We start from the raw sequence: 113,449 nt of genomic DNA on the forward strand, positions 1-113,449 counted from the left end.
CACAGGTCGCCGTCGGCGATGAGGTCCCGGTGGCGACCGCCGGCCTGGCTGATCAGGTTGCCGTACCAGTCCCACAGCGGCTGCTTGCCACCGAGCTGCACGGCCGCGGCGCACGCCGGGTTCGTCGGGTTCAGGTCGCCGTTGCCGCCGAGCCTGCCGTCCTCGTAGCAGGCGTAGGTGCGGCTGGCGGGGTAGGTCATGGACCCGTGGGCCACCGCGACGCCGCTCTGGACGAACACGGTGGTCACCCCGACCACGCCGAGCACGGCGGCGACCAACGCCCCGGTGCGCTTGAGTCGCACGGATGTCTCCATTCAGATCGACGGTGACCTGGTAACTGGGAGCGCTCCCAGAATTACGATCGCATTTCCGGTGACCCGACGTCAACGCTCCGTTTCAACTGGTGGTCGCCGGGTACCGGTCACCCATGCGGATCGCGGTGATCGGCCAGGTGGCGCGCGACCTCGTCCTGGTGGTGCCCGAGGTGCCGGGGGAGGGCGGCAGCGCCACGGTGTCCGAGCGCCGCGAGGTGCTGGGCGGCAAGGGCGCCAACATCGCCCGCGACGCCGTCCAGCTCGGGGCGTCGGTCGTGCTGCTCGGCGTCGTCGGGGACGACCGCGAGGGCCGCCTCCTGGTCGAGGCGCTCGCGGCGGACGGGGTGGCGACCGGCGCGGTGGCGCAGCGGACGGGCACCCGGACGGCCCTGGTCGTGGACGTCGTGTGCGAGGGCCGGTACCGCTACCTGGAGGACATCCCCGAGGCCACCCTCGTCACCCCCGCCGACGTGGCGGCGGCGTCGGCGGAGCTGGCCGCGGCCGACGCCGTGGTGATCCAGCTCCAGCAGCCCGCCGGGACCGCGCTGGCCGCCGCCCGCGCCGCGACCGGCCTGGTCGTGCTGGACGGCGTGCCCGGCGGCGAGGTGGACGCCCTGCTGGCCCGCGCGGACGTGCTGCGGGCCGACCACACCGAGGCCGAGCAGCTGACCGGCCGCTCGATCGACGGGGCGCGGGACGCGCTGGCGGCTGGCCGGGAACTGCTGGCGCGCGGGCCGTCGGTGGTGGCGCTGGAGGTCCCCGGCGAGGCGAACGCGCTGGTCTGGGAGGGCGGCTCGGCGGTGGTGCCGCTGACCGGGGAGCACGTCGTGGACACCACCGGCGGCGGGGACGCGTTCGTGGCCGCGCTGACCGTGGCGCTGGTGCGCGGCGACGACCCCGAGGAGGCCGGGAAGCTCGCCACCGCCGCCTCCGGGCGCGCCGTCGACCACCCCGGTGGGCGCACCGACCTGACCGGCCTGGCACGCTGACGGGCCCGGACGGGCCCCGGTGGACGGCGGTCCCGCGGTTCCGTAACCTGTCCGAGACCTGAATGGGGTCACCCGTTCGGGGTAGGTCCGGTTACGAGGAGGGTCGCGAGACCGTGGCGTCGAACCCCGCCCAGCGCACCGTTCGCGCCGCCGTGGCGGCCACCGCAGTCGCCGTGCTGGTCGGCGCCCTGCCGCTGCCCCACGCCGGGGCGGACCCCGTGCCGCCCAACGCCTCCGACGCGCTCAAGCGGTACAACGACCTGTCCACGCAGGCCGAGGCCCTCAACGAGGAGCACCTGCGGGCGCAGGAGGCGCTGACCGGGGCGCAGGGCGCGCTGGACCAGGCCAACCGCGACATCGCCACCGCCGAGGAGGCGCAGGAGGCGCTGCGCGGGCAGGTCGACCTGCTCACCGAGGCGTCGTTCCAGGGCGCGCGGTTCAGCCAGCTGTCCGCGCTGCTGGTGTCGGAGTCCCAGCAGGACTTCCTCAACCGGATGTCGGCGCTCGGCGTGCTGGCGCACGACAACGCCGAGGCGTTGCGGGGTCTGGAGGAGGCGGTCGACGAGGCCGCCGACGCCGCGCGGCGCGCCACCGAGGCCGCGACGAGCGCCAACCAGGCGATCGGCGAGATCGACCAGCGCAAGGGCGCGCTGGACCGGCAGATCGACGAGGCCCGCGAGGCGTACCGCTCGCTGGGCGACGCCGAGCGCCGGGCGTTGAACAACGCGGGCGACACGGGCCCGATCCCGGTGCCCGCGGGCACGGCGGGGCAGGCGCTGGCGTTCGCGCTGGGCGAGCGGGGCAAGCCCTACGTCTACGGTTCGAACGGGCCGAACTCGTGGGACTGCTCCAGCCTCATGCAGGCGGCCTACCGGTCGGTGGGGATCAGCATCCCGCGCACCACGTACGGGCAGGCCAAGGTCGGGCGAGGGGTGTCGCGCAACGAGGTCAGGGCCGGTGATCTGATCATCTACTACAGCGGTCAGACGCACGTGGCCATGGCGATCGACGGGCTGCGCGCCGTGCACGCCTCGACCGAGGGTGTGCCGGTGAAGGTCCAGGACATCGAGTCGATCGGGCCGGTCGACGTGATCCGCCGCGTGGTCGGCTGATCTTTCCTGGCTGATCTTTCCCGGCTGTCTCTCCTTGGCTGCCTCTCCCCGGCCGGCCCTCGCCGGCCGACCCCCGCCTGGCGATTCCGGGCGCGTGCCACGCGTGCTCGTTACCATGATTCGGTTCAGAACCGATCCGCACAGGCGGGAGACGCGTGGAGCAGTGGAGCGCGGGCGCGGTCGCGCGGATGCTGGGCATCTCACCGACCACGCTGCGCACGTGGGACCGGCGCTACGGGCTCGGCCCGGACACCCGCGAGGAGGGCAGGCACCGCCGCTACTCCCCCGCCGACGTGACCCGGCTGCGCCGCATGCTCGAACTCACCGCCCAGGGCATGGCGCCCGCCGCGGCCGCTGCCATCGCCCTGGGCTCGTCCCCGCCCGCGAGACCCCGGGCCGGCGGCGGACCCAAGGCCCTCGCGGTGGGCGGTTCGGCGGAGGGGCGCGGGTTCGCCCGCGCGGCGGCCCGCCTGGACGCGCCGCTGATGAGCGCGCTGGTCCTGGAGTTGGTGGAGCAGCGCGGCGTGGTCGACGCGTGGGAGTCGGTGCTGGCGCCGTTCCTGGTCGCACTGGGCGAGCGGGTCATCGCCCGGGGCCGGGGCGTCGAGGTCGAGCACCTGGCGACGGCGAGCGTCCTCGACGCCCTGCGCGGCACCGCGCCCGTCGCGCTCTCCGGGCGGTTGCCGGTGCTGCTGGCGTGCGCGCCGGACGAGCAGCACACCCTGCCGGTGGACGTGCTGGCGGCGGCGCTGGCCGAGCGCGGGTGCGCGTCGCGCAACCTCGGGGCGCGGGTCCCGGCCGGGGCGCTGCTGGACGCGGCGGAGCTGTTGTCACCCGGTTCGGTGATGTTGTGGGCGCACGAACGGTCCCTCGCCGATGCCGCGCCGGTGGCCGAACTGCTGGCGCGGGGACACGCGGTGCTGGTCGGCGGGGCCGGGTGGGACGAGGTGCCGGCCGGGGCGCGGCGGCTGTGGACGTTGGGCGAGGCGGTGGAGGCGGTTCTCGAGTTGAACCGATCTTGAACGAATTCGGGGTTGGAGGGACGACCGATCCGACATCGAGGCCGATCGAGGACGTGATCCCCGTGCCAGAGCTGTCCCGCCTGTGCCCGCCGGTCACCGAATCGTGGGACCGGCAACTCCACGCCCCGTGTCGCGGGCTGGACAGCCTTGTTCTTCCACACGCCGCGCGAGTGTGGGGCGACGCGGCGGGCGCGAGCTGTGGGCGTTGATCTCACGGCGCCACCACCGGCGGGGGTGAGGTGGTCGGATCGGCCGCCGGTGGTGGCCGGTGGTCATCGGTTGGCGCCGGCCTTGGGGGTCGGGTCCGGTGCGGTCTTGGGCTTCGGCGACCAGCGGGTGTAGCCGGCGCGTTCGGCCTCTTCGGGGGTGGTGAAGGTGACGTCGCCCTTCATGCGGTTGAAGTAGGGGGAGGCGGGGGTGTGGAAGACCATGGACCTGGAGTTGCACTTGACCAGGGCGGGTGGGGTGACCTTCTGGCCCTTCGCCTTCGCGGCCTTGGCCGTTGCGGTCTTGACGGTCTTGACGGTCGCGGCCTTGGGTGCCGCCTTTGCCGTCGTCGCCTTCACCACGGTTGCCGTTGCCTTCGTCGCCGCTGCCGTCAACACTGCCGCCTTCGCAGCCTTCGGTGACGGCTCCGAGTCGGAACGGTGCGATCCACCTGCCGACACCGGCACCCCCGGGTGTTCCTCCTGACCGACGGTCTCGTCCTCGTTGACCGGTTCGGTTTGCGGCCGCGACGTCGCAACTTCCGACGCTTCCCCGGCCTTCCCCTCGCCCCGCTCTTCCCCTCTGCCTTCCAGGCGGTCCTTCAGCCACTGGGGAGCCTCCAAACCCTCCACCTTCGTGAGCAGCTGCTCCTCCGCCGGCACCTCCGCCCCTGCCGGTGCCCCCGCACTCTGCGGTTCCTCCGCTTCCTTCGAAGGCTCCACCTGCCTCGGGAACTCAATGGTTGCCGGGTCGTCCACCACGCCGGACGCCTCAACCACCTCGCTGGACGCCTCAACCTTCTTTTCGTTCTGCACTGAAATCACAAAGGGCTTGGAATCCTCTGTGGCCGGGTTGGACACCGTCCAGGTCGTCCCGAGGTTGATCGCCGTAGGAGGCAGCGTTTCCTGGTCGGTTGCGGTAGCCCCGTCCGCAGTGCCACCACCGGTCGCCACTCCCCCGGTCTTTGCCTCCGCCCCCTCCACCCCAACCCCAACTGCGACTGCTTCCGGCTCGATGATCTCCAGGCCGACCTTCGCGAGGTCGGTTTCCTGCGCTTCGTCCGTTGCCCGTGCCTGATCAAGGTCGGTGATCACGAGTGCCGTGGGTTCGGCTGCGGAGAGAGCGGGTTGAGCGGTCTGGTGGGCGCGGGCGTTCTCGGCCCGGAGTTTGCGGATGGTGGCGCGCAGCGGCAGCCAGGTGAGGACCGCCCCGGCGACGAACGCCAATGCGCAGAGGGTGAACGACTGGGTGAACAACCAGGACACTGGCACTCCTCGGAGCTGCGGGCGGGGGGACTAGTTGACCAGAACGTCGACCTGGCGGGTGACCGGGTCCGAGTTCTCCGGTGCGGCGTCGACGCTGACCGGGGTTTTCATCCGGTCGGGGCGCACCCCTTGGGCGGCGAAGAGGTCACGCACCACCCCGGCGCGGGCGGAGGCCAGGACGTAGGCGTCGGGGTACTCGGCGGAGGCGTGCCCGACCAGGGTGACCGTTGAGAAGGGCTTGACCAGCAGCAACCGTCCGACGCGGTTGACCAGGACCGGCCCGTGCCCTGCCAGTCGGTGCCGCCGGGTTCGAAGCGCAAGCCGCCGCTGATCAGATCCGTCACGCGATAGGACCCGACCTCACCACGACCCGCGTCGACCAACGCCTCCCGCTCGGCATCATCACGAGCGTCCCCCACCAACAAGACCTCGTCGGCGCGGACCAACACCACCAACCACCCGACCGCCCCCACCCGCTCGACCTGAAGCGCGCGGGCACAAACCCCGGACGCCGCAAGGAGAGCCGGGACGAGCAGGACCCCGACGAGCCACACTCGCCAAGTCCGGGATTTCAACACCGGGCGTTACTACCGGAAGCCGACGCCCAGGCACCACCAGCACTCCCCGTATCCGCACCACGGGCGGGCGCATTTCACCTGACCAGGTGACCTCACCCAGCCCTCATCCCACGTTCAGGTGACCAGCGACCGCAAAGTTGATCTTGCGCAGGACGGCGCGGGCAACGCGCAGCAACCAAGCCGACACGACGAGACGGACCGCAACCGGACCAGCGGGGATGCGGAGGTGAGGCAGACCAGAGGGCGAGGGCTACAGGAAGGCCGGCTGCGCCTGGCTTTCTCGGCGTTGAGCGAGGCGGGCGCGGGCGAGGCGGGCGCGGGCGAGGCGGGCGCGGGCGAGGCGGGCGCGGGCGAGGCGGGCGCGGGCGATCTCGATGCGAGTGGTCCCAGCGCGAGCGAGACGGCGTCGCGGCGGATCAGGGTTGGGAGGGCCGCATCAGGCAGCTTCGACAGCTTGCCCGGGGTGGGGCGGACGTGCGGACCTGCATCAGCCACCGCATCCCAGGACGTCTTCGGCGGGCCGACAGCCTGGGTGAGGCCGAGTTGGGTGGGGCAGGTCGAGCGGTGGAGCAGGTGGGGCGGGTCGGGCTGGCAGGGGCCGGTGGGGCTGGGGGGCCGGTGGTGGTGCTCCGGTGGTGGTGCTTCGGCCGGGCTGCTTGTGTGGTGCTGTTGGTGGGGCGGTGGGTGGTTGGGGTGGTCCGTAGGGTCGGGGTTGGAGTTGGCCGGGGGTCTCCCGTTCTGGTCTGGTTCGAGGTCGGGCCGGGCCGGGGTGGTGGCGGTGGGCTCGGGCCGGGGTGGGTTGGTGGGGATTGGGTCTAGGAGTGGGGTTGGCGTGGTGGGTGGGAGGACGGTGGGTGGACGGGGCGGGTGGGTGGTCGGCTGGGGGTGGGTGGTTCGGGGGCTCCGTGTTCTTCTAACCGATGATCGAGGCCCCTGTTTTCGTACGTGTTCTGCCGATGATCACTCGATCGTGTTCGGCGCCGGCCCCGAGGTGGGCTCCGGGGCTGAGGGTGCCGACGGGGCAGGTGCCGACGGGGGTGGCGCCTCCGGTGGTGGCACCGGCGGAGCCGGGGCAACCGGCGGCGGGGGTGGCGTTCCCGCTGTTCAAGCCGCTGACGGCAGCACCCCCTGCCGGCAGCCGCACCTGCTGCACACCGGGTGGGCCGGCACCTGGATCTCCGCCAGCAGCCGCTTGGAGTCCTCGAAGGTGGGGGGTGCCAGGCCGGGCACCAGGAGGCTGTCCAGGACCTCCTGCCTGCGCCGCGCCAGCTCCCTCGACCGCTCGACCGGGTCCTTCAACCGGGCTCTGACGCGCTCGCGCGACTGCTCCCGCGCCAGCGTGCCGGCCGCGCTGAGCGGGCGGGCCTGCTTGGGCTGGGTCAGGCGCGTGTTGCGGCGGTTGATGCGCCACCACGCGCCCAGCGTCATGCCCGGCACCGGGGGGCGCGCCCTGCGCGCGCCCCCCTCCCACCACGACCTCAGCCGCGCACGGAGGAAGTCGTGCGCTACCTGGTCGCGGTTCCTCGGGCTACCCTGCTTCGTACCGTCGGGCCTGCGGTCGACCGCCGCCAGCAGGGCGTCGACGCACCACCCCTCGGCGAACCAGGGCTCGGCGACGCGGCGCAGGGCGGCGCGGTTCGCGTCCGTCCAGTTCGCGCGGAGGCAGAACGCCTCGACCGCCGTGTCGATCTCGGTGTCGGTCTCTGGGATGACACGGCCGGGCCACTGACGGGGATCAAGTCGAACTCGCATCGCACAGCTCCCTTCGAACGCGTACCGAACACCCGTTCGAAGATGTTGCCACCTACCACCGACAATTTTGGAGTCCCAAGTCTTGACTTATATAAGTCTCAAGTTGAAAGATGCAGGTCGTGCACGCTTTTGACGTTCTCGGCAACCCGGTTCGGCGCCGCATCGTGGAGCTGCTCGCCGAAGGTGAGCTGGCCTCCGGGGCGGTCACGGACGTGGTCCGCGAGGAGTTCGGCATCTCCCAGCCGGCCGTCTCCCAGCACCTGCGGGTGCTGCGCGAGCACGGCTTCGCCCAGGTCCGCGTGGAGGGCAACCGCCGCCTCTACGCGGTGGACTCCCAGGGGCTGCGCGAGGTGGACGAGTGGCTCGACCGGTTCCGCCGGTTCTGGAGCGGGCACCTCGACGCGCTGGCCACCGAACTCGCGCGTGGCAAGCGTGAGAGACGACTCAAGGAGGACCACGAGTGATCGACATGGCCGACCACCTCAAGGCCATCGGCCGCGAGCTGAGCAAGGACGACGGGCAGCAGGTCGTGGGCGTGCTGCTCCGCCGCACCTACGAGGCGACGGCCGAGGACGTGTGGGAGGCGATCACCGACCCCGACCGGCTGCGGCGCTGGTTCATGCCGATCAGCGGCGACCTGCGGGAGGGCGGGAACTTCCAGCTGGAGGGCAACGCGGGCGGCGAGATCCTGACCTGCGCTCCCCCGAAGCTGCTCAAGGTCACCTTCGGCGGCGAGACGTCGATCGTCCACGTGCGGCTGACCCCGGAGGGCGATCGGACGACGGTGGAGCTGGAGCACACCGTCCCGCCGGAGATGGTGGCCGGCGGCGCGGGCGCGCTCTACGTGGGTCCCGGGTGGGACGGCGGGCTGCTGGGCCTCGCCCTGTTCCTGTCCGGGCAGGTGGAGGAGGGTGTCGACCCCGTGGCCATGGCCGCCACCGGGGAGGCGCAGGAGTTCAGCCTGGGGTCGATCGACCTGTGGACCGCCGTGGTGGGGGCGGAGGGCACCTCGACCCCCGAGGCGTTGGCGGAGGCGGTCGGCGTGGCCAAGGGCCAGTTCGCACCCGACCTGGGCTGAGGGCACGACCCGAGCCGGGAGAACGACCCGCGCCGAGGGACGGCCCTGGGCTGGAGAACGACCCCAGGCTGGGAACGAGGGCCGAGGGAACGGGATGGGCGCTGCGTCGGGTCCGGCGTGGCGCCCACCCCGGCGGGCAGGGCCCCTGGGCCGGCGAACTCGCCCACCCCAGCGGGCAGGGCCTCGGGCCGGCGAACTCGCCCACCCGACGAGCGGGTCCCCCAAGGCCGGCGAACTCCGCGGAACTCGTCCGTTTCGCGGACGCCCCGAGCGGCAATCCCCTTCCCCATGACCGACACCCTGTGGGAAGAGTTCCACCGCGTGGTGAACATGACCTCGAACGAACTCGCGGACTGGCTGCGCACCCGCTCCGCGGACGAGGACAGCGAGACCGTGCCCGACCAGGCCGGCACCCCGACCGGCCAAGAGGTCCTGCGGGTGCTGCGCAAGCGCCGCACCGACCTGACCACCGAGGACGTGAGGGTGATGCGCAAGGTCGTGGACCGGGTGCACGAGCAGCGCCGCGCCGACCTGGAGCCCACCGCCGGCGAGGCCCACTGGCGGCACCGGCTGATGTCCATCGGCCACGACCCGCTCAAGCCCGCCTGACAGCCTGACCGGGAACCCACCCGGAAGCCTGGAAGCCCGCCCGAGGAGAACGACCCCCTCAGGACTGCTTGACCACCGGCACCCGATCCGCGTCCGACAGCCGCACGCCCGCCTGCGGCACCAGCCCGAACTGCACGACCTGGCGCCGGACGAGCAGGTCGGTGAGCCAGTCGACCGCGACCCGCAGGCGGTTGCCCGGCATGGCCAGCAGGTGGTAGCCGCGCGCCACGACCTTCGCGGGCAGCCCGGTGAGCGGCACGTGCAGCGGGTTGGCCACCGCCTGCGCGCCCGCCAGGTCCACCACGAACCCGAGGTCGCGGTGCCGGTAGGTGCCCACCGCGCCGTGGCCGAGGGAGGCCGCCACGTTGCGGCCGGCCAGCCTGCCCTGCCGCTGCGCGTGCTGCGCGGTCATGGGGGTGGGCGCGCCCCCGTTGAACACGTCGGGCACGGCCGCCACGTCGCCGGCGGCGAACACGTGCGGGTGGGTCGGCACGGCCAGCGTGGGGTCGACCGAGATCCGGCCCTTCTCCGTCTTCACCGCCACCGACTCGACCAGCGGGTCCGGCCGCACCCCGACGCACCACACGACGGTCCGGGTGGGGATCTCCGTGCCGTCGGTGAGGCGGGCGCAGCCGGGGGTGACCTCCTCGACGCTGGTCTCCAGCCTCACGTCCACGCCCCGGCCCCGCAGCACCCCGGCGGCGGGCCCGGCCAGCCGCTCGTCGAGGCCGGGCAGCACGCGGGGCGCGGTGTCGACCAGCACCCACCGGATGTCGGCTTCGGACAGCCCGGTGCGCCCGCGCAGCGCCGACCTGGTCAGCTGCTGCCCCTGCGCCACCAGCTCGGTGCCCGTGTACCCGGCGCCGACCACCACGAACGTGGCGCGCGCGGCGCGTTCGGCGGGGTCGTCCGCCTGCTCGGCGAGCTCGACCTGCCGCAGCACGTGGTCGCGCAGGAACACCGCCTCGGCGACGGACTTGAACCCGAACGCGTGCTCGGCCACGCCGGGGATGGACAGCAGCCGGGTGACGGAGCCCGCGGTGAGCACCAGGCGGTCCCACCCCAGGACCTGCTCGCGGCCCTCCACGTCGACCACCGAGCACGTGCGGGCGCCCAGGTCGACCTCGGTGGCGCTGCCCTGCACGAGCCGGGTGCGCGGCAGCTTGGGGCGCAGCGGCACGGCGACCCGGCGCGGGTCGAGCGAGCCGCCCGCGACCTCGGGCAGCAGCGGCACGTACAGCATGTAGTCGGTCGGGTTGACGGCCACCAGCTCGGCCGCGTCGGGCGGCAGCGCGCGCTCCAGCGCGCGCAGGCAGTGGTAGCCCGCGAAACCCGTCCCCACGACCAGCACGCGCGGCTTGCCCATGGTGGTGCCCCTCCGACGGCGGTGATGACGACAACGGGTACCCCGGAGAGGAAGGGGGTAGACACGGGACATGCCCCTTGGATTGCCGGACGCGATCACCGCGTGCCTGTTCGACCTGGACGGCGTGCTGACCAGCACGGCCGTGCTGCACCGCCGGGCCTGGCGGCGCACCTTCGACGACTTCCTGGTCCCGCGCGGCCAGGAGCCCTTCACCGAGCTGGACTACGTGCGGTTCGTGGACGGTCGCCCCCGCTACGACGGGGTGCGCGAGTTCCTCGCCTCGCGGGGCGTGACCCTCCCGGAGGGGGCGCCCGACGACCCGCCGGACGCCGACACCGTGCACGGGGTGGGCAACCGCAAGAACGAGCTGCTGGAGGAGGTCATCCGGCAGGAGGGCGTGGCACCGTACCCGGGCACGGTCCGGTACCTGGAGGCGGCGGCGGCGCTCGGGCTGGACATCGGGGTGGTGACCTCGTCGGCCAACGCCCGCAGGGTGCTGGACGCGGCCGACCTGAGCCGGTTCGCCCGGTCGCTGGTGGACGGGGTGGTGATCAGCCGGGACGGCCTGCGGGGCAAGCCCGCGCCGGACTCGTTCCTGGTGGGCGCGCGCGAGCTGGGGGTGGCCCCGGAGCACGCGGCGGTGTTCGAGGACGCGCTGGCGGGGGTGCGGGCGGGCCGCGCGGGCGGCTTCGGGTACGTGGTGGGCGTGGACCGGGCCGGGCAGCGGGACGCGCTGCTCGAGCACGGGGCGGACGTGGTGGTCGACGACGTGGCGGAGCTGCTCTGATGGCGTTCGACAGGGATGCGGGCGGTGGGCCGGGCGGCACGGCGAACGGACCGAGCGAGGCCGCGACCGCGCCCGGCGGGACGACGACCACCCCCGACGACGTCGCGTCGGAGGACCTGGTGGCCGAGGGCGCCACCGACGGCTCGGGGTCGGCGGGCTGGGAGGTGCTGCCCTGGCTGCTGCGCTGGCGGGGCCTGGCCGTGGACCAGCTGCGCCGCACCGAGTCGGTGTTCGCGCTGTCCAACGGCCACATCGGGATGCGCGGCACGCTGGACGAGGGCGAGCCGCGCGGGCTGCCCGGCACCTACCTCAACGGTTTCTACGAGGAGCACGCGCTGCCGTACGGGGAGTCCGGCTACGGCTACCCCGAGGACGGGCAGACGATCGTCAACGTCACCGACGGCAAGGTGATCCGGCTGCTGGTGGAGGACGAGCCGCTGGACATGCGCTACGGCAGGGCCCACGAGCACGAGCGGGAGCTGGACTTCCGCGCGGGCACGCTGCGCCGCCGCACGGTGTGGGAGTCGCCGACCGGCCGCCGGATCACGGTGCGCAGCGAGCGGCTGGTGTCGCTGACCCAGCGCGCGGTCGCCGCGATCCTGTACGAGGTGGAGACCGACGAGCGGGTGCAGCTGGTGGTGCAGTCCGACCTGCTGGCCAACGAGCCGGTCGAGCACGACAGCGACGACCCGCGGGTGGCCGCGGCGCTGGAGGACCCGCTGGTGGCGGACTTCGCCCACGCCGCGGGCAGCCGGGCGATCCTGGCGCACCACGCGCGCAACTCGGAGCTGCGCATGGCCGCCGCGATGGACCACGAGCTGGAGACCGGCGACGGGGTGCGCACCGAGATCAGCGCCGAGGGCGACCTGGCCCGGTTCACCGCGGCCGTGGACGTGCCGGCGGGCGGGAAGCTGCGGCTGGTGAAGTACCTCGGCTACGGCTGGTCGGCGCAGCGGTCGGTGCCGGCGCTGCGCGCGCAGGTGGAGGCGGCGCTGGCGGGGGCGCGGCAGACCGGCTGGGAGGGGCTGCTGGCCGAGCAGCGGCGGTTCCTGGACGAGTTCTGGGCGGCCGCCGACGTGGAGGTGCGGGGTGACGACGAGCTCCAGCAGGCGGTGCGGTTCGCGCTGTTCCACGTCATGCAGGCGGCGGTGCGCGGCGAGACGCGGGCCATCCCGGGCAAGGGCCTGACCGGGCCCGGCTACGACGGGCACGCGTTCTGGGACACCGAGATGTTCGTGCTGCCCGTGCTGGCCTGCACGCTGCCGGAGGCGGCGCGGGACGCGCTGCGGTGGCGGCACTCCACGCTGGACAAGGCGCGGGAGCGGGCGAAGGTGCTCGGGCAGGGCGGCGCGGCGTTCCCGTGGCGGTCGATCAACGGCGCGGAGTGCTCGGCGTACTGGCCCGCGGGCACGGCGGCGTTCCACGTGTCCGGCGACGTGGCGCACGCGGTGGCGCAGTACGTGTCGATGACCGGCGACCTGGCGTTCGAGCGCGAGCACGGCGCGGAGATCCTGGTGGAGACCGCGCGGCTGTGGATGTCGCTGGGGCACCACGACCAGCACGGCGGGTTCCGCATCGACGGCGTCACCGGGCCCGACGAGTACTCGGCGGTGGTGGACAACAACACCTACACGAACCTGATCGCGCAGCGGAACCTGCGCAACGCGGTCGAGGCGTGCGAGCGGCACCCGGAGGTGGCCGGGCGGCTGGGGGTCACCGCCGAGGACACCGCGGCCTGGCTCAAGGCCGCCGACGGGATGCTGGTGCCGTTCGACGAGCTGCTGGGGGTGCACGAGCAGGCCGAGGGGTTCACCTCGCACGCGGCGTGGCACTTCGACCGGATCGAGCCCGACGAGTACCCGCTGATGCTGAACTACCCCTACTTCGACCTGTACCGCAAGCAGGTGGTCAAGCAGGCGGACCTGGTGCTGGCGATGCACGTGCGGGGCGACGCGTTCACCCCGGAGCAGAAGGCCCGCAACTTCGCCTACTACGAGGCGCGGACGGTGCGCGACTCGTCGCTGTCGGCGGGCACGCAGGCGGTGCTGGCGGCCGAGGTGGGCGCGCTGCGGCTGGCCTACGACTACCTGGCCGAGGCGGCGTTCACCGACCTGCACGACCTGCACAAGAACGTCCACAACGGACTGCACATGGCGTCGCTGGCGGGCGCGTGGATCGGGCTGGTGGCCGGGTTCGGCGGGATGCGCGACCACGACGGCGCGCTGTCGTTCGCGCCGCGGCTGCCACCGGGCCTGGAGGGGCTGGCGTTCCGGCTGACCTTCCGCGGCACGCTGCTCGCGGTGGAGGTCGAGCCGGGCCGGGCCACCTACCGGGTGCTGTCCGGGGACGCGCTGCACACCTCGCACCACGGCGAGGAGGTCACCGTGGCGCCGGGCGAGCCGGTCGTGCTGTCCATCCCGGACCCGCCGGAGCCGCCGGAGATCAGCCAGCCCCGGCACCGGGCCCCGAAGCGCCGCACCCCACCGGGGTCGCGGTCGTGAGGTGACCGGGGCGGGCGTCAGTCGTCGTGCGGGCGCAACGCGGAGGGCTTGTGCACCGCGTCGCGCCCGCTCTTGGCGCTGCGCACCCGGTACTGCGGGTCGTCCTCCGACGCCCTCACCCGCCGACCCGCCGCCTCGGTGTCCGAGGTGATCTCCTCCTGGACCTGGCCGTGGGTGGTCGAGCCGTGGCTCGACCACTCCACGTCCTCACCCTTCCGGAACTGTTCGGCCATGACTTCTCTCCCATCGGGTCATCCGGCGTCCGAATCATCCGGCGTCCCGGGGGTACCCCCGGGGGCCAGGCGAAACGGAGGAGACCGTGGACGACGACGAGAGGCGCGAGACCCGTGAGGAGTTCCGGCGGGCGGTCAACCTGACCGCGGGCGAGCTGGAGGAGTGGCTGGGCACCGACGAGTCCGGGCGGGTGGGCGACTCGGCGGGGGACGGCGAGTCGACCGGGCACGCCTCGGGCCGTCGGATCGTGACCCTGCTGCGCACCCGCCAGGACGATCTCGGCGACGACGACTACCGGCACATGCGCAAGGTGGTCGGGTACGTGCACCGGCACCTGGCGCAGCGGCCGGACAAGGACGTGGAGCACACGGCGTGGCGCTATTCGCTGATGAACTGGGGCCACGACCCCACGAAGGGCTGAGGCGCCCGGTCGGACCCCTGGGGGGAGTGGGGTCCGACCGGGACCTGCCAGGCGGCCTTGGGGGGCGGTGGCCGCCTACGCCCTCATCGTGCGCACGGATACCCCTGTTACCGGCGCTCAAACCGACCCATCGGATTTTCTTGGGTGATCCACCCGGAAGACGGGCTTTCCACCCGGTGCATCCCGGGACGGGCCGCCCGTTCACCCGGACTCACCAGGCCGTCTCCGCACAACTGCGGCCCCGTTCGGCCAAAAACGTAACCCACAGGAGTGAGAGGGGCAGCGCGGGGACCGGTGGCCGGACAGGATCCGGGGAATGAGCTCAACACCCATCTACGACGAGCTGGCCGCCACCTACCTCGCCGAGGCCGAGCCCGGCGAGCCCGCGCCGCCGGCGGCCGACCCGACCCCGGAGGCCGCTCCACCGGGCCGCGCCGAGCGCGCCTCCCGGGACCGGCTCCGGAAGAAGCCAAAGGTCTGAACCACCGATCTTGACACCGCGTTCCGCGGCGGAGTAGGACGACTGGAGTCCGTAGACCAGGGCGCCTACCCCGGAGGGTGGAGCGGAATGCGTGTACGAGCACTGCTCACGGCGGCGATGCTGCTGACCGTGGCGGCCTGCACCGGAGGGCACCCCACCACGCCCGACCAGGTGTCCCTGACCTGGTGGGACCACTTCACCCACTCCCCCATGGCCGACCAGGCCGTGGACCACCTGCTGGCGCGCTACCAGCGGGAGCACCCTGGGGTGCGGGTCGAGCGCAGGTCGATGTCGCCCGAGGAGTTCCGGGACGCGCTCGTCCGGGCGACCGCCGCCGGCACCTTCCCCGACGTCGCGGCCGTCGACTCGCCGGACCTGCCCCGGCTCGCCGGGCAGGGCGCGCTGGCCGACCTCACCGGGCGGTTCGCCGACTGGCCGCTGACCGACCGGTTCCTGGACCCGGTGCGCGAGAGCGCCACCCACGACGGCAGGTTCTACGGCGTCCCGCTGCGCAGCACCACGACGGCGCTGGTCTACGACCGGGCGGTGTTCGAGCGGGCCGGCGTGACCGGGCCCCCGGCCACCTGGGCGGACCTGCGCGCCACGGCCCGCGCGCTGACCGGCGGCGACCGGGCGGGCCTGTGCTTCCCGGCCGCGGGCGAGGACCTGACCACGACGTTCCTGCCGGTGCTGTGGCAGGCGGGCGGGGACGTGGCGGACCTCGGCGCGCCGGCCGGTGTCGACGCCCTCGCCCACCTGCGCGGGCTGGTCGACGACCTCGGCGCGCCGGCGGACCTGCCGGGGTGGAGCGCCGACGAGGTCGCGCGGCGGTTCGCCGACGGGCGGTGCGCCATGGTGGTCGCCGGGCCCGGCTCGATCCCGGTGTTCAACCAGGCCGGCCTGGACTGGGCGGCGGTGCCGCTGCCCGCCGGCGAAGCGGGCACGGCGACCGCCCTGGGCGGGCAGACGTGGGTGGTGGGCCGGGGCAGCGGGCACGTAGACCAGGCGTGGGACCTGCTCGCCTGGCTCGCCGAGACCCGCGACAACGCCACCGAGTTCGGCGGCGGGCTGGGGGCGCTGCCCAACCGGACCGACACGGTGGACGACCTGGCCTGGCAGTGGGACCCGAACCTGGCGGGGTTCGCGGGGCCGCTGGCCACCGCGCGCAGCCGGACCGCGTACGGGGCGAGGTACGCGGAGGTCTCGGCGGTGATCAGCGGGGCGGTGGCCGACGTGCTGGCCGGGCGGAGGGAGCCGGCCGAGGCGGCGAGCGGGGCGGGGGCGGAGGTCGGTCGGTTGCTGGGGTGAGGGCGGGTGGGGGCGTGGTGGAGCGCGGGCCGCGTGTCATACCCACGCGGCCCGCGCCCACTCTCGTCACGCAGCCCGCACAACCCCTCACCCCATCGGGTAGCCCCAGGCGACTCCACGGGAGGACACTGCCCTGACCAGGGATGATCTCGGTAGCTCCGGGTAGTCCGACCCCATGCGGAACACAGCTCCCGTACGCGGCCCGACCGCGTCCGACACCGGGCGGTTCAGCCGGGCGCAGCTGCTCGCGCTCGTGGTCGGCGTGCTCCAGATCGTCATGGCGTCGATCCCCTTCCTGCCCATGGGCGAGGGCACGAACCACACGTTGTACGTCTGCACCGGTCTGGCGGGTCTCGCGCTCGCCTGGCGCCACCACCACGCCCGCTGCTACGGCGTCGGCCTGCTCCTGCTCTACGGTCAGCTGTTCATCACCGACGCGGGCGACACCGGTCCCTTCGGCCTGCCGACCCTGGAGACCTTGGCGTACGGGCGGGCGGCGGTGGCGGGTCTGGTGATCGTCCTCATCCCGGCGTTCAAGCGGCGGTAGTCGCCCGAGGTCAGCGTGCCGTCGGGGTGGAAGCGCAGCTTGGGGTCGTGGCTGCCGGCGATCGACTCGAACATCGCCCGGTCCGCCGTGGTGGTGGGCCGCCAGTACATGTGGGCGCCGTGGGTGACGCCCATGTCCAGGGACATCATGGTCGCCACGGCCCGGTCGTAGCGGAGGTCGCTCAGCGCCCGCCCGCCGGAGGCGTGGATGTCGAACACGTCGTGGTCGCCGGTCAGCGGGCGCAGCGCGCCGCGGCGGTCGTAGCCGTGCACGACGCCTTCGCGCACCACGTACTCGCCGCGCCGCTCGAACGCGGCCATCTTCTCGCGCAGCGCGTCGAACTCGACCCGCCGCTGGTCGTAGCGCCGCAGGAGGCGGTCGCCGAGGTCGTGCCGGGGTAAGGCGGGCGGGAAGTAGCCGACCAGGCCGCGGTGGCCGGCCGACGCGCCCAGCCGCACGTCCAGGTCGTCGATGGTCTTGGCCTTGACGGCCTCCGGTTTGGGCAGCGCGCCCGCGCGCAACCACGCCACCGCGTGCGGGTTCGTGGCCCGCACGTCGATGACCAGGTCCTGCTCCGCGGCCACCTGCTGGAACTTGCGGGCGTGCTCGGTGGGCATGCCGAAGACGGGCTCCACCGAGGCCAGGGGAAAGAGGAGATCAGTGCGCACGGGTATTAAGGTCCGCCCTCAACGCGGGTGCACCGGCGGCGCGGTTCCGGTTGGCTGTCCCCCGTGACCCCTGACTCGTTGATCGGCCTGTTGGCGGAACCGGAGCGGTTGCGCGTGGTGGCGGCGCTCGTGCTGGGCGCGCGCACGAGCGCCGAGGTCGTCGACGCGACCCGGTTGGACGGCCGGGGTGTGGAGGCCGCGCTGCGCCGGCTGCGGACCGCCGGCCTGGTGGTGGGCGACGCGGCGGGCCTGCGGGTGCGCGAGGAGCTGTTCGAGGAGGCCACCCGGGTCGAGCGGGGGAACCGGGTCCGGGAGGACCCGTTCCTCCGCGGGGGGCGGCTGGTGAGGCTCCCGGCGCAGCGCGAGCGCAGGCGGGCGGTCCTCGAACAGGTGAGCACCGCGTTCGAACCCGGTCGGCGCTACGCCGAGCGGGACGTGGTGGCGGTGCTGCGGACGTGGTGCGAGGGCGGCGAGGTCGACCACGTGACCGTGCGCCGGTACCTGGTCGACGAGGGCCTGCTCGACCGGGCCGGCGGGGAGTACTGGCGCTCGGGCGGCCCGGTCGAGGTGTGAGCGGGGCCGGTCAGCCGAACGTGTCGGGGTCCGGGCCGGTGCGCAGGCCGCGGTCGAGGCCCTTGATCCGGTCCAGGTCGTCCTCGCCGAGCTCGAAGTCGAAGATCCGGGAGTTCTCCGCGATGCGGCTCGGCGTCACCGACTTGGGGATGACGACGTTGCCCAGCTGCACGTGCCAGCGCAGCACCACCTGGGCGGGCGTGCGGCCGTGCTCCTCCGCGAGGGACGTGATCACCGGGTCGGCGAGCAGGTCGCCGCCCTGGGCCAGCGGGCTCCACGCCTCGGTGGCGATGCCGTGCGCCCGGTGGAACGCGCGCAGCTCCTCCTGCTGGAGCCACGGGTGCAGCTCCACCTGGTTGAGCACGGGCACCTCGCCGGTGGCCTCGATGACGCGCTCCAGGTGCGCGGGCTGGAAGTTGGACACGCCGACGGCGCGGACGCGGCCGTCGACGAGCAGCTTGCCCAGCGCCCGCCAGCTGTCGACGTAGCGGTCCTGACCCGGCGCGGGCCAGTGGATCAGGTACAGGTCCAGCCGCTCCAGGCCGAGCTTGCCCAGGCTGGTGTCGAACGCGCGCAGCGCCTCGTCGTAGCCCTGGTGGGAGTTCCACAGCTTGGTGGTCACGAACAGCTCGTCGCGCGGGAGGCCGGAATCGGCCAGGGCGCGCCCGACGGGCTCCTCGTTGCCGTAGGCGGCGGCGGTGTCGATGCTCCGGTAACCGACCCGCAACGCCTCGGTCACCGCGGCGTGGGTGTCCTCAGTGGACACCTGGAAGACGCCGAAGCCGAGCTGCGGCATGGTGACGCCGTTGTTCAGGGTGATGCTCCTCGTCATGGGTCCATCATGCCCCTTGTCAAGGGTTCCCACGTGCCGGGAGGCGTTGACCCGGAGCCGTCCGCGCTGGTCGGATCCTCCCCGTGAACGCATTCCCCGGTGTGACGAACGTCGAGGTGACGATCGCCATCCGCCTGTCCGCCGCCCCGTCCCGGGCGGTGGAGGACGCCGAGCGGCTCGCCGAGGCGCTGCGGGCCGCGCTGGACCTGCCCGAGGCGGAGGTCGTGGTCGGGTTGCCGGTTCGCGAGCTGCCGGTTCGCGAGCTGCCGGGACGCCGGGCGGAACCCGCGCTGCGCGTCCTGGTCGACTCGCGGCGCGTGCTGCGCCGGGGGCGGTCGGTGGAGCTGACCAGGTTGGAGTTCGACCTGCTGCACCACCTGTGCACGCACCCCCGCCAGGTGCACCGGCGGGCGGCGCTGATGAGCACCGTGTGGGGCGGGACGAGCACCGTGGACACCCGGACGGTGGACGTGCACGTGCGCCGGTTGCGCCGCAAGCTCGGCGACGCGGCCTCGTTCATCACCACCGTGCGCGGCGTGGGCTACCGGGTGGAGGGCACGGCGGACGTGGTGGTGGAGCGGGACGCCCTGGCCGGCTGAGGGCGCGGCCGGGTCTCACGACCCGGGACCGGGAACCAGGGCATCGGGATCACGGCAACAAGAAACCCGCCCGCCGAGACGTCGGACGACCGGCCGTCCACCGCGTGGTCCGGCGCGGCGCACCAGCGGGTGGTACCCGGGGAAGCGGTGGTTACACCCGCGTTCCCCGGGTAGCTCACTTTCATGGGTTTCGAAAGAGCGGTGGTGACCGGCGGCGCCGGTTTCCTGGGTTCGCACGTGTGCGAAGCGCTGCTGGCGGGCGGTACGCGGGTGGTGTGCGTGGACGACTTCCGCACCGGCTCGCCCGCCAACCTGCCCGAGGACCCGGGGCTGGACGTGGTCGTCGCGGACGTGTGCGACCCGCTCGACGTGCCCGGCCCGGTCGACCTGGTCCTGCACCTGGCGTGCCCGGCCTCCCCCGTCGACTACCTGCGGATGCCGGTCGAGACGCTCAGGACCGGCGCGCTGGGCACGCAGCACGCGCTGGACCTGGCGCGGGCCAACGGCGCCCGCGTCGTCGTCGCCTCCACCAGCGAGGTCTACGGCGACCCGCTGGAGCACCCCCAGCGCGAGACCTACTGGGGCAACGTCAACCCGATCGGCCCGCGCAGCGTCTACGACGAGGCGAAGCGCTACGGCGAGGCGCTGACGTGCGCGTACGCCCGCGAGTACGGCGTGGCCGCGGGCATCGTGCGCATCTTCAACACCTACGGCTCGCGGATGCGCCCCGACGACGGGCGGATGGTGCCGACGTTCCTGCGCCAGGCCCTCGCCGGCGAGCCGCTGACCGTGCACGGCGACGGGCGGCAGACCCGCTCGCTGTGCCACGTGGACGACCTGGTGCGCGGCCTGCTGGCGATGGCCGGCAGCGACCACCTCGGCCCGGTCAACCTCGGCAACCCCGAGGAGGTCACCGTGCTGGAGGTCGCCCGCCGGATCGTCGAGTTCACCGGCAGCGCGTCGCGGGTCGAGCACGTGGGGGCCATGACCGACGACCCCCGGCGGCGCAGGCCGGACATCTCCCGGGCCCGCGAGCTGCTGGGGTGGGAGCCCCGGATCCCGCTGGCCGAGGGCCTGCGGCGGTCGTTCGACCGGCACCTCGTCGGGTAGGCGGGCCGGGGGCCGGGCCGGGCGGACCGGTCGGTCCACACAGGAGCGAAAGGGGAACGCCGTGCGCGTGCTCGGCATCAACGCGATCTTCCACGACCCCGCCGCGGCCCTCGTGGTCGACGGGCAGGTGGTCGCGGCCGCGGAGGAGGAGCGCTTCTCCCGGCGCAAGCACGGCAAGCGGCCGGTGCCCTTCTCCGCGTGGGAGCAGCCCGAGCTGGCCGCCCGCTGGTGCCTGGAGCGGGCCGGGCTGACGCCGGCCGACCTCGACGCGGTCGCCTACTCCTACGACCCGGACCTGGTGGAGCCCGGCGACGTGCCGTGGGAGGACCTGCGCACCGAGTACGCCCGCCGCGCCCCGTACTTCCTGGCCACCGCCCTGCCGGGCCTGGACCCGGCGATCGTGCGGTTCGTGCCGCACCACGTGGCGCACGCGGCGTCCGCGGGCCTGGCCGCGCCCTACGGCGGCGACTGCGCCGTGCTGGTCAACGACGGCCGCGGCGAGTGCCGCTCGCACCTGGCGGGCAGCTACCGCGACCACCGGCTGGAGACGCTGGCCGCGCAGCACCTGCCCCACTCCCTGGGCCTGTTCTACGAGGACCTGACCGAGCACCTGGGCTTCCTGCGCTCCAGCGACGAGTACAAGGTGATGGCGCTGGCCTCCTACGCCAAGCCCCGGCACCTGGACCTGATGCGCGAGCACGTCCGCGCCACCGAGGACGGCGGGTTCGCGATCACGCCGCTGGACTGGGCGACCCTGGCCAAGAAGCGCGAGCCGCACGAGGACGTGACCCAGGAGCACGCCGAGCTGGCGGCGAGCGTGCAGGTGCGGCTGGAGGAGGTCCTGCTGGACCTCACCCGGTGGCTGCACGAGCGCACCGGGCACCGGCGGCTGACCATGGCCGGCGGCGTGGCGCTGAACTGCGTGGCGAACACGCGGATCTTCGCCGAGGGCCCGTTCGAGGAGGTCTGGGTGCAGCCGGCCGCCGGCGACGCGGGCACCGCGCTCGGCGCGGCGCTGACCGTGGTCGCCGACGCGGGCGAGCCCGCCGGGGCGATGCCGGGCGCCGACCTGGGGCGCTCCTGGACCGACGACGAGATCCGGGAGTACCTGGACCGGGCCGCGATCGCCTACGAGGAGCCCGAGGACGTGGCCGTCGCGGTGGCCGAGGCGCTGGCCGAGGACCGGGTCGTGGCGTGGTTCCAGGGCCGCAGCGAGTACGGCCCGCGCGCGCTGGGCCGCCGCTCGCTGATGGCCCACCCCGGCAAGGAGGAGAACCTGGTCCGGCTCAACGAGGTCAAGGGCCGCGAGCAGTTCCGGCCGATCGCGCCGATGGTGCTGGCCGACCGCGCGCACGAGCTGTTCGAGCGCGGACCGCTCCCCAGCCCCTACATGCTGTTCGTGCACGACGTGAAGCCCGAGTGGCGCGACCGCATCCCGGCCGTGGTGCACGTGGACCACACCGCCCGCGCCCAGACCGTGGACCCGGCGGACGAACCGCTGGTGGCGCGCGTGCTCACCGAGTTCGAGCGGCGCACCGGCCTGCCCGTGGTGGTGAACACCAGCCTGAACACCGCCGGGCGGCCCATGGTCGACGACCCGCGCGACGCGCTGGAGTGCTTCGGCTCGGCGCCGGTGGACCTGCTCGCGATCGGCCGGTTCGTGGTGCGGCGATGAGCGCGGCGGCGAACCCCGGGGTGGGCGTGGACTACGCGGTGGTCATCCCGACCGTGGGCAGGCAGAGCCTGGCCGTGGTGCTGGACGCGCTGGAGCACGGCTCCGGCCCGCCGCCGCGCGAGGTGATCGTGGTCGACGACCGGCCCGACCCCGGCCCGCTGCCCGCCACGCGCTCGGCGCGCGTGCTGCGCTCCGGCGGCCGCGGCCCCGCCGCCGCGCGCAACGCCGGGTGGCGCGCGGCGTGCTGCGAGTGGGTGGTGTTCCTGGACGACGACGTGCTGCCGCCGCCGGACTGGAAGGCCCGGCTGGTCGCCGACCTGGCGTGGCTGGGCCTGGAGGTGGGCGCGTCGCAGGCGCGGATCACCGTGCCGCTGCCCGCCGACCGGAGGCCGACCGACTGGGAGCGCAACACCGCCGGGCTGGCGACCTCGAAGTGGATCACCGCCGACATGGCCTACCGGCGGGCGGCCCTGGTGCGCAGCGGCGGGTTCGACGAGCGCTTCCCCCGCGCCTACCGCGAGGACACCGAACTGGCGCTGCGCGTCCAGCGGCACGGGTACCGGGTGGTCACCGGCGAGCGCGTGACCACGCACCCGGTGCGGGAGGCCGACTTCCTGGTCAGCGTGCGGCAGCAGCGCGGCAACGCCGACGACGCGCTGGTGCGCCGCCTGCTCGGGCCGGACTGGCGCGAGCAGTTCGGCGGCGCGCGCGGCCGGCTGCCCCAGCACGCCGCGACCACCGCGGCCGCCGTCCTCGCGGTGCTGTGCGGGGTGCTCGGGGCGCGGAGGGCGGCGCTGCTGCTCGGCGGCGCGTGGGCCGGGCTGACCGCGAAGTTCGCCCTCGACCGCATCGCGCCCGGCCCGCGCACGCGCGAGGAGGTGGTGAAGATGCTGGTGACCAGCGCCGCCATCCCGCCCGTCGCGTGCCTGCACCGGGTGCTCGGCGAACTCCGCCACCGCGGCGTGCGGTCGCCGGTCGCCGCCGACGTGTTCGACCCGCACGCCGAACGGCCGCCGGTGGTGCGGCGGTGAGGGTCCTGGTGCTGCGCGCGCTCGGCCTGGGCGACCTGCTCACGGCCGTGCCCGCGCTGCGCGGGCTGCGCCGCGCCCACCCCGGCGCGGAACTGGTCCTGGCCGCGCCCGCCTGGCTGGCCGACGCGGTGGCGCGGATCGACGCGGTCGACCGGCTGCTGCCCACCGAGGGGCTGGCCCCGATCGACTGGGAGGCGGTCGACCGGGCTGCGCCGGACCTCGCGGTCAACCTGCACGGGCGTGGACCGCGGAGCACCGAGCTGCTGCGCGCCACCCGGCCGCACCGGCTCATCACGCACGGCGCGCACGTGCCGTGGGTGGACCGGCAGCACGAGGTGGTGCGGTGGTGCCGGCTGCTGGCGCAGTTCGACATCGCGTGCGACCCGGACGACCTGCGCCTGCCGCCCCGACCGGCCACCGGCGCGGTCGTGGTGCACCCCGGCGCCAGCCACGGCGCCCGCCGCTGGCCCGCGGAGCGGTTCGCGGAGGTCGCGGCGGCCCTGGGCCCGGACGTGGTGGTCACCGGCAGCCCCGCCGAGGAGCGGTTGGTGCGGGAGGTGGCGCGGGGCGGGCGCACCCGCACGGGCGACCTGGCCGGCCTGCTGGACCTGGTGGCGGGCGCCCGCCTGGTGGTGTGCGGCGACACGGGCGTGGCCCACGTCGCCACCGCGTACGGCACGCCGTCGGTGGTGCTGTTCGGGCCGGTGTCGCCGGCCGACTGGGGACCGCGCACCCCGGGACCGCACGCGGTGCTGTGGCGCGGGCGGACCGGCGACACGTTCGCCGACGAGCCGGACCCCGGTCTGCTGGACATCGGCGTCGACGAGGTGTCGGCGGCCGCACGAGCGCTGTTGGGAGGTGGACCGTGGCCAGGATCGGCGTCGTCGGCGCGGGCTATGTCGGGTTGACCACCGCGGCGTGCTTCGCGCGCCTCGGGCACGAGGTGGTGTGCGCGGACGTGGAGCCCGCCAAGGTCGAGGCGCTGTCCCGGGCCGAGGTCGGCGCGCACGAGCCGGGCCTGCCCGAACTCGTCGGGGAGGGCGTGCGGGGCAAGCGCTTGCGCTTCGTGCTGGGCAACGACGAGGCGCTGTCCGGGGTGGACTTCGTGTTCGTGTGCGTGCCCACGCCGACCGGCGCGGACGGCGCGGCCGACCTGGTCGCCGTGCACGCGGTGCTGCGCGAGGCGCGGGACGCGGTGCGGCCGGGCTGCGTGGTGGTGCTCAAGTCCACGGTGCCGCCGGGGACCGCCGAGCGGGTCGCCGGGGTGCTGGGCCGCGCGGACGTGGGGGTGGTGTCCAACCCGGAGTTCCTGCGCGAGGGGCACGCGGTGGACGACTTCCTGCGGCCCCAGCGGGTCGTGGTGGGCGCCGCCGGCTCGTCGGGCGAGGAGGCCGCGCGGCGCGTGGTCGGGCTCTACGAGGGCACGGGCGCGCCGGCGGTGATCACCGGCAGCACGAGCGCGGAGCTGGTGAAGTACGCCAGCAACTGCTTCCTGGCCATGAAGCTGTCCTACGTCAACAGCCTGGCCGAGCTGTGCGAGCGGGTCGGCGCGGACATCGCGGACGTCACCGAGGGCATGTCGCTGGACGACCGGATCGGCGCGGCGTTCCTGGAACCGGGCCCCGGCTGGGGCGGTTCGTGCTTCCCCAAGGACACCAGGGCGCTGCTGTCCGCCGCGGAGGACGCGCGGGTGGACTTCCCGCTGCTGCGCGCGACCATCGGCACGAACGGCCACCAGGCGCGGCGCGTGGTGGACCTGGTGCGCTCGGCGGTCGGACCGCTGCGCGGCGCCCGCCTGGGGCTGCTGGGGCTGACGTTCAAGGCGGGCACGGACGACCTGCGCGACTCCCCCGCGCTGGCGGTGGCCGCGCTGCTGGCGGAGGAGGGGGCGCGCCTGGTCGGGTATGACCCGTGCGTGGGCCGGGACTGCGGGCCGGTGCGGGTGCTGACCTCGGCGGAGGAGGTGGCGCGGGACGCGGACGGGCTGCTGGTGCTGACCGAGTGGCCGGAGTTCGCCGAGCTGGACTGGCCCGCGCTGGCGGGCGTGGTGCGGCGGCGGGTCATCGTCGACACCCGCAACCTGCTGCCGGTGGACAAGGTCGTGGAGGCGGGCTTCCACCTGGTGACCCTGGGTCGGCGAGCGGCGGCCTGACCGGGGTCGGCGGGCTCCTCCCGATGGAGCCCGCCTGGACCACGTCCCCCGCGCCGCCCGCCACGACGTTGACCGCCACCGGTGACCGCACCGCCCTCCGGTGGTCGTCACCGTTCGGGGTTGATGTCGCCGGTGTCGAGTGTGAAGAGTGCCCGCCACGCCCGGACGCCGAGGTCGGTCGCGCCGAGGCCGGTCGCGCTGCGATGCCACTGACCGTGTTGCCCGAACGTCCCTCCCCGTCTTTGCCCGAACAGCGCCTCCCGCCTCCGAAACAGATCTGCAAAACTGTCGAAAGTTTCCACCCCGCAGTGCCGTCCCGCAGTGCCTGTTCCGCCGCCTGGTCGACGAGGATCGAGGAGGAACGCGTGAAGAAGTCGTTCGGGGCCGTGGCGCCCCTGGCAACCGCCCTGCTGGTGACCGCCTTGCTCGCGGCACCACAGGCACACGCCGCCGCGTACACGCTCAAGGACGCGGCGGCGGCCACCGGTCGGGTCTTCGGCGCGGTGGTCCCGGCCGGCCTGCTCGGCGTCGCCGACTACGCCAAGGCGCTGGACCAGGAGTTCGGTCAGATCACGCCCGAGAACGAGATGAAGTGGAACGTCGTCGAACGCGTCCGGGGCAAGTTCGACTTCGCCGCCGCCGACCGCCTGGTCGACTACGCCGAGAGCCGGGGCATGGCGGTGCGCGGCAGCGTGCTGGCGTGGCACAGCCAGCTGCCCGGCTGGGTGGTCAACATCAGCTCGGGCGCCGAGCTGCTGACCGCGCTGCGCGAGCACGTCGCCGGCGTCGCGGGCCACTTCCGCGCTCGGGTCGACTACTGGGACGTGGTCAACGAGGCGTTCGGCGACAGCGGGGTCCGGCGCAACTCGGTGTTCCAGGAGCGCATCGGCGACAGCTGGGTCGAGGAGGCGTTCCTCGCGGCCCAGGCCGCCGACCCCACCGCGAAGCTCTGCTACAACGACTACTACACCGACGGGTTCGGCCCGAAGTCCGACGCCGTGTACGGGCTGGTGCGGGACTTCATCGCGCGCGGCGTGCCGATCGACTGCGTCGGCTTCCAAGGGTACTTCAACAGCGATCACCGGGTGCCCGCGGACATGGCCGAGAACCTCCGGCGCTTCGCCGACCTCGGGGTGGACGTGCACCTGACCGAGCTGAACGTGACCGGTTCCGGCGAGACGCAGGCCAAGGCGTACGCCGTGGCCGTCAGCGCGTGCCTGGCGGTGCCGCGCTGCACCGTGATCACCGTGGGCGGCGTGACGGACAAGTACTACTGGAACGCCGCCAGGACGCCTCTGCTGATCGACGCCGACTACGGCCGCAAGCCGGCGTACTTCTCGGTGCTCGACGTGCTGAACGAGGCGGCTGCGGGCCGGCGGTAGGCAACTGGCCAAGCGGGGTTCGGCCCACCGACGGCGAGCGCTGGAGGACGCCCTGAGCCCGGTGGCCGACGAGACGACACCCCGGCACACCCGCTTCCGGGCCGCCGAGCTGGTGGACGACCTGTGCGCCACCCCGCCCGCACCGGTCGTCGACTTCCTGACCGAGGTGGTCGCCGACGAGCGAGCCGCCACCCACCTGCGCGCCAAGGCGATGTCCGTCGCCCGCCCCGTTCACGGCTTGGCCGGGCTCCGGGCGTTCCGCGACGACGAGCGCAGCCCACCCCCAGCCGACGACGAGAGGTGCTCACCACGCTCCGCGAGCCGGCCGGGACCGACCACCCCCGCACCTCCTGCTCGCGCTGCGGGCGATCGGCGCGTTCGCGCCCCTGGAGGCGGCGCCACCGCTGCGCGCCGTGACCCGGGACCGCGACCTCCCCCCGGTCGCCCGCCTGCGCTGCGCCGAAGCCCTCCTCCTCGTCCACCGGGAGCACCGCGGGAGCGCCGTGCTCGCGCCCCGCGGCGTGGCGTTCGACGACACCGTGCCGTGGCACGTCCGCGCGCACGCCGCCCGCGACCTCGCCCGCTGGAGCGAAGTGCTCCGCGACGACGCCCGCGAACTCCTCCGCACCCTGCCGAGCCGACCCCATGCCCGGGATCGGCCGAACCGAAGAGGTGGACCAGTGAGCCCCGACCGAGCCCACGCACCCGACCGCCCGGTCCTGCTGCGCGGCGGCACCGTGGTGACCGTCGACGCCGCGCGCCGCGTGCTGCCCGACACCGACGTCCTGGTCCGGGGCACCCGCATCGCCGCCGTGGGTCCCCGGCTCCCGGTGCCGCCGGACGCGGAGGTGGTGGACGCGCGGGGCGGCATCGTCATGCCCGGCATGGTCGACACCCACCGCCACCTGTGGCAGACCGCCGTGCGCGGCTACGGGGCGGACTGGACGCTCACCCAGTACTTCGTGTGGTTCTACCAGCGCTACGGCGCGCTGTTCCGGCCCGAGGACATCCACGCGGGCAACCTGCTGGCCGCGATCGAGGCCGTCGACGCCGGGGTGACCACCGTCGTCGACTGGTCGCACGGGCTGCGGACCACCGAGCACGCCGAAGCCGCCGTGGACGCGTTGCGGAGCGTGCCGGGGCGGTTCGTGCTGGCGTACGGCAACATCCACCGGCCGCCCGGGGTGTGGGCGACCTCGCCGGGGTTCCGGGACTTCGCGCGCCGCCACTTCCCCGGGAGCGACCCGCTGCGCTTCCAGCTCGCGTTCGACGTCACCGGCGACCCCGTCTTCCCCGAGCGGGCGGCGTTCGAGGTGGCCCGGGACCTGGGCGTGCCGGTCACCACGCACGCCGGGGTCTGGGGCGTCAACGGCGATGCGGGCGTGCGGCTGATCCACGAGCACGGGTTCGCCACCGAGCTCACCGTGTACGTGCACGCCGCCTCGCTGTCGGACGAGTCCTACCGCCTCATCGCGGGCTCCGGCGGCACGATCTCGATCTCCGCCGAGAGCGAGCAGAGCGCTGGCCAGGGCTACCCGCCCACCCGCGTCTCGCGGACCCACGGCATCCCGGTCTCGCTGTCGATGGACACCAGCGCCTGGTGGAGCGGCGACCTGTTCTCCGCCATGCGGGCCACGCTCGGCGCGGACCGGGCCCACGAGCACCTGCGGGCCCACGCCAGGGGCGAGACGATCACCCGCAACGCCCTGCGCGCCGACCAGGTCGTCGAGTGGGCGACCCGGGGCGGGGCGCGGGCGCTGGGGCGCGACGGCGAGTTCGGCAGCGTCGAGGTGGGTCGTGCGGCCGACCTGGTGGTGCTCAAGCACGACCTGGCGTTCCCGCTGCTCCACCCGCACGGCCACATCGTGTTCCAGGCGCAGCGCGACCACGTCCACACCGTCCTGGTCGGCGGGCGGGTGGCGAAGCGCGAGCACCGCCTGGTGGGGGTCGACCTCCAGGCGGCGCGGCGCGCGGTGGAGCGGACGGTGGAGCACCTGCGGCGCAGCATCGGCGAGGCGGCGTGGCAGGAGGGCGTGGACCTGCCGGTCTAGCCCCGCCGGTCCCAGCGGAAGAACCGGAGGGACAGGGCGACGCCCACCGCGGTCCAGCCGGCCAGCGACAGCGCCGCCAGGCCGACCTGCCCGCCGGCGCCGCCCCACGCCTCCCGCACCAGCACGCCCAGGCCGCTGCCGGGCAGGAGCAGCAGGCGCTGGTCGGGGTCCGGGGCCAGGGCGGGCAGCACCCCCGCCACCATGGCGAAGAAGAACGGCGCCGTGGTGATCTGGGCCAGCTCCGCCGTGCCGGTCAGGCCGCTGGTGGCGACCCCGGCCGCGCAGGTCATGGCGGTGCCGCCGAGCAGGGCGAGCAGCACCAGCTCGGGGCGCTCGGGCACCGGCGCGCCCGCCGCGAGGCTGATGCCCAGCAGCACCAGCGACTGCGCCAGGCCCAGCAGCACCACGGGCAGCAGCACGCCGGTCAGCACCACGGCGTCCGACGCCGCGCCGGTGCGCAGCCGCTTCAGGTACAGGTCCTGGCGGCGGGCGGTCAGGGCGGTCGTCACCGTCACGTAGACGGAGAAGCCGAACCCGAACAGCAGCTGGAGGGCGATGACCATCGGCCAGCTGTCGGGTTCCTCGACGTTCAGCGCGAAGAACGCGCCCGCGCCCAGCGGCATGAGCACGGCCAGCGCGGCGGCCGTGCGGTTGCGCAGCAGGAGCTTCAGCTCGGCCACGCCCAGGGCGGCGATCACGCGGCCACCCCCACCCGGAACGACCGGCTGCGCGCGGCGTGGAAGACGTCCTCCAGCGACGCGTGGTGGGCGCGCACGCGCCCCAGCCGCACGTCCGCCGCGCCCGCCCACGCCAGCAGCACCGCCAGGTCCTCCTGGAGCTCCCGGGTGCGCACCTCCACCCGCCCCGACGGCTCGTGCACGACGTCGCCCAGCAGCATCGGCAGCGCGTCCACCCCCAGCGGCTCGGGCAGGTCGAACGAGATCCGCGCGGGCTGCCCGGCCAGCACGTCCACCAGCGTCCCGGACACCGCCACCACCCCCTCGTGCAAGATCGCCAGCCGGTGGGCCAGCGATTCGGCCTCCTCCAGGTAGTGCGTGGTCAGCACGATGGTGGTGCCCTCGCGCAGCAGCCCGCGCACCACCTCCCAGGTGCGCTGCCGCGACTCCGGGTCCAGGCCGGTGGTCGGCTCGTCGAGGAACAGCAGCTCGGGCCGGCCGAGCACGGCCAGGGCCAGGTCCAGGCGGCGGCGCTCACCGCCGGACAGCTGCTTGACCCGCACGTCGCGGCGGTGCGCAAGGTCCAGGCGCTCCAGCACGTCCTCGGTGGCGCGCCGCCCGCTCGTCGCGGTCCACAGGGTCACCACCTCCCCCGCGGTCAGGTCGGCCGGGAAGCCGCTCTCCTGGAGCATGATCCCGGTGCGCGGGCGCAACGCCGCCCGCTCGCGCCACGGGTCCGCCCCCAGCACCCGCACGGTGCCCGCGTCGGCCGGCCGCAGGCCCTCCAACGTCTCCATGGTCGTGGTCTTGCCCGCGCCGTTGGTGCCCAGCAGGGCGAACAGCTCTCCCTCGGCGACCTCGAAGTCCACCCCCCGCACGGCTTCGAAGCTCCCGTAGCGGCACCTCAGGCCCACCACGTCGATCACCGGGTTCCTCATGCCGACCATGCTGTCCGCGCGGCGCGCGGCGCTGTAGTGCCGGCGCTCACCGGTCCTCGTGACAGATGTCAGCAGACACCGTGAGATCCGGGCTCGTAGATTCCTCCCGTGACGGATCTGCGCAGGCTGCGGGGCTACACGTGGTGGACGGTGGTGGCGGGTGGCGTCGCCGTCGCGTTCGGCAGCGTGCTGGACCTCGTCGTTCACCCGTACGGGGTGGTCAAGGAGCTGCTGCTGGGCGCGGCGGTGGTGTTCGTGGCCGTGCAGCACCTCCGCTACATGCGGCACGCCATGGCCGGGCTCGGGCGCGGCGAGCACCGGCCGCTGGAGCACGCGGCGACGTTCGCGGTGGCCCTGGTCGCCTGGGGCGTGATGGCGGCCGAGGGCGGGTTCATCCCCGCGTGGTGCGCGCTGCCCGCCCTGGTGCTGGCGCACGTGGCGGCCGCGGTGCCGGGGAGGTCCCGGTGGCCGGTGGTGCTGGTCGGCGGCGCGTTCACGGTGGCGACCGGTTTCGTGTTCGGCGGGGACGAGGCCCGGCCCGCGGTGGTGATGTCGCTGGTCGTCGTCGCCACGCTGGTGCTCGCGGACCTGGCGCAGCTGTGGATGTGGGACATCGCGCTCCAGCAGGAGCGGGCGCGGGAGACCACGCGGGCGCTGGCCGTGGCCGAGGAGCGGCTGAGGTTCGCCGCCGACCTGCACGACATCCAGGGCCACCACCTCCAGGCCATCGCGCTCAAGGGCGAGCTGGCGGAGCGGCTGATCGGGCGGGACGACGAGCTGGCCCGGCGACACGCGGCCGAGGTCGCCGAGCTGGCCCGCACGGCGCTGCGCGAGACCCGCGAGGTGGTGCAGGGCTACCGGCGGGCGAGCCTGGGCACCGAGATCACCAACGCGGTGGGCGTGCTGCGCGCGGCGGGCATCGAGACCGCGGTGGCCGGTGACGCGGCGGACGTGCCGCCGCCGTTGCAGCCCCTGTTCGGCGCGCTGGTCCGGGAGGGCACCACGAACGTGCTGCGGCACAGCCGGGCGCGGCGCTGCGACGTGGCGATCAGCGTGGTCGGCGACGCGGTCAGCGTGCGGCTGGCCAACGACGGCGTGCGGTCGGGCGGGGACACCGGGGCGGGCGCCGGGCTCGCCGGGCTGCGGGAGCGGTTCGCCGCGGTCGGCGGCCGGGTGGAGGCGGGCCAGGCGGAGCCGGACGGGTTCGAGCTGGTCGGCCGCGCGGGGGTGGGCCGGTGATCCGGGTCGTGCTCGCCGACGACGAGGACCTGATCCGGGGCGCGCTGGCGGCGCTGCTGGAGCTGGAGGACGACATCAGGGTGGTCGACCAGGTCAGCGACGGGGACGCGGCGGTGGCGTCGGTCCGCGAGCACCGGCCGGACATCGCGGTGTTCGACCTGGAGATGCCGCGCCGCGACGGCGTGCTGGCCGCCGAGGCGGTGCGCGACCTGGACGGGGTGGCGGTGGTCCTGGTGACCCGGCACGCCCGGCCCGGCGTGCTGCGGCGGGCGCTGAGCGCGGGCGTGCGCGGCTTCGTGCCCAAGACCACGCCCGCCGCGCGGCTGGCGTCGATCCTGCGGGACGTGCACGCGGGCAGCCGCTACGTGGACTCCGAGATCGCCGCCGCCGCGCTGACCGAGGGCACGTGCCCGCTGACCGCGCGGGAGCTGGACGTGCTGCGGCACGCCCTGGGCGGCGGCACCGTGGCCACCATCGCCCGCGACGCCCACCTGGCCGCGGGCACCGTGCGCAACTACCTGTCCTCGGCCATGACGAAGCTCGGGGTGAGCACCCGCTACGAGGCCGCGCGCCTGGCGTGGGAGGAGGGCTGGATCTAGCGCGTCAGGCGTCCCGGCGCCGCAGCTCGGCCTGCCCGAGGTGCACCACCTTCACCGCGGTCATCTCGTCGAGCAGCTCGGGCCCGTAGCCGAACCCGGTGCCGGAGGACCGGCGCGGCTGCGCGGCGCCGCCCGGCGCGCCGCCGAACACCGCGTTGACCTTCACCGTGCCCACGGGCAGCTCCCGCCACGCCCGCTGGGCGTTGGCCATCGACCCGGTCAGCACGGTCGCGGCCAGGCCGTGCTCGTCCGCGCGGGCCTCGGCCAGGCCCTGCTCGAACGAGGCCACCACCCGCACCGGGGCGACCGGGCCGAACGTCTCCTCCCGCATCACCCGCATCCCGGGCGCGCAGCGGGTCAGCACCGTCGCCGGGTAGCGCGCGCCCTCCCCCTCCGGCACCTCGCCGCCCACCAGCAGCTCCGCGCCCTCGGCGACCGCCTCCACCACGTGCGCGTGCACGTGGTCCCGCATCCGCCGGTCCACCAGCGGCTGGGCGTTCGCGGTCCACCGCCGGGCCTGCTCGCACAGCGCGGCCAGGAACTCCGCGGCGACCGCCTCGTGCACGAAGATCCGCTCCACCGAGGTGCACAGCTGGCCCGCGTTGGTGAACGCGCCCGTCGCCGCCTGGGCCGCCGCCCACACCGGGTCCACGTCCGCGTCCACCACCAGCGGGTCGTTGCCGCCGTTCTCCAGCAGCGCCTTGGCCCCGGTGCGCGCGCAGGCCAGGGCGACGGAGCGGCCGGTGGCCGTGCCGCCGACGTGCGCGACCACGTCCACGCCCGGCGCCGCGGCCAGCGCCGCGCCGACCTCGCCGGCACCCGAGAGGGTCTGGAGCACGCCGGGCGGGACGTGCCCGGCCAGGAAACCGCCCAGCAGCGCGCCCGTGCGGGGGCAGCGCTCGCTGGGCTTGTGCACCGCGGTGTTGCCGGTGACCAGGGCCGCGCCGAGCAGGCCGCACGCCACCGCCACCGGGTCGTTCCACGGGGTCAGCGCCACCACCACGCCGCGCGGCTCGGGCACCATGAAGTCCGCCGCGTCGGGCGAGCCGAGCAGCGACCGGCCCCGGTGGACCGGGCCCAGCTCGGCGTACTGCTCCAGCGTGGACACCCCGGCGAGCACGCCCTCGCGGGCCGAGTCGAACGGCCGGCCGGTCTCCGACCCGACCGCGGCGGCCAGCTCGTCGGCGTGCGCGCGGACCTCGTCGGCGGCGGCCCGCAGCGCCGCGCCCCGCTGGGCGGCGGGCGTGGCCGCCCAGCCGGGCAGCGCCTCGCGCGCGATCCGCACGGCCCCGGCCACGTCGTCGTCGGTGGCGTGCGGCAGCAGGTCGATCGCGCTGCCGTCGAGCGCGGGCTGGACGTCGAGGGGGGCGCGCATGTCCGTCATGGACTTCGGGTACCCGAGCAGTGCAGGTGAAACCGCGTGCGAGGAGGAGCCGTGCCCAAGAGCCAGGACAAGCCCGCGAGCCGGGACATGCCCAGCACCATCGCCCGCTCGTCGAAGAAGGCCCAGCGGACCTGGGTCGAGACCCACGACTCGGCGGTGGAGACCTACGGCGAGGGCGAGCGCGCCCACCGCACGGCGTTCTCGGCGCTGAAGCACTCCTTCGAGAAGGTCGGCGACCACTGGGAGGCCAAGGACCACAAGGGACCTTCGGACGCGCAGGCCGCGCGCAGCACCGCCAAGCGCGGCAAGACCGCGGGTGGGGTGGACGCCAACGCGAGCAAGCGGCACCTGTACGACGTGGCGAAGCGGCTGGACATCGCGGGCCGGTCCACGATGACCAAGGACGAGCTGGTGAAGGCGATCCAGAAGGCGAACGACCGCGCGACCGCCAAGGCCCGCGCCTAGGACTTCCGGCCGGGTGGTGCCGCGCGGCGGGCGGCACCACCCGGCCGGGCTACACCTCCAGCCAGCTCCGGTCGGGCAGCAGCTGGCTGGCCTGCGGTCCCATCAGCGTCATGCCGCCGTCCACCACGAACGACGCGCCGGTCACGTACCCGGCCGCGGGGGTGGCCAGGAACGCCACCACCGCGGCGACCTCCTTCGCGTGCCCGGGGCGGCCGAGCGGGACGCCCGGCCGGGGTCGGGTCCGCGGGTCGACGTCCTCCTGGCCGGTCATCGGCGTGGAGATCTCGCCCGGCGCCACCGAGTTCACCGTGATGGCGTGCTCGGCCAGCTCCAGCGCCAGCACCTTCGTCAACGCGCCCAGACCGGCCTTGGCCGCGCAGTAGGGCGCCGCGCCCACGCGCGGCTGGTGCTCGTGGACCGAGGTGATGTTGATGATCCGCCCGCCTCGGCCCCCGGCGATCATGTGCCGGGCGGCCCGCTGGGCGCACAGGAACGCGCCGTCCAGGTCGACCGACAGCACCGAGCGCCAGGTCGCGAAGTCCATGTCCAGGGCCTTCTGCGAGCTGCCGGTGCCCGCGCAGTTCACCAGGACGTCCAAGCCGCCCAGCTCCTCGGCCAGCTCGTCCACGACGGCCGCGGCGTCGGGCAGGTCGGTGAGGTCGAGGGGCCGCACGGCGGCGCGGGCGCCGAGGGCGCGGACCTGCGCGGCGGTGTCCCGCGCGCCGTCGGCGTCGGCGTGGTAGGTGATGCCGACGTCCACGCCGCCGCCCGCCAGGGCCACCGCGATCGCCTTGCCGATACCGGAGTCGGAGCCGGTCACCACCGCGCGCAGCGGCGCGCCGGCGCGGTCCTCGGGGAGTGGGGCGCTCATGGCCCGCGAGTACCCCGGTCCGGGTTCGCCACACCGCCGGGGTTGCCGCCCCCAATTCGCCACCCCGCCCGGGTTCGCCACCTCGCCCGGGTCCGCCGCACCCCGCCCGGGTTTGCCGCACCCCGCCCGGGGAACGCCACGACCAGCCGAGAGGAGGACCAGGATGAAGGCCGTCACCTGGCACGGCAAGCGGGACGTGCGCGTGGACAGCGTGCCCGACCCGGTGGTCGAGGACCCGACGGACGTGGTCGTGCGCATCACGTCCACCGGTCTCTGCGGGTCCGACCTGCACCTGTACGAGGTGCTGGGCCCGTTCATCGACGTGGGGGACGTCCTCGGGCACGAGCCCATGGGCGTCGTCGAGGAGGTCGGCCCCGAGGTCACCGCGGTCAAGCCCGGCGACCGGGTGGTGATCCCGTTCAACGTCTCCTGCGGCACGTGCTTCATGTGCGAGCGGGGGTTGCACTCGCAGTGCGAGACCAGCCAGGTGCGCGAGCAGGGCACCGGCGGGGCGCTGTTCGGCTACACCAAGCTCTACGGGCAGGTGCCCGGCGGGCAGGCGGAGTACCTGCGGGTGCCGTTCGGCAACACGCTGCCGATCAAGGTGCCCGACGGCCCGCCGGACGACCGGTTCGTGTTCCTGTCCGACGTGCTGCCCACGGCGTGGCAGGCGGTCGAGTACGCGGACCCGGGCGACAGCCTGGTGGTGCTGGGCCTGGGCCCGATCGGCGACATGGCCACCCGCGTCGCGCGCCACCGCGGGGTCGGCACGGTGATCGGCGTGGACCTGGTGCCCGAGCGCCTGGCCCGCGCCGCGGCCAACGGCGTGACCGTGCTCGACGCGCGGGACAAGGACCTGGTCGGCCACATCCGCGAGCTGACCGGCGGGCGCGGCCCGGAGGCGGTGGTCGACGCGGTCGGCATGGAGGCGCACGGCGCGCCGGTGGCCAAGCTGGCGCACCAGGCCGTGGGGCTGCTGCCGGACGCCATCGCCGCGCCGTTCATGCGGACCGCGGGCGTGGACCGGCTGCACGCGCTGCGGCTGGCGATCGACCTCGTGCGGCGCGGCGGGACCATCTCGCTGTCCGGCGTGTACGGCGGCATGGCCGACCCGCTGCCGATGCTGACCCTGTTCGACAAGCAGGTGCAGCTGCGCATGGGGCAGGCCAACGTGTGGCGGTGGGTGCCGGAGATCCTGCCACTGCTGACCGACGAGGACCCACTGGGCGTGGACTCGTTCGCGACGCACCACCTGCCGCTGGACGAGGCGCCCCACGCGTACGAGATCTTCCAGCAGAAGCGCGACGGGGCGGTCAAGGTGCTGCTGCGCCCCTGAGGCGCCACCGCCCGGGGGATCAGGGAGGACCGGGCGGCGGACGGGCGGGCCTCAGCCCTGCCGGTCCGCCGTCTCGTCCTCGTCCTCCTCGTCGTCGTCCTCGTCCTCCTCGTCGAAGCTGTTCCGGCCGCGTTCGCGCAGGGGCAGGGCGAACCAGAGGGTGCCGAACAGCAGGGTGGCGAAGACGCCGAGCGCCACGGCCAGCCACCCGCCGAGGATGACCTCGCCCAGCAGCAGCACGGTGCCGATCATGGCCAGCGCCAGGAACACCAGGCCGGCGATCGCGAAGCGGTTCGCCACCTCGATCAGGTCCTCCCGCCTGCCCCTCCGGAACAGCAGCCGGTGCCAGGCGGCCGGCGCGGTCATCAGCGCGACCGAGCACGCCGCGAACAGGATCGTGACCAGGTGGGTGATGCGGATGAAGTTGTCCGCGTCCTGGTAGCGCTCGGTGAAGGCGATGGTGAGCAGGAAGCCGAACAGGATCTGCACCCCCGCCTGCGCGACCCTGAGCTCCTGGAGCAGCTCGTTGAGGTTGCGGGTCAGTCTGCGGTGGTGGGATTCCTCGCCCTGGCTCACGGGCACCACGTACCCCTCCGACACCTCGCTCAACCACCCTTTTCCGTGCGATTTTCCAGGTCGGGGGGACTTGGGCCGCGTGGCCGACCGGCCGGTGGGCCACGCGGCCGAGCCGGGTGCTAGCGACGGACGGCGAACGACAGGCCGAAGTGGTTGAGCGTCGCGGGCAGCGGGGCCCGCAGCACCGGCACCTCCAGGTGGGGCCGCAGCACCTCCAGCATGGTGCTGCCCGCCACCAGCACGAGGTCGCGCCCCGGGCAGGCGCCGGGCCCGCCGCTGAACGGCAGGATGCCGGGGTCGGCGGGCAGCGGCCAGATGTCGGGCGCGTACTCGTCGGCGTAGGCCAGCCGGTCGGGGTCGCGGTGGAAGTAGGGCGTGAACACGATGAACGTGGTGCCCGCGGGCAGCCACGTGCCGTGCCAGTCCGTCAGCGTGGTGGACTCGCGCAGGATCACCGGGGTCGTCGGCCACAGCCGGGCCGACTCCCAGATGCCGGCGTGCCCCTCGCCGCCGACGGCCAGCGCCCGCACGGTGACGATCCCGGCGGCGTCGAACGCGAACAGCCAGTGCGGCGCCTGCCCCAGCACCTCGTCGACCGGCGCGAGGGCGGCCAGGCTGTTCGGCTCGCGGCGCTCCAGGTGCCCGCGCAGCCGGGCCTCGAACCGCTCGCGCACCCGGTCGCGCCTCGGGCGCAGGTAGGCCCAGTTGGCGTGGCCGCGCAGGGTCTTGAGCAGGTCGGTGACCTCCTCGTCGTCCCGGGCGGCCGAGCCGAGCACGATCCGCCGCGCGACCCGCCACCACGACCGCGCGAACGCGTCCCAGGTCAGCCGGCCGGTGGCGCGGGCGTGCCGCAGCAGCAGGTCCCCCTCCTCGCGGACGACGCCCTCGACGTCGACCTTCTCCGGCCGCAGCACCTCCTCGTTGAACCGCCGCCGCGCGACGCGCTCCGCCCCCGTGGAGATGAGCACGCCGTGCGGCTGGAAGTGCTCCAGCGCCGCCCGCTTCTCCCTCGTGGCGAGGGCGAACGGTTCGGGCGAGTCGGCCAGCAGCCGCGCCGCGTCGCCCGGGTCGAGCACGAGCGCGAGGCTGCGGCCGGTGACGCGCAGCCGGAGCGGTTCCGGCCCGTAGCGGGCGCGGAACCGCTTCAGGGTGGCCACCGCCAGGGCGTCCGCCTGCACCCTCCCCACCAGCGCGCCGACCGGCGGGCGGCGCACGATCACGCCCTTGGCCAGCGTCGGGAGCAGCACGTGGGTGAACGCCCGGCCGGTGTCCGACCTGGAGGCTACGGCCACGACCCCTCCTCGCGGTGGGCCACGACCAGCTCGCGGATCTCGCAGCCCTCGGGCTGGCGCAGGGCGAACACGATCGCGTCGGCCACCCGCTCCGGCGGGTTGAGCTTGCTGTCGTCCGGCGGCCGGTACTGCTCCTCGCGGTCGTCGAAGAAGCGGGTGCGCATCCCGCCGGGGATCACCAGCGTCACGCCGACCCGCCCGGCGGTCTCGGCCGCGAGCGCCCGGGTGAAGCCGACCACGCCGAACTTCGAGGCGCAGTAGGCCGTCGCGTCGCCGACCGCCTTGATGCCCAGCGTGGAGGCGATGGTCACCACGCGGCCGCCCTCCAGCATCGGCAGCGCCGCCCGCACCACCGCGGCGGTGCCCAGCAGGTTGACCAGGACCACGCGCTCCCAGTCGGCGGCGGGCACCTGGTCCAGCCGCCCGCACGCGTCGGTGCCGGCGGCGGTCACCACGGCCCGCAGGCCACCGTTGCGCTCCGCGATCGCCCGGACCGCCCGCTCCGCCGCCCTGGTGTCGGACAGGTCGACCGACTCGAAGTCGGCCACCCCCGACGCCGACGGCGCGGCCTTGTCCAGCACGAGCGCCTTGCCGCCCAACCCGTGCACGGCCTGCACCACGGCGGCGCCCAGACCCGACGCGCCGCCGGTGACGAGCACGGTGCCGATTTCCCCTGTAGCAGCCATCAACCCCTCCTGGAGAGCATTTCGGTGGTGGAGCGGCCGCGGTGGTAGGGCACGACGACGGTGCGCCCGCCCCACCCCCGCACCAGCTCCGCTTCGGGCAGCGAGTCCGCGGAGTAGTCGCCGCCCTTGACCCAGACGTCCGGCCGCAGCACGGCCAGCACCCGCTCCGGGGTGTCCTCGTCGAACACGACCACGTCGTCGACGCAGTCCAGCGCGCGCAGCACCTCGGCCCGGTCGTGCTCGCGGTTGACCGGCCGCCCGGGACCCTTGAGCCGGCGCACCGAGGCGTCGGAGTTCAGGCACACCACCAGGCAGTCGCCCAGCGAGCGGGCCGCGCGCAGGGTCCGGACGTGGCCCGCGTGCAGCAGGTCGAAGCACCCGCCGGCGGCGACGACCACGCCGCCGCGCGCCCGCACCCGGTCGACCGGGGACACCGGCTCCGCCCTGGGCCGGGGCACCCGCTCGGCGGGCCGGAACCCGGACGCGCCGCCCCGCAGCAGGAAGTCCGCGGCCGAGGTGACCGCGTCGGCGACCGCGTCGTCCGTCGCCGCGCCGGCCATCAGGCGGGCGGCGGCGGTGACGGCGAACCGGTCGCCCGCGCCGCACGGGTCGAGCACCGGGACCTCCGGCGCGGGCACGGCCACCGGGGTGCCGCCGGCGTCCAGCAGCGCGCCCCTCGCGCCGAGCGTCACCACCACCGCGCGGGCGTCCCACTTCGCGCGCAGCGCGCGGGCGGCGTCCGCCGGGTCCGGGTGGCCGCTGAACCGCCCGGCCTCGGCCGCGTTCGGGGTGACCAGCCGGGCGTTCGGCACCGGGGCCGGACCGCGCGGGTGGGGGTCCCACACCACGGGCACGCGGGTGAGCACGGCGCGCAGCCGCTCGTCGCGCACCAGGCCGCGCCCGTAGTCGGAGACCAGCACGAAGTCGGCGTCCAGCACCGCGTCCAGCATCTCGTCGGTGACCTCCGGGGCGCCGGGGCCGCCGCCCCGGTCCACCCGGGCCAGCGAGTGGCCGCCGCAGCGCAGGCGCGTCTTGACCGGGGTGGGCGCGGACGAGCGGCCCAGCACGGTCGGCAGTCCGGCCAGCTCCTCGCGCAGCCGGCGCCCGTCGGCGTCGTCGGCGATCGCGCTGACCAGCGTGACGTCGACCCCGTCGGCGGCGGCCAGCGCGGCGGCCAGGCCCGCGCCGCCGGGCCGGGCGCGCTCCTCGGCCACGTCCAGCACGGGCGCGGGCGCGTCGGGGCACACCCGCTCGACGGCGCCGTGCAGGTCGACGTCGAGCAGGCAGTCCCCGACCACCGCCAGCTTCACGACCCCCCCCCGCACCCGGTTGCCGGCCACCACCGCCGCGGGCCGCTGCCCCGCGCGCACCCGGCGGCCGGCCAGTCCCAGCCACGGCGTGGCGAACGCCGCGGCGCGGGTCTCCGGCGCCACCGCGCCGCCCTCGTGGACCACGCCACCCTCAGGCGCCACGCCTACCTCAAGAACCTCGCGCGCCACGCCGCCCTCACGCACCTCGCGCGCTACGCCACCCTCACGCACCTCGTCCACCCGTGCCACGACAACCTCCCCTCCGGGCGCACCCGCGCCCGCTCCACCACCCGGTCTCACGACACCCTCAGTTGCTCGGCGGGCAGCGCCGCCTCGAACGCCGCGCACAGCGCGTGCACCGCCACCAGCTGCGCCTCCTGCACGTTGGCCGGGATGCCGGGCAGGCACAGCGCCTCGTCCACGGCCTCGGCCAGCGGGTTCGGCCCCGGCCCGGTCATCGCCCACACGTGGGCGCCCGCCTGCCGCCCGGCCTTCGCCGCCTCCAGCAGGTTCGGGCTCTCCCCGCTGGTGGACAGCAGCAGCACCACGTCGTTGTGCCGGGCGTGCGCGGTGACCTGCCGGGCGAACACCTGGTCGTAGCCGTAGTCGTTGCCGATCGCGGTGACGCTGGAGGACTCCGCGCACAGCGCGATCGCCGAGAACGGCCGCCGGTCGTCGCGGAAGCGGCCCACCAGCTCCGCCGTCAGGTGCTGCGCCTCGGCGGCCGAGCCGCCGTTGCCCGCCGCGAGCAGCCGGCCCCCGTCACCGAGCCGACGGGCCAGCACGGCGCCCCACCTGGTCAGGCGCGGCGCCTGGGCGCGCAGCCCGGCCAGGGACTGGGCCAGTCCGTTCAGGTGCGAGTCGACGCTCATCGGGTGCCTCCCACGGCCACGGCACTGCCTGCCGTGACCCGCTCGTAGACGCGTTCGGTGTTCTCGGCGATCCGTTCCCACGTGTAACAAGCGGCGACCCGGTCCAGCCCGGCGAGGCCGTACGCCTCCCGGCGCGCCCGGTCGAACAGCAGCGGCCCCAGCGCGCGGGCCAGCGCCAGCGGGTCGCGCGGCGGCACCAGCACCCCGGTGACGTTGTGCACCACCGTGTCCATCAGCCCGCCCACCGCGGTGGCGACCACCGGCTTGCCGCACGCCATGGCCTCCAGCGGCACGATGCCGAACGGCTCGTACCAGGGCACGCAGGCCACCACGTCGGCGGAGCGCAGCAGCGCCGGCACGGCCGCGCGCGACACCTGGCCGGCCAGCCGCACCCGGCCCCGCACGCCGCACCGCTCGGCGTGGGCCAGCAGGCGGCGCGCCTCCGGGTCGGCGCCCACGTCCGGCGGGCCGCCCGCGATGACCAGCTCCGTGCCGGGCAACGACCGCAGCGCGCCGATCAGGTCCTCGAAACCCTTGCGGGGCACCAGCCGGCCCACCGACACGACCCGCTGGAACCGCCCGCGCGCCTCCACCGGGCCCTCGGGCTGGAACCGGGTGAGGTCCACCCCGCACGGCACCACCGAGATCTTCGCCCGGGGCAGGCCCATGCGCATCAGCTCGGCCGCCTCGTCGTCGCAGGTGGCCGCGATGGCGGCGGCCTCGCGACCGATCATGCGCTCGATGCCGGTGCGCTGCGCTGGGCTGGTGTCGCCGGCGCCCTGGTGGCGGCGCTTGACCGTGCCCAGGGCGTGGTAGGTCTGCACGACCGGCACGCCCGCCCCGCGGCCCGCGAGCACCGCGGCCAGGCCGGACATCCAGAAGTGCCCGTGCGCCACGTCCGGCCGCCGCGCGCCCCACTGCCGCTCCAGGTAGCGGGCGAAGTCGCCCATGTGCGGCAGCAGCTCGTCCTTCGGCACCGGGACCGCGGGCCCGGCGGGCACGTGCACCACCTCGTAGCCCTGGTCGGTGCGCACCCGCTCGGGCAGGTCTGGGTCGTCGCGGCGGGTGTAGACCTCCACCTCGTGGCCGAGGGCGGCCAGGGCGGCCGAGAGCGCGGCCACGTGCACGTTCTGCCCACCCGCGTCCACACCGCCCAGCGCCGCCAACGGGCTGGCGTGCTCGGACACCATCGCGATCCTCATCCGGACACTCCTGTCAGCAATCGGTCCCAGGCCCGCAGGAAGGCATCGAGGCCGTAGTGGGCCAGGGCGAACTCCCTGGCCTGCTTGCCCTTCTCGCGGGCCAGCGCCGGGTCGGCCACGAGATCGGCCAGCCCGCGCACCAGCTCGTCCACGTCCGTGGACACGACACCCGCCTCCGGCGGCACGGCGCGCACCACCTCGGTGCAGGCCAGCGCGACCACCGGCATACCGAGGTGCATCGCCTCGACGAGCGAGAGGCCCAGGGACGTCCACCGCACCGGGTGGAGGTACGCGCGGCGCCGGGCCAGCTCGGGGTGCAGCACGTCGAGGGGGTGGTCACCGCGACCCATCTCCCCCAGCTGCTCGGTCTTCATGCCGAACACGTCCAGCGGCACGACCTCGGCGAAGCGGGGCAGCAGGTCCGTGCCCACCACCCGGCCGCGCCGCACCGGCTCGTTCACCACGACGCCCGCGCGCGCCAGGTCGCCGGTGTAGAGCGGGCCGGGGTCGACCACGCCGTGCTCGACGACGACCGTGCGCGTGGTGCCGCAGTCCCACATCAGGTCGTTGAAGTGGGTGACGTGGACGATGGTGCCCGGCCAGTCCTTGAGCGGGTGCGGCTGGTTGGGGTGGTGGGGCGTGTTGTGCTCCAGGTAGACCACCGGGATGCCGCCGGGGACCCAGCCGACCTCCTCGGGCCGTTGCAGCACGGCCACGTCGGCGTCCGAGCCGGGCGAGCCGGCTCCCGACAGGTCCACCTCGCGGGCGGCGGGCCAGTCCCGACCGAGCAGGCCGTTGCCCCTGGGCGGTCCCGGGATCAGGTACTCGTGCCCACCCCGGACGAAGGCGTTCGTCCACGAACCGTGCACGTGCCACAGGAGGATCTTCACGTCCGCACTCCCACCAACTCGGCGACGGCGGCGACGACCCGGTCGGGCGTCACCTGGTTCAGGCACGGGTGGCCGGGGACCGGGCAGTTCCGCGCCCGGGAGTCCTTGCACGGGGCGTCCTGGTCGCCCAGCAGCACGTGGGGCCCGTGGGGCGCCCACCGCGCGGCCGGCACGACCGGGGCGAACAGGGAGACGACCGGCGTGCCCACGGCCGCGGCGAGGTGGGCCGGGCCGGTGTTGCCGACGACCGCGGCGTCCGCGCGGGCCAGCAGCCCGGCCAGCTCGGCGAACGTGGTGCGGCCGCCGAGGTCGACGCCGTGCGCGCCGGCCACGTGCGCGGTCAGCGCGGTCTCGCCGGGCCCGCCGGTGACCAGCACCCGGTGCCCGGCCCCCGCCAGCGCGGTCACGGCCTGCGCGCACCGGTCGGGCGACCAGGCGCGGGCGGGCACCGAGGCGCCGGGGTGCACCACCACGTAGGGCCCGACCTCGGCCGGCTCGGGCGGCGGCTCGACCGCCAGGCGCCCGTCGTCGCCCGGCGGCAGCTCGAACCCGGCGGCGCGGGCGACCTCCAGCGCGCGTTCGGCCTCCGGGACGTCGAGGTCCTCGCGCAGCCGGACGTCCAGCAGCGAACCGGGGTAGTCCGTGGAGCGGGCCACGATCCTCGGCACGCCGGCCAGCCGCAGCACGAGGGCGAGCGGGAGCGGGCTCTGGTGGAACGACGTCAGGATCAGGGCCACGTCGGCGCGGACACCCTTGAGCAGGGTCACCAGGGCCTCGATCTCGGGGGCGCGGACCTCCGGCGCGGGGCTGGTGATCCACGGGCAGTCCCAGCGCACCACCCGGCTCACCCCGGGCAGCAGCCCGGCGGCCTGCGCGCCGGCGTGGCCGCACAGCAGCACCACCTCGCCCGCGTGCGCGGCGGCGCGGACCGCGGGCCCGGCGAGCAGCACGTCGCCGTCGCTGTCGAGCCTGGCCACCAGTGTCCTCACAGGACCATCGCCAGGGCGGCCCGGAGGTCCGGCGCGGTGTGCGGCGCGCGGTCGACCTCGTCCGGCAGGGTGACCGGGGTGGGGACCAGGATCGGCGTGACGCCCGCGGCCAGGCCCGCCGCCACGTCGGCCTCGATGTCGCCGATGAGGTAGGTGCGCCCGGGGCGGGCGCCCAGCCGCGCGCAGGCGTCGAGGACCATGCCGGGCGCGGGCTTGCGGCAGCCGCAGCCGTCGTCGGGGTGGTGCGGGCAGATCCGCCAGGTGCCGAACGGGCCGAGCAGCTCGTCGACGCGGGCGTTGACCGCCTCGACCTGCGCCGGGGTGAGCAGCCCGCGCCCGATGCCGGACTGGTTGGTCACCACGCCCGTCCGCACGCCGCGTGCCCGCAACGCGCGCAGGACCTCGCGCGCACCGGGCATCGGCTCGACCTTGTCGGGATCGCCGTTGTAGGGCACGTCCCGGATGAGGGTGCCGTCCCGGTCGAACAACACCGCGTCGGGGTACTGGTCCACAGAGGAGATTTAGCCTGGCGAACCCGAAGCAAACACGAAACGGAGAAGCGCTACTCACCGTCACCCGGGAGTGGGTCAGGTGTGGGAGAGGAGCAGGCGGGTACTCCGGAGGGGAGTTCGATTTCCGATGGAGAGGTTGCGAGCAGTGACGACGATCGAGAAGTCGGTGGACGTCGCGGTCCCGGTCACGACCGCGTACAACCAGTGGACCCAGTTCGAATCGTTCCCGCGGTTCATGGAGGGCGTCGAGCGCATCACGCAGGTCACGCCCACCAGGACGCACTGGGTGACCAAGGTTGGCGGCGTGACCAGGGAATTCGACGCCGAGATCACCGAGCAGCACCCGGACGAGCGCGTCGCGTGGCACACCGTGGACGGTCCGCCGCAGGGCGGTGTGGTGACCTTCCACCGCATCGACGACAGCACGACGCGCGTCCACGTGCAGATGCAGTACGACCCGCAGACGCTGGTCGAGAAGGCGGGCTCCGCACTGGGCGTGGTCGAGCACCGCGTGAACGGCGACCTGAAGCGGTTCAAGGAGTTCATCGAGGAGCGCGGTGTCGAGGAGGGCGGCTGGCGCGGCGACGTGCAGCGGCCCCCGCAGGCCGGCGAGACGCGCCACGACCTGCCCGACGGCGGCCGGCCGGGTGACCCGCTGCGATGAGCGCGCGAGCGGTGCCGGGGCCGCGACGACGGGAGGACCGGGTGACCGGTTCGTCCATCCCGCACCCCAGGCCGCCGGTCGACGACAGCTGATCGAAGACGGCGAAAGCCCCGCGAACCACGGTTCGCGGGGCTTCGTCGTGCCCGGGGCCCGAGGTCTTCTTCGTCCCTCGAGGGAATTCCACGTCGCCTACCCACGACGAGGGGGCCGGTGGACCCGAGGGTCCACCGGCCCCCTCGTCGTGGGAGCGGGAGGTCAGTCCCGCTTCAACCGGTCGAACAGCTGCCCCACCGACTGCCGCACCGCCGAGGCCGCGTCACCGAGCAGCGACGCCGTCCCGGGCCGCTCCGCCTCCTCCGGGGAGGCGTTCGGCTTCACGTCCTGGTCCAGCAGCTCCCGCACGACCTCCAGCACCACCTCCGGGTGCCCCAGGGGCACCGGCGCGGCGAACGTCTGGGCCGAGCCCACGACCGCCTCGTGGCGCCGGATCAGGTCACCCACCTCGGAGCCGGCGCCCGCGCCCGCCACGAGGTGCACCCGCACGCCGCGGGACCCGAAGTCCGTCAGCGCCTCGTCCACCTCGCGCCACGGCTCCTCCGCCGCGGGCAGCCGGCACCACATCACCCGCAGGTGCTCGGTGAGCGGCCGCCACGACGCGGGCAGGTCGCCGTGCACGCCGACACCCGCGGGGTCGAGCACCACGACGACCGGCGCGTCCTCCGGTCCCGCCCACACGACCGCCGGGCCGTGCGTCCTGGTCTCCTCCATGCCTACACCTCCACCACTGCGGGTTCCACGCAGTACACCGTGTACGCCTGCCTCAGGATCGGCTGCGCCACGTTGCGCACCCGCACACCACCGGGGGTGAGCCCGTGCTCGGTGCCGAAGTGCGCGTGACCGTGCACCGCGAGGGTCGTCCCGGTCGCGTCGATGGCCTCGCCGAGCTGGTAGGCGCCGAGGAACGGGTAGATCTCCGGCGGCTCGCCGCGCAGCGTGTCCGGGATCGGCGCGTAGTGGGTCAGCGCCACCTTCACGTCGGTGTCCAGGCCCTCCAGGGCCGTGCGCAGCGAGTCCGCGATGCCGATGGTGTGCTTGATGAACGCCTTCATCTCCGGTTCGCCGAACATGCTGCCGCACTTGCCCGCGAAACCGCCGCCGAAGCCCTTGACCCCGGCGACGCCCAGCGAGCGCCCGTTCACGTCGAAGGTGACGGCCTCGCCCTCCAGCACGTGCAGCCCGGCGTCGCGCAGCAGCTCCGTGACCTCGGCGGGCTTGTCGTCGTGGTAGTCGTGGTTGCCGAGCACGGCGACCACGGGCACCGGCAGGTCCCGGAACTCGTCGGCCACCACGCGAGCCTCGGCCGGCGTGCCGTGCCGGGTCAGGTCACCGGCCAGCAGCAGCACGTCGGCGCAGTCGCCCAGCTGCTCCAGCGCGGGACGCATCCGCCCGCGCGCGTCCTCGCCCAGGTGCACGTCCCCCACCGCGGCGATGCGGATCATCGAATCTCCTCCCGGCCCGCCGGCGCGCCGACCGGCACCACCTTCACGTCGTCCAGCACGGTCAGGTCCGGGGCGACGTCGTGGATCACGGCCTTCAGGGCGTCCCGCCGCTCGTCGCTGACCACGCTGCCGGACAGCAGCACGTTGTCGCCGCGCACGGTCACGCGCACGCCCTGCTCGGCCGTGCGCGGGTCCTCGGCCAGGGCCCGGCGCAACCGGGCCGACAGGTACTGCTCGGGCTCTGCGTTCATCACGCGCTCCTGGTCAGCGTCGTCGGGTGCAGCAGGTCCAGGCGCTCCACCAGCACCAGGAACGCCTCCGCGTACGGCGAGTGCTTCGTGGCGCCGCGGACCTTGTCCCAGTCGATCTGCTCCCGCAGCGCGCGGGCGAAGGGCAGCAGCTGGCTGAAGTCGCAGCGGTGCCCGTCCAGGACCAGCAGCTTGCTGATCATCACCTCGGTCGCGGGCATCACCGGCAGCGTCACCGAGCCCACGGCCAGCTCCTCGGCCCTGGACAGCGTCTCGTCGGTCACCGGGATCTCGTTCGGGCGGAACAGCAGGTCCACCAGGCAGTCGCCGTCGTAGACCTTGAGCAACCAGTCCTCGGGCGGCGGGGCGGCCCGCATCCCGGCCGCCACGAGCGCGCTCACCGCGTTCTTGGCGTCCTCCTCGCGCACGATGAGGTCCACGTCGTGCTCCGTCGCGGGGCCGCCCCTCGCGTACACCGCGCACCCGCCCGTCAGGGCGAACGGGATGCCCTCGGTGCGCAGGGCCTTGGCCACCTTGGTCAAAGTGCGCAACAAATCGTCTTGGACACCGCTCATGCCTGCTGACTACCCGGACGTGCCGCGGTTCACACGGGTGGGCATCGCACGGGTAGGCGGGGGCGTGCCGGGTAATCACCGGGCATGACTGCCCAACCGCCCGACCCGGACACCTCCCGCGCTCCCGGCGGCGCGCTGCCGCCCGACCCCGACCCGGCGCGCACGCCCGGCCTGGAGCCCGGCGGCGGGGTCGCGCCCGGGGACACGCCGCCCGACGCCGGTCAGACCTCCGGCCTGTCCCACCCGCAGCCCATGCCCTCGCGGCGCGGCCCGATCATCACCCTGGTGCTCGTGGTGGTGCTGACGCTGCTGGTGCTGGCCTTCATCGTGGCCGAGGTGATGGGCTGGTCGAAGGCGTTCTGAGGACCCCCGGACCCGCTACGGCTTGAGCGGCGGGCTGGGGGCCAGGCCCTCCTTGCGACCCAGCCCGTCGAGCAGCTGCCGGAGCGCGTCCCGGGCGTCGTGGCGGGGCTTCCAGCCCAGCTCGTCCCGCGCCTTGGAGGCGTCCAGCAGCGGTGTGGTGAGGGCGAGGTCGACCCAGCCGGGCGAGGTGGGCTGGAGGCGCAGGTGCCAGCTGACCCGGGCGGCGGTGCGCAGGGCGGTGGGCGACAGCGGCACGTGGCGGGCGCCCAGCACCCCGGCCAGCACCTCGGGGGTGATGACCGGGTCGGAGACGACGTTGAACGCGCCGGTGTGGCCGCCGAGCACGACCTTGGCGACCGCGTCGGCCACGTCGTCGGCGTGCACGAACTGGAGCACCATCGTGCGCGGCAGCGGCAGCACGGGCGTCCGGAGCCGGAACAGGGCGTGCGGGACCAGCGGGCCCAGGAAGTAGCGCTTGATCTCGGCGGCGGCCTCGGGTTGCAGGACGAGTCCCGGTCGCACCCGGCTGATCCGCAGGTCCGGGTGCTCGCGGGCGACCTCGTCGAGCAGGTGCTCCACGGCGGCCTTGTGCCTGCTGTAGTAGGAGGTGGAGACGCCGTCGGTCGGCCAGCTCTCGTCGACGGTGTGGTCCTTGGCGGCCGGCGAGTAGGCGCCGACGGACGACATGTGGACCAGGTGCGGCACGCCGGCGTTGAGGGTCGCGGTGAACACCCGGTCGCTGCCCGCCACGTTGGCCCGGTAGAGCGCGCGCTCGTCGTGGCCCGGCTGGACGCGCCAGGCCAGGTGCACCACGGCGTCCGCGCCGCGGCACACCTCGGTCAGCGGCTCCTCCGCGCCCTCGCGGCTGAGGTCGAGCGGGGTCCACTCGACGTCCCGGTAGGCGTCGCGCCGCTCGGGCGGGCGGCGGGAGACGCCGTGGACGGCGACGTCCGGCTCCTCGGCGAGCCGGCGCAGCAGGGCGGTACCCAGGTTGCCGGTCGCGCCGGTCACCACGATCCTCATGGGCGCCGGGTACCCGCGCGGGTGCGGCGCGACACGAGCGGTCGGCGGGCGGTCCGGGGCTGGTGCGAAGGGTGTTGGCGGCCGGGTTCCGGGGGCCGGTTTGGGGGTCGGTCCCGGCCCGCCAGGCTCCGGCCCGTCAGGCCCCGGTCAGCTCGTGCAGGCGGTCGAACACGGCGTGCGCGGCGTCGGTGTGCTCCGGGTCCTCGGTGAACATCACCGCGTGCGCGTAGGTGTAGCAGACCACCGGCGGCCCACCGGCCATCCGGAACAGCGTCAGGGGCTGGTCCAGCCCCGGGTAGGCCCCCGCGTCGCGCGGGATGACGCGGAAGGTGACGTCGGTCCGGTCGGTCGGCGCCTGCGCCAGCACGTAGGCCGTGCAGCGGCCGGCGTCGAGGTCCCGGAACACCGGGGCCACCCCCAGCGGCGCGTGCAGCTCGACCCGCTCCGCGGACCGGCACAGCTCGTCCAGCACGGCGTTGGCCTGGGTGCCCCAGGAGCACCACAGGTCCCGCTGCCGCACCCGGCGCGAGCCGCCGCCCTCCAGCTCCACGATCCGCTGCGGCGGCAGCCCGACGCGGGCGGCCAGCTCGTCCACGGTCAAACCACGCCGCTCCCGGAGGCCGCGCAGCTTGTCACCCAGTAGACGACCTTGCAGCGATGGGCGCATATCCATCCAGGACCACTCCTAGCCGCCGATCGGAACTGTGGAAACGATGACACAGGGCGGCTCAACTCTTGAATATTCAGAGCTGAAATACGTCCGTTGGGGTGAACACGGACCCTGCTACTGTCCGCAACGTTGCGCACAACCCCGAATTCCGGAGGTTTTCCGCAGGTGACGGGCCGTGAACCGATGCCGCCGTTCGTCCACAAGATCGTCGCCGGACGACAGCTGGAGCTGCTGCGCACCACCGGGGGCCTCACCCAGGAGCAGGTCGCCGAGCGGTGCGGCTGGTCCCAGACGAAGGTCGCCAACGTCGAGCAGGGCGCGATCCGGGTGCGGCCCGACGACCTGGAGAAGCTGTTCGACGTGCTGCGGCCGGACGACGACCAGCGCCGACGGGTCCGCGACCACGTCGAGGCGGGCCGCGCGGCCATCCCCAAGACCGACTTCCGCTGGCGGTTCAAGGGCGACACCCTGCGCAAGGTGGTGGACATGGAGCGCTCGGCGGCCGTGATCTGCTCGCGCTACAGCATGTTCGTGCCCGGCCTGCTCCAGACCGAGGCGTACATCCGCCACCACTTCCGCGCGTTCCGGCCCGCGCTCAGCGAGGAGGAGGTCACCCGGCACACCTCGCTGCGCCTCCAGCGCCAGGGGGTGCTCGACAACCCCGACCAGCGCTTCGCGTTCAGCATCGACCAGGCCGCGCTGGCCCGGATGGGCACCACGCCGTGGGCCAACGAGCAGCTGCTGCACCTGCTGGCCGCGGACCGCCGGCCGAACGTCGACCTGCTGTTCGTCCCCTTCACCCACGGGTACTACCGGGGCCAAGAGGCCCAGTACTCCGTCTACCAATACGACGCTGACCCGACCATCCACCTCCTCTACGTTGAGAGCTACGACGACCGGGAGGTCGTGAGCGACCCCAGGCAGGTGGCCAGGGTCCTCGACCTGTGGGAAGAACAGCGCGCCGCCGGACTCAAGGCCCACGAGGCCGAACCGTTCCTCCGCTTCCTGTCGGGGGCCTCCCGGTCCTGACGACCGCACCGGGAAGGACGTGAACGCGGTGGACGAACCGACGTGGCGCAAGGCGAGCACCAGCCAGGCCGACCCGCAGAGCTCCTGCGTGGAGGTCCGCTTCTCCGCGGGCCGGGCGGTGGTCCGCGACAGCAAGAACACCGCGGGCGGCACCCTGGCCTTCCCGCCGGGCGCCTGGCTCGCCTTCCTCGCGGCACGGCGCTGAAACCCGGGAGGGGTGCTTCCACGTCACGTGGAAGCACCCCTCCCCCCGAACTCCGGCCCCCCGAACTCCGGCCCACCGAACTCCGGCCCCGCGGTCGACCGCTCAGCGGTCGACGGTCAACTCCCGCGCCGCCGCGTAGCGCTCGCGCACCCCGGGCGACGGGTCGGCCTCGACGAGCGCGGCCTCCAGCGAGGACCAGTGCGGCGGTTCGGCCGCACCTCCCGCGGCCCACGCCGCCTGCCGCGCGGCGCCGTCGGCCACGTACTCGCCCGGCGCCGGCACGAGCACCGGGCAGCCGAACACGGCGGGCGCGAGCCGCTGCACGGCCGCCGACCGGGCGCCGCCGCCGATGAGCAGCACCCGGGACACCGGGGTGCCCACCGCCACCAGCGCGTCGATGGCGTCGGCCAGGCTGCACAGCAGGCCCTCGACCGCGGCGCGCGCCAGGTGCGCCGGGGTCATGCTGCCCAGCCGCAGGCCGTGCAGGGCGCCGGTCGAGTCCGGCTTGTTCGGCGTCCGCTCGCCCTCCAGGTAGGGGACGAAGACCAGGCCGTCGGCGCCCACCGGGGCGCTCAGGGCCAGGTCCGACAGCGTGTCCAGGTCCACGCCCAGCACGGCCGCGGTGGCGTCCAGGACCCGCGACGCGTTGAGCGTGCAGACCAGCGGCAGGTGCCCGCCCTCCGCGTCGGCGAAGCCGTTGACGATGCCCGTGCCGTCCGCCACCGGATGTGGCGAGCGGGCGAACGCCGTGCCGGACGTGCCGACGGACACGACCACGTCGCCGGGGCGCATCTGCACGCCCAGCCCCGCGCCCGCGTTGTCCCCCGCGCCCGCGCCGAAGCGGCCGCCGGTCAGCTCCGCCGGGCCGAGCACGCGCGGCAGGCGCGGCACGCGACCGAGCGCCAGCTCCAGCAGGTCCGGCCGGTAGTCCTCAGTGGACGGTGACCAGTAACCCGTGCCGCTGGCGTCGCTGCGGTCGGTGGTCAGGGTGTCCAACGAGGTGCCGCCGGCCAGCTTCCACGTCAGCCAGTCGTGCGGCAGGCAGACCGCCGCGGTACGGGCCACCGACTCCGGCTCGTGCCGCGCCAGCCACCGCAGCTTGGTGACGGTGAGCGAGGCCACCGGCACGCTGCCGACGGCCTCGGCCCACGCCGACGGCCCGCCCAGCTCGGCGGTCAGGTCGGCCGCCGCGCCCGCGGAGCGGGTGTCGTTCCACAGCAGCGCGGGACGCACCACCTCGCCGGCCTCGTCCAGCACGACCATGCCGTGCTGCTGCGCCGCGACCGACACCGCGGCCACGTCGTCCAGGCCGCCCGCCCGGTCGATGGCCGCCTGGAGGGCGTCCCACCAGGCGGCCGGGTGCACTTCGGTGCCCGCCGGGTGCGCCGCGCGCCCCTCCCGCACCAGGGCGCCGGAGTCCGCGTCGCGCACCACGACCTTGCACGACTGGGTGGACGAGTCGACGCCCGCGACGAGCGCCATCAGCGCGCGCCCAGCACGTGCTCCAGCGCCAGCTGCGACAGGCGCACGAACCCGTACCCGCGCTCCGCGGCCGCGGTCACGTCCACGTCGTCGCCCTTGATGAAGTCCGCGATGGACTCGCCCTCGGACAGGGTCGGCTCGGCCAGCTCGTAGACGCCGCTGGTCGTGAGCGCCTCCTGCACCTCGGGGTCGGCGCGGAACGCCGCGGCCCGCTCGCGCAGGAGCTTGTAGGTGGTCATGTTGGCCGCCGCGCTGGCCCACACGCCGTCGATGTCCTCGGTGCGCAGGGGCTTGTAGTCGAAGTGGCGCGGGCCCTCGTAGCCGCCGTGCTCCAGCAGGTCGACCAGGAAGAACGCGGACAGCAGGTCGCCGTGGCCGAAGACCAGGTCCTGGTCGTAGCGCGGACCCTTCTGGCCGTTGAGGTCGATGTGGAAGAGCTTGCCCTGCCACAGCGCCTGGGCGATGCCGTGCACGAAGTTGAGCCCGGCCATCTGCTCGTGGCCGACCTCGGGGTTCACGCCGAACAGCCGGTGGTGCTCCAGCTCGCCGATGAACGCCAGGGCGTGGCCGATGGTCGGCAGCAGGATGTCGCCGCGCGGCTCGTTGGGCTTGGGCTCCAGGGCGAACCTCAGGCCGTAGCCCTGGTCCTCGGAGTGCTGGGCGATGGTGTCCAGCGCCTCCCGGTACCGGTCGAGGGCGACGCGCACGTCCTTGCCCGCGTCGACCTCGGAGCCCTCCCGACCGCCCCACAGGACGATGGTCTCCGCGCCCAGCTCCGCGGCCAGCTCCAGGTTGCGCAGCACCTTGCGCAGCGCGAACCGGCGCACGCCGCGGTCGTTGCTGGTGAAGCCGCCGTCCTTGAACACCGGGTGCTGGAACAGGTCGGTGGTGACCATCGGCACCACCAGGCCGGTCTCGTCGAGCGCGGCGCGGAAGTCCGAGACCCGCCGGTCCCGCTCGGCCGCGTCGGCGTCGAACGGGATCAGGTCGTTGTCGTGGAACGTGATGCCCCACGCGCCGAGCTCGGCGAGCCTGCGCACGGCCGTCGGCGCGTCCAGGACGGGGCGGGTGGCGTGACCGAAGGGGTCACGACCCTGCCAGCCCACCGTCCACAGGCCGAAGCTGAACTTGTCCGCCACGAGAGCACCTCCAATAAGTTTGATGCCTAAACTTATCTCACGGAGCGGCTAGTATCCAGTGGTGTCCCGACCCCGGCCGGCGAGCCAGCACACCGTGCGCAGGCACAACTCCGCCCTGGTGCTCGACACGATCAGGGAGGCGCCCGGCTCGTCCCGCGCGGCCGTGGCCGCCCGCACCGGCCTGACCAAGGCCACCGTGTCCAGCCTGGTCGACCGGATGATCGGCGCGGGCCTGGTGGCCGAGGGCGAGGCGCAGGCGCGCTCCGGACCCGGCCGGCGGGGCACGGCGCTGCACCTGTCGCCCACCGGGCCCCACGGCCTGGGCGTGGAGGTCGGGGTCGACTACCTCGCCACGTGCCTGGTCGACCTGACCGGGCGGGTGCGGGCGCGGTGGGTGCGGCCCAGCGACAACCGCGCCTCCTCCCCCGCCCGCGTGCTGGCCAAGGTCGCCGCGGCGGTGCGCACCGCGCTGGCCGAGGACGTGCCGATCGGCGGGGTCGGGGTGGCCGTGCCCGGCCTGGTCGAGGTGGCGGGCGGCACGCTGCGGGTGGCGCCGAACCTGGGCTGGCGGGAGGTCGACGTGCGGGGCGAGCTGACCCGGCGGATGGACCTGGACGTGCCGGTGCTGGTGGCCAACGAGGCGAACCTGGCCGCGCTGGCGGAGCTGTGGCACGGGGACGTGCCCACCGACTTCGTGCACATCTCCGGCGAGATCGGCATCGGCGCGGGCATCGTGGTCGGCGGCGGGCTGTTCGAGGGCGTGTCCGGGTTCGGCGGCGAGATCGGGCACCTGTCGGTGGACCCCCGCGGCCCGCGCTGCGGGTGCGGCTCGCGCGGCTGCCTGGAGCGGCTGGCCGGGCAGGACGAGATCGTCCGGGCGGCGGGCGTGTCCGGCGTCGACGACCTGCTGACCCGGCTGGCCTCGGCGGACAAGGCCGCGACCACGGCGGTCCGCTCGGCCGCCCGCTGGCTGGGCGTGGCGCTGGCCGGCGCGGTCAACCTCCTCGACCTGCCCACGGTCGTGCTGGGCGGCACCTACGCGCGCCTGGAACCGTGGCTGCGCGACCCCCTGCGCGCCGAGCTGGACCGGCGCGTGGTGAGCGCCGAGTGGTCCCCCGTCCGCATCTGCGCGTCCTCCCTGGGCGCCGAGGCCGCCGTCCGCGGCGCGGCGGGCAGCGCGGTCCGCGCCATCCTCGCCGACCCGGACCCCTACGTCACCTCAGCCCTGACCTGACCACCAACTCAGGCGTCACGAACGCTGAACTCGGGGGTCCCGAACGTACGACACGCGGGACGCGAACGTACGACACGCGCGCGAGTCGTACGTTCAGGTCGGGCGTGTCGTACGTTCAGGACGGGTGAGTTCAACGTTCGTGGGCGTTGAGGTGGCCGGGGCGACTTGCCGTGGCCCGGCGGGTCGTTCTGGGCGTGTCCAGACGTGTCCGCAGGTAGAGCGCGTGCGGTGCGTGACCTGCCGCGCACCCGAAGTCATCACCCGGATGCGTACCCGCGATGGGGAGGTGCGCGAGGTCACGTTCTGACAGCCTGGACGCCACTCCGGACGCCGAGGGCCGGGGACACGACCAGGGGGTGACCCGGTGCCGCGTGGAGAGCGACCACTGGACGTCGGCGACAGCCCGCTGCTCAGGTTCGCCGCGGAGCTGAGGTCGCTGCGCGACCGGGCCGGGGGCCAGAGCTACCGGCAGCTGGGCGCGCGCGCCCACTACTCCGCCACCACCCTGTCCGACGCGGCCGGCGGGCGCAGGCTGCCCACGCTCGCCGTGACGCTGGCGTACGTGCGCGCCTGCGAGGGCGACGTGGCCGAGTGGGAGGACCGCTGGCGCCGGGTCGCCGCCGAGGTGCTGCCCGGCGAGGACACCGGCCGGGACGCGGCCTGCCCGCCCTACGCGGGGCTGGCCGCCTACGGCACCGAGGACGCCGAGTGGTTCTTCGGCCGCGACCACCTGCTCGACGACCTGGAGAAGCGCATCGCGGCGCGCCGGTTCGTCGCGGTGTTCGGCGCCTCCGGCGCGGGCAAGTCCTCGCTGCTGCGCGCCGGGCTGGTGCCGCGGGTCGTGGGCCGCGTCGTGGTGACCACCCCCGGTGAGCTGGACGTCCGCGCCGAGCTGCTCGACCTGGACGTGGACCTGCTGATCGTGGACCAGTTCGAGGAGGTCTTCACCCTCTGCCCCGACGCCGACCAGCGGACCGCGTTCGTCGAGGCGCTGCTGACCGCGCCGTGCCGGGTCGTGGTGGGCGTGCGCGCCGACTTCTACGGGCACTGCGCGCAGCACCCGGCGCTGGTGGGCGCCATCACCGACGGCCAGCTGCTGCTCGGGCCGATGGGCCCGGAGGAGCTGCGCCAGGTCGTCATGCAGCCCGCGGCGAAGGCGTCCTGCACGGTCGAGACCGCCCTGGTCTCCCGGCTGATCGCGGACGCCACCGGCCAGGCGGGCGTGCTGCCGCTGATGTCGCACGCGCTGCTGGAGACCTGGCGCCGCCGGCGCGGCAAGGCGCTGACGCTGGCCGGGTACGAGGCGGCGGGCGGCATCCAGCACGCCATCGCGCAGACCGCCGAGCACACCTTCACCTCGCTGGAGAAGCAGCAGCGCGAGCTGGCCCGGCAGGTGTTCCTGCGGCTCACCGCGCTGGGCGACGGCACCGAGGACACCAAGCGGCGGCTGCCGCGCGCCGAGCTGGACGCCGACCCGGACCTGGACGTCGTGCTCGACCGCCTCGCCCACGCCCGGCTGCTCACCCTGGACCGGGACTGCGTGGAGATCGCGCACGAGGCGCTGATCCGCTCCTGGCCCCGGCTGCGCGGCTGGCTCGCCGAGGACCGCGAGGGCCTGCGCACGCTGCGCCGGCTCACCGAGGCCGCCGCCACCTGGGAGTCGCTGGGCCGCGACCCGGACGCGCTGTACCGGGGCACCCGGCTGGACACCGCCCTGGAGTGGACGCGGCGCGACGGCGTGCGCACCAGCGCCCGGGAGCGGGACTTCCTGGCCGAGAGCGGCCAGGCCCGCGACCGCGAGCGGCACACCGCCCACCGCCGCACCCGGCGGCTGCGGCAGCTCGTCGCGCTGCTGGCCGTGCTGCTGGTGTGCGCGGGCGGCGCGGGCGTCTACGCCGTCCGGGCGCAGAACGAGGCCGCGGAGGGCTGGCGCTCGTCGGCCGCCTGGTACGTCGCCAACCAGGCGCAGGCGCTGCGCGCGAGCGACCCCCGGCTGGCCGACCAGCTCGCCATCGCCGCCCACCAGCTCAACCCCACCGACGCCCTGCGCGACGGCGTGCTCAGCGCGCACGCGGCGAGCGGGAAGGACATGGTCAGCCGGTCGACCTTCGCCGGGGGCCTGAGCCCGGACGGCACGCCGCTGCCCACCGACCGGGTGCCGGTCCCGGCCCTCGACCAGTACCGCAGCATCACCGCGCGCGACGTGCCCGACCTGGTGGTGACCTCGACCGCGGAGAACTCCGTGTCGCAGGCGTTCGCCACCACCCTGCGCAACCGGGAGGCCGCGGTCTGGAACACCACCGACGCGATCGACCCGGTGGTCGCGCACACCTTCGACTTCCCCGTGGTGCGGGTCGCGATGAACCCCGGCGCGCGGATCGTGGTCACCGTCTCCGAGATCAAGGAGGTGGTGGTGTGGGACTGGATGGACCCGAACCGCCCGGTCAAGCGGTCGCGCCTGATCGGCCACGACCACCGGCTGGACGGCATCGCGTTCAGCCCCGCCGGGAACGTGGTCATCACCTACGACGAGATGGGCGTCATCCGGCTGTGGGACCTGACCGACCTCGACCAGCCCAAGCGGATCGGCGAGCAGCCGCTGGGCGAGGCGATCTCGTCGGTCGCGCTCACCCCGGACGCGGGCACGCTCGCGGTCGGCTTCCCGAGCGGCAAGGTGCGGGTCTGGGACCGGACCAACCGGTGGGCGCCGCGTGAGCTGTGGTCGCGCAAGGCGCACCCGGAGGCGATCAGCGCCCTGGGGTTCCGCCGCGACGGCCTGGCGCTGGCCACCGTCGGCAAGGACGACAAGGTGGCGCTGTGGAGCCTGGCGGACCGGACCCGGCCGGTGGAGCAGGGCCGGATCGCCGGGCGCACCGACCGGATCTCCGGGGTGTCGTTCGACGAGGACCCGACGCGGCTGGTGACGACCAGGGCGGACGGCACGTTCCGCGACTGGGAGTTCGACTTCGACGTGGCGCGGCGGGAGATGTGCGAGCTGGTGGAGGCGGACATCACGCGCGAGGAGTGGCAGCAGTACGTGGCCGCCGTCGGCGCGCTGGAGTACCGCCGCCCGTGCCGCTGAGCCGCGACCGGTGACGGCCGGTGCGGAGGCCACGGCGGTGACGCGACGGTAATGCGACCGGTGACGCGGAGACCACGGCGGTGACGGCCCGTGGCGTGGAGGCCGCGACCGGGTGATGCCGGGGCCACGACCGGGTGGTGCCGAGGAAACGCCAGAACCGCACCGGCGCCGCGATCCCCTCCCACCGGGTGCGTCCGGCACGCTCCGGGTGGAGGGGTACTGCTGTTCGCGGCGAGCGCCGGTGCGGTCCTGCCGACCCGGTGGCGCGGCCCCTGGATCGGGCGGCCGCGTCGCCGGGCAACGAGGGCCCGCTAGGCGGTCGAACAGGTCCTGCCGTTCAGGGTGAAGCCGGTGGGTGTGACGTTGCTGCCCTGCCAGCTCGCCTGGAAACCGAATTCCACCGAGCCACCCGCGGCCACGGTCCTGTTCCATCCCTCGTTGGTCACCGAGACGGCGGCGCCCGACTGGGTCGCCCTGCCGTTCCAGCTGTTGGTGATCTCCTGGCCGTTCGCGAACGACCAGCCGAGGTCCCAGCCCGTGACGGCGCCCGGTCCCCGGTTGGTGAGCTTCACCGAGCCGGTGAAGCCGCCTCCCCACTGGTTGACGACCCGGTACTCCACCGAGCACGCGGCCGGCGGAGACGTGGTGGTCGTCGTGGTGGTCGTCGTGGTGGTGGTCGTCGTCGTGGTGGTCGACGGCGGCCACGGGTGGGTGGTCACGACCGGGCCGTCCGGGTCGGCCACGAGGATGCCGCGGCCGTTGGTGCCCAGGTAGACGCGCCCGTAGACCCTCGGATCCCCGGTGATCGCCTCGCCCGCGTTGCCGTACTGGTGGGCGTCGTCGTTGATGCGGATCCAGCCCGAGCCGACCCCCTCGTGGCCCAGGTCCTCGGACCGGAAGACGCCGTCCACGCCGATGCCCACGGTCAGCACCGCGAAGATCGTCGGGTAGGTCCGGCCGGGCGCGGCCTTGCCGAACCCGATGTTCACGCCCCGGCCCACGTGGCTGTTGCGCCTGGCGGTGGCGCCGGAGTCGGTCGAGCGGTACAGGCCGCCCTCGCCGACCGCCCAGACGTCGCCCTCGTGGCCGGGGGTGGCCTTGAGCCTGGTGGCCCCCGCGACCTCGGCGCCCGCGGTGAACGTCGCGCCGCCGTCGGTGCTGGTGTGCAGGCGCCCGCCGGCCAGGGCGTAGAACTTGGCCGGGTTCACCCGGTCGGCCTCGACGACCGCGCCCGCCGGCACCCCCGCGGACGGCGCCCACGAGGTGCCGAAGCCCACCGAGTGGTGGACGCCCGTGCCCGCCGGCGACCACACGAACCGGCCGCCGTCGGCCGCCGCCGCGACCGTGCCGCCGCCGGTGACGCCGCCCGGCTCGGCGCCCGGGAACCAGTTCGCGCCCCCGTCGGTGGAGAACGCCACGTTCGGCTGGTCGTCGACGTTGCCGGAGCGGACCACCACGGCGGGGTTGCCCTCGGCGTAGTCCAGGCTGGTCGTGGTGGTGAAGTTCGGCCGGGTGAACATCATCGGCGGCACCCGGGTGAGGTCGGTGTGCCGGAACCCGCCGAGGTCGCCCAGGCCGCTGATCAGCGGCGCGTCCCCGGTGGGCGGGCTGATCAGGTCGAGCACCGCGGTCTCCTCCAGGCCGGCGGCGGTCGGCTTGACGGTGATCTGGCCGCCCTCGTCCCACCTGCGCAGGTCGGTGGTGCCGTAGACGGTGGCCCCGGTGCCGTAGAGCATCCGGTCGGAGTCGAACGGGTCGATCTCCAGCGACTCGACCATCCAGCCGAGCTTCGGCGCGACCTCCGGCGGCTGCGGGTTCGCGCCCCAGCTCAGCCACGGCGCGGAGCCGATGTCCATCCGGTAGCGGAAGCTGCGCTCGGGGTAGTCGGTGTAGTCCCAGGCCCGGGTCCAGGTGGCGCCGCCGTCGGTGCTGCGGAAGAGGACGACGTCCGGCCACCAGGAGATCTGACTGGCGACCATCAGCGTGTCGGGGTCCTGCCGGTCGACGGTCAGGCCGCTGTAGCCGAAGTGGGCGTCGGGGCTCGACGACGGGATCGGGCTGATCAGCGCCCAGTCCCCGGTGGCGGTGTCGTACTTCCACACGTCGCCCTTGCCGCCGTCGTACGGGCCGCCGGTGTCGCTGGTGGCCAGGTAGAGGAAGCCGCCGGTGGTGTCCAGCACGCCCTTGTGGGCGAGGTAGCCGGTGGGCTGGCCCGCGAGCCGGGTCCACGTCGCGCCCGCGTCGGTGCTGCGGTAGACGGTGTTGTCCTTGTCGGCGACGCCCGCGTAGAGGGTCCTGGTGGGGCTGCCGGGCGAGGACGAGCGCGGGTCGTAGGTGATCCAGACGACGCCTTGGACGTCGCTGGAGTAGCCGGTGGTGTCGTCGGGGTCGGCGACGTGGTTGCCCGGGTTCGGGAAGGCCGTGACCTGGGACCACGTGACGCCGCGGTCGGTGCTGCGCCACAGGCCCTTGCCGCTGGGCGCGCCGAGGTAGAGCACCCGGCCGTCGTTCGGGTCGACCGCGAGCCGCTCCCCCATGCCCCGGCCGGGCATGTTGCCGCCGACCTTGAACGGCAGCTCGGTGACCTGCCAGGTGCGGCCCCGGTCGGACGAGCGCAGGATCGCGCCGTTGTTCGGGTCCCAGCTGTTGGTGTACATGCCGACCGCGGCGTAGACCCGCTCGGCGTCGGTGGGGTCGGGGGCGATGCTCGCCACGCCGTTGTAGCCCCACCGGTCCCAGCCGACCCAGTCGAGCAGGGGGATCCAGCGGCCGGCGCCCTGGTCCCACCGGTAGGCGCCGCCGATGTCGGTGCGGGCGTAGACCAGGTCCTTCTCGGCCCGGCTGAACACGATGCCCGGCACGAAGCCGCCGCCCGCGATCTCCGCGTTGCGCCAGTGGTGCTTCTGCACGACCTCGGCCACCGAGGAGGCGTCCACGCGGGGGGTGCGGGCGCCGGGGCCGGTCGCGCTGGCGACGGCGACCAGGCCGAACGCGGCGAGGACCGCGGAGGTCAGGGCCAGCAGCCTCCGGCCGAGCCCGCTGCCCGGGTCCGGGCGCCCGCGGTCGCCGAGGAGGCCCGGGTACCGCGCCGAGGTGGCTGCCATCGTGCCTGCGCTCCTTTGCGCGGGGCGGGAGGAGGCGGGGGCGAGAGGTGTCCGCCTCCTCCCGGGCTCTTCGGGGAGGGGTGCGCGGACGCCGCCGCCCTACCGGGGCGGATCCCGGTGGTGCCCGGGGCCGCGGCGTTCGCGCTCGGGGCGCTCCCGGTACCACCCGGTTCTGGGAGCGCTCCCAGGTCGTTGTCAGGCGACGGTAGCCGGCTGGATCGACCCTCAGCAAGACCCCTGGCTAGACCGTTCGAGTGATGTTCCGTGAACGAAAGATTTCACGCGATCGAAGGACGACTCGAACAGGACCTGCGGCATAAGATGGACAAAACGGCAAAGGATCCGGAACACGCGGAACCAGCCGACGGACGTGCCGCCGGCCGGTTCGCGGAGGTCGTGCTCAGGCGCTCGCGCGGGTGACCATCGAGGTCGGCAGGAGCAGGAAGGGCGGCAGGTTCTCCTCCCCCGCCAGCTCCGCCATCAACCGCCACGTCATGGTGCGGCCCAACTGCTCCACGTCCTGGCGGATCGTGGTCAGCGGCGGCACCGCGGTGGAGGCGATCATCAGGTCGTCGAACCCGACCACGGCCACGTCGTCGGGCACCTTCTTGCCGTGCGCGTGCAGGGTCTGGAGGGCGCCCAGGGCCATGATGTCGGCGCCCACGAACACCGCGTCCAGCGCCGGTTCCCGCCGGAGCAGGTCGGCCATGGCCGCCGCGCCGCTCTCCGGGGTGAAGTCCGTCGCGTAGGCGACCAGGTCGGCGTCCATCCGGGCCTGGCTGATGCCGCGCTTCCACCCCGAGAGCCGGTCCATGCCCACCGCCATGTCCCGGGGACCGGCGATGGTGGCGATCCGCTCGCGCCCCAGCGAGACCAGGTAGCGCGCCGCCTCCATGGCCCCGTTGAAGTTGTCGGAGTCCACATAGGGCACGCCGCCCGCGCCGAGGGGCCTGCCGCCGACGACGGTCGGCAGGCCCGCGTCGGCGAGCGTGCGGGGCAGCGGGTCCTGGCCGTGCAGGCTGATCACCAGCACGCCGTCCACGTGGCCGCCGCAGAGGTAGTTCACCAGGTCCTGCTCGTCGCCCTCCTTGCTCATCATGAGGACGAGCTGGACCCGCTTGCCCGCGAGCTCGGCGTTCACCCCGCGCAGCACGCCGGCGAAGAACGGGTCCGCCAGCACCCGGCTGCCCTGCTCGGAGACGACCAGGGCGATGCAGTTCGCCCGGCTGCCGGCGAGCGTGCGGGCGGCCTGGTTGGGGCTGTAGCCGAGCTGCGTGATGGCCAGGTGGACGGCCTCGCGCGCCTTGGAGCTCACGTACGGTTCGCCGTTGATCACCCTGGACACGGTCGACTTGGACACCCCGGCGGCACGAGCGACCTCCTCGAGCCGGGTGTTCGGTCGTCGTGCCCTGGGTGGTTCAACGGCATCGGTCACGGAGCGACCGTCGCCGTGAGAGCGTTGCCACGGGCAACCTGCGAGTACCACATGGCGCTCATCTTAGGGGTCCGCACCTGGGTGTCGTAGTCGACATGCACGATCCCGAACCTCTTGGCGTAACCCTCGGCCCACTCGAAGTTGTCCATGAGCGACCACGCGAAGTAGCCGCGCAGGTCGACGCCCTCCCGGATGGCCGCGTGGGCCGCCCGGAGGTGGGACTCGATGTAGTCGCGGCGCTCCACGTCGTTGATCGAGCCGTCGTCCTCGAAGGCGTCGCGGTAGGCGGCGCCGTTCTCGGTCACGTACAGGGGGATGCTCGGGTAGTCCTCGTGCACCCGCTTGAGCACCTTGTAGAGGCCGTTCGGCTCGACCTCCCAGTCCATGTCGGTGCGCGGCAGGCCCCGACTGGGGAAGGTGACGTGCTCGGCGCCCACCCAGGGTGACCCGGTCGGGCGACGTCCGTTGGTCTGGACCGGCGCCTGGGCGGGCTCGGGGTCCGGGGTGCCGCTGACGAAGTGCTCGGCGTAGTAGTTGACGCCCAGCTGGTCCAGCGGCGCGGAGATGATCTCCAGGTCGTTCTCGCGGATGTGCTTGGAGAACCCGTAGGGCTCCAGGTCCGCGACGATGTCGGCCGGGTACTCGCCCTTGAACACCGGGTCGAGGAAGATCCGGTTCTGGAGGCCGTCCAGCCTGCGGGCGGCGTCCAGGTCGGCCGGGTCGTCCGGGTCCGCCGGGATGATCGGGTACATGTTCAGCGTGATCCCGATCTTGGCGTCGGGCGTCTGCTCGCGGATGGCGGCGGTGGCCAGCCCGTGGGCGAGCAGCAGGTGGTGCACGGCGGCGACGGCGGCCTCCGGCTCCTGGCGGCCCGGGGCGTGCACGCCGGCGGCGTAGCTGAGCAGCGACGAGCACCACGGCTCGTTCAGCGTGGTCCAGTTGGACACCCGGTCGCCCAGCGCGCCCACGACCGACTCGGCGTACTCCGCGAAGCGGTACGCCGTGTCGCGGTTGGCCCAGCCGCCCTCGTCCTCCAGCGTCTGCGGGAGGTCCCAGTGGTAGAGGGTCAGCCACGGGGTGATGTTCTTCTCCAGCAGCCTGTCCACCAGCCGGGAGTAGAAGTCCAGGCCCGCCTGGTTGACCCGGCCCGCGTCGGGGCGGATCCTCGGCCACGCGGTGGAGAACCGGTACGCGTGCAGCCCGAGGTCGACCATCAGCTGGACGTCCTCGTCGACGCGGTTGTAGTGGTCGGCGGCGGGGTCACCCGTGTCACCGCCCACCACCGCGCCCGGCGTCCGGCAGAACGTGTCCCAGATGGACGCGGTGCGACCGTCCGCGGTGGTCGCGCCCTCGATCTGGAACGCCGCGGTCGCGGCGCCCCACACGAATCCCTCGGGAAAGGAAATCGACTCCACAGCTACCCCTTCACAGCACCCTGCATGATCCCGGCGACGATCTGCCGACCGAGTACGAGGAAGACGATCAAGATCGGGACCGTGGCCATGGTGGTCCCGGCGAGCACGAGCGTGTTGTCGACGTAGTAGCCGCTCTGGAGCTTCTCCAGGGCGACCTGCATGGTCGGGTTGGCCGGGTCGAGCACGATCAGCGGCCAGAGGAAGTCGTTCCACGACATCATGAACGTGAAGATGCCGAGCATGGCCGCCGCCGGGCGAACCGCGGGCAGGCACACGTGCCAGAACGTGCGGATCATGCTGCAGCCGTCCATGCGGGCGGCCTCGATCAGCTCGTCGGGCACGGCGTCGGCGATGTACTGGCGCATCCAGAACACGCCGAACGCGGTCACCAGGTTGGGGATGATGACCGCGCCGAGGGTGCCGGACCAGCCGAACTCCGCCATCGTCATGTAGAGCGGGATGATGCCGAGCTGGGTGGGCACGGCGAGGGTGGCGACCACGAAGACCATCAGCGGGCCGCGCCCCTTGAAGCGCAGCTTCGCGAACGCGAATCCGGCCAGGGTCGACAGGACGACGACCGACAGGGTGACGGTGCCGGAGACGATGATGCTGTTGCCCAGCGCCTGCCAGAACGGGATGGTGTCCAGCACCCGGCCGGCGTTGATGAAGAAGTTCCCGCCCGGGATCAGGGGCGGGTCGCCGGTGATCTCCGAGTCGTTGTGGCTGGCCACCACGAACGACCAGTAGAACGGGAAGGCCGAGCCCAGGATGAAGGCGATCAGGATCCCGTAGACGGTGAAGCCGGGGCGGCGGTCGGACAGCGTGCCTTTGCCCCCGCCCGCGCGCCGGCGCCGGTCCGGCGGTCGCGCGACGACGGGCGGGCTCCCGTGGATGACGGCCATCATGATCCTCCGGAGGATGCGAGTCGCCTGGTGATCAGGAAGTTGACGCCGGCGATCCCGATGATGACCAGGAACAGGACCCAGGCGATCGCGGAGGCGTAGCCGAGGTCGAAGTTCTGGAAGCCGGACTGGTACATGTAGAGCACGACGGTCTGGTACTGGTTCGAGGCGCCGCCGTTGTTGCTGCCCGCGGGCGCGAACAGCTTCGGCTCGGTGAAGATCTGGAGGCCGCCGATGGTCGAGGTGACCACCACGAAGATCATCGTCGGGCGCAGCAGCGGCAGGGTGATGCTGAAGAACTGGCGCACCTTGCTCGCGCCGTCCACCCAGGCCGCCTCGTAGATGTCGCGCGGGATGGCCTGCATGGCGGCGAGCACGATCAGGGCGTTGTAGCCGGTCCAGCGCCAGTTGACCATGGTGGCGATGGCGACGTGGCTCCACCACCGCTCCGCCTGCCAGTCGATCCGCTCCAGCCCGACGAACTCCAGCAGGCTGTTGATCATGCCGTACTGGGGGCCGAACAGGTTCGCGAAGATGATCGTCAGGGCGACGAGGCTCGCCACGTAGGGCAGCAGCACGCCCATGCGCCAGGCGGTCCGGCCGCGCAGCGCGGTGTTGAGCAGGGCGGCCAGCAGCACCGCCACGACCACCTGGGGACCGCTGGAGAGCACGAAGATGCTCAGCGTGTTGACCATCGCGTTCCAGAACTGCGAATCGGCCAACAGCGTGGTGTAGTTCTCCATGCCGACGAACGGCTGTTCGTCGGCGCCCAGCTCCCAGTCGAACAGGGAGATGTAGGCGGTGTAGAGCAGCGGGAAAAGGCCCACGATGCCGAACACGACGAAGAACGGCGCGATGTAGAGGTACGGCGAGAACTTGACGTCGAACCGCGTCAGCCGATATCGCCAGCTCAGTTTGGCGGGGGCGTTGTCATCGTTGTCTTCGCGCCGCGGCGGGCGGGGCTCGGCGCCCCGCCCGCTCGCGACCGTCAATTCGGTCGTCATTACTTGGCAGCCTTCTTGGCTCCCTCGAGGACCGTGTTCCACGCGTCCGCCGGCGCGGTGCCCTGCTCGACGGCCTGCAACGCCGGGGAGAGCACGGTCTCCTGGATGGTGCCGTCCTCCGGGCCCTTGTACTGGGCCGCGGGGACCTTGTTGGCCTGCTCGGCGAACAGCAGGCCGACCTTCTCGCCGCCGAAGTACTCGTCGGTCTGGTTCAGCAGCTCGGGCGAGATCAGGGCCTGGGTCTGGCTGGGGAAGGTGCCCTTGGCGGTGAACGCCTTGATCTGCTGCTCGGGCGCGGTCAGCCACGCGGCCAGCTTGGCGGCCTCGGTCTTGTTCTTGCCCTGCTTCGGGACGCTCAGGTACGAACCGCCCCAGTTGCCGCCGCCGCCGGGGAAGGTGGCGCTGACGGCCCACTTGCCCTTGTGCTCGGGGCCGGAGTTGTCCCGGATGCCACCCAGCATCCACGACGGGCACACCTTGGTGGCGAACGCCGACTCCTTGAAGCCGCGCTTCCACTCGTCGCTCCAGGCGACGAGCTTGGCGGACTGACCGCCCTGGACGGCCGCGGAGACCTGCTCGAAGATCTTCTTGTCGTTGTTGGTCTCGATCGCGAGCTTGTCGTCCTGGTCGAAGTAGCCGACCTTCTCCTGGTTGTGCATCGGGTTGAAGACCTGCGAGGCGGAGTCGAACCACGCCTTGCCGGTGGCCTTCACGTACTGGTCGCCCGCGGCGAAGTAGGTGTCCCAGGACTCGAACAGCGCCTTGACGCCCTCGGCGTCGGACGGCATGTTCGCGGCTTCCAGGAGGTCCTTGCGGTAGCACATGGCCAGCGGGCCGATGTCGGTGCCGTAGCCGATCAGCTTGCCGTCCTTGGTGGTGACGGCGTCGACCTTCCACTGGAGCCAGCGGTCCTCGCGGACATCGGACGGGCCGATCTCCTTCAGGTCCTCGAACTGGCTCGACTTCGACATGACCTGGGCCAGGTAACCCTCTTCGATCGCCTCGACGTCGGCGAGACCGGAACCCGCGGCCAGCTTGGTGAACAGGTTCTGGTGGTGGGGCGCGCCCTGACCGGTCTTGCGCTGCTCGATCTTGATGTTCGGGTTGGCGGCTTCGTACTCCTTGAAGAGTTCCTCGTAGCCGAACTCGTTGAACGTGGCGACCGTCAGCACGGTCTTGCCATCGGAGGTGGTGGTGGAACCACCCGAGCCACAGGCCGAGGCGGCCAGGGCGACCACTGCGGTGCAGGCCACTGCCTTGGCCAAGCCCGCTCGACGGTAGCGCACGAGAACTCCTCAGTTGATCGGCGGTGAACGTTCTGGGAGCGCTCCCAGGTTTTGGGGGAGTGTGGTTCGCACCACGGAGTTGTGTCAAGCTCCCGTGTCCGCGCTGTTACCGACGTTGCGACATTTGCGCCGCTGGAACGATTCTGCTAGCGGGGTCGTGGATGGTCCGTTCAGGCACCATCCGTAGACCGGTCGGACACTCTCGGTTTACCCCTACCGCGAAGCGCGAGGCCCCGACCTGCGAGTTCCGCGTTCCGGACCCCAGAGTCCCACGTTGACGACTCCACACTTCCCCGTTGCCGTCTCAGTTGTCGATCTGTTGCAGATCCGTGTCACGCGATCATGCGCGCTCGCCGGGCACTCACACACGCACTCCACACAGGACCAACCACGGACATCGCGCGCTTGTCGAACCGCGGGGCAGCTCGTGTTCCCCCGTATGGCCTGGGCGCAGCCCTACCGCGCTTGTCAAGGGGGTGTCGCACGCTTTTCGCGACGCCCCCTTGACAAGGGTGGTTGCCTTTGGCAGGCCATGCGGGGGAACACGAGCCGTTGCCTTTCCCCCCGGAGGTCTGCCCAGCGGCGAGCGTCGTCCGTGAACCGAATTTATTGGTTCACGAGACAAAGAAAGAGCAGCTCGCCGCATGGCAGGCCGCCAGGAGGGGGAAGAGCTCGGGCTCGTCCTCTCCCGTATGACCTGCCAGAGGCAACCACACTTGTCCAGGGGTGTCGCGAAAAGCGTGCGACACCCCTGGACAAGCGCGGCAGGGCTGCGCCCAGGCCATACGGGAGAGGACGAGCGCGGCAGGCTTTGTTCGGTTGTCGGTCGGGGTGCGGTTTGCCTTTGGTTCAGCTTTCTTCCAGATCGCCTTCGGTCTGGAGGTAGATGGCTTGCAGCGCTTCCAGGGTGTTCGGGTCCGGGTGTTCCCACATGCCCCTGTTCGCGGCTTCCAGCAGGCGTTCGGCGATGCCGTGGAGGGCCCAGGGGTTGGATTCCGTCATGAACTTCTGGTTCTCGGGGTCCATGACGTAGGTGGCGGCCAGTTGTTCGTACATCCAGTCCGCGACCACGCCGGTGGTGGCGTCGTAGCCGAAGAGGTAGTCGACGGTCGCGGCCAGTTCGAAGGCGCCCTTGTAACCGTGCTTGCGCATCGCGGAGAGCCAGCGGGGGTTGACCACCCGGGCCCGGAAGATCCGGTTCGTCTCCTCGTGGAGGGTCCTGGTCCGGACGTTCTCCGGGCGGGTGTTGTCGCCGATGTAGGCGGCCGGGGTCCTCCCGGTCAGGGCGCGGACCGTGGCGATCATGCCGCCGTGGTACTGGAAGTAGTCGTCCGAGTCGGCGATGTCGTGTTCGCGGGTGTCGATGTTCTTCGCGGCCACGGCGATGCGCTTGTAGGCCGTTTCCATGTCCGTCCGGGCTTCCGCGCCGTCGAGGTCGCGGCCGTAGGCGTAGCCGCCCCAGACCGCGTAGACCTCGGCCAGGTCGGTGTCGTCGCGCCAGTTGCGGCTGTCGATGAGCGGGAGGAGGCCCGCGCCGTAGGCGCCCGGCTTGCTGCCGAAGATGCGCAGGGTGGCGCGGCGGCGGTCGTTGTGCTCGGCCAGGTCCGCCCGCGTGTGGGCGCGGACGTAGTTGTCGGCGGGGGCCTCGTCGAGGTCGGCGACCAGTTGGACCGCGTCGTCGAGCAGGGCGACGACGTGGGGGAACGCGTCGCGGAAGAAGCCGCTGATGCGGACCGTGACGTCGATCCTGGGGCGGCCGAGTTCGGCGAGCGGGATCGGTTCGAGGCCGGTCACGCGGCGGGACTGGTCGTCCCAGGTGGGGCGGACGCCCATCAGGGCCAGCACCTCGGCGATGTCGTCGCCGGCGGTGCGCATGGCGCTGGTGCCCCAGACGGAGAGGCCGACGGAGGGCGGCCACTCCCCCGTGTCCTCGCGGTAGCGGGCGAGCAGGGACTCGGCCATGGCCTGGCCCGTCTCCCAGGCCAGGCGGGACGGGACGGCCTTGGGGTCCACGGAGTAGAAGTTGCGGCCGGTGGGCAGGACGTTGACCAGGCCGCGCAGCGGGGAGCCGGACGGGCCGGCGGGGACGTAGCCGCCGTCCAGGGCGTGCAGGACGTTGGTCAGCTCGTCGGTGGTGCGGGCCAGGCGCGGGACGACCTCGTCGGCCGCGAACTCCAGGATCCTCGCCACGTCCGGGTCCTCGGTGAGGGTGCGGGCGGTGGCGCGGTCCCAGCCGGCGTCCTCCATGGCCTGGACCAGGGCGCGGGCCTGGGCCTCGACCCGGTCGGTGGAGGCGCGGTCGGTGCTGTCCAGGCCCAGGGCCTCGCGCAGGCCCGGCAGGGCGGCGGTCTGCCCGCCCCACATCTGCCGCGCCTGGAGGATCGCCAGGACGAGGTTGACCCGGGCCTCCCCGGTGGGCGCCTGGCCGAGGACGTGGAGGCCGTCGCGGATCTGGACGTCCTTGATCTCGCACAGCCAGCCGTCGACGTGGAGCAGGAGGTCGTCGAACTCGGCGTCGTGCGGGCGGTCCTCCAGGCCGAGGTCGTGGTCCAGCTTGGCGGCCTGGATGAGGGTCCAGATCTGGGCCCGGACGGCGGGGAGCTTGGCCGGGTCCATCGCGGCGATGGCGCCGTGCTCGTCGAGGAGCTGTTCGAGCCTGGCGATGTCGCCGTAGCTGTCGGCTCGGGTCATCGGGGGTACGAGGTGGTCGACCAGGGTGGCGTGGGCGCGGCGCTTGGCCTGGGTGCCCTCCCCCGGGTCGTTGACCAGGAACGGGTAGATGAGCGGGAGGTCGCCCAGGGCCGCGTCGGGGCCGCAGGACGCCGACATGCCGGCGGTCTTGCCGGGGAGCCACTCCAGGTTGCCGTGCTTGCCCACGTGGACCACGGCGTCGGCGCGGAACTCCTCCTCGAGCCAGCGGTAGGCGGCCAGGTAGTGGTGGCTCGGGGGCAGGTCCGGGTCGTGGTAGATGGCGATGGGGTTCTCGCCGAAGCCGCGCGGCGGCTGCACCATGACCACGACGTTGCCGGAGCGCAGGGCGGCCAGGACGATGTCGGAGCCGTCCACGAAGAGGGTGCCCGGGGCCTCGCCCCAGTGGCGCTCCATGCCCTCCCTGAGGTCCTCCGGGAGCGTGTCGTACCAGGACCGGTAGCGGGTCGCGGGCAGGCGCACGGGGTTGCCCCGCAGCTGCTCCTCGGTCAGCCAGTCGGGGTCCTGGCCGCCGGCCGCGATGAGGGCGTGGATCAGGGCGTCGCCGTCCTGGTTCGCCACGCCGGGCAGGTCGTCGCCGATGTCGTAGCCGCGGTCGCGCAGCTCGGCGAGCAGGCGGACCACGCTGGCCGGGGTGTCGAGGCCGACGGCGTTGCCGATGCGGGAGTGCTTGGTCGGGTAGGCCGAGAGCATGACCGCGACGCGGCGCCGGGCCGGCGGGACGTGGCGGAGCCGGCCGTGGCGCACGGCGAGGCCGGCCACCCGGGAGGCGCGCTCGGGGTCGGCCACGTAGACGGTGAGGCCGTCCTCGTCGACCTCCTTGAACGAGAACGGGACGGTGATGATCCGGCCGTCGAACTCGGGGATCGCGACCTGGGTGGCCGTGTCCAGCGGGGACAGGCCGTCGTCGTTCTCGTCCCAGGCCGCGCGGCTGGTGGTCAGGCAGAGGCCCTGGAGGATCGGGACGTCGAGGGCCGCCAGGGCGCCCACGTCCCACGCGTCGTCGTCGCCGCCCGCCGAGGCGGTGGCGGGTTTGGTGCCGCCGGCGGCCAGGACGGTGACCACGAGGGCGTCGGCCTTGCGCAGCTCGGCCAGCAGGCCCTCGTCGGCGGAGCGCAGGGAGGCGCAGAAGAGGGGCAGCGGGGTGCCGCCCTTGGCCTCGATCGCGTCGCACAGGGCGTGCACGAAGGCGGTGTTCCCGGCCACGTGGTGGGCCCGGTAGTACAGGACGGCGACGGTGGGGCCGGTGCCCCGCCGCTCGCGGTCGAGCAACCCCCAGGTGGGGGCCGGTTCCGGGGCGCTGAAGCCGTGGCCGGTGAGCAGGACCGTGTCGGAGAGGAAGTGGTGCAGCTGGGCCAGGTTGGCCGCGCCGCCGTGGGCCAGGTAGGCGTGGGCCTCGGCGCAGACGCCGGCGGGGACGGTCGACAGCTCCATCAGCTCGGCGTCGGGGTGCTGCTCACCGCCCAGCACGACGACGGGGCGCGGACCGGCCAGCAGCGCGTCCAGGCCCTCCTCCCACATGCGGCGGCCGCCCAGGATGCGCACGACGACCAGGTCCACGTCGCGCAGGAGGTCGGGCAGGTCGTCGGGGGCGGTGCGGGCCGGGTTGGCCAGGCGGTAGTCGGCACCGCTCGCGCGGGCGGACAGCAGGTCCGTGTCGGAGGTCGACAGCAGCAGGATCACGTGCGGGCTCCATCCCTCGGGGGTCCTCGCCCCAGGTCGTAGGGTTCGGCGGGCGGAGTTCCTGACTCCCGGGAACCACTCCCGGTCACAGTGGCGGGACCGCGCCGGGTTCGCACCGGCTTCCTCCTGTTGCTTCGCCGTTCGGAAGTCACCCTAGATGGTGGTTAGCATCCAGCCCATGTCCACCGATCGGGATCGCCCGGACGCCTGCCCCGGCGCCGTCGAGGTGCACCGCGCCGCCGACGGCGGGCTGGCGCGCGTGCGGGTGCCGGGCGGCACGCTGAGCGCCCGCCAGGTGGACGTGCTGCGGGGCGCGGCGGCGGAGCTGGGCGACGGCTTCCTGGAGCTGACCTCGCGGGCGAACGTGCAGCTCAGGGGCCTGGCCGACGGGGCCGAGCTGGAGCTCGCGGCCCGGTTGCGCGAGGCCGGGTTGCTGCCCTCGGCGACCCACGAGCGGGTGCGCAACATCGTCGCCGACCCGCTGGCGGACAACCAGGCGCTGGTCGACGAGGTCGACGCGGCGCTGTGCGCGGTCCCGGAGCTGGCGGACCTGCCCGGCCGGTTCCTGGTCACCGTCGGTCACGGGGTCAGCGGGCTGGCGGGTGACATCGGACTGGTCGGTGACGCGTTGTTCCTGGCCGGCGTCGATTCAGGCGTGCGGGTGGACGACCCGGTGGCGGCGGTGGTGACGGCCGCGCGGCTGTTCCGGGAACTGCGCGGCCCGGCCTGGCGGCTGTCCGAAGTGGACGGCGGTGTGGGGAAGATCACCGAGGCGCTGGGCGGCGCGGGCGAGGAGCGGTTGCCCGCCCTGGTGACGCCCGTGGCGCCGGGCCCGGTCGGGTCCGTGGTCGTCGCCGGGGTGCCGCTGGGGCGGTGGGACGCCCGGCTGCTGGCCGGGGTTCCCGTCCGGGTGACGCCGTGGCGGAGCGTGGTCGTGCCGGTGGGCACGGACGTGGGAGGGATGTTCACCTCGGCCGACTCGCCGTGGCACGGGGTGAGCGCGTGCGCCGGGCGGCCGGGGTGCGCGAAGTCGTTGAGCGACGTGCGGGCCGATGTCACCCGGTGGGTCGGCACGCCGCACGCGGGCCGCGCGCACTGGTCGGGCTGCGCCCGGCGGTGCGGGCGACCGGCCGGGGACGTGGTGGAGTTCGTCGCCACCGGCGACGGGTACGAGGAGATCAGGTGACCAGCTACGTCAGGGACGGCGCGGAGATCTACCGCCGGTCGTTCGCCACCATCCGGGCCGAGGCCGACCTCGGGCGGTTCCCCGCGGACGTGGCGCGGGTGGTGGTCCGGATGATCCACGCGTGCGGCATGGTCGACCTCGTCGACGACGTGGACTTCTCGCCGCACGTGGTGCGGGCGGCGCGGGAGGCGCTGCTGGGCGGCGCCCCGGTGCTGTGCGACGCGCGGATGGTGGCCTCGGGCGTGACCCGGCGGCGGCTGCCCGCCGACAACGAGGTGCTGTGCCTGCTGGACGACCCCGGGGTGCCCGAGCTGGCCGCGGGGATCGGCAACACGCGCAGCGCGGCCGCGCTGGAGCTGTGGGGCGACCGGCTGGCCGGCGCGGTGGTGGCGATCGGCAACGCCCCCACGGCCCTGTTCCACCTGCTGGACCTGATCGCCGCGGGCGCGCCGAAACCGGTGGCCGTGCTGGGCGTGCCGGTCGGCTTCATCGGCGCGGCCGAGTCGAAGGACGCCCTGGCGGACAACCGCCTGGGTCTGGAGTACCTGGTCGTGCGCGGGCGGCGGGGCGGCAGCGCCATCACCGCCGCGGCGGTCAACGCGATCGCGAGCGAGGAAGAATGACCGGCAAGCTCTACGGGGTCGGGGTGGGTCCGGGGGACCCGGAGCTGGTGACCGTCAAGGCGGCGCGGCTGATCTCCGAGGCGGACGTGGTGGTGTTCCACAGCGCGCGGCACGGCCGGAGCGTGGCGCGCCGGATCGCCGCGCCGTACCTGCGGCCGGGCCAGGTCGAGGAGCAGCTGGTCTACCCGGTGACGACCGAGGACTCGGACGACTACCAGGGCGAGATGGACGCCTTCTACGAGGAGTGCGCCCGGCGGCTGGCGGTCCACCTGGACGCCGGGCGCGTGGTGGTCGTGCTGGCGGCGGGCGACCCGTTCTTCTACGGCTCCTACATGCACCTGCACAAGCGGCTGGCGCACCGGTACGAGGCCGAGGTGGTGCCCGGGGTGACGTCGGTGAGCGCGGGCGCGGCGGTGCTCGGGCGGCCGCTGGTGGAGCGGGACGAGGTGCTGACCGTGCTGCCGGGCACGCTGCCCGCCGACGCGCTGGTGGAGCACCTGTCGGGTGGCGACCCGGTGGCGGTGGTGAAGCTGGGCCGGACCTTCCCGCAGGTGCGGGCGGCGCTGGAGCGGACCGGCCGGCTGGACGGGGCGTGGTACGTGGAGCGGGCCACCACCGGCGGGCAGCGCACCGCGCCGCTGTCCGAGGTGGACGCCGACAGCGTGCCCTACTTCTCGCTGGCGCTGCTGCCCAGCAAGGGGCAGCGGCGGCGGGAGGCCGTCGGCGAGGTCGTCGTGGTCGGGCTCGGCCCGGCCGGGCCGGAGTGGCTGACGCCGGAGGCGCGGCGGGCGCTGACCGAGGCCGACGACCTGGTGGGTTACGTGACGTACCTCAACCGGGTCAACGCCGGGCCGCGGCAGCGGGTGCACGCCTCGGACAACAGGGTGGAGTCCGAGCGGGCCGCGTTCGCCCTGGACCTGGCCAGGCGCGGGCGGCGGGTCGCGGTGGTCTCGTCCGGCGACCCGGGCGTGTTCGCGATGGCCAGCGCGGTGCTGGAGGTCGCGGACGAGGAGCAGTTCGCGGGCGTGCCGGTGCGCGTGCTGCCGGGGCTGACCGCGGCGCACGCGGTGGCCAGCCGGGTGGGCGCGCCGCTCGGGCACGACTACTGCGTGGTGTCGCTGTCGGACCGGCTCAAGCCGTGGGACGTGATCGAGGGGCGGCTGGAGGCGGCGGCGCGGGCGGACCTGGTGCTGGCCCTCTACAACCCGGCGTCGAAGACCCGGACCTGGCAGGTGGAGTCGACGCGGGAGGTGCTGCTGCGGCACCGGTCCCCGGACACGCCGGTGGTGATCGGGCGTGACGTGGGCGGCCCGGAGGAGGAGGTTCGGGTGGTGCGCCTGGCCGACCTCGACGCGTCCACCGTGGACATGCGGTGCCTGCTGCTGGTCGGCTCCTCGCAGACCCGGTGGACCGCGCGCGGCGCGGTGTTCACCCCGCGCCGCTACCCCCGGTGAGCCGGGCCACGGCCTCCGCGACCGTCTCGACCAGCGGCGCGTCGGGCGCGGGCGGGCGGCGCACCACGACGACCGGCAGGCCGAGGTGACGGGCCGCGGTCAGCTTGGCGGCCGTCATCGGGCCGCCGCTGTCCTTGGTGACCAGGACCTCGACGGCGTGCTCGCGCAGCAGCGCCAGCTCGCCCTCGACGGTGTAGGGGCCGCGGTCGAGGACCACGGTCAGGCCGGGGGCCGGGTCGTCGGGCGGGTCGACGGTGCGGGCCACGCCGGTGGTGAAGTGGGCCAGCTCCCGGCGGCCGGTGGTGATCAGGGCGCGCCGGCCCCGCACCGCCGCGGCCGCCGCGGCGACGTCGTCCACGTAGGTCCAGCCCTCCTGCGGCGGCCACGGCGGGCGGCGCAGGACGAGCAGCGGCGTGCCCGTCTCCGCGGTGGCGGCCACGGCGTTGGCGGTGATGCGCTGCGCGAACGGGTGGGTGGCGTCCACGACCGCGTCGACGCGCTCGGCGCGCAGGTAGGCGACCAGGCCCGGCACCCCGCCGAACCCGCCGACGCGCACCTCCCCGGGCGGCAGCCTCGGCGCGCTCACCCGGCCGGCGAGCGAGGAGATCACCCGGACGCCGGCGAGGGCGCCGGCGAGCTCGCGGGCCTCCCCGGTGCCACCCAGCACCAGCACGGTCCTCACGGCTGCTGCATCCTGTCGTCGTGAGCACGGACCTGCGCTTCGGCTGGACCACCGGCGCCTGCGCGACCGCCGCGACCACCGCCGCCTACACGGCGCTGCTCACCGGCGAGTTCCCGGACCCGGTGGGGATCGTGCTGCCCAGGGGGCAGACCCCGGCCTTCGCGCTGGCCCGGGAGGAGCTGGGCGAGGGGTTCGCCGCCGCCTTCGTGGTCAAGGACGCGGGCGACGACCCGGACGTCACGCACGGCGCGCTGGTCGGCTCGACGGTGCGGCGGGGCGAGCCGGGCACCGGGGTGGTGTTCCGCGCCGGGCCGGGCGTGGGCACGGTGACCAAGCCGGGCCTGCCCCTGGGGGTCGGCGAGCCCGCGATCAACCCCGTGCCGCGCCGGATGGTGCGCGAGCACGTCGAGCGGGTGGCTCGCGAGCACGGCGGCAGCGGCGACGTGGTGGTGGAGATCTCCGTGGCGCACGGCGAGGAGCTGGCGCGCCGCACCTGGAACCCCCGGCTGGGCATCCTGGGCGGGCTGTCGATCCTGGGCACCACCGGGATCGTGGTGCCGTACTCGTGCTCGGCGTGGATCGACAGCATCCGGCGCGGGGTGGACGTGGCGCGGGCCGCCGGCCGCACGCACGTCGCCGGCTGCACCGGCAGCACGTCGGAGCGGGTCGCGGCGGAGCTGCACGGGCTGCCCGAGGACGCGCTGCTGGACATGGGCGACTTCGCCGGGGCGGTGCTGAAGTACCTGCGGCGCCACCCCGTGCCGCGGCTGACCGTGGCGGGCGGCATCGGCAAGCTGTCCAAGCTCGCCGACGGGCACCTGGACCTGCACTCGGGCCGGTCGCAGGTCGACCTGGGCTTCCTGGCCTCGCTGGTGGGCGATGCCGAGGTGGCCGCGCGGGTGCGGGGGGCCAACACGGCGCTGGGCGCGCTGCGGGTGTGCCAGGAGGCCGGGGTGCCGCTGGGCGACCTGGTGGCGGCGCGGGCGAAGGCCGTCGCGGACGGGGTGCTGCGGGGCGCGCCGGTGGCCGTGGACGTGGTGGTGATCGACCGGGCGGGGACGGTCGTGGGGCGGGCGGGTCACGAGCGGCAGCGGTCGGCCGAGTAGAGGTGGCTGTCGGGGAACCCCTCGGCGGCCAGCACCCGGCCCACCACGATCACGGCGGTGCGCCTGATCCCGGCGGCCAGCACCTGGTCGGCGATGGTGTCCAGGGTGCCCCGCAGGACCTCCTCGTCGTCGCGGCTGGCCCGCGCCACCACGGCCACCGGGCAGTCCGGGCCGTAGTTCGGCAGCAGGTCGGCCACCACCTCGGTGATCCGCTGCACGGCCAGGTGCAGCACCAGCGTCGCGCCCGACCGGCCGAGCGAGCCGAGGTCCTCCCCCGGCGGCATGGGGGTGGCGCGCGCGGCGGTGCGGGTGAGCACGACGGTCTGCCCCACGCCGGGCACGGTCAGCTCCCGGTTGAGCGCCGCGGCGGCGGCCGCGAAGGCGGGCACGCCCGGGGTCACGTCGTAGGGGATGCCCAGGGCGTCGAGGCGCCGCATCTGCTCGGCCACCGCGCTGAACACCGACGGGTCGCCGGAGTGCAGGCGGGCCACGTCGTGGCCGGCGGCGTGCGCGGCGGCCAGCTCGGCGACGATCTCGTCCAGGGTGAGCGACGCGGTGTCCACCAGGCGCGCGTCCGGCGGGCAGTGCGCCAGCACCTCGGTGGGCACGAGCGCGCCCGCGTACAGGCACACGGGCGCCTCCGCGAGCAGGCGGGCGGCGCGCAGGGTCAGCAGGTCGGCCGCGCCGGGGCCCGCGCCGATGAAGTGGACGGTCACCGGTCTTCCTCCGTCATGGGGTCCTCCGCCACGGGGTCCTCCGCCATGAGGTCCTCCGTCATGGGGTCCTCCTTGGTCACGGCCCAGGTGGTCACGGGCAGGTGCGGTCGCCAGGCGGTGAAGCCGCCGACGGGCGCGGCGCGGCTGACCTCGACGCGGGTGAGCTCGCCGCCCAGGCGCGCCCGCCAGCGGGTCAGGACGGCCTCGGACTCCAGGGTGACGGCGTTGGCGACCAGGCGGCCGCCCGGCCGCAGCGCCGCCCAGCAGCGCTCGACCACGCCGGGCGCGGTCAGGCCGCCGCCGACGAACACGGCGTCCGGCGGCTCCAGCTCCCGGGGGTCCAGGACGGCGGGCGACTCCCCCACCACGACGCGCAGGCCGGGCACGCCCAGGGCGGTGGCGTTGCGGGTGACGCGGGCGGCGCGCCCCGGGTGCCGCTCGACCGCGACCGCGCGGCACGCCGGGTGGGTCCGGCACCACTCGACGGCGATGCTGCCCGCGCCCGCGCCCACGTCCCACAGCAGCTCGCCGGGGCGCGGGGCGAGCAGCGCCAGCGACACCGCGCGCACCTCGCGCTTGGTCAGCTGGCCGTCGTGCTCGTAGGTGTCGTCGGGGCGGCCCGGGGTGGTCGACGCGCCGTCGCGGCCGCACTCCAGTGCCAGCACGTGCAGGGGGTCGGCGGCGGCGAGGTCGTGGTGGACGCGCTCGCGCGGGCCGCCGAGCTGCTCCAGGACGGTGATCCGGGCGTCCGGGGCCAGGGCCGCGACCTCGGCGGGCGAGCCGCCGAGCACCAGGACGCGCCGGCCGGGGTGCAGGTGCGGCACGAGCAGCGCGGCGGGCTTGCCGACCAGGCTGACCACCGCCACCCCGTCCAGCGCCCAGCCCAGCCGCGCGCAGGCCAGCGAGGCCGACGACGGGTGCGGCACGGCGCGCACCCGCTCGGCGCCCACCAGCCGGACCAGGGTGGAGCCGATGCCGTGGAACATCGGGTCGCCGCTGGCCAGCACGACGATCCGGCGGTCCCCGTGGCGGCTCAGCAGCCCCGGCAGGGCGGGCAGCAGCGGCGAGGGCCACGGCACCCGCTCGGCGTCGCCGGGGACGAGGTCGAGCTGGCGGGCGCTGCCCATCAGGACCTGGCAGGAGGCGATCTCGCGGCGGGCGGCGGGCGCGAGCCCGTCCCAGCCGTCGGCGCCGATGCCGACGACGGTGACCGGGGCGCTCACACCGTGCCCAGCACGCGGGTCACGGCGATCTCGATGACCACCCGCTCGGGGTTGGGGCGGGGAGTGCGGTAGCGCCGCGCGTACCGCTGCTCGGCGTCCGCGACCGCCCCGGGCTCGCGGCGGACGGTGGCCCGGCCCTCCAGCGTGGACCAGCGCGCGCCGTCGACCTGGCACACCGCGACGGCCGCGCCCGCCTCGCCGGCGGCCAGGACGTGGCGGACCTTGGTCGAGCCGCCCGAGGTGATCACCCGCGCGGTGCCCGTGCCCACGTCCAGGGTGACGCCGACCGGCACGACGTGCGGCGTGCCGTCCCGCCGGACCGTGGTCAGCGTGCACAGGTGGCGCTCGGTCCAGAACGCGCGGAAGTCCTCGCCCTTGGTCGACAACATGGGTGCATCATGCGGCACGCCCCGGCTAAGGTGGAAAACGTGACACGTCGATTCAGCCGCCCCCGGCCGGGAGACCCGGTCGTCGGGGCCTGCGGCGTGCGCTGAAGTCCACGCGGTCCCGTCGGCGGACCGGCCCGGGGGTGCTCCCCGCACCGTCCAGCCGACCCGCGAGAGGAACACCGCGATGACCCGCGACCTCAGCGACCCCGCCTACGGGGCGCACGCCGTGCAACTGCTGCTCGACGAGATCCTGGCCGCCCTGCCGGTGGCCGACGTGCGCGTCCGGCGGGATCCCCCGGACGTGCCGATCGACGACAACTACACCGCGCTGGGCTACCCGCCGGACGCGGTCACCCGCGACGCCCGCTACACGCGCTACACCACCGAGGGCCGGATGCTGCGCAGCCACACCACGGCCATGGTGCCGCCCGCGCTGCGCCTGCTGGGCGCCACCGACGACTGGGACGACGTGGTGTTGGCGTGCGTCGGCGTGGTGCACCGGCGGGACGCGGTCGACCGGGTGCACTCGGGCACCCCGCACCAGCTCGACCTGTGGCGGATCTCCCACCACGAGGCGTCGCTGGACGAGCTGGTGGGCGCGGTGCTCGCGGCGGCGGTGCCGGGCCTGCCGCACCGCGCCACACCGGCCACCCACCCGTACACCACGGCCGGGCGGCAGGTGGACGTGCTGGTGGACGGTCGGTGGCTGGAGGTCGCCGAGTGCGGCGTGGCGGCCCGGCACGTGCTGGACCGGGCGCGGCTGCCCCGCGAGGTGCGCGGCCTGGCCCTGGGGCTGGGGCTGGACCGGCTGCTGATGCTGCGCAAGGGCGTGCCGGACATCCGGTTGCTGCGCTCCACCGAGCCCCGGGTGGCCGCGCAGATGCTCGACCTCGCGCCGTACCGGCCGGTGTCGCGGCACCCGGCGATCACCCGGGACCTCTCGGTGGCGGTCGCGGCGGACGCCGACGCCGAGACCCTCGGCGACGCGGTCCGGGCCGTGGTGGGCGACCTGGCCGAGGAGGTGCTGGTGGTGGGCGAGACCCCGGTGGCCGGGCTGCCGCCGGCGGCGGTGGCCCGGCTGGGGGCGCGCCCCGACCAGAAGAACGTGCTGCTGCGCCTGGTGCTGCGCCACCCGACCCGCACCCTGACCGACGAGGAGGCGAACGCCGCGCGGGACGCCGTGCACGCCGCGGTGCACGAGGGCGATCAGCCCCTGATCTCGTTGAGGTAGTTGTAGATCGTGTACCGGGTGACGCCGAGCACGCCGGCCAGGTGGTCCACGGAGTCCCGGATGAGGAACAGCCCCGCCTCGTCGAGCACGCGCACCACCTGCGACTTGTGGGACTTCTTCATCAGCTCCACCGGCACGCCGACCGCGTCGACGGCGCGTTCGACGAGCAGGCGCTGGAGGGTGTCGACGTCACCGGGGAACGCCTCGACGGCGCGCTCCGGGCCGGGCGCGCCGTTCCCGGGGTTGCCGTTCACCGGGTTGCCGTTCCCCGGGTTGCCGGACCCCGGGTTGCCGGACCCCGGGTTGCCGGACCCCGGGTTGCCGGACCCCGGGTTGCCGGACCCTGGGTTGCCGGACCCTGGGTCGCTGTTGACGCACAGGCAGCCGACCGCCACCCCGCGCTCGTCGCGCAGGAACACCGTGGACGAGCGGATCACCCGGCCGTCGGGGGCGTAGGTCTCGTAGCCCGCGAGGTCCTGGGTGGTGCCCCGGCGGACCAGGCCCAGCAGCAGGTCGGTCATCGGCCCGCCGACCGCGCGGCCGGTCAGGTCGCCGGCGATGGCGACGATCGAGTTCGGCAGGGCGCCGAGGTCGTGCAGCACGACCTCGGTGCCCGGCCCGAGCGCCGCGGCCAGGCTGTTGACCGTGGGGACGAGGGCGGCGAGCACGTCGTGGGTGACGGGGGGCGCGGCGACCGCCCGGGGTCTCGGCCCGGCCAGCCCCTTCAGGGCGGCGGCGAACCGCTCGACCGTGCCGGGGGTGGTGGAGGCGTGCGGTGAGACGCGCACGTGCTCCGGTCGCACGGTCGCGGTCACGCCCGCCTCGGCCAGCGCCGCGCCGACCACCGGCGACGGCAGGTCGGGCAGGGTGAAGGCCAGGATGCCCGCGTGCCGGTCGGTCGCGCGCACCACCTCGCCGCCCGCCTCCCGGACCGCCTCGGCCAGCGCGCCCGCCTGCTCGGCGACCCGCCGGTCGAGCGCCGCCACGCCGGCCAGCTCGACCAGCTCCAGCGCCGTGGCCAGCGCACCGGCGGCGACCGGGCTGAGGTTGGTGATCGACCAGGCCGCCGCGCCCTCGCCCACCGGGTGGACGGCGTTGTCGAACAGGCCGGGGTCCTCGGCGCCGGTCCAGCCGGACAGCACCGGGTCCAGGCGCTCCAGGGCGCGGTCGGACAGCGCCAGGAAGCCGGTGGACCACCCGGCGCGCAGCCACTTCTGGCCGCCGACCACCAGCACGTCGGCCGCCTCCCACGGCTCGTCGACCACGCCGAAGCCCTGGATGCCGTCCACCACCAGCAGCCGGTCGCCCACCACCTCGCGCAGCGCGGCGAGGTCGGCGCGGTGGCCGGTGCGGAAGTCCACGGCGCTGACCGACACCGCGCGCACCTCCGGGGTCAGCGCCGCGCGCACCGCCCCGGGCGTCACCGGACCGGGGGGCAGCCAGGTCACGTCCACGCCGGGCGAGCGCACCCACGGGTAGGTGTTGGCCGGGAACTCCCCCGCCGACACCAGTACCCCGCCGGACAGCCCGAGCGCCACCTGGAACAGGCCGGTGCTGGTGTTGGGCAGCAGGGTCACGTGGTCGGTGTCGCCCCGGCAGAGCCGCGCCGCGGCGGCCTTGGCGCGCAGCTCCTGGCGCATCAGGTCGTCCACCGTGGACGGGCCGGCGGCCGCCGAGACCTCCAGCAGCCGGGTCGACGCCTCCACCACGGCGTGCGAGGGCGGCCCGAACCGGGCGAAGTCCAGGTACCCCTCCGGCTCGTGGAACTGGACGAGGTAGGAGGACGGGACGCGCGTGACCACTAGAGCACCTTCGCGAGGAACTGCCGCGTGCGCTGCCGCTGCGGGTCGTCCAGCACCTGCGCGGGCGGCCCCGCCTCGACCACCGCGCCGTCGACGAGGAACACCACCTGGTCGGCGACCTGCCGGGCGAACCCGATCTCGTGCGTGACCACGACCATGGTCATGCCGTCGCGGGCGAGGTCGGTCATCACGTCGAGCACCTCGCCCACCAGCTCGGGGTCCAGCGCCGAGGTGGGCTCGTCGAACAGCATCAGCTTCGGCCGCATGGCCAGCGCGCGGGCGATGGCCACGCGCTGCTGCTGGCCGCCGGACAGCCGGTGCGGGTAGGCGTCGACCTTGTCGGCCAGGCCGACGCGGGTCAGCAGCGCCCGCGCCTGCTCGACCGCCTCCCGGCGCGGCCGGCGCAGCACCCGGACCGGGCCCTCGGCCACGTTCTCCAGCGCCGTGCGGTGCGGGAACAGGTTGAACCGCTGGAACACCATGCCGATGTCGCGCCGCTGCCGGGCGACCTCGCGCTCCGGCAGCTCGTGCAGCCTCCCGCCGCGCTCGGCGAAGCCGACCGGCGTGCCGTCGACCCAGATGCGGCCCGCGTCGATGGTCTCCAGGTGGTTGACGCACCGCAGGAAGGTGGACTTGCCCGCGCCCGAGGGCCCGAGCAGGCACACCACCTCGCCGGCGGCGACCTCCAGGTCGACGCCGCGCAGCACCTCGACCGCGCCGAAGGACTTCCGCACGCCGACCGCGCGCACCAGGCTCACCGGACCGTCCCCCTGCCGTAGTAGCGCTCCAGGAAGTGCTGCCCGACGCCCGCCAGGCTGACCACCACCATGTACCAGGCGGCCGCCGCCAACAGCGTCTCCATGACCTGGAGGTTGCGCGAGGCGATGTTGTTGGCCGCGTGGATCAGCTCCAGGAAGCCGATGACCGAGGCCATGGACGTGCCCTTGAGCATGTTGACGAAGTTGTTGCCGGTCGGCGGGATGATCACCCGCATGGCCTGCGGCAGCACCACGCGCCGCAGCGTGGTGGCGGGCGTCATGCCGATGGCCTTCGCGGCCTCGACCTGCCCGTGGTCCACGCTGGTCAGGCCGGCCCGCACGATCTCGGCCATGTAGGCGCTCTCGTTGAGGCCCAGGCCGAGCAGCGCCGCCACGAACGCGGTGACCAGGACGTTGGTCTTCTCCTCGTAGAGGCCGAAGATCGAGATGTTCTCGAACACCAGCGCCAGGTTGAACCACAGCAGGATCTGGAGCAGCACCGGCAGGCCGCGGAACAGCCACACGTAGCCGGCGGCGAACCAGCGGGCGACCGGGTTGGGCGAGCGCCGCAGCAGCGCGATGCCCACGCCGAGCACGATCGCGCCCGCCTGGGCGACCACCGCGAGCACGACCGTGTTCACCAGGCCGCGCAGCATGATCTCGTGGGTGAAGAAGCCGGGCACGGCCGCGTAGTCGATCCGGGCGCCGGCCAGCGCCCAGGTCAGCGCGCCGAGCAGGGCGAGGATCACCGCGCCGCCGACCCAGCGGCCCCAGTGGCGCAGCGGGACGACGGTCAGGTCGTCGGTCTGCGGGTCAGCCGCCATTGACCGTCGCCTGCTCCACCGCGCCCTGGGCGACGTCCCACGCGTCGAGGATGCGGGTGTAGGTGCCGTCCTCGATCAGGGCCTGGAGGGCCCCGCGGAGGGCTTCGGTGAGCTCGGGGTTGCCCTTGGCGACGCCGATGCCGTAGGGGCCGCCGTTGATCGGCTCCAGGTCGACGACCTCGAAGAACTCGCCGTCACCCGCGGTCTTGGCGACGTAGACGGCGGTGGGCAGGTCGTTGAGGATGGCGGCCACCCGGCCGGTGCGCAGCTGGTTCTGGTTCTGCGTGTCGCTGTCGGTGGCGGTCACCTGGATGGCGTCCCCGGACAGGCACCGGTGCTCCTTGGCGAAGGTCTCCTGGCTGGAGCCCAGGTTGACCGCGACGGACTTGCCGCACAGGTCGTCCGGGCCCGTGACACCCTCCGGGTTGCCCTTCTGCACCATGATCGTGATGCCGGAGGTGAAGTAGTCGACGAAGTCGATCGCCTCCTGCCGCTCGGCGGTGTCGTTCATCGCGGCCATGGTCACGTCGATCCGGCCCGCCTGGAGGCCGGTGATGAGCGAGCCGAACGCCATGTCCTGGTGCTCGACGGCCAGGCCGAGCTTGGCCCCGACCGCCTTGACCAGGTCGACCTCGGAGCCGACCGGGGTCTTGCCGTCGGCGGCGTAGAAGTTGTTCGGCGGGTTCTGCACGTTCGAGCCGACGCGGAGCTTCCCGGCCTGCCGGATGCCCTCGGGCAGGGCGGCCGCGAGGGCGTCGTCGCGGGTGACGGCCGCCACGATCGCCGCGGTGTCGGGGAGGTCGCCGGCCCCCGGGGACTCGCCGCCCGGGGCGTTCCCCTCCGGCGACGTACCGCACGCGACCAGCGCGAACAGGGACAGGGCGACGGCTGCGGTCCGGCGCACGGGACACCTCCTGGCGATGGGGTGCCCCGAAAGCTACAACGTCCTGTTGAAGACGTCTACAACTTGTTGAAGGGAATGCTCGGCGTGTCCGTTTCGTTGAGCGGGGTACCAGGGGTGTGATCCCCTGAGTCAACACCGAGGAGGACCTATGACCACCGTGGAGCTGACCGCGGAGAACTTCGACGAGGTTGTCGGCGGCTCCGAGATGGTCCTGGTCGACTTCTGGGCGGCCTGGTGCGGCCCGTGCCGCCAGTTCGCGCCGGTCTACGAGAAGTCCGCCGAGAAGCACGCCGACATCGTGTTCGGCAAGGTCGACACCGAGGCGCAGCAGCAGCTCGCCGCCGCGTTCCAGATCCGCTCGATCCCGACGCTGATGATCGTGCGCGACGGCGTGGTGCTCTACGCGCAGCCCGGCGCCCTGCCGGAGGCGGCCCTGGAGGACCTGATCGAGCAGGCGCGCAAGGTCGACATGGACGAGGTGCACAAGCAGGTCGCCGACCAGAAGGCGGAGCAGGGGTCGTCCTGATCCCCCTCGGTCGGCGACCCGCCAGCGGGCCCTAGTCGCCGTCCATCGCACGCGTGTCGCGGGGCGGGGCCACCGGGTCCTGCCCCGTCGACTCACCGGTCTCCATCCGCCGCCCGCGCTCCAGCTCGGCGTCCAGCTCCGCGCCCAGCAGCAGCATCAGGTTCGAGATCCACAGCCACACCAGGAAGATGATCACACCGGCCAGTGAGCCGTAGGTCTTGTTGTACGAGGCGAAGTTCGCCACGTACAGCGCGAAGCCCGTCGAGGCCGCCACCCAGGCCAGCACGGCCAGCAGACCGCCCGGCGTGATCCACAGGAAGCTCGGCTGCCGCACGTTCGGCGAGGCCCAGAACAGCAGCCCGACCGCGGCGCCGGCCAGCAGGAACAGCACGGGCCACTTGGCGATGTCCCACACCGTGACGAACGTCGAGCCCAGGCCCAGCAGGTCGCCCAGCCACTGCGCCACCCCGCCGGTGAGCGTGACGCCCAGCGCGGTCAGCGCGAGCAGCACCACCACGCCGACGGTCAGCCCCAGCCGCAGCGGGACGACCTTCCAGAACGGGCGGCCCTCCTCCACGTCGTAGATCGAGTTCGCGGCGCGCATGAACGCACCCACGTAGCCCGAGGCCGACCAGAGCGCGGTCACCAGACCGACGATCGCCAGCAGCCCGCTCGCCCGCGACTGCTGGAGGTTCCGGATCGCGTCCTCGATGAACGTCTTGGCCTCACCCGGCCCCAGCACGTCCAGGCAGTCCACAATGGTCTGCGTGGCGTTCGGCCCGAGCAGGCCCAGCACCGAGGTCAGCAGCAGGAGGCCGGGGAACAGCGACAGCACCGAGTAGTAGGTCAGCGCCGCCGCCCAGTCGGTGAGGTTGTCGTCGTTGAACTCCTTGGCCGTCCGCTTCAGCACGGCCCACCAGGAGCGCTTCGGCAACTGGGTCGGTGCGTCGGGTGCTCGTGTCGCCATGGCCGTCGGTTTCCCCCGAAGACGGGGCGTACACCCGGGGCTTTTTGGGTATGTCGGGGGACGAGTGAGAGGAGGGGGCCATGGACCACGTCGCCACCGACCGCGAACCGTCCACCGCCGAACTGGTGAGCCGGCTCTCGGAGCAGGTGAGCAGGCTGGCCCGGGACGAGATCCGGCTGGCGGGCCTCGAGATGCGCGAGAAGGGCAAGCGCGTCGGCGCGGGCGCCGGGTTGCTGGGCGGCGCGGGCGTGCTCGCCTGGTTCGGCCTCGGCGCGGTCATCGCCGGCCTGGTGCTGCTGCTGGCCACGGTCTGGCCCGCGTGGGTCGCGGCGTTCGTCGTCGCGCTGGCCGTGTTCGCGATCGCCGGCGTGCTCGCCCTGGTCGGCCGCCGGCAGATCGAGCGCGGCACCCCGCCCCTGCCGGAAGAGGCCATCTCCAACGTCAAGCAGGACATCGCCACCGTGAGCGAGAGGGCACACCGATGAGCGGCCCGAAGAAGGACACCGGACCGACCGACCCGGACGAGCTGCGCGCCGACGTCGAGGAGACCCGGCGCGAGCTGGGCGAGACCGTGGAGGCGCTGGCGCACAAGGCGGACGTGCCCGGTCGGGTCAAGGAGAAGGCGCACGAGGGAGTGGGGAAGGTGAAGGAGACCGCGACGCGGGCCAACGCGGCGGTGACGGCGGCGGCGGGCAAGACGGCCGCCGCGGTCGGCCAGGCGAAGGACGAGGCGGGTCGGAAGGCGGACCGGGCCGGGGCCGCGGCGGGCACCGCCGTCGGCGCCGCGGGCGCCGCGACCGGGGAGAAGGCGGCCGAGGTCGGCGAGAAGACCGGCGCGGTCGCGGCCCAGGTCGGGGAGAGGGCGAGTGCCGTGGCCGAGCAGGTGGGCGAGAAGGCGAGCGCCGTGGCCGGCCAGGTGGGCGAGAAGGCGAGCGCCGTGGCCGGCCAGGTGGGCGAGAAGGCGAGCGCCGTGGCGGGCCAGGTCGGGGAGAGGGCGAGCGCCGTGGCCGAGCAGGTGACCGAGAAGGCCGGCGCGGTCGCCGCGCAGGTGGGCGAGAAGGCCACCGCGGTGGCCGGGCAGGCGACCGTCGTCGCGGGCCAGGTGAGCGAGAAGGCGACCGTCGTGGCCGGTCAGGTCGGCGAGAAGGCGAGCGCCGTGGCCGGCCAGGTGAGCGAGAGGGCGAGCCGGGCGGTCGAGCAGCTGCCGCCGACCGTGCAGCAGCGCGTCGAGCAGGGCAGGCGGCACCCGGCCGCGGTCGTGGCGGGCGCGGTGGCGCTCGTGGTGGTGCTGTGGAAGCTCGCGCGGCGGGGGCGATGACCGTGAACAAGCTCCTCTACCGCCCGCTGGGTCTGCTGTTCGGCGTGCTCGGCGGCGCGGCGGCCAGCGCGCTGTTCGGCCAGGTGTGGAAGGTCATCACGGGCACGAAGGAAGCCCCCACCGCGACCCAGAAGGACCGCGGGTGGGGCGAGGTGCTGCTGGCCGCGGCCGTCCAGGGCGCGATCTTCGGTGTGGTGAGGGCCGCGATCGACCGGGGCGGCGCGGCCGGTTACGAGAAGGTCGTCGGCGAGTGGCCGGGCGACACGAACAAGCACGACGGCAAGTGAGCCGCCCGGCGGGGGCCGCCTAGTCCGGCGGCTCCTGCCGACGTCCGCGCCGCTCGTCCTCGTCGAGGAACTGCTCCGGGTCCACGTCGAGGTCGGGCGGCTCCGGCGTGCCGGGTGAACGGGGCGGGTCCGGGTTGAGGGGTCGTTCCTCCGGTTCGGTCATGCCGACGAGGTACCCACCCCGGGGGTGTTGAACCTCCGCTTCAGAAGCGCGGGGGCCGCTTCTCCAGGAACGCCGCCACGCCCTCCGCGTACTCCGCGCTGTGCACGGCCTCGTCGTAGAGCGCCCGCACCGCGTCGTCCTCGTCGTGGTGGCCCTCGGTGATCCGGTTGACGATGTGCTTGGCGCCGCGCACGCTCACCGGGGCCCGCGAGGCGATGGTCCCGGCCAGCTCCGCGACCCGGGCCTCCAGCTCCTCCACCGGGTGCACCTCGTTGACCAGGCCGATGCGCAGCGCGGTGGCCGCGTCGATGATCTCGCCGCTGAACAGGATCTGCTTGGCCCACGCCGGGCCGACCGCGTCGACCAGCTGCCGGGTGGACAGGAAGTTGTAGACGATGCCGAGCTTGGCGGGCGTGATGCCGAACCGGGCGTCCGCGGCGGCCAGCCGCAGGTCGCAGGCGAGCGCGACCTCGCAGCCGCCACCGATGCAGAACCCGGTGACCGCGGCGATGGTGGGCTTGCCGAGCGTGACGATGGACCGCTCCCCCGCGTGGACGGCCTCGCTGTAGCGGGCCGCGCCGTCCGCCCCGCTGCGCAGCGCGGAGAACTCGCTGATGTCGGCGCCCGCCGAGAAGTGCTCGCCGCCCCGGACCACCAGCACGCGCACCGCGTCGTCGTCCCGGACCCGGGCCAGCAGGCCGGGCAGCGCCGACCACATCTCGTAGCTCAGCGCGTTGCGCTTGGCCGGGCGGTCGATGGTCAGCGTGGCGACCGGACCCGCGGTGTCGAGCCTCAACGTCATCCCCGGAGGGTATGTCCCGGTGGGCCGTGGCCGGGCGTGAGCGCGCTCACGCGAGCGCCCGGAAGGCCGGGTCGGCCGGTGCCGCGCAGCGTCGCGCGAGCAGCGCCGCACCGCGCAGCGCCCCATCGCGCAGCGCCGCGCCGAGCAGCCCGGTGCCCAGCAGCGCCGACCGGGAGCAGGCCCAGGACGACCAGCGGCGCGGCCGGCAGGGTGCGGCACGCCACCGGGAGCCTCGAGACCCGCGGCACCTCCGCGACCGGCAGGGCCGGGGGTGCGGAGGTACGCGGTCGTGCGGCGCGGCCCGGTTACTGCCGGTACTGGTTGCGGGTGTACGTGAGGCTGAAGTCGCCGCGGTTCGCGAAGTACACCGAGACCAGGTACGCCGGGTCCGTCGCGAGCAGGCCGCGCTGGAGGTCGCCGCCGTCGTTGCCGTCGTCCCAGCCCCACGCCGAGTTGGCCGCGTTGTCCTTGCCGTTGTCGCCGCGGAAGGTGCCCCAGCTCGCGAAGGTCGCGGTGTTGTTCCGCTGCGCCCACAGGCCGGCCGGGGCGAAGGTGTCGACGAGGCGGTAGCCGACCGAGCGGTCGTTGCCGCCCGACGGGACCTCGCCGGCCGCCGCGGGCACGTAGACCACGCCGTCGCCGCCGGGGAACTCCGCGCCGTTCCACGCGTACAGGCCGTGGCCCTTGGCCTCCTGGCGGGTGGTGGGCCGGTGGCCCTGGAGCCGCAGCGTGCCGTCCACGCCCTCCCGGCCCGAGGTGAAGGTGCTGCCGGGGGCGACGTAGGAGTAGAAGTCGCTGTGCGCCACCGTGACCACGGCTTCGAGCCGGCCATAGGTCGAGCCGTCCTTGCGGACGGTGGCCAGCAGCCCTTCCATGTCGTTCTCGTGGGTGGTCAGCCCGAACGGGTCGGGCGCGTCGTCCCAGTCGCGCGGGTGGTAGAAGCCGTAGACGAGGAACCAGTGCGTCGAGGTCTCGGCGACGGAGTAGTAGGCCGCGCCGGTGAGCCGGGCGAGCGAGTCGTCCTGGGCCTCCCAGTTGTTCTGCGCGTTCCAGTCGCCGTCGAAGTCCACTGTGGACAGGTAGTCGGCGTCGTGGTCGGAGGAGTCCGTGTCCTGGTGGTGGACCGGGGCCCAGTGGTTGGCCAGGTCCGCGTCGCTCACCGCGTGGGCGGCGGGTGCGGTCAGGAACGCCGGGAGCGCCAGCGCGGCGGCCAGGGCCGCGGCGAGCTTGCGTGCGGGGGTCATGCTCCACCTCTTCGTCAGGGTTTCCCGTCGGAGCCAACGGGCCGTCCGGAACCCTGGGGTGAAGCGCCGGCCAACACAAGACGTTGATCAGGTGATCGTTATCGGTGATCCTGTTGCCAGTCCTCGAAAACCTTGATGAGCACGCCCTGTTCCACCGGATCGGCGGTTGCGCGCAGGCGGTCGCGCAGGGCGGGCAGCAGCGCGGCGGCGTGGGGGCGCATGGCCGCGAGGACGTCCTCCAGCAGGGGCAGCCGCCACGCCTCGTCGGCCCGGCGGTGCAGCGAGAGCCCGAGCCGGGGCCCGGTCAGCCGGTCGAGCAGCGGCGCGACGGCGCGTTCGTCGCCGAGGGCGGCCAGCGCGGTCAGGGCGGCGTCGGCGGCGGGCAGGTAGGCGTCCCGGGCGGCCAGGGCCAGGTCGTCGGCGTAGGGGGCGCGGGCGCGGGCGAGCAGGGTGGCGGCGACGCGGCGGTTCTCCGGCTCCTCGTCGGCCAGGCGGTCCGCGACCAGCGGCAGCACCTGCTCGCCGTCGACCGGGTGCGCGCACGCCAGCAGCGCGCCGGCGCGGACCTGGGGGTCGGGGTGGGGCAGCCAGGACGCCATCAGGCGGGTGCGCGCGGCCCGGTCCTCGCGCAGCTCGCGGCTGAGCCACCAGACCACCGCCGCGCCGCCCGTGCGGACCCACCACGCCTGGTCCCACACCCCGCTCCCCGGGTCGCGCAGCAGCGCCACGTGCGCGTCCGCCACCACCCCGGCCCGCCGCAGCCCGACCACCGCGGCCACCCGCACCGCGGGGTCCTCGTGGTCGAGCAGGCCGGTGGGCCAGGACGCGCCGCCGCGCGGGAGGCGGCCGTGGGCGACCACCAGGCCCAGCCGGGCCGACCGGTCGGGCTCGGCCGCGAACCGGGCGCGCAGCGCGGGCGGCACGTCGGCGTGGTCGACGGCCTGGGCCAGCGGGAACGTCACCGCGCGGCGGACCTCCACGTCCTCGTCGCGCAGCAGCGCCAGCAGCCGGGGCACGGCGCGCGCCCACGCGGCGGCCCAGCCCGGGTCCACGTCGCGGGGGTGGGCGGTGCGGCCGGCGTGGGCGAGGTCGCCGATCGTGTCCACCACCGCGGGCCGCACCGCCACGGCGGGGTCCTCGGCCAGGTCGACCAGGGCCGGCAGCGCGGCGGGCACGGCGGGGTAGACCCCGCGCCCGTCGCAGTAGAGGTTCATGTTCAGCTCGCTGATGGCGGCCCCGGCGTGCAGCGGGTCGCGCACCTGCGCGAGGAGTCCCGGCACGTCGGTGGCCGGGCCGTACGCGTGTTCGAGCCGATGCCACACGAGGTGCACCGTAGGGGGCGCGACCGTGTGACACGATCAGGTTTCACCCGTTCGTGGGCTGCCGTCCCGCCGCCGACCGGGTCGCGCCCCGGTTCAGGCGCCCCGGTTCAGGCGGCCCGGTTCAGGCGGCCCGGTTCAGGCGGCCCGGTTCAGGCGGCCGGGAACATGCGCGCCATGCCGGGCGGCGGGGTGAACGGCCGCCAGCGCCCCGGCCGCTGGGCCAGCCGGTCGGCCACCACCCACAGCACGGTCGCGTTGTAGCCGTAGCCGAGGTGGCTCGACGCCACCGCCACGTTCTCGTGGCGCTTGCCGGTGGGCGAGACGCACGAGCGCCACGGCACGATCCCGTCCGACCGGGAGTAGACCGCGGTCGCGGGCACCGGGAACGCCGGGCGGGTGTGCTCGGGCGGCGGTGGCGGCGCGCCCGGCTCGTAGAACCGCGACAGCAGCCGGTAGACCGGGTTGACCCGGGTGTGCCGGGGGTCGGCCAGCGCGTACGGGCTGCCGAGCGTGATCACCTGCCGGACCGACCCCGGCCGCTGGCGGGCCAGCTCCCGGGCGAACACACCCCCCAGCGACCAGCCGACGAGGCTGACCTTGCCGCGCCCGGCCAGCTCGCGCAGCAGGTCGCGCATCCCGTTGACGGCGGTGACCGACGGGCCGATGTTGCGGCCCAGGCCCCAGCCGTGGACCTCGTAGCCCAGGCCGGTGAGGAACCGGCGCAGCGGTCCGGTGGCCCGGTCGGTCGCGCCCAGGCCGGGCAGGACGAGCACGGTGTGGCCGTCGCCGCTGGGCGCACCGCGCAGCAGCGCCCGGCCGGCGGCGAACTGGCCGATGTCGACCGCGGCGCGGGTCGGTTCGGTGAGGTACCAGAGCAGGCCCGGCTGGACGGCCTCGACCGCGGTGACCGGATCCAGGTCCGGCGGGATGTCCGGCAGCGTCGGCATGGCCCCTCCCCGCTCCTCGTCGAGCGTCCCCTGGGTCCATGATGTTTCGCCCGGGGGCAAACCGCCAGTACCGGCGGGTACCGAATTCGGTACCGCGCCCGGTCCGCGCCCGGTCCCGCGCTCAGTCCCCGCCCGGTTTCGCACCCGGCCCGACGCTCAGTCGCCCACCCGGTCCCCGCCCGGTTTCGCACCCGGCCCGACGCCCAGTCGCCCGCCCGGTCCCCGCCCGGCCCGACGCCCAGTCGCCCGCCCGGTCCCCGCCCGGCCCGGCGCTCAGTCCCGTGCCAGCCAGTCCACCAGCCTGCCGCCGATCACGTCGGGGATCTCCAGCTGCGGCACGTGCCCGACGCCCGCGAACTCCTCGTACCGCCACGACGGGTTGCGCCGCGCCACCGCGCGGGCCGAGGTCACCGGCACCAGCCGGTCCCGGTCGCCGTGCACCAGGTAGACCGGCGCCTTCACCCGGCTCATCGCGGTGTGGTAGCGGCGGCTGGTGGCCCCGGTCCACACCACCGAGCGGGCGGCGGTCAGGAACGCCTCGTCCAGGCCGGGGATCTCGGCGCGCTGCTCCAGCAGGGACATCGAGGCGAGCACGACCTCCTCCGGCACCGACTTCGCGTTCGCGCAGACCAGGTTGAGCACGCGCTTGACCTGGCGGCGGGTCGACACGCCGCGGCGAGACCGCTCCAGGAACCGCCGGCCCAGGCCGGGCACGGCGTAGATCGCGAACGCGGCCGCGACCTGCGGGTCGACCCTCGTGCCCAGCGGCAGCGGGACGGCCGGGTCGAGCAGGGCCAGCGCGGTGACCGAGTCCGGGCGGCGGGCCGCGTGCAGGATGGAGATCATCCCGCCCATCGAGTTGCCGACCAGCGCCACCGGTTCGCCCACCACCTCGGCCAGGAACCGGTCGAGCAGCCGGGCGTTGGCGGGCACGGTGGTGCCGCGGCCCTCGGGGTGGGTCAGCCCGAACCCGGCCAGGTCCACGGCCAGCACGCGGTGGTGCTCGACCAGGTGGGGCGCGAGCAGGCACCAGTTGAGGTGCGAGCCGCCCAACCCGTGCACCAGGACGACCGGCGGCCCGTCGCCGCCGAAGTCGACGTAGTGCACCGCGCCGTCCAGGTCGGCGTACCGGCTCGTCCCGCCCCAGTGGTCGAGTGTGGTCATACCGGTCAGTATGTCGGAACCTGGCTGGTCAGCCGGGAGCGGCCCGGGGAACCGGGTTCCCCGCCGGAGCCGGGCGACCCGCCGCGGACGACGGCGCGCCCCGCCGGGCGCGGGGGCGCGCCGGGCGGTCGGGGTGCCCGCTCGCGGCCGGCCGGGCAGGGCACAATGGCTCGCTGTGACCACTGCCATTCACCAGAGGATCGCCGACGAGCTCGGGGTGCGGGTCGGGCAGGTGAGCGCGGCCGTCGAACTGCTCGACGGGGGCTCCACCGTGCCGTTCATCGCCCGCTACCGGAAGGAGGCGACCGGCACGCTGGACGACGCCCAGCTGCGCACGCTGGAGGAGCGGTTGGGCTACCTGCGCGAGCTGGAGGACCGCCGCGGGGCCGTGCTGGAGTCGATCCGGTCGCAGGGCAAGCTGGACGAGGCGCTGGAGGCGCAGATCCTGGCCGCGGACTCCAAGGCCCGGCTGGAGGACCTCTACCTGCCGTACAAGCCGAAGCGGCGCACCAAGGCGCAGATCGCGCGCGAGCAGGGCCTGGAGCCGCTGGCCGAGGGGCTGCTGGCCGACCCGACCCTGGACCCGCAGACCACCGCCGCCGCGTACGTGACCGGCGAGGTGGCCGACGTCGCCGCCGCGCTCCAGGGCGCCCGCGCCATCCTGGTCGAGCGGTTCGGCGAGGACGGCGACCTGATCGGCGAGCTGCGCGAGCGCATGTGGGGCCAGGGCCGCGTCGCCGCGAAGGTCCGGGAGGGCAAGGAGGAGGAGGGCGCGAAGTTCGCGGACTACTTCGACTTCTCCGAGCCGTTCACCAAGCTGCCCTCGCACCGCATCCTGGCGCTGCTGCGCGGGGAGAAGGAGGAGGTCCTCGACCTGGTCTTCGACCCGGCCGACGAGGACGAGCCCACCGGGTACGAGGCGCGCATCGCCTCCCGCTTCGGCGTCGACGACCGGGGCCGGCCCGGTGACAGGTGGCTGGGCGACACCGTGCGGTGGGCGTGGCGCACCCGGATCCTGGTGCACCTGGGCATCGACCTGCGGTCCCGGCTGCGGGCGTTCGCCGAGGACGAGGCCGTGCGGGTGTTCGCGTCCAACCTGCGCGACCTGCTGCTGGCCGCGCCCGCGGGCACCCGCGCCACGATGGGCCTCGACCCCGGGTTCCGCACCGGCGTGAAGGTCGCCGTGGTCGACGCCACCGGCAAGGTCGTGGCCACCGACACCATCCACCCGCACGTGCCCGCGAACCGGTGGGACGAGTCGATCGCCAAGCTCGCCGAGCTGGCCCGGCGGCACTCGGTGGAGCTGGTCGCCATCGGCAACGGCACCGCGTCGCGGGAGACCGACAAGCTCGCCGGCGACCTGCTCACGCGCCACCCCGACCTGCGGCTGACCAAGGTCGTGGTGTCCGAGGCGGGCGCGTCGGTGTACTCGGCGTCGGCGTTCGCGTCCGCCGAGCTGCCGGGCCTGGACGTGTCGCTGCGGGGCGCGGTGTCGATCGCCCGGAGGCTCCAGGACCCGCTGGCCGAGCTGGTCAAGATCGACCCGAAGTCCATCGGCGTCGGCCAGTACCAGCACGACCTCGCCGAGGCCAAGCTGTCGCGGTCGCTGGACGCGGTGGTCGAGGACTGCGTGAACGCGGTCGGCGTTGACCTGAACACGGCGTCGGCGCCGCTGCTGACCCGGGTCTCGGGCATCACCGCGGGCCTGGCCGAGAACATCGTGGTGCACCGCGACGCCAACGGCCCGTTCCGCACGCGCCAGTCGCTCAAGGACGTGCCCCGGCTGGGGCCGAAGGCGTTCGAGCAGTGCGCGGGCTTCCTCCGCATCCCGAACGGCGACGACCCGCTGGACGCGTCCGCCGTGCACCCCGAGGCTTACCCGGTGGTGCGGCGCATCCAGCAGGGCGCGGACAGCGCGGAGCTGATCGGCAACACCGCGGTGCTGAAGAAGCTGCGGCCGCAGGACTTCGTGGACGAGCGGTTCGGCCTGCCGACCGTGACCGACATCCTGCGGGAGCTGGAGAAGCCCGGCCGCGACCCGCGACCGGCGTTCAAGACCGCCACGTTCGCCGACGGGGTGGAGAAGATCGCCGACCTCAAGCCCGGCATGGTGCTGGAGGGCGTGGTGACGAACGTGGCCGCGTTCGGCGCGTTCGTGGACGTCGGCGTGCACCAGGACGGGTTGGTGCACATCTCGGCGCTGTCGAACACGTACGTGAAGGACCCGCGGGACGTGGTGAAGTCCGGTGACGTGGTGCGGGTGAAGGTGCTGGAGGTCGACATCCCGCGCAAGCGGATCGGCCTGTCGCTGCGGCTGGAGGACGAGCCGGGGCGCAAGCCGCCGCGCGAGCCGCGCGGGGGTCAGGAACGCGGTGGTCAGCCGCGGGACGGCCAGCGCGGTGGTCGGGGTGGGCAGGGTCAGGGGCAGGGCCAAGGGCAGGGGCAGCGCGGTGGCGGCGGTCGGCCGCGCCGGGACGAGCGCCCGCCGGCGAACGGCGCGATGGCGGAAGCGCTGCGCCGCGCCGGCCTCGGCGGCTGATCCGGTCACCGGGGTGTCCCGTCCCGGGGCGCCCCGGTGGTCGGCGGGCACGGGACCGACGAACTCGGTCCGCACCGCGCGCTCGGGCTTGGGCGTGGTGGTCGGGGGGTACTTTGCGGGCATGAGGGTCGTCGTCACGGGTGCCAGCGGCAGCGTGGGGACGGCACTGCGCCGCGTGCTCGCGGCGGACGGGGTCGAGGTGATCGGCGTCGCGCGGCGGGTGCCCGGTGGGGTGGTCGGGTCTCGTCGGCCGGAATTGTCGGACCCTTCTGGCAAGATGAAAGCAGGGGACCCCCTGGCGGGGACCTCTGCGGAGCTCGGGGGTCGCTCGGCGGAGACCTTCGGCGGGCGTGATCTTCCGGCGGCGGACTTCGCCGCTCCCGGCCGTTCGGCGGAGACCTCCACCTGGCCTGATCTTCCGGCGGCGATCTCCACCGCTCCCGGCCGTTCGGCGGGAACCCCCACCGGGCGTGATCATCCGCCGGTGACCGAGCGGTGGGTGAGCTGCGACATCGGCGCGCCGGCCGCCGAGGCGCTGTTGACCCGGGCCTTCGAGGGCGCCGACGCGGTCGTGCACCTCGCCTGGGCGGTCCAGCCCACCCCCCGCGACCCGGACATGCGGCGCACCAACCTCACCGGCAGCGCCCACGTGCTGCGCGCCGCCGAGCGGGCCGGGGTGCCGCACGTCGTCGTGGCCTCCTCGGTGGCCGCCTACACGCCCGCCTCCGGACCCGTCGACGAGGGATGGCCGTGCGGCGGGGTGCCCGGCAGCGCCTACAGCGCCCAGAAGGCCGAGCTGGAGCGACTGCTCGACGGTCGTCCGGGGATCGCGCGCATCCGGCCCTGCGCGGTCGTCCAGCCCGATGCCGGCGCCGAGATCGACCGGTGGCTGCTCAGCCCGCTGGTGCCGCCCGCGCTGCTGGGTCGCCCCTGGTTGCCGGTGCCGCTGTGGCCGGGGTTGCGGATCCAGTTCGTGCACGCCGAGGACGTCGCGCTGGCGATCCGGCTCATCCTGCGCGAACGCGCGACCGGGGCGTTCAACGTCGCCGCCGATCCCGTGCTGCGCGCGACCGACCTCGCGGCGGTGGTCGGCGGCTTCCTGGTGCCCGTCCCGTTCCGCGCGCTGCCCGGACCGGCGTGGCTGACCTGGCGCTTCGGGTTGCAACCGGTGCACCCGGGCTGGCTGCGGCTGGCCGACCGGGCGTCCCTTGTGGACACCGGTCGGCTGCGCGGGCTGGGGTGGGTGCCCCGGCACGACCCGAGGCGGGCGCTGGAGGCGGTGGTCGCGGCGATCGCGGACGGGCGCGGGCGCGGGACCTGGGGGCCGCTCGCGCCGCACGAGGGTCCCCGGTGGAGCAGACTGGGCCGGGGTCGACCCGTGCACCAGAGCCAAGGAGGAGGTTCGCGTTGAGCGACGTCGTGGACGCGGTGATCGTCGGGTCCGGTCCGAACGGGTTGGTGGCGGCGAACGTGCTGGCCGACGCCGGGTGGGACGTGCTCGTGCTGGAGGCCGCCGACGAGCCCGGTGGCGCGGTGCGCACGGCCGAGCTGACCGAGCCGGGGTTCCACCACGACCTGTTCAGCGCGTTCTACCCGCTGGGCGTGGCGTCGCCGGTGATCGCGGGCCTGGGGCTGGACCGGCACGGGTTGGAGTGGCGGTGGTCGCCGGACGTGCTGGCGTACGTGCTGCCGGACGACCGGGTGGCGCTGCTGTCGCGGGACGTGGACCGCACGGCGGCGTCGGTGGAGTCGTTCGGCGCGGGTGACGGCGACGTGTGGCGGGAGGAGTTCGCGCGCTGGCAGCTGGTCCGGGACGACCTGATCGAGGCGCTGATGAGGCCGTTCCCCCCGGTGCGGCCGGCCGCCGGGTTGCTGGGCGCGCTGGGTCCGGGTGGGGCGCTGCGGTTCGCGCGGTCGTTCGTGCAGTCGGTGCGGGCGTTCGGGGACGACCGGTTCTCCGGCGAGGGCGCGCCGTTGTTGTTGGCGGGCAACGCGATGCACACCGACCTGGGCCCGGACCAGGCGGGTGGCGCGGCGTTCGGGTGGCTGCTGTCGATGCTCGGGCAGGACCTGGGCTACCCGGTGCCGGCGGGTGGCGCGGGTGCGTTGACGCGGGCGCTGGTGCGGCGGCTCGGCGGTGTGGTGGAGTGCTCGCGGCCGGTGGCGCAGGTGGTGGTGGCCGGCGGGCGGGCGCTGGGGGTGCGCGACGCGTCCGGTGGGTTCGTGCGGGCGCGGAAGGCGGTGCTGGCGGACGTGCCCGCGCCGCGGCTCTACCTGGGGTTGGTCGGTGAGCGGCACCTGCCGGCGCAGCTGGTGTCGGACCTGGCGAAGTTCGAGTGGGACGACGCGACGATCAAGGTGGACTGGGCGCTGGACGCGCCGATCCCGTGGACGAACCCGGAGGTGCGCGGGGCCGGGACCGTCCACCTGGGAGGCGATTTCAACGGGTTGGCCATGACCAGCGCGGAGATCGCGTGCGGCCGGCTGCCGCGGGTGCCCTTCGTGATCATGGGCCAGATGACGACCTCCGACCCGTCGCGGTCACCGGCCGGCACCGAGACGGCGTGGGCCTACACGCACGTGCCGCAGGGGGAGCAGTGGTCGGCGGACCGCGTGCGGCGGCGGGCCGACCGGTTGGAGCAGCTGATCGAGCAGCACGCGCCGGGCTTCCGGGACCTGGTGCGCGGGCGGTTCGTGCAGGGTCCCGGCGACCTGGAGTCGCGCAACCCGAGCCTGGTGGGCGGTTCGATCAACTCCGGCACGGCGGCCATCCACCAGCAGCTGGTGTTCCGGCCGGTGCCGGGGCTGGGCCGGGCGGACACCCCGGTGGACCGGCTGTACCTGGCGGGCGCGTCGGCGCACCCCGGCGGTGGCGTGCACGGCGCGGCGGGCGCGAACGCGGCGCGGGCGGCACTGGCGCGCAACGGCCTGGCGGGCGACGCGTACCGGCTGCTGGTGCAGGGGCTGAACCGGGCGGTGTACTAGCGGGGTGGACTAGGGTGGGCCGTGGTCGCCGATCACGGCCCACGGGCGGTGATCAGGGGTTTCGCCGCCGGGCGGGTCACACGATGGAGTGATCATCGCCCGAGGATGTACGAAAACCGGGGTCTCGGCCATCGGTTAGACATGGAATCCCGCGACCAGACCCCACAGTCCCACCCAGCCCACTCCCCCAACTCAACGCACTCCCCCGACTCAACCCACTCCCACACCCCAGCAGCACCCGCCCTCCGCCGGCGGCACCCGTCACCCGCCAGGAACAGCCGGCTCCCACGGTGGTCGGCACCGGCGGCGAAGGTGCCGGCACGGGTTCGACGGAGGTGCCGAGCCGCCGGAGCCGCCGGCCTCGACGGCTAGGCGTTCGCCAGCCGGAGGCGTTCGGCCGCCTGCGCGCGCACGGCGGCACCGCACACCGGCTCGTCACCGTGCACCGCCTCCCAGCGGGCGTTGTGCGCGGCCGGCCACAGGCTGGCCGCCCACGCGACCTCCCGCTCCTCCGCGCTGAACCCGCGCCCCCGGAGGTCCTGGTAGACCTCCAGGAACGCGGCGGAGCTCCCGACCGGGGCCAGGGTCGGCGGTGAGGCGCTGGCGAACGCACCGCACGCCGCGCCCACCAGCGCCGCCTCGGGCTGCCACCCCAGGCTGTCCCAGTCGTGCACGGCCCACACGTCCCCCTCGCGCCAGCGGAGGTTCTGCGCCTCGAAGTCGGCATGGCCCAGCACGCACGGCAGGTCGGCGGCCAGCAGCCGCTCGCGCACCCGGACAGCCACGTCGACGACGAACGCGGGCACGGCGTCCTGGTCCCGGTCGTCCAGGAACTTGATCGCCGGCCACAACCCAGGCCCGGGGTGGTCCCACCGCACCCAGCGCGGGTTCGGCAGCGGCGGGGTGACGGTCACGTCGGACAGCTCCGCCATCAGCCGGGCGAACACGGCCGCGCAGCGGGCGGCGACGTCCGGGGAGTCGCCGCGCAGCAGGTCACCGCCGGGCCGGAACTCCTCGGCGTGCACGGCCAGCGCACCGACCCGCAGCGCGGGCGTGAGCGGGCGGGGGCACGGGAAGCCCCGGTCCGCCAGCCGGGTCTGCGCGGCAACGCACGACGCGGCCCGGCCGTCGTCCTCGCGGGCCTTGACTCCGACCTCCCGGCCACCGGCCAACCGCAGGCCGAACACCGCCGACATCTGCCGCCGCTCGAACAGCACGTCAACCGGTTCGCCGCCCAACCGGTCGGCGCACCAGGTCGGCAGCCAGTCGGGCAGGTCGGCCAGGCCGGCCAACGGCACGGACGGCACAGCGGAAAACTACCCCTTGGGGTTCGCCTTGCGCACCGCCAAGTCCGCCAACCGCCGCAGCGACTCGCGGTTGCGCGGGACCAGGAACAGCGCCTGCACGGACTCCGGCAGCCGCGCCGTGGGCCCCTTGATCGCCTCCTCGGACATGACCACCTCGGTGCCGTCGGGCACCTCGGTCAGCTCCAACCGCACCCGGGCCGCGCCGATCGGCCACAGCCTGGCCTCCAGGTCGAGCAGCTTCAGGGGCTCGACGGCCCGCACGACGGTCACGTCGCGCACCGCGATCGGCCACGCACCCACGCTGTGGTGGATGCGGGTGCCGACCGCGGGCCAGCCGGGGTCGACCTCCCGGATGTGGGCCGCGCCCACCACCCAGCCCGCGTAGGACCAGCCGTCGGTGAGGACCGCGAAGACGCGGTCCACCGGCGCGGGGACCGTCGTGCGCACCTCGATCATGCGCACCGGTTTCCCGGTGCGGGGCGGCCGAAAACTCCCGGCGGCTACTTGGCGCACGTGCCCTTGAGCCGGACCAGCCCGGACCTGACCAGCTCGGGCTCGAACAGATCTACCACGACGGCGAGGCCACCGGGCGGTGGCGGGGGTCGGTCGGGCGATGCGGGACGGGTGACGGACGAGAACCACAACCGACGAGAACCACAACCGACGAGAACCACAGCCGGCCGGCCCGCCGGTGTCGACGTGGTTGGTGTCCTGGAACGCCCGGAGCACCCCGTCACCGGTGAGGCCCTGTTCGGCGCACGCCTTCTCCGGGATGGCGGCGAACGCGACGCCGAGGACGCTGATCGTGTTACATACCGCACGGTCGGTATGCCTGAACGGACTAACCCATCACCGGAATGGCATGTGAGCATCAATCACAGAAAGTTTTCAATTCCACACTCGTCCACCCGGTCGTGAAGGCGATCTCCAGGTGAACCGCAGGGGTGCCGCCCGTGAACGTCCCGGATTTCAATACCGGGGTCGGCCGATCCCTCGGGAGCGCGCGCGACACCACCGCCCGGAGGTGCCCGCCGACGAGGCGTCGCCGGCCGAGGTCGGCGCGGTCGCTCCACCGGGCCGACCGCACCACTCCGCTGCGCAGCGGCGTACCGCACGAGCCCGACGAGGTGGACGCGATCTGCGCCGCAGGACACACCGGGGACGCCGAGGAGCGCGGGCCCACCAGACCAGGACGCGGGCCCCGGTGCACGACACCGGGGTCACCACACCGCGACAGGCGCGGGTACGGCAACGCACCGTCACCACAAGACCAGGACGTACCCCGGCCGCCGGCCCGAGGGCGCACCAACCGGGGGATCACCGACGCCCCGCCGTACCCACCCCACGCGCGATCGAGCAGCACGCGACGCAAGCACCACACAAGCCCCGCACGGCGTCGCGCACGGACCGGACCGCCGACCCGAGGATCGCCCGCCCACCGACCTACAGGTAGGAGCGCTGCCCCCACGGCATCGCCGCGGCGAGCTGGGCCCGCCTGCCGATGTCGAGCTTGCGGTAGATGCGGGTGATGTGGAGCTCCACGGCCCGGGTGGACACCGAGAAGTGCTCGGCGATCTGCCGGTTCGTCATGCCCTCCAGCATCATCAGCGCGATGCGGTGCTCGTGCGGCGTCAGCGGCTCGCGCGAGCGCGCCTCGGCGCTCTGCCCGTCCCGCGGCCGCACCATGCCCGGCACGCGCTCGCCCTCCGGCACGCCCAGCAGCACGTGCCACTGCCGGATGCGCACCTCGGCGATCGACTGCGAGCGCACGTACGGGTCACCGCGCACCAGGTCCCGGGCGGCGGCGTCGTCGGGCACCTGCACGATCAGCAGCACGCCGGAACCGTCGGCCCAGGGGCCGGTCCCGACGAGCACACCCTGCTCGGCCAGCGGACGCCAGTATTCCCGGTGGGCGAGATGAATGGATCTCCGCACCTGGCGCGCATCACGAAATGTCAACTCAACGGCGAAAGCCACTGGACTGATCCCCATTTCATTCCGCGGCCGACTTTCGTCCAACACTCAACATGTGGCCATTATTCAGTGTCAAGTGAGACACCTCACATGGGTGATATGCGAACCCAATGACCCCTATAGGCGCTTTTCGAACCAGTACCCGGCGTAGGGGTCGGCGTTGAACGGCGCGACCTCGGCGTAGCCGTGCCCGGCGTACAGCGCGCGGGCTTCGACCAGGTCAGCGCGGGTGTCCAGGCGCACGCGCCGGGCACCCAGCGCGGCCGCCCCCCGCTCCACCGCCGCCAGCAGCGCCGCACCCCCTCCCGTGCCCCTCGCCCCGGCCGCCACGTACAGGCGCTTGAGCTCGGCGGTACCGGGGTCGACCAGCCGGAAGCCGGCGCAGCCCGCGGCCTGCCCGCGGTGCCGGCCGACGTAGAAGGCGACCAGGTCGTCGGTGGGGTCCTCGACGAGGGCCCGGTCCACCTCGGCCCGGGTGGCGGGGCGGCCGTAGTAGCGGCCGATGATGTCGATCAAGTAGTCGTGGACGAGTGCGGTCGCGAGCGGGCTGTCAACCGCCACGGGCTGAACGGTCCAGGAAGTCATTGGCAGATTTTCACCACGGCTGGTCCATTTGGACACCGGGTTTTCGTCATTCCGGACGTGTGTAAAGTCCAGGCCCGTGCCGGCGCAACAGGTCCGCTTGGAGCGGGACGCGGTGGGGCTCGCGGTGCTCACCGTCGACGCTCCCCCGCTGAACCTCTACACCGCGGAGCTGCACGACCTCCTGGAGGGCGCGCTCGACGACCTGGAGGAGCGGCCCGCGCGGGCCCTGCTGGTCCGGGCCGAGGGCGCGGTGGTCAGCGGCGGCGTGGACGTGCGGCTGTTCGCCGCGCAGCGGTCCGTCGCGCAGGCCAAGGCCCTGTTCGACCGGATGCTGGAGCTGCCGGAGCGGGTGGCGGCGCTGCCGTTCCCGACCGTGTTCGCCGCGCACGGGCTGTGCCTGACCTGGGCGTTCGAGGTCGCGGTGGCGTGCGACGTGGTGCTGGCGGCGCGGCGGGCGACGTTCGGGCTGGTGGAGAAGGTCGTCGGGCTGACCCCGACCATGGGCGGCACGCAGCGGCTGGCCGCGCGGGCGGGCGTGGGCCGGGCCAAGGAGTTCGTGATGACCGGCGACCGCTACGACGCCGAGACCCTGGAGCGGTGGGGCGTGGTCAACCGCGTGCTGCCGGACGAGGGGTTCGACGACGCGGCGCTGGAGTTCACCCACGCGCTGGCCAAGGGGCCCACGCTGGCGCACGCCGCCACCAAGCGGGTGCTGGCGCACTTCGAGAGCGGCGGCGTGGCCGAGGCCGACGAGCACGTCACGGCCATCGCGGCGGAGCTGTTCGACACCGAGGACCTGCGCGGGGCGGTGCGGTCGTTCCTGGCCGACGGGCCGGGCCGGGCGACGTTCAGCGGGCGCTGAGGGGCCACCCGGCCCCACGGGTCACAACGGGTCGTAGGTGTTCGACGCGTACCAGGCCAGCGCGGAGCGCAGCTCCACCACGTCCCGGTCGCGGCGCTTGCGGTAGCGCTCGTGCGAGATCGGGTAGACGCGCAGGCCGCCCTTGTGGTTGGTGAAGGTGCCGCGGCCCAGCGTCTCCGGCGGCCGGGCGGCGCTGACCAGCCACACCACCAGCCACGGGCGGGAGTGGTGCGACTCCACCTTCACCCGGGCGATGGCGTACCAGGGCAGGCGGCGGCTCTGCTGCCCGTCGGACAGGGTGAGGCCGTCCGGGCCGACGTCGAGGGTGAGCGGCGCGCTCACCGCGCCCGCGATCAGGCGCACCGCGGCGATCACGAACGCCAGGAACGCGATGAACGCGGCCAGCCGCACGATGTCGAGGGCCCCGTTGTCCGGGTCGGAGATCCAGCCGGTGGCCAGGGCCGCCAGCAGGTTCGCGCCGGCCCAGCTCAGGGCGACCACGCGGGAGGTGCGGAAGCGCGCCCCGGTGGCCTTGATGTGCTGGGAGCCGACTTCGGCGGCGGGTGCCGCGCGGGTGGCCGGCTTGGGCGTCGCGGGGGCGATCCCGGTCGGGCTGGGCATCCCGGTCTGGTTCGGCATCCCGGTCTGCCGGGGCAGGCCGGTGACGTGCGGCAGGCCGGTGACCTGGGGCTTGCCGGTCTGCTGGGGCATCCCGGTCTGCTGGGGCTTGCCGGTCGGGTCGGCGAACCCCGTGAGGGGCGGGCCGACGAGCGTGGGCGGCTTCGGCGGCGGGTCCTCCACCATGACCCGCGTCGGCGGCTTCGCGGGCAGCCCGCTCAGCTCGGTGTGGCGCTGCTCGACGACGGTGCGCAGCCGAGCCGGCAGCCACGACGGCTCGGCCGACGGCGGGCCGATCAGCTCCAGCAGGCGGGCGGGCGTGGGCCGGTTCGCGGGCTCGCGGACCAGGCACGGCACGACCAGCGGCACCAGCGACGGCGGCACGCGCGTCAGGTCCGGCTCCTGGTGCACCACGCGGTAGACGAGCGCGGACGTGGCGCCCTCGCCGAACGGACCGCTGCCGGTCGCCGCGAACACCAGCACCGAACCGAGGGCGAACACGTCGCTCTGGGAGGTGATGGCCTGGCCGACGACCTGCTCCGGCGACAGGTAGCCGGGGGTGCCGAAGACGGTGCCCGCCTCGGTGAGCGCCGAGTGCTCCAGCGCGCGGGCGATGCCGAAGTCGATCACGCGCGGGCCGTCGTCGGCCAGCAGCACGTTGGACGGCTTGAGGTCGCGGTGCACCAGGCCCGCGGAGTGGATGGCGACCAGCGCCTCGGCCAGGCCGCCCGCCAGGCGGCGCACCGCGCGTTCCGGCAGGGGGCCGTGGTCCTGCACGGCCTGGTGCAGGCTCAGGCCCGGGATGTACTCGGTGGCCATCCACGGGTGCTCGGCGTCGGGGTCGGCGTCGACCACGGTCGCGGTCCAGAAGCCGCCGACGGAGCGGGCCATCTCGACCTCGCGGCGGAACCGCTCGCGGAACTGGGGGTCCTGGGCCAGCTCGGGTCGCGCGACCTTGACCGCGATCGGGCGCCCGCCGCGCGAGCGGGCCAGGTAGACCGACCCCATCGCGCCGCGACCGAGTGCGGCGAGCAGCGTGTAGTCGCCGATCCGCGACGGGGCGTTCGGGGGCAGTGGCTGCACGACACCCACATTAGATGTGCCGGGCGCGGCGCTTGACCCGGACCGCCGATTGCGGTGTGTGAACTATCCCGCCGCAACCTCGGGACGGGTCGGGTTTCCGAGCACCTCTCACGGCAACCGGGTGGATCACTCGGGGTGACCACCCGGCGGGCAACTGGTTCACGGATGGCGGAGGGGGTGGTGCTGAACGTTGAACTCGGGGGTCCTGGACGTACGACACGGTGGGCCTGAACGTACGACTCGCGCCCGTTCAGGTGGTGAGGGTCAGGAGGGTGGTGGCTTTGGAGTGCCAGGAGTGGGGGAGGACGGAGGTGCGGCGGGAGATCGGGGTGGAGGGGAGGGGGGTGGGGGGAGGGGAGGTGAGAGGAGGGGAGGTGAGAGGGGCGGTGGGGGTGAGAGGGGCGGTGGGGGTGGTCAGGGCGGTGCGGATGGCCTCGACGAAGTCCGTGTGGGAGGTGGCGGCGTGGACGCGGCCGGTGTAGGCGGCCAGTTCGGCGAAGTCGGTGCTGACCACCGGCAGGCCCAGGGCCAGGTACTCCTTGAGCTTGATCGGGTTGGAGTGCCGGATCCAGCTGTTGTCCTGCCACGGCATGATCGCCACGTCGAACGCCGAGCCGTAGGCCGGGATGAGGCTGTAGGGGCGGAAGCCCAGCCAGTGGACGTTGGGGTACTTGTCGAAGCGCTCCATGGGGTGGGTGGCGTCGCCGATCAGCACCAGGGAGGCGTCGGGCAGCTCGGCGGCGACCCGTTCCAGCAGGTCGAAGTCCACCACGAAGTCGTCCAGGGCGCCGAAGAAGCCGATGCGCGGGCCGGGCACGGCGCGGATGTCGTCGGGCCGCTCGTGCTCCGGGCGGGCGGTGAAGTGGTCCACGTCCACGCCGTGGTCCAGGAAGTGGGCGCGGGAGCCGGTGAGCGGCGCCTCCTCGGCCATCAGGGCGTGGGAGACGTAGACGACGTGGTCGGCGTGGGTGAGGAGTTGGCGCTCCAGGACCTCGATGGACGCGCGGTCGGCCTCGGGGAAGTCCGAGTGCCGGTCCGAGCGGTTGAAGACCAGGCGGTGCCGGCGCATCGGGGCGACCACGTCCCACGCGGTCGGGATGGTGACCATGATCACCGGGGTGTGCAGGCGCAGGGCGGTGGCGACGAGGCGCACCTGGGCGCGGACCAGGACGGCGTTGACGCGGCGCAGGAACGGCGAGCCGTAGAACGGCAGCGGCAGCGGGGACATCACGTAGAAGTCCGGCATGGGCCGGCGCACGAACTTGGCCACGCTGCGCAGCTTGCGCAGGATGCGCCGGGCCACGTGGGTGCTGTTGCCCCGGGTCGGCATCCGCATCCCGATGCTGTTGACCACCAGCACCCGGCGGTGCCCGGCCATCGACCGCATCAGCTGGAAGTCCGAGTGCGCCCGGTTGTGGTACCACCAGTCCTGCGCGGAGAAGCAGATCCAGCCGTGCTCCGGGCCCTGCCCGGGGCGGGCGGGCCAGCGCCGCCAGCGCAGCAGGTCCCGCACTGCCGTGCGGTGCTTGGCGTGGCGGGTGGCGCGCAGCACCTCGTTGAGCAGGACGGCGAGCCACATCAGGAACGCGCGCGGGCGGCCGTGGCGCTCGCGGGCCATGCGCACCCGGTTCGTGGTGGCCATCGACCACAGCACCGGCGAGGTGGACTGCTCGCCGCCGAAGTGCACGGCCCGCGCCCGCGGCTCGTAGCGGACGGAGTACCCGCGCTCCCCCAGCCGCAGCATGTACTCGGTCTCCTCCGAGTACAGGAAGTACCGCTCCTCCAGCACGCCGGTGGCCTCGCGGGCCTCGCGGGAGACCAGCCAGGCCGCGCCGGTCGCCCAGTCGACGGTGCCCGGCGTCGCGTACCGGCGGTGGTCGGAGACCAGCTCGCCCAGCGCGTCGTGCCGGCCGGCGCGGGTGCCGCCGAGCACGGCCTCGCCCAGGGAGCGCAGCGGGGTGGGGGCGCGCCGCAACGACAGCTGCGGCGAGCCGTCGACGTTGCTCAGGCGCGGCGCGGCGACGCCCGTGCCGGGCTGCGCCAGGGCCGTGCGCAGCAGCGCGATCGCGTCCGGTTCGAGGCGGACGTCCGGGTTGAGCACGAGGACGTCGCAGTCGGGTGCGGCGGCGAAGCCCGCGTTGACGCCCGCGGCGAACCCGTCGTTGGTGGGGCGCGCGACGACCTGGGCGTCGGGCGCGACCCGCGCGACCACCTCCAGGGTGTCGTCGGTGGAGGCGTTGTCCACCACCACGACGCGACCGTCCGGGATGGACTCCAGCGCGGCGGCCACCGATCTGAGGCAGTCCTCGACGATGTCGGCGCTGTGGTAGGTCACCACGACCACGGCAAGCGGCACTTCTACTCCCCCGGACGGCGGAACCGGGTGCGCAGCGCGCCCCCGAGCAGGCGGAACGCGAACGGCAGGTCGTCGCGCAGGTAGCGCTTGGCCAGGCGGCGCGGTTCGAGCGCGAGGCGGTGCAGCCACTCGGCGCCGACCTTCTGCACCACGCCCGAGGCGCGGCGGAACTCGCCCGCGGCCATCGGGATGCCCGCGCCGCAGCCCAGGAACCAGGTCTCGGGCAGCTCCGCGCGCAGCAGCCGGATGAGGCGCTCCTGCTTGGGGAACCCGAGGCCCACCAGCACCAGGTCGGGCTTGGCCTCCACCGCGGCGGCGACCGCCTCGGCGGTCAGCTCGGCGGAGGTGTGGAAGCCGAACGGCGGCGAGTCCGTGCCCGCCACGCGCAGCCCCGGGAACCGGGCCACGAGCGCGTCGGCGGCCTTCTCCGGGACGCCCGGGTCACCGCCCAGCAGGTAGACCGAGCGGTCCTCGCGGGCGGCGACCCCGGCGAGGGTGAACACCAGTGACGAGCCGGTGACCCGCTCCGGCACGGGCACGCCCGCCAGCCGGCCCGCCCACACCACGGGCATCCCGTCGGCGACCACGACCTCCGACTCGGCGACGAGCGCGGCCAGCGCGGGGTCGAGGGTGGCGGCGCGCACGATGTCCACGTTGGCCGTGACGATCGCGCCGCCCTCGGCGCGCCGCCACGCGGCGGCGACGTGCTCGGCCAGGCCGGACTCGGGCACGGCCCACACGTCGACGGCGCCCACCCGGACGCGGGCCTGTGAGATCTCCGGCATACCCGCGTCATCGGCGGGGGCGCGGACGCCGTTACGGCGACCCCGCCCGGTAACGGTCACCGCCCGTAGCCGATATCCGGGGCATGTACGTCGCGTCCGCCCGGCCCCGCGAACAGGTCAGGGGCAAGGTCCCCGGCACCGTGGTGGCGCTGGGGGCGGTGAGCCTGCTGACCGACGTGTCGGCCGAGATGGTGACCGCGTTCATGCCGGTCTACCTGCTCGTCACGCTCAACATGAGCTACGCGCAGTTCGGCTTCCTCGACGGGCTGTACACGGGGGCGACGGCGGTGCTGCGGCTCGTCGGCGGGCACCTGTCGGACCGCACCCGGCGGCACAAGGCGGTCGCCGCGGTCGGTTACGGGCTGTCGGCGGTGACGAAGCTCATCTTCCCGGTGGTGGGCGCGTCGGCGTTCGGGATCGGCGCGGCGCTGGCCGCCGACCGCGCGGGCAAGGGCCTGCGCACCGCGCCGCGCGACGCCCTGATCTCGCTGGCCACCCCGCCGGACCGGCTGGGCGCGGCGTTCGGCCTGCACCGCACCATGGACACGGTCGGGGCGCTGCTCGGGCCCCTGGTGACGTTCCTGCTGCTGTACGGGATCGGCACGGTCGCCGGCCCGGTGTTCGCGGTCAGCGCCTGCTTCGCCGTGGTGGGGCTGATCGTGCTGGTGGCGTTCGTGCGGGAGAACCCGGCGCCCGCGCCCGCCGGGCCGAAGCCGTCGGTCCGGGCCGGGCTGGCGCTGCTGCGGGGCGCCGGGTACCGGAGGGTGGCGGTCGCCTCGGCGGTGCTGGGCCTGGCGACGCTGTCCGACGCGTTCGTGTTCATCCTGGTGCAGCGGGCCACCGGCGCGCCGCTGCACCTGCTGGCGCTGTTCCCGCTGGGCACCGCGCTGGTGTTCCTGGTCGCCGCCGCGCCCGTGGGCAGGCTGGCCGACCGGGTCGGCCGGTGGCCGGTGTTCCTGGTGGGGCACGTGCTGCTGCTGGGCGTGTACGCGGTGCTGCTCGTGCCCGGCACCGGCTACCTCGGCGCGGGCGCGGCGCTGCTGCTGCACGGCCTGTTCTACGCCGCCACCGACGGCGTGCTGTCGGCGCGGGTGAGCGCGCTGGTGCCGGAGACGCTGCGGGCCTCCGGGCTGGCGGTGGTGCAGACGGGGCAGGCGCTGGCCCGGTTCGCGTCCTCGGTGGCGTTCGGCTTCCTGCTCCAGTACGCCGCGTTCGGCACCGCCGTGCACGTGGCGATCGGCGCGCTGCTGGGGGCCGTGGTGGTGGCCTGGCGGCTGGGGGCCTAGAGACCCCGTGGTGGGGAAACCCGTGGCGCCCTCCTCGCGGGGAGGGCGCCACGGGGATTTTTCGGTGGGGTCGGGGCAGGACGGGGGTCGGGGCAGGACGGGGTCGGAGGGCGGGGTCAGAGCAGGGTGGTGTGGCCGTGCGAGACGGACCTGCCGTGCTCGGTGTCGCCGGCGAAACCGGCGGTGTGGCCGCGCAGGAGCGTGTCCAGGCCGACCAGCAGCGGCACCCGGGCGTCGCACCTGGCCACGCCCCGGTCATCGGTGGTGGCCGCGCACAGCGGGTGGCCCTTGACGGTGCGGAACGCCACCCGCTCGCCGACCACGGGACGGCCGGTGTGCGACTCGACGAGCCTGGCGTCCAGGCCGCGCACGGTGAAGCCGAGCAGCAGCCGCAGCTGGAGCTGGGCGTGGCCGGCGGTGAGCTGGGTCGACGCGGGCGGCACGGCGTGGATCGCGATGCCCACCGGGTTCACCCCGACCGGCACCGTCCCGGTCACGGCCAGGGTCGCGGTGTCCACGACGGACACCGTGCCGCCGAGGAAGTTCGTCACGTAGGCGCGGGAGCCGTCCGGGGTGAGGGCGACGCTGATCGGGCGGCGGCCCACCGGGACCTGCGCGACGTGCGTGAGGGTGTCGACCTCGACCACGGACAGGGTGTGGCCCTCGCTGTTGGTGACGAACGCGCGGGAGCCGTCGGGCGAGACCGCGATGCCGTGCGGGATGAAGCCGACCGGGACCCGGCCGAGCACCGCGTTCGTCGCCGTGCTCACCACCGCCACGTCGTTGGACGCCTTGTTGACCACCAGCAGCCTGGCGCCGTCCGGGGTCACCGCCAGCGCGGTCGGGGTGGAGCCGGTGGGGATCTCCGCGACCTCGGTGTTGGTCGCGGTGTCCACCACGGACACCGTGCCGGGGCCGGCCACGTCGTGCGCCACGTACAGCCGGTCGCCGTCCGGGCTGATCGCCACGCCGTCGGCGTTCGGGCCGACCGGGATGGTCTCGGTCGTGGTCAGCGTGGCCGCGTCGACCACGGACACCGTGCCCGCCCGGTAGTTCGACACGTAGGCGTGGCCGCCGTCGGGCGAGACCACGACACCGGCCGGGCCGTCGCCCACCGGCACCCGCGCGTCCACGGTGTTGGTCGGCGTGTCGACGACGGTCAGGGTGTTGTCGCGCACGTTGGTCACGTAGGCGCGCGCGCCGTCGAACGCGACGCCCACCCCGTAGGGCGAGCCGTCGGCGGAGTCGCCGAGCGTGGTCGTGACCGCGTCGGTGGCGGTGTCCAGCACGGACACGCCGCCGCCGTTGTTGGCCACGTACCCGAGCACGCGGGTCGGCGCCGGGGTCGTCGGCGCGGTGGTCGTCGGCGCGGCGGTCGCGGTGGGCGGCGCGAGCAGCAGCGCCGCCCCCAGGGCGACCACCCCGACCAGCGCTCGCGGGGATGTGGACAGCACTGTCTGCCTCCAGGGTTCAGAACCGGTAGATGTGCACCCCGTACGGGGCGAAGTCGTCGACGATCCGGCCGTCGCGGATGGGCACGGTCCGGTCCTCGCCGACCACGGTCGCCGTGCCCTCCCGGACCGGCACGGTCAGCGTCACCCGGGCCGCCAGGCTCCGGGGGTGGGTCCGGTTCCCGTCGGTCTGCGCCAGCACCCACGTGGCGCCGTCGACCCGCTTGTGCAGCACGGCGACCGGGATGCCGCTGTCGGCGGCCGCCCGCACGCCCGGCTCGTCGGGCGCGTTGAGCACGGGCGCGAGCGACTTGAGCCGCGCGTTGACCTCCGCCACCCGCCGCGTGATCTCCGGGCGGGTCAGCACGCTGGAGTACTCGCCGCGGCCCTCGGTGTAGAAGCTGTGCGCGAAGTAGTTGATGCCGGTGGCGCCGTGCAGGACGGTGTTCCACACCGCCGCCTCCAGCTGGTCGGCGTCGATGATCTCGCCGTGCGTGTGCGGGTGCCCGGTCTCCACGAACCCGTACAGCGGCTTGTCCGGCCCGCACCACTTGCGCATGGTGTCGATCACCTCGCCGTAGGCGTACGCGCCGACCGTGTGGTTGCGGTCGGGGTGCGTCCAGGCGTAGTAGTCGGCCGAGGCGATGTCCGCGGCCGAGCAGTAGGTGCGCATGTCCTCCTCGTAGGACCGCTCGACGTGGCCGTAGCCGATCTCACCGGTCGGCGTGCCCATCCACGGGCTGAAGTTGAGGTAGGTGGGCCGCGACGGGTCCCGGGCGCGCACCCGGTCGGCGGCCGCGAGGATCGCCGAGGGCTGCATGTCCGGGTTGAACACGTCCCCGTAGACCTTGTTCATGTCCGGTTCGTCGGCCACCAGGTAGCCGACGTAGTTGCGGGCGTGCGCGGTGTCGGCCAGCACGGTGTCGACGCGCACCGGGTCCACGTAGACCTGCCAGTCGGTCTCGTACAGGCCCTCCTGGCGCAGGTACCACCACTCGTCCTCCCACAGGCCGATGCCGAGGTCGACGCCGATGCGGGGGAAGGCGCGGCCCAGCTTCTCGCCGTGCTCGACGCCGGACGGGTCCTGCATCCACACGGTGATCGGGAAGACGTTCCGGTCGCCGGTGGGGTTCGGGCCGTTGGCCCACTTCCGGTAGTAGGCGGGTGAGGGGATCGGGGTCGGTCCGGCCTCCTCCCCGCCCCGCTCCCCGCCGCCCCGTTCCCCGCAGCCCCGTTCCCCGGTGACGCAGGCCGCCGTCAGGACCAGCACAGCGAGCAGACCCGGTGCGCGGGCCACCGTCCCGGTCCCCCTCAGCCGCTCGTCCGCGCGCGGCCGCGCGCGGCCAGCGCCTTCTTGGCCTTCTCGAAGCCGCCGGGGCCCAGCACCCGCATCGCCGCGGTCTTGGCCGCGTACCGGGCGCCGTCGCGCGCCACCCGCAGCGGGTGCCCGACGAACCGGTCCCGGGCCAGCAGCCGGGCGGCGGGCTCCGGCACGTCGTCCAGCGCGGCGCCGAACAGCGCCCGGTGCGGGGCGGGCGGGACCAGCCGGCCGCGTGTGCGGTTGCTCACGTTGCCGCCGTGCACGACCTGGAGCCAGCCGGGCGCGCCGCCCAGCGACACCACCTCGGCGTGCCGATGCAGGCGGTTGTGCCAGTCCACCCAGCAGGTGACCGGGTCGTCCCAGCTCTCCCGCAGGGAGGCGAACGCGTTGTCCGGGTCGTGGTGGGCGTAGAGCCCTCCGGGGCTCTTGACCAGGCCGTTCGCCAGGTACAGGGCGGTGCGGCGGCCGGTCGGCCGGTCGGCCTGGAGGCGGGCGACGAAGTCCGCGGCCAGGCCGTCGTCGTTGTCGAGGTTGGTGGTGATCAGGCCCTCGCCCCTCACCGCGAACAGCTTGGAGACGTCCTCGACCAGCTCCTCGCGGCTCACCTGCGTGCGGAACACCGGCGTGTAGGCGTCGCCGTGGGCGGAGATCCGGTCCCTGAGCCACCCGGGGCTCTCCGGGTCGAAGTAGATGAGCCACCGGAAGTTCGAGGAGGTCTGCGCCGCCACCGAGGGCAGGCAGTACCGCTCGAACAGCCCGACGCGCTCGACCAGCCAGCCCTCCCGCGCCCGCACGACGCTCTCCGCGCCCACGGACGGCAGGTTGAAGCGCGTCAGCACAACGTGGTCCATCGAGAACCCCTTCCCGTCACCCGTACATCGGGATCGGGGGCGGACCGTTAACGATCCGCGGTCGCCCACGATGAGTAGGGCGTGACTGAGCCCTCGGCACGACCCACGGTCGACGTGGTCATCCCCTGCTACAACTACGCGCGGTTCCTGCGGGCCTGCGTGAACAGCGTGCTCGACCAGGCCGGTGTGGACGTGCGGGTGCTGATCATCGACGACACGTCCGACGACGACACCCCCGAGGTGATGGCCGAGCTGGTGCGGGACCCCCGGGTCGAGGGCCGCCGGCACGAGGTGAACAAGGGCCACATCGCGACCTACAACGAGGGCCTGCTGGAGTGGGCCAAGGCCGACTACTCGGTCCTGCTGTCGGCCGACGACCTGCTGGCGCCGGGCTGGCTCGCCCGCGCGACCGCGGTGTTCGAGGCCGACCCGGGCGTCGGCATGGTGTACGGGCGGGTGGTCTACTACAGCGACCACGACGCCCTGCCGAAGGTGCGCACGCCTCCCGCCGGACGCACGGTCTGGTCCGGGGTGGACTGGGTCGAGGCGCGCTGCCGCACCGGCCAGAACGTGCT

106 protein-coding genes and 1 riboswitch (2 of these 107 only partly in view) are annotated in these 113,449 nt (G+C 74.1%); of the genes, 45 read left to right on the forward strand and 61 right to left on the reverse strand.

Going from position 1 to position 113,449, the window contains the following annotated elements:
* Positions 1-302, reverse strand: the beginning of a protein-coding gene (locus Q5530_RS20425; RefSeq protein ID WP_415364290.1) for a lytic polysaccharide monooxygenase. The gene continues 991 nt to the left of window position 1, outside the view; 302 of the gene's 1,293 nt are visible here — the first part of the coding sequence; its start codon is at positions 300-302; its stop codon lies beyond the left edge, outside the window.
* Between the two features lie 125 nt (positions 303-427).
* Here Q5530_RS20425 and Q5530_RS20430 point away from each other — a divergent pair, with 125 nt between their 5' ends.
* The 3 genes from Q5530_RS20430 (at position 428) to Q5530_RS20440 (ending at position 3,437) form a co-directional block, all read left to right on the forward strand.
* Positions 428-1,303, forward strand: a complete 876-nt coding sequence (locus tag Q5530_RS20430) for a PfkB family carbohydrate kinase (RefSeq protein ID WP_415364291.1) — start codon at positions 428-430, stop codon at positions 1,301-1,303.
* Positions 1,304-1,416: 113 nt separating this feature from the next.
* The gene (locus tag Q5530_RS20435; protein ID WP_415364293.1) at positions 1,417-2,415 is read left to right on the forward strand and encodes an NlpC/P60 family protein; all 999 of its coding nucleotides are present in this window, start codon (positions 1,417-1,419) and stop codon (positions 2,413-2,415) included.
* Between the two features lie 155 nt (positions 2,416-2,570).
* Positions 2,571-3,437 carry a MerR family transcriptional regulator gene (locus tag Q5530_RS20440; protein ID WP_415364294.1) on the forward strand — a complete coding sequence of 289 codons (867 nt, stop codon included), beginning with the start codon at positions 2,571-2,573 and terminating at the stop codon, positions 3,435-3,437.
* 272 nt (positions 3,438-3,709) lie between these two features.
* Here the strand turns inward: Q5530_RS20440 and Q5530_RS20445 are convergent, their stop codons facing one another.
* The 3 genes from Q5530_RS20445 to Q5530_RS20455 form a co-directional block, all read right to left on the reverse strand.
* Entirely contained in the window at positions 3,710-4,909 is a 1,200-nt protein-coding gene (locus Q5530_RS20445) for a hypothetical protein (protein WP_415364295.1), read from the reverse strand.
* A gap of 30 nt (positions 4,910-4,939) precedes the next feature.
* Entirely contained in the window at positions 4,940-5,161 is a 222-nt protein-coding gene (locus Q5530_RS20450) for a hypothetical protein (RefSeq protein WP_415364296.1), read from the reverse strand.
* A 1,430-nt stretch (positions 5,162-6,591) separates the two neighbouring features.
* Positions 6,592-7,239 carry a hypothetical protein gene (locus Q5530_RS20455; protein ID WP_415364297.1) on the reverse strand — a complete coding sequence of 216 codons (648 nt, stop codon included), beginning with the start codon at positions 7,237-7,239 and terminating at the stop codon, positions 6,592-6,594.
* A gap of 119 nt (positions 7,240-7,358) precedes the next feature.
* Here Q5530_RS20455 and Q5530_RS20460 point away from each other — a divergent pair, with 119 nt between their 5' ends.
* From Q5530_RS20460 to Q5530_RS20470, 3 genes are all read left to right on the forward strand, one after another.
* A complete protein-coding gene (locus tag Q5530_RS20460; RefSeq protein WP_415364299.1) occupies positions 7,359-7,703 on the forward strand; it encodes an ArsR/SmtB family transcription factor in 345 nt (114 codons plus the stop codon).
* Between the two features lie 5 nt (positions 7,704-7,708).
* Positions 7,709-8,317: an SRPBCC family protein gene (locus tag Q5530_RS20465; RefSeq protein WP_415364575.1), complete on the forward strand. Its 609-nt coding sequence runs from the start codon at positions 7,709-7,711 to the stop codon at positions 8,315-8,317.
* A 288-nt stretch (positions 8,318-8,605) separates the two neighbouring features.
* Complete coding sequence (locus Q5530_RS20470) at positions 8,606-8,926, forward strand: DUF3140 domain-containing protein (protein ID WP_415364300.1); 321 nt, start codon at positions 8,606-8,608, stop codon at positions 8,924-8,926.
* Positions 8,927-8,984: 58 nt separating this feature from the next.
* On the opposite strand, the gene Q5530_RS20475 is transcribed toward Q5530_RS20470, so the two are convergent.
* Positions 8,985-10,292, reverse strand: coding sequence for an NAD(P)/FAD-dependent oxidoreductase (locus Q5530_RS20475; RefSeq protein WP_415364301.1), 1,308 nt, complete (start codon positions 10,290-10,292; stop codon positions 8,985-8,987).
* A gap of 70 nt (positions 10,293-10,362) precedes the next feature.
* Between Q5530_RS20475 and Q5530_RS20480 the strand changes: the two genes are divergently transcribed.
* Both Q5530_RS20480 and Q5530_RS20485 read left to right on the forward strand, forming a co-directional pair.
* Positions 10,363-11,079, forward strand: a complete 717-nt coding sequence (locus Q5530_RS20480) for an HAD family hydrolase (RefSeq protein ID WP_415364302.1) — start codon at positions 10,363-10,365, stop codon at positions 11,077-11,079.
* A complete protein-coding gene (locus Q5530_RS20485) occupies positions 11,079-13,580 on the forward strand; it encodes a glycoside hydrolase family 65 protein (RefSeq protein ID WP_415364303.1) in 2,502 nt (833 codons plus the stop codon). The genes Q5530_RS20480 and Q5530_RS20485 overlap by 1 nt, the downstream gene beginning before the upstream one ends.
* Before the next feature lie 17 nt (positions 13,581-13,597).
* Here the strand turns inward: Q5530_RS20485 and Q5530_RS20490 are convergent, their stop codons facing one another.
* Positions 13,598-13,813, reverse strand: coding sequence for a DUF2945 domain-containing protein (locus Q5530_RS20490; RefSeq protein ID WP_415364305.1), 216 nt, complete (start codon positions 13,811-13,813; stop codon positions 13,598-13,600).
* 86 nt (positions 13,814-13,899) lie between these two features.
* On the opposite strand from Q5530_RS20490, the gene Q5530_RS20495 reads away from it, so the two are divergent.
* From Q5530_RS20495 to Q5530_RS20505, 3 genes are all read left to right on the forward strand, one after another.
* Positions 13,900-14,235, forward strand: a complete 336-nt coding sequence (locus Q5530_RS20495; RefSeq protein WP_415364306.1) for a DUF3140 domain-containing protein — start codon at positions 13,900-13,902, stop codon at positions 14,233-14,235.
* 316 nt (positions 14,236-14,551) lie between these two features.
* Complete coding sequence (locus Q5530_RS20500) at positions 14,552-14,716, forward strand: hypothetical protein (protein WP_415364308.1); 165 nt, start codon at positions 14,552-14,554, stop codon at positions 14,714-14,716.
* 87 nt (positions 14,717-14,803) lie between these two features.
* Entirely contained in the window at positions 14,804-16,024 is a 1,221-nt protein-coding gene (locus Q5530_RS20505; RefSeq protein WP_415364310.1) for an ABC transporter substrate-binding protein, read from the forward strand.
* A gap of 417 nt (positions 16,025-16,441) precedes the next feature.
* Here Q5530_RS20505 and Q5530_RS20510 read toward each other — a convergent pair whose 3' ends face one another.
* Positions 16,442-17,239 (reverse strand): hypothetical protein, encoded by a 798-nt coding sequence (locus Q5530_RS20510; RefSeq protein ID WP_415364311.1) that lies wholly within the window; start codon positions 17,237-17,239, stop codon positions 16,442-16,444.
* A 63-nt stretch (positions 17,240-17,302) separates the two neighbouring features.
* On the opposite strand from Q5530_RS20510, the gene Q5530_RS20515 reads away from it, so the two are divergent.
* Positions 17,303-17,812: a DUF2087 domain-containing protein gene (locus Q5530_RS20515; RefSeq protein WP_415364313.1), complete on the forward strand. Its 510-nt coding sequence runs from the start codon at positions 17,303-17,305 to the stop codon at positions 17,810-17,812.
* A 10-nt stretch (positions 17,813-17,822) separates the two neighbouring features.
* Here the strand turns inward: Q5530_RS20515 and Q5530_RS20520 are convergent, their stop codons facing one another.
* Positions 17,823-18,644 carry an aldo/keto reductase gene (locus Q5530_RS20520; protein WP_415364314.1) on the reverse strand — a complete coding sequence of 274 codons (822 nt, stop codon included), beginning with the start codon at positions 18,642-18,644 and terminating at the stop codon, positions 17,823-17,825.
* Positions 18,645-18,745: 101 nt separating this feature from the next.
* On the opposite strand from Q5530_RS20520, the gene Q5530_RS20525 reads away from it, so the two are divergent.
* The 8 genes from Q5530_RS20525 to Q5530_RS20560 all read left to right on the forward strand — a co-directional run bounded on the left by Q5530_RS20525 (position 18,746) and on the right by Q5530_RS20560 (position 28,644).
* Positions 18,746-19,243 carry a winged helix-turn-helix domain-containing protein gene (locus Q5530_RS20525; protein ID WP_415364315.1) on the forward strand — a complete coding sequence of 166 codons (498 nt, stop codon included), beginning with the start codon at positions 18,746-18,748 and terminating at the stop codon, positions 19,241-19,243.
* A gap of 183 nt (positions 19,244-19,426) precedes the next feature.
* The gene (locus Q5530_RS20530) at positions 19,427-20,353 is read left to right on the forward strand and encodes an NAD-dependent epimerase/dehydratase family protein (protein ID WP_415364316.1); all 927 of its coding nucleotides are present in this window, start codon (positions 19,427-19,429) and stop codon (positions 20,351-20,353) included.
* A 61-nt stretch (positions 20,354-20,414) separates the two neighbouring features.
* Positions 20,415-22,028, forward strand: coding sequence for a carbamoyltransferase (locus Q5530_RS20535; RefSeq protein WP_415364317.1), 1,614 nt, complete (start codon positions 20,415-20,417; stop codon positions 22,026-22,028).
* The gene (locus Q5530_RS20540; protein WP_415364319.1) at positions 22,025-23,059 is read left to right on the forward strand and encodes a glycosyltransferase family 2 protein; all 1,035 of its coding nucleotides are present in this window, start codon (positions 22,025-22,027) and stop codon (positions 23,057-23,059) included. The genes Q5530_RS20535 and Q5530_RS20540 overlap by 4 nt, the downstream gene beginning before the upstream one ends.
* Positions 23,056-23,967: a glycosyltransferase family 9 protein gene (locus Q5530_RS20545; RefSeq protein WP_415364320.1), complete on the forward strand. Its 912-nt coding sequence runs from the start codon at positions 23,056-23,058 to the stop codon at positions 23,965-23,967. Before Q5530_RS20540 ends, Q5530_RS20545 begins: the two co-directional genes overlap by 4 nt.
* Positions 23,925-25,211 (forward strand): UDP-glucose dehydrogenase family protein, encoded by a 1,287-nt coding sequence (locus Q5530_RS20550; protein ID WP_415364322.1) that lies wholly within the window; start codon positions 23,925-23,927, stop codon positions 25,209-25,211. Before Q5530_RS20545 ends, Q5530_RS20550 begins: the two co-directional genes overlap by 43 nt.
* A 365-nt stretch (positions 25,212-25,576) precedes the next feature.
* Entirely contained in the window at positions 25,577-26,593 is a 1,017-nt protein-coding gene (locus Q5530_RS20555; protein WP_415364323.1) for an endo-1,4-beta-xylanase, read from the forward strand.
* Between the two features lie 680 nt (positions 26,594-27,273).
* Positions 27,274-28,644 carry an amidohydrolase family protein gene (locus Q5530_RS20560; protein ID WP_415364324.1) on the forward strand — a complete coding sequence of 457 codons (1,371 nt, stop codon included), beginning with the start codon at positions 27,274-27,276 and terminating at the stop codon, positions 28,642-28,644.
* On the opposite strand, the gene Q5530_RS20565 is transcribed toward Q5530_RS20560, so the two are convergent.
* Positions 28,641-29,342 (reverse strand): ABC transporter permease, encoded by a 702-nt coding sequence (locus Q5530_RS20565; protein WP_415364326.1) that lies wholly within the window; start codon positions 29,340-29,342, stop codon positions 28,641-28,643. The genes Q5530_RS20560 and Q5530_RS20565 overlap by 4 nt on opposite strands.
* Positions 29,339-30,259: an ABC transporter ATP-binding protein gene (locus tag Q5530_RS20570; RefSeq protein ID WP_415364328.1), complete on the reverse strand. Its 921-nt coding sequence runs from the start codon at positions 30,257-30,259 to the stop codon at positions 29,339-29,341. Before Q5530_RS20570 ends, Q5530_RS20565 begins: the two co-directional genes overlap by 4 nt.
* Before the next feature lie 108 nt (positions 30,260-30,367).
* Here Q5530_RS20570 and Q5530_RS20575 point away from each other — a divergent pair, with 108 nt between their 5' ends.
* Positions 30,368-31,498, forward strand: coding sequence for a sensor histidine kinase (locus Q5530_RS20575; protein ID WP_415364329.1), 1,131 nt, complete (start codon positions 30,368-30,370; stop codon positions 31,496-31,498).
* Positions 31,495-32,097 carry a response regulator transcription factor gene (locus Q5530_RS20580; RefSeq protein ID WP_415364330.1) on the forward strand — a complete coding sequence of 201 codons (603 nt, stop codon included), beginning with the start codon at positions 31,495-31,497 and terminating at the stop codon, positions 32,095-32,097. Before Q5530_RS20575 ends, Q5530_RS20580 begins: the two co-directional genes overlap by 4 nt.
* 4 nt (positions 32,098-32,101) lie before the next feature.
* On the opposite strand, the gene Q5530_RS20585 is transcribed toward Q5530_RS20580, so the two are convergent.
* Positions 32,102-33,481 carry an aldehyde dehydrogenase family protein gene (locus Q5530_RS20585; RefSeq protein ID WP_415364331.1) on the reverse strand — a complete coding sequence of 460 codons (1,380 nt, stop codon included), beginning with the start codon at positions 33,479-33,481 and terminating at the stop codon, positions 32,102-32,104.
* An 87-nt stretch (positions 33,482-33,568) separates the two neighbouring features.
* Here Q5530_RS20585 and Q5530_RS20590 point away from each other — a divergent pair, with 87 nt between their 5' ends.
* Positions 33,569-33,946, forward strand: coding sequence for a ChaB family protein (locus tag Q5530_RS20590; RefSeq protein WP_415364576.1), 378 nt, complete (start codon positions 33,569-33,571; stop codon positions 33,944-33,946).
* Positions 33,947-33,995: 49 nt separating this feature from the next.
* On the opposite strand, the gene Q5530_RS20595 is transcribed toward Q5530_RS20590, so the two are convergent.
* Complete coding sequence (locus Q5530_RS20595) at positions 33,996-34,817, reverse strand: SDR family oxidoreductase (protein WP_415364333.1); 822 nt, start codon at positions 34,815-34,817, stop codon at positions 33,996-33,998.
* A gap of 163 nt (positions 34,818-34,980) precedes the next feature.
* Here Q5530_RS20595 and Q5530_RS20600 point away from each other — a divergent pair, with 163 nt between their 5' ends.
* Positions 34,981-36,153, forward strand: a complete 1,173-nt coding sequence (locus Q5530_RS20600) for a zinc-dependent alcohol dehydrogenase (RefSeq protein ID WP_415364335.1) — start codon at positions 34,981-34,983, stop codon at positions 36,151-36,153.
* Between the two features lie 51 nt (positions 36,154-36,204).
* Here Q5530_RS20600 and Q5530_RS20605 read toward each other — a convergent pair whose 3' ends face one another.
* From Q5530_RS20605 to Q5530_RS20645, 9 genes are all read right to left on the reverse strand, one after another.
* Positions 36,205-36,762 (reverse strand): DUF6328 family protein, encoded by a 558-nt coding sequence (locus tag Q5530_RS20605; protein WP_415364337.1) that lies wholly within the window; start codon positions 36,760-36,762, stop codon positions 36,205-36,207.
* Positions 36,763-36,848: 86 nt separating this feature from the next.
* A complete protein-coding gene (locus tag Q5530_RS20610) occupies positions 36,849-38,021 on the reverse strand; it encodes a cytochrome P450 (RefSeq protein ID WP_415364338.1) in 1,173 nt (390 codons plus the stop codon).
* The gene (locus Q5530_RS20615; protein WP_415364339.1) at positions 38,012-38,707 is read right to left on the reverse strand and encodes an SDR family oxidoreductase; all 696 of its coding nucleotides are present in this window, start codon (positions 38,705-38,707) and stop codon (positions 38,012-38,014) included. The genes Q5530_RS20610 and Q5530_RS20615 overlap by 10 nt, the downstream gene beginning before the upstream one ends.
* A complete protein-coding gene (gene rfaE2 / locus Q5530_RS20620) occupies positions 38,707-40,017 on the reverse strand; it encodes a D-glycero-beta-D-manno-heptose 1-phosphate adenylyltransferase (RefSeq protein WP_415364577.1) in 1,311 nt (436 codons plus the stop codon). Before rfaE2 ends, Q5530_RS20615 begins: the two co-directional genes overlap by 1 nt.
* A gap of 296 nt (positions 40,018-40,313) precedes the next feature.
* The gene (locus Q5530_RS20625) at positions 40,314-40,889 is read right to left on the reverse strand and encodes an SIS domain-containing protein (RefSeq protein ID WP_415364341.1); all 576 of its coding nucleotides are present in this window, start codon (positions 40,887-40,889) and stop codon (positions 40,314-40,316) included.
* Complete coding sequence (locus Q5530_RS20630; protein ID WP_415364342.1) at positions 40,886-42,091, reverse strand: glycosyltransferase; 1,206 nt, start codon at positions 42,089-42,091, stop codon at positions 40,886-40,888. Before Q5530_RS20630 ends, Q5530_RS20625 begins: the two co-directional genes overlap by 4 nt.
* A complete protein-coding gene (locus Q5530_RS20635) occupies positions 42,088-42,981 on the reverse strand; it encodes a glycosyltransferase (RefSeq protein WP_415364343.1) in 894 nt (297 codons plus the stop codon). Before Q5530_RS20635 ends, Q5530_RS20630 begins: the two co-directional genes overlap by 4 nt.
* Entirely contained in the window at positions 42,978-43,958 is a 981-nt protein-coding gene (locus Q5530_RS20640) for a glycosyltransferase family 9 protein (RefSeq protein WP_415364344.1), read from the reverse strand. Before Q5530_RS20640 ends, Q5530_RS20635 begins: the two co-directional genes overlap by 4 nt.
* 8 nt (positions 43,959-43,966) lie before the next feature.
* Entirely contained in the window at positions 43,967-44,482 is a 516-nt protein-coding gene (locus Q5530_RS20645) for a D-glycero-alpha-D-manno-heptose-1,7-bisphosphate 7-phosphatase (protein ID WP_415364346.1), read from the reverse strand.
* Between the two features lie 145 nt (positions 44,483-44,627).
* Here Q5530_RS20645 and Q5530_RS20650 point away from each other — a divergent pair, with 145 nt between their 5' ends.
* Positions 44,628-45,146 carry an SRPBCC family protein gene (locus Q5530_RS20650; protein ID WP_380640685.1) on the forward strand — a complete coding sequence of 173 codons (519 nt, stop codon included), beginning with the start codon at positions 44,628-44,630 and terminating at the stop codon, positions 45,144-45,146.
* A 255-nt stretch (positions 45,147-45,401) separates the two neighbouring features.
* Here the strand turns inward: Q5530_RS20650 and Q5530_RS20655 are convergent, their stop codons facing one another.
* The 4 genes from Q5530_RS20655 to Q5530_RS20670 are packed head-to-tail and all read right to left on the reverse strand — an operon-like array spanning position 45,402 to position 47,468.
* The gene (locus Q5530_RS20655; RefSeq protein ID WP_415364348.1) at positions 45,402-45,914 is read right to left on the reverse strand and encodes a hypothetical protein; all 513 of its coding nucleotides are present in this window, start codon (positions 45,912-45,914) and stop codon (positions 45,402-45,404) included.
* Positions 45,915-45,916: 2 nt separating this feature from the next.
* Positions 45,917-46,645, reverse strand: a complete 729-nt coding sequence (locus Q5530_RS20660; RefSeq protein WP_415364349.1) for a metallophosphoesterase family protein — start codon at positions 46,643-46,645, stop codon at positions 45,917-45,919.
* A complete protein-coding gene (locus Q5530_RS20665) occupies positions 46,642-46,896 on the reverse strand; it encodes a BON domain-containing protein (RefSeq protein WP_380640691.1) in 255 nt (84 codons plus the stop codon). Before Q5530_RS20665 ends, Q5530_RS20660 begins: the two co-directional genes overlap by 4 nt.
* Positions 46,896-47,468, reverse strand: a complete 573-nt coding sequence (locus Q5530_RS20670; RefSeq protein WP_380640693.1) for a nucleotidyltransferase family protein — start codon at positions 47,466-47,468, stop codon at positions 46,896-46,898. The genes Q5530_RS20665 and Q5530_RS20670 overlap by 1 nt, the downstream gene beginning before the upstream one ends.
* 84 nt (positions 47,469-47,552) lie before the next feature.
* On the opposite strand from Q5530_RS20670, the gene Q5530_RS20675 reads away from it, so the two are divergent.
* Positions 47,553-47,831, forward strand: a complete 279-nt coding sequence (locus Q5530_RS20675; protein ID WP_380640695.1) for a DUF6480 family protein — start codon at positions 47,553-47,555, stop codon at positions 47,829-47,831.
* 15 nt (positions 47,832-47,846) lie between these two features.
* Here Q5530_RS20675 and Q5530_RS20680 read toward each other — a convergent pair whose 3' ends face one another.
* Positions 47,847-48,854, reverse strand: coding sequence for an NAD-dependent epimerase/dehydratase family protein (locus Q5530_RS20680; protein WP_415364351.1), 1,008 nt, complete (start codon positions 48,852-48,854; stop codon positions 47,847-47,849).
* A gap of 136 nt (positions 48,855-48,990) precedes the next feature.
* On the reverse strand, positions 48,991-49,527 hold the full coding sequence (locus Q5530_RS20685) for a Scr1 family TA system antitoxin-like transcriptional regulator (RefSeq protein ID WP_380640699.1): 537 nt from the start codon (positions 49,525-49,527) through the stop codon (positions 48,991-48,993).
* A gap of 162 nt (positions 49,528-49,689) precedes the next feature.
* Between Q5530_RS20685 and Q5530_RS20690 the strand changes: the two genes are divergently transcribed.
* The gene (locus Q5530_RS20690; protein WP_415364352.1) at positions 49,690-50,553 is read left to right on the forward strand and encodes a helix-turn-helix domain-containing protein; all 864 of its coding nucleotides are present in this window, start codon (positions 49,690-49,692) and stop codon (positions 50,551-50,553) included.
* 28 nt (positions 50,554-50,581) lie between these two features.
* A complete protein-coding gene (locus Q5530_RS20695; protein ID WP_415364354.1) occupies positions 50,582-50,758 on the forward strand; it encodes a DUF397 domain-containing protein in 177 nt (58 codons plus the stop codon).
* A gap of 102 nt (positions 50,759-50,860) precedes the next feature.
* Here Q5530_RS20695 and Q5530_RS20700 read toward each other — a convergent pair whose 3' ends face one another.
* Complete coding sequence (locus Q5530_RS20700; RefSeq protein WP_415364355.1) at positions 50,861-52,240, reverse strand: xylulokinase; 1,380 nt, start codon at positions 52,238-52,240, stop codon at positions 50,861-50,863.
* The gene (gene xylA / locus Q5530_RS20705; RefSeq protein WP_415364356.1) at positions 52,240-53,379 is read right to left on the reverse strand and encodes a xylose isomerase; all 1,140 of its coding nucleotides are present in this window, start codon (positions 53,377-53,379) and stop codon (positions 52,240-52,242) included. The genes Q5530_RS20700 and xylA overlap by 1 nt, the downstream gene beginning before the upstream one ends.
* A 61-nt stretch (positions 53,380-53,440) precedes the next feature.
* Here xylA and Q5530_RS20710 point away from each other — a divergent pair, with 61 nt between their 5' ends.
* Together Q5530_RS20710 and Q5530_RS20715 are read left to right on the forward strand one after the other, a co-directional pair.
* The gene (locus Q5530_RS20710) at positions 53,441-54,613 is read left to right on the forward strand and encodes an ROK family protein (protein WP_380640709.1); all 1,173 of its coding nucleotides are present in this window, start codon (positions 53,441-53,443) and stop codon (positions 54,611-54,613) included.
* A gap of 364 nt (positions 54,614-54,977) precedes the next feature.
* On the forward strand, positions 54,978-57,695 hold the full coding sequence (locus Q5530_RS20715) for an XRE family transcriptional regulator (RefSeq protein ID WP_415364357.1): 2,718 nt from the start codon (positions 54,978-54,980) through the stop codon (positions 57,693-57,695).
* A 311-nt stretch (positions 57,696-58,006) separates the two neighbouring features.
* Here Q5530_RS20715 and Q5530_RS20720 read toward each other — a convergent pair whose 3' ends face one another.
* From Q5530_RS20720 to cobN, 7 genes are all read right to left on the reverse strand, one after another.
* Positions 58,007-60,799, reverse strand: a complete 2,793-nt coding sequence (locus Q5530_RS20720; RefSeq protein WP_415364358.1) for a cellulose binding domain-containing protein — start codon at positions 60,797-60,799, stop codon at positions 58,007-58,009.
* Between the two features lie 400 nt (positions 60,800-61,199).
* Positions 61,200-62,234 (reverse strand): LacI family DNA-binding transcriptional regulator, encoded by a 1,035-nt coding sequence (locus tag Q5530_RS20725; RefSeq protein WP_380640714.1) that lies wholly within the window; start codon positions 62,232-62,234, stop codon positions 61,200-61,202.
* The gene (locus Q5530_RS20730; protein WP_415364578.1) at positions 62,231-63,640 is read right to left on the reverse strand and encodes a GH1 family beta-glucosidase; all 1,410 of its coding nucleotides are present in this window, start codon (positions 63,638-63,640) and stop codon (positions 62,231-62,233) included. Before Q5530_RS20730 ends, Q5530_RS20725 begins: the two co-directional genes overlap by 4 nt.
* Positions 63,641-63,651: 11 nt before the next feature.
* Complete coding sequence (locus tag Q5530_RS20735; protein WP_415364359.1) at positions 63,652-64,554, reverse strand: carbohydrate ABC transporter permease; 903 nt, start codon at positions 64,552-64,554, stop codon at positions 63,652-63,654.
* On the reverse strand, positions 64,551-65,555 hold the full coding sequence (locus Q5530_RS20740) for a carbohydrate ABC transporter permease (RefSeq protein ID WP_380640718.1): 1,005 nt from the start codon (positions 65,553-65,555) through the stop codon (positions 64,551-64,553). The genes Q5530_RS20735 and Q5530_RS20740 overlap by 4 nt, the downstream gene beginning before the upstream one ends.
* Positions 65,555-66,841, reverse strand: a complete 1,287-nt coding sequence (locus tag Q5530_RS20745; protein WP_415364361.1) for an ABC transporter substrate-binding protein — start codon at positions 66,839-66,841, stop codon at positions 65,555-65,557. The genes Q5530_RS20740 and Q5530_RS20745 overlap by 1 nt, the downstream gene beginning before the upstream one ends.
* 849 nt (positions 66,842-67,690) lie before the next feature.
* On the reverse strand, positions 67,691-71,233 hold the full coding sequence (gene cobN / locus Q5530_RS20750) for a cobaltochelatase subunit CobN (RefSeq protein WP_415364362.1): 3,543 nt from the start codon (positions 71,231-71,233) through the stop codon (positions 67,691-67,693).
* Positions 71,234-71,266: 33 nt separating this feature from the next.
* Positions 71,267-71,404, reverse strand: a riboswitch (cobalamin riboswitch).
* A gap of 7 nt (positions 71,405-71,411) precedes the next feature.
* Here cobN and Q5530_RS20755 point away from each other — a divergent pair.
* The 3 genes from Q5530_RS20755 to cobJ are packed head-to-tail and all read left to right on the forward strand — an operon-like array spanning position 71,412 to position 74,496.
* Complete coding sequence (locus tag Q5530_RS20755; RefSeq protein WP_415364364.1) at positions 71,412-72,419, forward strand: hypothetical protein; 1,008 nt, start codon at positions 71,412-71,414, stop codon at positions 72,417-72,419.
* On the forward strand, positions 72,416-73,042 hold the full coding sequence (locus Q5530_RS20760) for a precorrin-8X methylmutase (RefSeq protein ID WP_415364365.1): 627 nt from the start codon (positions 72,416-72,418) through the stop codon (positions 73,040-73,042). Before Q5530_RS20755 ends, Q5530_RS20760 begins: the two co-directional genes overlap by 4 nt.
* Entirely contained in the window at positions 73,039-74,496 is a 1,458-nt protein-coding gene (gene cobJ, locus Q5530_RS20765) for a precorrin-3B C(17)-methyltransferase (protein ID WP_415364366.1), read from the forward strand. Before Q5530_RS20760 ends, cobJ begins: the two co-directional genes overlap by 4 nt.
* Here cobJ and Q5530_RS20770 read toward each other — a convergent pair.
* Positions 74,471-75,178, reverse strand: a complete 708-nt coding sequence (locus Q5530_RS20770) for a cobalt-precorrin-6A reductase (protein WP_415364368.1) — start codon at positions 75,176-75,178, stop codon at positions 74,471-74,473. The genes cobJ and Q5530_RS20770 overlap by 26 nt on opposite strands.
* A 20-nt stretch (positions 75,179-75,198) precedes the next feature.
* Between Q5530_RS20770 and Q5530_RS20775 the strand changes: the two genes are divergently transcribed.
* Positions 75,199-76,284, forward strand: a complete 1,086-nt coding sequence (locus tag Q5530_RS20775) for a cobalt-precorrin-5B (C(1))-methyltransferase (RefSeq protein ID WP_415364369.1) — start codon at positions 75,199-75,201, stop codon at positions 76,282-76,284.
* On the opposite strand, the gene cobM is transcribed toward Q5530_RS20775, so the two are convergent.
* The 3 genes from cobM to Q5530_RS20790 are packed head-to-tail and all read right to left on the reverse strand — an operon-like array spanning position 76,257 to position 78,612.
* The gene (gene cobM, locus Q5530_RS20780; protein WP_415364371.1) at positions 76,257-77,000 is read right to left on the reverse strand and encodes a precorrin-4 C(11)-methyltransferase; all 744 of its coding nucleotides are present in this window, start codon (positions 76,998-77,000) and stop codon (positions 76,257-76,259) included. The genes Q5530_RS20775 and cobM overlap by 28 nt on opposite strands.
* Positions 76,997-78,223 carry a precorrin-6y C5,15-methyltransferase (decarboxylating) subunit CbiE gene (gene cbiE, locus Q5530_RS20785; RefSeq protein WP_415364373.1) on the reverse strand — a complete coding sequence of 409 codons (1,227 nt, stop codon included), beginning with the start codon at positions 78,221-78,223 and terminating at the stop codon, positions 76,997-76,999. The genes cobM and cbiE overlap by 4 nt, the downstream gene beginning before the upstream one ends.
* The gene (locus Q5530_RS20790) at positions 78,220-78,612 is read right to left on the reverse strand and encodes a TIGR03618 family F420-dependent PPOX class oxidoreductase (protein WP_415364374.1); all 393 of its coding nucleotides are present in this window, start codon (positions 78,610-78,612) and stop codon (positions 78,220-78,222) included. The genes cbiE and Q5530_RS20790 overlap by 4 nt, the downstream gene beginning before the upstream one ends.
* A gap of 184 nt (positions 78,613-78,796) precedes the next feature.
* Between Q5530_RS20790 and Q5530_RS20795 the strand changes: the two genes are divergently transcribed.
* Complete coding sequence (locus Q5530_RS20795; protein WP_415364375.1) at positions 78,797-79,843, forward strand: hypothetical protein; 1,047 nt, start codon at positions 78,797-78,799, stop codon at positions 79,841-79,843.
* Here the strand turns inward: Q5530_RS20795 and Q5530_RS20800 are convergent.
* The 4 genes from Q5530_RS20800 to Q5530_RS20815 are packed head-to-tail and all read right to left on the reverse strand — an operon-like array spanning position 79,819 to position 84,131.
* Positions 79,819-81,645 carry an aminotransferase class V-fold PLP-dependent enzyme gene (locus Q5530_RS20800; RefSeq protein ID WP_415364377.1) on the reverse strand — a complete coding sequence of 609 codons (1,827 nt, stop codon included), beginning with the start codon at positions 81,643-81,645 and terminating at the stop codon, positions 79,819-79,821. The two genes, Q5530_RS20795 and Q5530_RS20800, sit on opposite strands and share 25 nt — an antisense overlap.
* Positions 81,645-82,403, reverse strand: coding sequence for an amino acid ABC transporter ATP-binding protein (locus Q5530_RS20805; RefSeq protein ID WP_415364378.1), 759 nt, complete (start codon positions 82,401-82,403; stop codon positions 81,645-81,647). Before Q5530_RS20805 ends, Q5530_RS20800 begins: the two co-directional genes overlap by 1 nt.
* Positions 82,400-83,227 (reverse strand): amino acid ABC transporter permease, encoded by an 828-nt coding sequence (locus tag Q5530_RS20810; RefSeq protein ID WP_415364380.1) that lies wholly within the window; start codon positions 83,225-83,227, stop codon positions 82,400-82,402. The genes Q5530_RS20805 and Q5530_RS20810 overlap by 4 nt, the downstream gene beginning before the upstream one ends.
* Complete coding sequence (locus Q5530_RS20815) at positions 83,217-84,131, reverse strand: transporter substrate-binding domain-containing protein (protein WP_415364382.1); 915 nt, start codon at positions 84,129-84,131, stop codon at positions 83,217-83,219. Before Q5530_RS20815 ends, Q5530_RS20810 begins: the two co-directional genes overlap by 11 nt.
* Before the next feature lie 148 nt (positions 84,132-84,279).
* Between Q5530_RS20815 and trxA the strand changes: the two genes are divergently transcribed.
* Positions 84,280-84,657, forward strand: coding sequence for a thioredoxin (trxA, locus tag Q5530_RS20820; RefSeq protein WP_380640750.1), 378 nt, complete (start codon positions 84,280-84,282; stop codon positions 84,655-84,657).
* Between the two features lie 31 nt (positions 84,658-84,688).
* Here the strand turns inward: trxA and Q5530_RS20825 are convergent, their stop codons facing one another.
* On the reverse strand, positions 84,689-85,624 hold the full coding sequence (locus Q5530_RS20825) for a YihY/virulence factor BrkB family protein (protein ID WP_415364384.1): 936 nt from the start codon (positions 85,622-85,624) through the stop codon (positions 84,689-84,691).
* A gap of 80 nt (positions 85,625-85,704) precedes the next feature.
* Between Q5530_RS20825 and Q5530_RS20830 the strand changes: the two genes are divergently transcribed.
* Genes Q5530_RS20830 through Q5530_RS20840 form a run of 3 tightly spaced genes read left to right on the forward strand, consistent with a single transcriptional unit; the run spans position 85,705 to position 87,229 of the window.
* Positions 85,705-86,109 carry a phage holin family protein gene (locus Q5530_RS20830; protein ID WP_415364385.1) on the forward strand — a complete coding sequence of 135 codons (405 nt, stop codon included), beginning with the start codon at positions 85,705-85,707 and terminating at the stop codon, positions 86,107-86,109.
* Entirely contained in the window at positions 86,106-86,942 is an 837-nt protein-coding gene (locus Q5530_RS20835; protein ID WP_415364386.1) for a DUF3618 domain-containing protein, read from the forward strand. The genes Q5530_RS20830 and Q5530_RS20835 overlap by 4 nt, the downstream gene beginning before the upstream one ends.
* Positions 86,939-87,229 (forward strand): DUF4235 domain-containing protein, encoded by a 291-nt coding sequence (locus Q5530_RS20840; protein WP_415364579.1) that lies wholly within the window; start codon positions 86,939-86,941, stop codon positions 87,227-87,229. Before Q5530_RS20835 ends, Q5530_RS20840 begins: the two co-directional genes overlap by 4 nt.
* Positions 87,230-87,248: 19 nt before the next feature.
* Here Q5530_RS20840 and Q5530_RS20845 read toward each other — a convergent pair whose 3' ends face one another.
* The 6 genes from Q5530_RS20845 to Q5530_RS20870 all read right to left on the reverse strand — a co-directional run bounded on the left by Q5530_RS20845 (position 87,249) and on the right by Q5530_RS20870 (position 92,871).
* On the reverse strand, positions 87,249-87,392 hold the full coding sequence (locus Q5530_RS20845) for a hypothetical protein (RefSeq protein WP_415364387.1): 144 nt from the start codon (positions 87,390-87,392) through the stop codon (positions 87,249-87,251).
* Between the two features lie 40 nt (positions 87,393-87,432).
* Complete coding sequence (locus Q5530_RS20850; protein WP_415364389.1) at positions 87,433-88,194, reverse strand: enoyl-CoA hydratase/isomerase family protein; 762 nt, start codon at positions 88,192-88,194, stop codon at positions 87,433-87,435.
* 305 nt (positions 88,195-88,499) lie between these two features.
* Entirely contained in the window at positions 88,500-89,438 is a 939-nt protein-coding gene (locus tag Q5530_RS20855) for a hypothetical protein (protein ID WP_415364390.1), read from the reverse strand.
* A gap of 98 nt (positions 89,439-89,536) precedes the next feature.
* A complete protein-coding gene (locus tag Q5530_RS20860) occupies positions 89,537-90,760 on the reverse strand; it encodes a HEAT repeat domain-containing protein (protein WP_415364391.1) in 1,224 nt (407 codons plus the stop codon).
* A 149-nt stretch (positions 90,761-90,909) separates the two neighbouring features.
* Complete coding sequence (locus Q5530_RS20865; RefSeq protein WP_380640766.1) at positions 90,910-91,707, reverse strand: esterase/lipase family protein; 798 nt, start codon at positions 91,705-91,707, stop codon at positions 90,910-90,912.
* Positions 91,708-91,980: 273 nt separating this feature from the next.
* Positions 91,981-92,871, reverse strand: coding sequence for an alpha/beta fold hydrolase (locus Q5530_RS20870; RefSeq protein ID WP_415364392.1), 891 nt, complete (start codon positions 92,869-92,871; stop codon positions 91,981-91,983).
* Positions 92,872-93,046: 175 nt separating this feature from the next.
* Between Q5530_RS20870 and Q5530_RS20875 the strand changes: the two genes are divergently transcribed.
* The 3 genes from Q5530_RS20875 (at position 93,047) to Q5530_RS20885 (ending at position 98,395) form a co-directional block, all read left to right on the forward strand.
* On the forward strand, positions 93,047-95,410 hold the full coding sequence (locus Q5530_RS20875) for a Tex family protein (protein WP_415364393.1): 2,364 nt from the start codon (positions 93,047-93,049) through the stop codon (positions 95,408-95,410).
* 484 nt (positions 95,411-95,894) lie between these two features.
* Positions 95,895-96,821: an NAD-dependent epimerase/dehydratase family protein gene (locus Q5530_RS20880; RefSeq protein WP_415364395.1), complete on the forward strand. Its 927-nt coding sequence runs from the start codon at positions 95,895-95,897 to the stop codon at positions 96,819-96,821.
* Positions 96,818-98,395, forward strand: coding sequence for a phytoene desaturase family protein (locus tag Q5530_RS20885; protein ID WP_415364396.1), 1,578 nt, complete (start codon positions 96,818-96,820; stop codon positions 98,393-98,395). The genes Q5530_RS20880 and Q5530_RS20885 overlap by 4 nt, the downstream gene beginning before the upstream one ends.
* Positions 98,396-98,763: 368 nt before the next feature.
* Here the strand turns inward: Q5530_RS20885 and Q5530_RS20890 are convergent, their stop codons facing one another.
* From Q5530_RS20890 to Q5530_RS20905, 4 genes are all read right to left on the reverse strand, one after another.
* Positions 98,764-99,591, reverse strand: a complete 828-nt coding sequence (locus tag Q5530_RS20890) for a hypothetical protein (RefSeq protein ID WP_415364581.1) — start codon at positions 99,589-99,591, stop codon at positions 98,764-98,766.
* 120 nt (positions 99,592-99,711) lie between these two features.
* Positions 99,712-100,158, reverse strand: a complete 447-nt coding sequence (locus Q5530_RS20895) for an SRPBCC family protein (RefSeq protein ID WP_415364397.1) — start codon at positions 100,156-100,158, stop codon at positions 99,712-99,714.
* A 987-nt stretch (positions 100,159-101,145) separates the two neighbouring features.
* Positions 101,146-101,637 (reverse strand): LuxR C-terminal-related transcriptional regulator, encoded by a 492-nt coding sequence (locus Q5530_RS20900; RefSeq protein WP_380640782.1) that lies wholly within the window; start codon positions 101,635-101,637, stop codon positions 101,146-101,148.
* 156 nt (positions 101,638-101,793) lie between these two features.
* Positions 101,794-102,237 (reverse strand): GNAT family N-acetyltransferase, encoded by a 444-nt coding sequence (locus Q5530_RS20905; protein WP_415364398.1) that lies wholly within the window; start codon positions 102,235-102,237, stop codon positions 101,794-101,796.
* 100 nt (positions 102,238-102,337) lie between these two features.
* Here Q5530_RS20905 and Q5530_RS20910 point away from each other — a divergent pair, with 100 nt between their 5' ends.
* On the forward strand, positions 102,338-103,123 hold the full coding sequence (locus tag Q5530_RS20910; protein WP_415364400.1) for an enoyl-CoA hydratase/isomerase family protein: 786 nt from the start codon (positions 102,338-102,340) through the stop codon (positions 103,121-103,123).
* Between the two features lie 21 nt (positions 103,124-103,144).
* Here the strand turns inward: Q5530_RS20910 and Q5530_RS20915 are convergent, their stop codons facing one another.
* The 3 genes from Q5530_RS20915 to Q5530_RS20925 form a co-directional block, all read right to left on the reverse strand.
* A complete protein-coding gene (locus Q5530_RS20915) occupies positions 103,145-104,824 on the reverse strand; it encodes a protein kinase domain-containing protein (RefSeq protein WP_415364401.1) in 1,680 nt (559 codons plus the stop codon).
* Positions 104,825-105,074: 250 nt separating this feature from the next.
* Positions 105,075-107,180 carry a glycosyltransferase gene (locus tag Q5530_RS20920; protein ID WP_415364402.1) on the reverse strand — a complete coding sequence of 702 codons (2,106 nt, stop codon included), beginning with the start codon at positions 107,178-107,180 and terminating at the stop codon, positions 105,075-105,077.
* Positions 107,181-107,182: 2 nt separating this feature from the next.
* Positions 107,183-107,965 (reverse strand): WecB/TagA/CpsF family glycosyltransferase, encoded by a 783-nt coding sequence (locus tag Q5530_RS20925; RefSeq protein ID WP_380637137.1) that lies wholly within the window; start codon positions 107,963-107,965, stop codon positions 107,183-107,185.
* 83 nt (positions 107,966-108,048) lie between these two features.
* On the opposite strand from Q5530_RS20925, the gene Q5530_RS20930 reads away from it, so the two are divergent.
* A complete protein-coding gene (locus tag Q5530_RS20930; protein WP_415364404.1) occupies positions 108,049-109,251 on the forward strand; it encodes an MFS transporter in 1,203 nt (400 codons plus the stop codon).
* A gap of 116 nt (positions 109,252-109,367) precedes the next feature.
* Here the strand turns inward: Q5530_RS20930 and Q5530_RS20935 are convergent, their stop codons facing one another.
* From Q5530_RS20935 to Q5530_RS20945, 3 genes are read right to left on the reverse strand one after another with little or no spacing between them, the layout of a single operon-like run.
* Complete coding sequence (locus Q5530_RS20935) at positions 109,368-110,705, reverse strand: cytochrome D1 domain-containing protein (protein ID WP_415364405.1); 1,338 nt, start codon at positions 110,703-110,705, stop codon at positions 109,368-109,370.
* Positions 110,706-110,721: 16 nt separating this feature from the next.
* A complete protein-coding gene (locus Q5530_RS20940) occupies positions 110,722-111,999 on the reverse strand; it encodes a hypothetical protein (RefSeq protein ID WP_415364406.1) in 1,278 nt (425 codons plus the stop codon).
* Positions 112,000-112,013: 14 nt separating this feature from the next.
* Positions 112,014-112,874 carry a glycosyltransferase gene (locus Q5530_RS20945; RefSeq protein ID WP_415364408.1) on the reverse strand — a complete coding sequence of 287 codons (861 nt, stop codon included), beginning with the start codon at positions 112,872-112,874 and terminating at the stop codon, positions 112,014-112,016.
* Positions 112,875-112,955: 81 nt separating this feature from the next.
* Here Q5530_RS20945 and Q5530_RS20950 point away from each other — a divergent pair, with 81 nt between their 5' ends.
* A protein-coding gene (locus Q5530_RS20950; RefSeq protein WP_415364410.1) for a glycosyltransferase crosses the window boundary here: on the forward strand, positions 112,956-113,449 show its 5' end (the start). Its footprint extends 556 nt past the window's final position; only the first 494 of its 1,050 coding nucleotides appear in the window; it begins with the start codon at positions 112,956-112,958; the stop codon falls past the right edge of the window.

The organism is Saccharothrix sp. BKS2, from assembly GCF_047689505.1.
GTDB classification, from domain to species: domain Bacteria; phylum Actinomycetota; class Actinomycetes; order Mycobacteriales; family Pseudonocardiaceae; genus Actinosynnema; species Actinosynnema lopnurensis.

What these genes read in the sequence shown, in the direction of transcription:
- Q5530_RS20945 (WP_415364408.1), bottom strand. Translation starts at nt 112,874, where the DNA reads ATGGACCACGTTGTGCTGACGCGCTTCAACCTGCCGTCCGTGGGCGCG.
- Q5530_RS20685 (WP_380640699.1), bottom strand. Translation starts at nt 49,527, where the DNA reads ATGGATATGCGCCCATCGCTGCAAGGTCGTCTACTGGGTGACAAGCTG.
- Q5530_RS20700 (WP_415364355.1), bottom strand. Translation starts at nt 52,240, where the DNA reads ATGGCGCTCGTCGCGGGCGTCGACTCGTCCACCCAGTCGTGCAAGGTC.
- Q5530_RS20850 (WP_415364389.1), bottom strand. Translation starts at nt 88,194, where the DNA reads ATGACGTTGAGGCTCGACACCGCGGGTCCGGTCGCCACGCTGACCATC.
- Q5530_RS20655 (WP_415364348.1), bottom strand. Translation starts at nt 45,914, where the DNA reads ATGGAGGAGACCAGGACGCACGGCCCGGCGGTCGTGTGGGCGGGACCG.
- Q5530_RS20465 (WP_415364575.1), top strand. Translation starts at nt 7,709, where the DNA reads ATGGCCGACCACCTCAAGGCCATCGGCCGCGAGCTGAGCAAGGACGAC.
- Q5530_RS20925 (WP_380637137.1), bottom strand. Translation starts at nt 107,965, where the DNA reads ATGCCGGAGATCTCACAGGCCCGCGTCCGGGTGGGCGCCGTCGACGTG.
- Q5530_RS20845 (WP_415364387.1), bottom strand. Translation starts at nt 87,392, where the DNA reads ATGACCGAACCGGAGGAACGACCCCTCAACCCGGACCCGCCCCGTTCA.
- Q5530_RS20680 (WP_415364351.1), bottom strand. Translation starts at nt 48,854, where the DNA reads ATGAGGATCGTGGTGACCGGCGCGACCGGCAACCTGGGTACCGCCCTG.
- Q5530_RS20475 (WP_415364301.1), bottom strand. Translation starts at nt 10,292, where the DNA reads ATGGGCAAGCCGCGCGTGCTGGTCGTGGGGACGGGTTTCGCGGGCTAC.
- Q5530_RS20675 (WP_380640695.1), top strand. Translation starts at nt 47,553, where the DNA reads ATGACTGCCCAACCGCCCGACCCGGACACCTCCCGCGCTCCCGGCGGC.
- Q5530_RS20585 (WP_415364331.1), bottom strand. Translation starts at nt 33,481, where the DNA reads ATGACGGACATGCGCGCCCCCCTCGACGTCCAGCCCGCGCTCGACGGC.
- Q5530_RS20625 (WP_415364341.1), bottom strand. Translation starts at nt 40,889, where the DNA reads ATGAGCGTCGACTCGCACCTGAACGGACTGGCCCAGTCCCTGGCCGGG.
- Q5530_RS20790 (WP_415364374.1), bottom strand. Translation starts at nt 78,612, where the DNA reads ATGTTGTCGACCAAGGGCGAGGACTTCCGCGCGTTCTGGACCGAGCGC.
- Q5530_RS20870 (WP_415364392.1), bottom strand. Translation starts at nt 92,871, where the DNA reads ATGACCACACTCGACCACTGGGGCGGGACGAGCCGGTACGCCGACCTG.
- Q5530_RS20595 (WP_415364333.1), bottom strand. Translation starts at nt 34,817, where the DNA reads ATGAGCGCCCCACTCCCCGAGGACCGCGCCGGCGCGCCGCTGCGCGCG.
- Q5530_RS20735 (WP_415364359.1), bottom strand. Translation starts at nt 64,554, where the DNA reads ATGATGGCCGTCATCCACGGGAGCCCGCCCGTCGTCGCGCGACCGCCG.
- Q5530_RS20455 (WP_415364297.1), bottom strand. Translation starts at nt 7,239, where the DNA reads ATGCGAGTTCGACTTGATCCCCGTCAGTGGCCCGGCCGTGTCATCCCA.
- Q5530_RS20520 (WP_415364314.1), bottom strand. Translation starts at nt 18,644, where the DNA reads ATGACGAGGAGCATCACCCTGAACAACGGCGTCACCATGCCGCAGCTC.
- Q5530_RS20665 (WP_380640691.1), bottom strand. Translation starts at nt 46,896, where the DNA reads ATGAACGCAGAGCCCGAGCAGTACCTGTCGGCCCGGTTGCGCCGGGCC.
- Q5530_RS20540 (WP_415364319.1), top strand. Translation starts at nt 22,025, where the DNA reads ATGAGCGCGGCGGCGAACCCCGGGGTGGGCGTGGACTACGCGGTGGTC.
- Q5530_RS20505 (WP_415364310.1), top strand. Translation starts at nt 14,804, where the DNA reads ATGCGTGTACGAGCACTGCTCACGGCGGCGATGCTGCTGACCGTGGCG.
- Q5530_RS20590 (WP_415364576.1), top strand. Translation starts at nt 33,569, where the DNA reads ATGCCCAGCACCATCGCCCGCTCGTCGAAGAAGGCCCAGCGGACCTGG.
- Q5530_RS20865 (WP_380640766.1), bottom strand. Translation starts at nt 91,707, where the DNA reads ATGCCGACGCTGCCGGACATCCCGCCGGACCTGGATCCGGTCACCGCG.
- Q5530_RS20795 (WP_415364375.1), top strand. Translation starts at nt 78,797, where the DNA reads ATGACCCGCGACCTCAGCGACCCCGCCTACGGGGCGCACGCCGTGCAA.
- Q5530_RS20470 (WP_415364300.1), top strand. Translation starts at nt 8,606, where the DNA reads ATGACCGACACCCTGTGGGAAGAGTTCCACCGCGTGGTGAACATGACC.
- Q5530_RS20630 (WP_415364342.1), bottom strand. Translation starts at nt 42,091, where the DNA reads ATGAGGATCGCGATGGTGTCCGAGCACGCCAGCCCGTTGGCGGCGCTG.
- Q5530_RS20660 (WP_415364349.1), bottom strand. Translation starts at nt 46,645, where the DNA reads ATGATCCGCATCGCCGCGGTGGGGGACGTGCACCTGGGCGAGGACGCG.
- Q5530_RS20670 (WP_380640693.1), bottom strand. Translation starts at nt 47,468, where the DNA reads ATGAGCGGTGTCCAAGACGATTTGTTGCGCACTTTGACCAAGGTGGCC.
- Q5530_RS20890 (WP_415364581.1), bottom strand. Translation starts at nt 99,591, where the DNA reads ATGTCGGCGGTGTTCGGCCTGCGGTTGGCCGGTGGCCGGGAGGTCGGA.
- Q5530_RS20485 (WP_415364303.1), top strand. Translation starts at nt 11,079, where the DNA reads ATGGCGTTCGACAGGGATGCGGGCGGTGGGCCGGGCGGCACGGCGAAC.
- Q5530_RS20840 (WP_415364579.1), top strand. Translation starts at nt 86,939, where the DNA reads ATGACCGTGAACAAGCTCCTCTACCGCCCGCTGGGTCTGCTGTTCGGC.
- Q5530_RS20740 (WP_380640718.1), bottom strand. Translation starts at nt 65,555, where the DNA reads ATGACGACCGAATTGACGGTCGCGAGCGGGCGGGGCGCCGAGCCCCGC.
- Q5530_RS20480 (WP_415364302.1), top strand. Translation starts at nt 10,363, where the DNA reads ATGCCCCTTGGATTGCCGGACGCGATCACCGCGTGCCTGTTCGACCTG.
- cobJ (WP_415364366.1), top strand. Translation starts at nt 73,039, where the DNA reads ATGACCGGCAAGCTCTACGGGGTCGGGGTGGGTCCGGGGGACCCGGAG.
- Q5530_RS20600 (WP_415364335.1), top strand. Translation starts at nt 34,981, where the DNA reads ATGAAGGCCGTCACCTGGCACGGCAAGCGGGACGTGCGCGTGGACAGC.
- Q5530_RS20830 (WP_415364385.1), top strand. Translation starts at nt 85,705, where the DNA reads ATGGACCACGTCGCCACCGACCGCGAACCGTCCACCGCCGAACTGGTG.
- Q5530_RS20755 (WP_415364364.1), top strand. Translation starts at nt 71,412, where the DNA reads ATGTCCACCGATCGGGATCGCCCGGACGCCTGCCCCGGCGCCGTCGAG.
- Q5530_RS20930 (WP_415364404.1), top strand. Translation starts at nt 108,049, where the DNA reads ATGTACGTCGCGTCCGCCCGGCCCCGCGAACAGGTCAGGGGCAAGGTC.
- Q5530_RS20570 (WP_415364328.1), bottom strand. Translation starts at nt 30,259, where the DNA reads ATGAGGAACCCGGTGATCGACGTGGTGGGCCTGAGGTGCCGCTACGGG.
- Q5530_RS20430 (WP_415364291.1), top strand. Translation starts at nt 428, where the DNA reads ATGCGGATCGCGGTGATCGGCCAGGTGGCGCGCGACCTCGTCCTGGTG.
- Q5530_RS20500 (WP_415364308.1), top strand. Translation starts at nt 14,552, where the DNA reads ATGAGCTCAACACCCATCTACGACGAGCTGGCCGCCACCTACCTCGCC.
- Q5530_RS20825 (WP_415364384.1), bottom strand. Translation starts at nt 85,624, where the DNA reads ATGGCGACACGAGCACCCGACGCACCGACCCAGTTGCCGAAGCGCTCC.
- Q5530_RS20720 (WP_415364358.1), bottom strand. Translation starts at nt 60,799, where the DNA reads ATGGCAGCCACCTCGGCGCGGTACCCGGGCCTCCTCGGCGACCGCGGG.
- Q5530_RS20855 (WP_415364390.1), bottom strand. Translation starts at nt 89,438, where the DNA reads ATGACCCCCGCACGCAAGCTCGCCGCGGCCCTGGCCGCCGCGCTGGCG.
- Q5530_RS20530 (WP_415364316.1), top strand. Translation starts at nt 19,427, where the DNA reads ATGGGTTTCGAAAGAGCGGTGGTGACCGGCGGCGCCGGTTTCCTGGGT.
- trxA (WP_380640750.1), top strand. Translation starts at nt 84,280, where the DNA reads ATGACCACCGTGGAGCTGACCGCGGAGAACTTCGACGAGGTTGTCGGC.
- Q5530_RS20835 (WP_415364386.1), top strand. Translation starts at nt 86,106, where the DNA reads ATGAGCGGCCCGAAGAAGGACACCGGACCGACCGACCCGGACGAGCTG.
- Q5530_RS20810 (WP_415364380.1), bottom strand. Translation starts at nt 83,227, where the DNA reads ATGGCGGCTGACCCGCAGACCGACGACCTGACCGTCGTCCCGCTGCGC.
- Q5530_RS20490 (WP_415364305.1), bottom strand. Translation starts at nt 13,813, where the DNA reads ATGGCCGAACAGTTCCGGAAGGGTGAGGACGTGGAGTGGTCGAGCCAC.
- Q5530_RS20895 (WP_415364397.1), bottom strand. Translation starts at nt 100,158, where the DNA reads ATGATCGAGGTGCGCACGACGGTCCCCGCGCCGGTGGACCGCGTCTTC.
- Q5530_RS20615 (WP_415364339.1), bottom strand. Translation starts at nt 38,707, where the DNA reads ATGGCTGCTACAGGGGAAATCGGCACCGTGCTCGTCACCGGCGGCGCG.